The sequence below is a fragment of the Bradyrhizobium sp. 26S5 genome, assembly GCF_036923295.1.
Taxonomy (GTDB): domain Bacteria; phylum Pseudomonadota; class Alphaproteobacteria; order Rhizobiales; family Xanthobacteraceae; genus Bradyrhizobium; species Bradyrhizobium septentrionale.
In genome coordinates, this window is sequence record NZ_CP145948.1 from 6,897,963 (window position 1) to 7,012,198 (window position 114,236).

Consider the following 114,236-nt stretch of genomic DNA (forward strand, 5'->3'; position numbering starts at 1 on the left):
CCAGTCCGGCAGCGGGCGGCCGGTGGCCTCGACGACCTCGAGCGCGCGCGCGATGCGGGTGCGGTCGCGCGGCTTCAGCCGCTCGGCCGACACCGGGTCGCGCTCGGCAAGCTCGGCATGCAGCACCTCGACGCCGTGCTGCTCCAGCCTGGCGCGGACGCCGTCGCGCACCTCGGCCGGGATCGGCGGTACCGCGGACAGCCCGCGCGTCAGCGCCTTGAAATACAGGCCTGAGCCACCGATGAAGATCGGCAGGCGTTTGTCCGCACGGGCCTCGCCGAGCACCCTGGCCGCGTCAGTCACCCAGGCGCCGGCGGAGAAATTCACGCCGGCGTCGACATGGCCGTAGAGCTGATGCGGAACCAGCGCCTCCTCGCCCGCCGTCGGCCGCGCGGTGATGATTCTCAGATCGCGATAGACCTGCATGGAGTCGGTGTTGATCACGACCCCGCCGGTGCGCTGCGCGAGCGCGAGCGCCAGGGCCGACTTGCCGCTGGCGGTCGGCCCTGCGATAAGCACTGCCTTGTCCAACAATCCCGAATGCGCCTGCATGTCCCTCGTTGCCACGCTGATCTGCAATCCTGCAAGCCCCGCGCTCGACTCCACCATCGTCGACGGTGCGCGGGCCGTGCTGCCCTCACCCGGCCCGGCGCAGTGGCTGTTCAACGAAGTCGCCGTCGACATTCCCTTCGAGAGCCAGGACGCCGGCAGGGACGACATCAAGGCGATCGAGCAGCGCCTGCGCCGGGCCCGCAGCGACCTGCCGATCGACGTTGTCGTGCAGCCTCGGATCGGCCGGCGCAAGAAGCTTTTTCTGGCCGACATGGATTCCACCATGATCGGCCAGGAGTGCATCGACGAGCTCGCCGACTTCGCCGGGCTGAAAGCCCATGTCGCTGACATCACCGAGCGGGCGATGCGCGGCGAGATCGAGTTCGAGTCGGCGCTGCGGGAGCGCGTCGCACTGCTCAAGGGCCTGCCGGTCAGCGTGGTCGACGAGGTCCTGGACAAGCGCATCACGCTGACGCCGGGCGGCCGCGACCTCGTCATGACCATGCGCGCACACGGCGCCTATAGCTGCCTGATCTCGGGCGGCTTCGCCCAGTTCACCAGCGTGGTCGCGGCGAAGGTCGGTTTTCAGGAGAACCGCGCCAACCAGCTGCAGGTCGAGAACGGCAAGCTGACCGGCGAAGTGGTCGAGCCGATCCTTGGCCGCGCAACCAAGCTCGCCACCCTGATCGAGCTCACCGAAGCGTTCGACCTCGACGATATTGACACGCTGGCGGTGGGCGACGGCGCCAACGATCTCGGCATGATCCAGGCCGCAGGCCTCGGCGTCGCCTATCACGCCAAGCCGGCGGTCGCAGCCGCAGCCGCCGTGCGGATCGACCACGGCGATCTCACCGCGCTGTTGTACGCGCAGGGCTATCGGCGGGACGAGTTTGTGGCGGGGTGATCCTTGGCGTCGTCCCGGCCGAGTGCGCGCTTGCGCACGGAGCCGAGACCCATAGCCACCGATGCCGGCTAATCTAGAAAAGCCGTTGCCCACTTCCTCAACAAGAACGGCCGCGGCGTACTGGATCCCCCGCTTTCGCGGGGGATGACAGGGTCAGGCGTCAGCGCACGCCGTTACTGCACGCCGAGCGCAACGAAGCGCAGTTCGCCGTCGCCGTTGGAGACCAGCAGCAGCACGGACTTCTTGCCGTCCTTCTTCAGCTGGTCGACGCGCTTCTTGATGTCGGCGGCGCTCGCCACCGCCTCCTGCGCAACCTCGACGATGACGTCGCCGGCCGACAGCCGCTTCTCGGCGGCGTCGGAATTGCCGTCAACGCCGGTGACGACGACGCCCTTCACGCTGTCCTTGATCTTGTACTTGGTACGCAGGTCCTTGCTCAGCGCCGCGAGGTCGAGACCGAGCGCCTTCTGGGTCACCGGCTTCTCGGCGGTGTCGTCCTTCGACTTGGCGTTGACCTGCTGAACCTTGTCATTGTCCTCGAGCCGGCCGAGCGTGACCTTGCGGGTCTCCTCATTGCCCTTGCGGATGATGACGACGTCGACTTCCTTGCCGACCGCGGTGTCGGCGACGATGCGCGACAGATCCTTCGGGTCCTTGACGTCCTTGCCGTCGAATTTGACGACGACGTCGCCGGGCTCGATGCCGGCCGGCTTGGCCGGGCCCTTGTCGTCGACGCCGGCGACCAGCGCGCCGCGTGCCGGCTTGATGTTGAGGCTGTCGGCGATCTCGTCGGTGACCTGCTGGATGCGCACGCCGAGCCAGCCGCGGCGCAGCTCGCCGAACTTCTGCAACTGGTCGACGACGCCGGCCACCGTCTTCGACGGCACGGCGAAACCGAGACCGATCGAACCGCCGGTCGGGGAGATGATCAGCGTGTTGACGCCGATCACCTCGCCTTCGAGGTTGAACAGCGGACCGCCGGAATTGCCGCGATTGATGGCGGCGTCGGTCTGGATGTAGCTGTCATACGGCCCCTGGCTGATGTCGCGGTTCTTGGCCGAGACGATGCCCGCGGTCACGGTGCCGCCGAGGCTGAACGGGTTGCCGATCGCGACCACCCAGTCGCCGAGACGGATCTTGTCGCTGTCGCCGAACTTGACCGCGACGAGCGGCTTCGGCGGCTTGAACTTGAGCACCGCAAGGTCGGTCTTCTTGTCGACGCCGACCAACTCGGCCTTGATCTTGGTGCCGTCGTTGAGGATGACGTTGATCTCGTCGGCGTCGGCGATGACATGGTTGTTGGTGACGACGATACCCGCGGTATCGACGATGAAGCCCGAGCCGAGCGAGTTGGTCTTGCGCGGCTGGAACTCGCCGCTCTTGTCGCCGCCCTTGCCGGGCGGCCCGCGGCGGTTCTTGAAGAAGTCGTCGAAGAATTCCTCGAACGGCGAGCCCGGCGGCAGCTGCGGCATCGCGCCGCCGCCTTTGTTGGCCTCGATCGTCTGCGACGTCGAGATATTGACGACCGCGTCGATCACCTTCTCGGCGATGTCGGCGATGCCGTCTGGACCACGCGCGAACGCCGGCACAGAGCTCAGCATGCTCGCAGCACCGATCGAGATCGCGGCTCCCACCATGCGGAGGCGACGGCTCAGGGCTGGTCTGGCAGCGGTCATGTCGGAAGTTCTCCAGGCAAACGGGTTCGAAATCAGCTGGTTACAGAGTGCGCCCGAACGGGCGGGCGGCGCAAGCATCTCAGCCGGATATTTCGGCGAAAAACCGGCCGCAAGAGGCTCACGATTATGTTCATTCCGGCACGATCGGCGCGACGGAACATGCAACGCTCAGCGTCGCACCGCCCAGATCAGAACCAGGCCTGCGACCGCCGAACCGATGCCGACGATACGCAGCAAATTGTCGGGTGTCGCCAGCGCACTCTTCATCGCCCGGCGCATCCAGGCGGGACTTGCCGCGAACAGGATGCCTTCGAGCACGAACAGGATTCCCAGACCGATGAGGAAGTCGCCGAACGCTATGGACTTCATCGGATGGCAGCCTCCCGCTCGATGCTTGTTGTTGTTTGAGTGGCGGCGACGCGTTGTCCGCATCGCCACCAAATCATGATGTTCACGCCGTGAAGTTCAAGTCGTGAGGTTACTGTTTCGGCGCGGCGGCCGCCTCAGGCAGCCTGCCGTTGGCGCTGCCGAAGTATCTGAAGAATTCCGAGTCCGGCCGCAACAGGAAACGCGTGTCGCCGGACTTGAGGCTGTTCTCGTAGGCCGTCATCGAGCGATAGAATGCGAAGAAGTCCTTGTCCTTGCCGTAGGCCTCGGCGAACAACCGGTTGCGCTCGGCGTCGCCCGCACCGCGGGTTTGCTCCGCGGTGGAGTTCGCCTCCGCGACGATCACGGTTGCTTCGCGATCGGCCTTCGAGCGGATCTCCTGCGCCTTCTGGTCACCCTGGGCACGGAACTCGGCCGCCTCGCGCTGACGCTCGGTCTTCATCCGGTCGTAGACCGCCTGGCTGTTCTGCTCCGGCAGGTCGGCGCGGCGGATCCTGACGTCGACGACCTCGATGCCGTATCCGTCAGCCTCCTTGTCGAGCTGCTCGCGGATCCGCGACATCAGCCGCTCGCGTTCGTCACGCACCACCGTGATGAAGCTGACCTCGCCGAGCACGCGGCGCAGCGACGCGTTCAACAGTGTGGTCAGCTGCAGATTGGCAGCCTGGATCGAGCCGACGCTGGTGTAGTAGCGCAGCGCATTCTTGATGCGATAGCGCGCGAAGGCGTCGACCACCAGCCGCTTCTGGTCGGAGGCGATCACCTCCTGCGACGGGTTTTCGAGATCGAGGATGCGCTTGTCGACATTGATCACCGAATTCCACGGCGCCTTGAAGTGCAGCCCGGGATCGGTGACGACATCGACCGGCTCGCCGAACCGCAGGACGATGGTCTGCTCGGTCTGCTGCACGGTGAACACCGAGCTGTAGCCGACGGCAAGCACGATGAAGAGGATGATCAGGGACACAATGCCGGTGACAGGGGACCTCATCGGGTGGCTCCCTGCTGGCCGGTCGTGGCCGGTGCTGCCGCCGGACGCCGCGGCGTCAACTCGCCGAGCGGAAGATAGGGCACGATGTTCTGACCCTGGCCACCGTCATAGACCAGCTTCTCGGAGCTGCCGAGCACCTTTTCCATGGTCTCCAGATAGATGCGCTCGCGCGTCACGTCGGGTGCCTTCTTGTACTCTTCATAGACTTTCAGGAAGCGGGCGCTCTGGCCCTTGGCCTCGGCGACCGCCTGCTCCTTGTAACCTTCGGCCGCCTGCAGGATCTGCGCGGAACGACCACGCGCATCCGGCACGACCCGGTTGGCGTAGGTCTGCGCCTCGTTCTGTTTGCGCTCGAGGTCGGAGCGCGCCGCCTGCACGTCGCGGAATGCGTCGATCACTTGAGCCGGCGGGTCGACCTTCTGCATCTGCACCTGCGCAATCTGGATACCCGCGCTGTAGCCGTCGAGCGTCTTCTGCATCAGTTCCTGGACGTTCTGCTCGGTGACGTTGCGCGCCCCGGTCAGGATCGGCTGGATCTGCGAGCGGCCGATCACCTCACGCATCGCGCTTTCGGCAACCGCCTTCACCGTGCCTTCGGGATTCTGGATGTTGAACAGATAGGCGCCGGCCCCGCCCGGCTTGATACGCCACAGCACGGTGAAGTCGACGTCGACGATGTTTTCGTCGCCGGTCAGCATCAGGCTCTCCTCCGGCACGTCACGCATGGTGCGGCCGCGGCGAGCGGGATCGTCGATCAGGGTCATGCCGATCGAGATCGTGTTGACGCGCAGCGCCTTCGGCAGCAGCACCGTCTCGATTGGATATGGCAGGTGATAGCGCAGGCCCGGCTGCGCATCGCGGACATACTTGCCGAAGCGCAGGACGACGCCAAGCTCTTCGGACTGCACACGGAAGATGCCGGTCGCGAACCAGATCGCCAGCGCGGCGACCAGCACCAGCGCGACGCCCATGCCGCTGAAATGACCGCCGGGCAGCCACTGCTGCAGCCGGTCCTGGCCGCGCCGCAGCAGATCCTCAAGATCCGGCGGCCTCGGCCCGGCTGACTGCGGACCGGTGCCCCACGGCCCTTTCGGACCCGAGCCCCAGGGCCCCCCGCCTTGATTTTTCCACGGCATCAAACATCTCCTCGACAAGTCCGGACGGGACGCCCGGCCTCGAATGTCCGGCCCGGTTATAGGGGACCGCTAGGGCCCTTACAACGCAAGCTTCCTGGCCGGACGAGCTATGCGCCGGGCCATAATTGTCAATGCAAACATTAGTTAACGTTGGCTGCGCCGACGATATGTCACATAGGAGAAGTCGACGCTGTCGTCCGGACCTGCCGGATTTCGCACGCGCGCGACCTCGTCCCACTCCTTCGCATCGATTTTGTCGAACCGTGTGTCGCCGTCCGGCCTGGCGTGGACCTCGGTGATCTCCAGGCGATCGGCCACACCCATCCACTGCGCGTAAATCTCCGCGCCGCCGATGATCGCGATCTCAGTGGCGAAACGCCGCAGCGCGTCACCAAGCGCAATGGCGCGGGCGTTCTCGAACGACGTCGTGACGATGGCGCCGCGCGCGCGGTAGTTCGCATCGCGCGTCACCACGATGTTGGTGCGCCCCGGCAGCGGCCTGCGCAGGGATTCGAAGGTCTTGCGTCCCATCACGACGGGCTTGTTCAGCGTGATCGCCTTGAGGCGCTGCTGGTCGGATTTGAGCCGCCACGGAATGGCGTTGGCGCTTCCGATCACGCCGTTCTCGGCGACCGCAACGACCAGCACGATCTCCATCAGCGTGTCCCTTCCGCGAGCGTCGACAGCGCCGGGCCGGAGACGCGGCAGATCGTCCATTCGTCCATCATCTCGGCGCCGAGCGACTTGTAGAACGCGATCGACGGCGCGTTCCAGTCGAGCACCGCCCATTGCAGGCGCGCCCAGCCATTGGCGAGGCATTGCTTCGCCAGATGCACCAGCAGCGCCTTGCCGATGCCGTTGCCGCGCAGCGCCGGGCGCACGAACAGGTCTTCGAGATAGATGCCGTGGCGGCCGGCGAAAGTCGAGAAGTTGACGAACCAGACCGCGAAGCCGGCCGGCTCGCCGTTCCATTCCGCGATGTCGCAATAAAGCCGCGGGTTCGCGCCGAAAAGCGCCTCGGCGATATCGGCCTCGCTGGCGTGGACCTCGTGCAGGAGCTTTTCGTATTCGGCGAGTTCGCGGACCAGCGAGAACACCAGTCCGGCCTCATCGGGCCGCGCGCGGCGGATGGTCAGCGACATTCAGCCCCTCAGACCGCGACTTCAGCCTTGATGTGCGGATGCGGGTCGTAACCTTCGAGTTTGAAGTCCTCATAGCGGAACGCGAAGATATCCTTCACATCGGGATTGATCGTCATCGTCGGCAACGGCCGCGTCGGCCGCGTCAGCTGCAGGCGCGCCTGCTCGATATGGTTCGAGTAGAGATGCGCATCGCCGAGCGAGTGCACGAAATCACCGGGCTTCAGCCCGGTGACCTGCGCCACCATCATGGTCAGAAGCGCATAGGAGGCGATATTGAAGGGCACGCCGAGGAAGACGTCGCCGGAACGCTGATAGAGCAGGCAGGACAATTTGCCGTTGGCGACATAGAACTGGAACAGGCAGTGGCACGGCGGCAGCGCCATCTTGTCGACCTCGGCCGGATTCCAGGCGCTGACGATCAGCCGCCGCGAATCCGGATTGCGCTTGATCATCTCGATCACGTTGGCGATCTGGTCGATGCTGCGGCCATCGGGCGCCGGCCACGAGCGCCATTGCGAGCCGTAGACCGGGCCGAGATCGCCATTGGCGTCGGCCCACTCGTCCCAGATCGTGACGCCGTTGTCGTTGAGATATTTGATGTTGGTGTCGCCGGCGAGGAACCAGAGCAGCTCGTGCACGATCGCCTTCAGCGGCAGCCGCTTGGTGGTCAGCATCGGGAAGCCGGCCGACAGATTGAAGCGCATCTGGTGGCCGAAGATCGACAGCGTGCCGGTGCCGGTGCGGTCGTGCTTCTCCGCGCCATCAGCGAGGATGCGTTCGAGCAGGTCGTGATACTGGTTCATGGCGTTGGTTTCGGACCCTTCAAGGGGAAGCGGCGAACTTAGCGGCCGCGGCCGCCGGCCGACACGCCGATTCGGCTGATTGCACCGATTATACCCTGAAAAATGAACACTCTTCCGGCAAACGACAAGGGGCGGAACTTGCGTTCCGCCCTTGCCTATCCACTTGATCGCATTGAATTAAGAGGCCGGCTTGAGCACCGGCGTCCATTTCGCGATCTCGCTCTTGACCAGGGTCGCGAGCGCCTCCGGGGTGCGGCTGGCGGGCGCCGGGATCACGCTGCCGAGCTCGAGCAGGCGCTTGCGCACGGTCTCGTCGTCGAGCGCCTTGATGGCCGCCGCATTCAGGGTGGCGATGATGGTGGGCGAGGTTCCCTTCGGCGCGAAGATCGCGTTCCAGGCCTGGGCCTGGAAATCCGGCAGGCCGGCTTCCGCCGTGGTCGGGACATTAGGCAGCGACGGATTGCGCTCGGCGGTCGCGATCGCGTAGGCCTTGATGGTGCCGGCATTGATCTGCGGCACCGCGTTGACGATCTGGTCGCACATGTAATCGACTTGGCCGGCGACCAGCGCATTCATCGCAGGTCCTGTGCCGTTGAAGGGCACGCCGACCGGCTTGATGCCGAGGATCGAGTTCAAGAGCTCGCAGGACACGTGGGAGACCGAGCCGATGCCGGCATGCGCGGCGTTGACCTTCTCGGCATTGGCCTTCACATAGGCGACGAATTCCTTGAGATCCTTCGGCGGAAAATCCTTACGGGCAAGGATCAGGATCGGCGTGCCCGCAAGCAGCGCGACGGGCTCGAAATCCTTCTCCGGGTGATAGGCCAGCTTCGGATAGAGCGGCACCGAGGCGGCGTGCGTGCCCATATGCCCGGTAACCAGCGTATAGCCGTCATTGGCGGCGCGCGCGGCGCGCGTCGTCGCGGTGGTGCCGCCGGCGCCGACCACGTTCTCGATCACGATGCTCTGTCCGAGCGTCGGCGCCATGTTCGCGGTGACGATGCGCGAGATGACGTCGGTCGGACCGCCGGCTGCGAACGGCACGATCATGGTGATGGTGCGGGTCGGGTAGTTCTGCGCGGACGCCGGCACGGCTGCGGCGCTCAGTGCGGCAAATGCCGAAAGGCATGCGCCCGCAAGCGAGCGAATGGAGATCATTTCGAATCCTCCCGGGAACGTTTGACCAATAAAAATGCCGGCCAAATCGGCCAGCATTTTCATTTCACGAGACGACATCGAGTGTCGATTGGACTTCCGCCTGCGGCGCGCCGACGCAGGGCCGGCAGTACGCTCAGCCCTCGGACTCCACGAACACTTCGTCGCGCTTGGCACGCAAGCTCGGCAGCACGGCAAGCACCAGCAGGCCTGCCGCGATCGCCAGCAGCACAGCCGATAGCGGCCGCGACAGGAACACGCTCCAGTCGCCGCGCGAGATCAAGAGTGCACGACGCAGGTTCTCCTCCATCAGCGGGCCCAGCACCATGCCGAGCAGCAGCGGCGCCGGCTCGAAATCGTGCTTGATCAGCCAGTAGCCGACCAGGCCGAACGCGCCTGCGAGGACGACGTCGACCGGCGCGTTGTTCACCGAGTAGATGCCGATCGCACAGAAGATCACGATCGAGGGGAACATTAGCCGGTACGGCACGCGCAGCAGACGGACCCAGATGCCGACCAGCGGCAGGTTGATGATGATCAGCATCAGATTGCCGATCCACATCGAGGCGATCATGCCCCAGACCAGATCGGGCTGCTTCACCATCACCTGCGGACCCGGCACGATGCCATGAATGGTCATCGCGCCGACCATCAGCGCCATCACCGCATTCGGCGGGATACCGAGGGTGAGCAGCGGGATGAACGAGGTCTGCGCGGCGGCGTTGTTGGCGCTTTCCGGCGCCGCCACGCCCTCGATCGCTCCGCGGCCGAACCGCGATGGATCCTTCGCGATCTTCTTTTCCAGCGTATAGGCCGCGAACGACGCAATCACGGCGCCGCCGCCCGGCAAAATGCCGAGAATCGATCCGAGGATCGTGCCACGCACGATCGCAGGCGCGGAGTCCTTAAGGTCCTTCCTGGTCGGCATCAGGCCGGTGATCTTCTGCTGCACCAGATCACGGCTCATCTCGGCACCCGCGTCGAGATTGCGGATGATCTCCGCAAAGCCGAACACGCCCATCGCCACGGTGGCAAAGCCGAGGCCGTCTGCGAGTTCCGGGATGTTGAAGGCCATGCGCGAGGCGCCGGTCTCGATGTCGGAGCCGACCATCGACAGCAACAGGCCGAACACGATCATCGCGATCGCCTTCAGCACCGAGCCCTTTGCGAGCACCACCGCGAAGATCAGGCCGAGCACCATCAGCGAGAAATATTCGGCCGGGCCGAACGCCAGCGCGAGCTTGGTCAGTGGCGCGCCGAGCACGGCGATCAGCACGGTCGCGACGCAGCCTGCGAAGAACGAGCCGATCGCGGCGATCGCCAGCGCCGGGCCGGCGCGGCCCTGCCGGGCCATCTGGTGGCCATCGAGCGCAGTGACCACGGAGGTCGCCTCACCCGGAATATTGACCAGGATCGAGGTGGTCGAACCGCCATATTGCGCGCCGTAATAGATGCCGGCGAGCATGATCAGCGCACCGACCGGCGGCAGGCCGAAGGTGATCGGCAGCAGCATCGCAACGGTGGCGATGGTGCCGATGCCCGGCAACACGCCGACCAGCGTGCCGACCAGCGCACCGATCAGGCACATCAGAAGGTTGATCGGCGAGAACGCGACGACGAAACCGTGGGCGAGATTGGCAAACAGCTCCATTTCGCCCTCACTGAATCAGGAAACGCGGGAACATCGGCATCGGAAGTCCCAGCACATAAGGAAACAGCAGCGCGCAACCGAGCGTCAGACAGCCGCCGACAATGATGGCCTCGATCCATCTTGTCTCATGCGAGCCAAGCGCTGCGATCAGGAAGGCGGCAAAGGCCGAGACGACGAGCCCGAGCGGACGGATCGCCACGGCGAAGAACACGATGGCCGCGGATACGAACAGCGGGCCGCGCCAGGAATAGGCGGCGATATGCGGGCCGTCCTGCAGAAGTCCCATCAGCGCGACGGCGCCGCCGAGCAGCAGCAGCAGCACGGCAAACATGCGCGGCGCGGTTCCGGCGCCGAACGAAAATCCGTGCATGCCCTGCAAATCGCTCGAGGCCCACAAGGCAAACAGCGCCACCGCCATCATGGCGAGCCCGCCGACAAAGTCCTGCGGACCGCGTACCCATTTCGGCAAGATCGATTTGACCGGCGCCTCGCTCGGCGTATCGCTCATGACTTCGCTTCCCCCGTCAGGGCTGTCCCGCCCGTTTTGATTGCATGGCTTGGCTGTGGTGCGTTGACCGCAAGCCTTGCTAGCGATTTTCGTCAGATAACGCCAGCAAAACCCAAGAGGCCTCCGGCAAGCAACATCCACAAGGGGTTGATCCGCGTCGCAAACGCGAGCGCCGCCGTGACAATGGTGATCAGAACCGCGATCCAACTTTGGTCTGATGTCTGCGCCACGATCAGGCCCGAGGCGGCCATCAGGCCGATCGACAGCGGAACCAATGCCGCCTGAATGATCGCCGGCCAGCGCGCGCCGCGCGAGCGATCGAGGAAACGGCTTACATAATAGGCAAGCAGAGCGGTCGGCCCGCACATCGCCACCGTTGCGGCCAATGCTCCGGCGACACCTGCGACAGAATAGCCTATCAGCGTCACGATCAGCACGTTCGGCCCCGGCGAGAGCTGCGAGATCGCGAACACGTCGGCGAACTGCTTGTCGGTCAGCCAGTGATGCACGTCGACAGCGGCACGGTGCATTTCGGGAATCGCCGAATTGGCCCCGCCGACCGCAAACAGCGACATCAGGCCGAAGGTCCAGAGCAGCGCCGCGATCGGGTTGGGCTCCGGGCTCATGCCCTCACCATGCGGCGTGTCAGGATCGTGATCGCAATGCTGAGCGGGATCGCCATCAGCAGCACGATCTGCAGCGGCCAACGGATCAGTCCGATCGCGACGAAAACCGCCGCCAGAATGACCAGGCCTGTGACATCGCGCCGCTGCAACAGCGGCATCATCATTTTGGTGACGACGGCGAACAGCAGCCCGACCGCGGCGCAGGCCACGCCGGCGAGCGTCCGGCGCAGGACGTCGATATCACCGTAGCGGGCGTAGAGCGCGGCAAGGATGGTCGCGATCACCATCGGCGGGCCGACCAGCCCGGCGAAGGCCGCAAGCCCGCCGGCGATGCCGCGAAACCGCGCGCCGAACACGACCGACAGGTTGACGATGTTCGGACCTGGCAGGAAATGGCACAGCGCGAAGGTCTCGTTGAACTCTTCCGCCGTCATCCAGCGGTGCTGCTCGACGATCGAGCGCCGGGCCCAGACCAAAACCCCGCCAAAACCGGCCAGCGACATCTTGGCAAAGGCCAGGAACAGCTCGAGCAGGCCGGGCTGGTGGGGCGGCGACGGTGCGGAGGGAGCCGGCGCCGGGGCGGCGACCGGCGGGGATTCCGGGGGCATGGGCGAAATCTAAAGCGGCTGGCGGACCCCGGCCAACCCAAATCGGCGTGTTTTCACACCTGAACAAGCCTGAATCGGCTCTGTTTTTCTCCGTCCGCGCCGCCTATATTGGGGGTGCCGGTTCGCCGGCTATGGAAATAAATGGCCGTCGCAATAAACCATTCGGACCCGGGGGCGGTACCCGGCGCCTCCACCAAAACCCATCATGGGTGGCTTTTGGCGGGGGCGAAATAGGATCGACGAGGGCGTAAAGGGCGTGTTTTTTCTCGGTATGGTTCCGCCGTTATCGGGCTAATGCAATAGTTGCCAACGACAACTTTGCTCCGGTTGCTCAGGCTGCGTAACGCAGTTTGAAAGACCATCTTAAAGTCCTAACGGGTTAAGCTCCGTTAGGCGGGGTTCGGAGGCACCTGGCAACAGAAGCCTCCACTTTAATTTCCGAACGGGCGTCCGCCCGTATTTCAGCCACCCACCCTGCTGATTTCCGGCTCCCGGCGGGGTAGCATGGCCAAATGGGCGAGTCGGACGATCCGGCGATGCTTACCGGCCAATTTTCGAAGCGACAGGATTACGATGGCGACCGATCACATCCGATATGACGTGCTGGCGCGCGACGCGCTGCGCGGGGTGCTGCGCCGGGTGTTGTCCGACGCCGCCGAACATGGCCTGCCGGGCGAGCACCATTTCTACATCACCTTCCTGTCGCACGGCGACGGCGTGAAGCTGTCGACGCGGCTGCTCGCGCAATATCCGGAAGAGATGACGATCATCCTGCAGCACCAGTTCTGGGATCTGGTGGTCACCGAGGATCGCTTCGAGGTCGGCCTGTCGTTCGGCGGGATTCCGGAGCGGCTGACCGTGCCGTTTGCCGCGGTGACGCGCTTCCTCGATCCGTCAGCGCCGTTCGATCTGCGATTCGATGTCTCGGACGCGTTGTCCGAAGAGCCTCCCGCCACGGCGCCGGCTTCTCCCCTCCCCGCACCTGCCGCCCGCGCGGCGGTCGAGATCGAGACGGCCGAGACCGAGCAAGAGCCCGCGAAGCCCAGCGAAGGCGCCGAGGTCGTGCGTCTCGATCGCTTCCGCAAGAAATAATCTAAGCACAGATCGCTCCGCGACCTTGTAGGATGCCTGCCAGGACCGGGATGACAGATCGTCATCCCGGATTATCTTCGGCATGAACGTGCCTCCGCGCCGACGCATCGCGTTGCCGCACGGGAAAACCGGCGCCGCGCCGGTTCACGTTCTGATGACGCAACGGAGAGCATCCATGGCTCAATCGACGACACCATCCAGCGCCGCCAGCCGCAGCGAGACCGACAGCTTCGGCCCGATCGACGTCCCCGCCGATCGCTACTGGGGCGCACAGACCGAACGCTCGCGGCAGAATTTCAAGATCGGCCACGACCGGATGCCGATCGCGATCATCCACGCGCTCGGCATCGTCAAGCTCGCGGCGGCCGAGACCAATCGCGAACTCGGCCAGCTCGATGCACGCCGCGCCGACGCCGTCATCAGCGCCGCCAAGGAAGTGATCGACGGCAAGCTCGACGATCATTTTCCGCTGGTCGTGTTTCAGACCGGCTCCGGCACGCAGACCAACATGAACGTGAACGAGGTGATCGCCAACCGCGCCAACCAGATGCTCGGCGGCGAGCTCGGCGCCAAGCAGCCGATCCATCCGAACGATCACGTCAACATGAGCCAGTCGTCGAACGACTCGTTTCCGACCGCGATGCACATCGCAGCCGCAAGCCGCATCATCGCCGACCTGATCCCCTCCCTCACCGAGCTGCATCAGGCGTTGCACCAGAAGCAGGAGGCGTTCGCCAAGATCGTCAAGATCGGACGCACTCATACCCAGGATGCGACGCCGCTGACGCTCGGCCAGGAATTCTCCGGCTACGCCGCGCAGGTCGAGAGCGGCATCGCGCGGCTGCACGTCGCGGTGAAGGAGCTGTTTCCGCTGGCGCAGGGCGGCACCGCCGTCGGCACCGGCCTCAACTCGAAGCCGGAATTCGCCGGCGCTTTCGCCAGGCATGTCGCTGAGATCACCAAGCTGCCGTTCACCAGCGCGGCAAACAAGTTCGAGGCGCTGGCTTCCAACGACGCCTATGTGCTGGTGCACGGCGCGATCAATTCGGTGGCGACCGGCCTGTTCAAGATCGCCAACGACATCCGCTTCCTCGGATCCGGCCCGCGCTCCGGCCTCGGCGAATTGATCCTGCCCGAGAACGAGCCGGGCTCGTCGATCATGCCGGGCAAGGTCAACCCGACCCAGTGCGAAGCCATGACCATGGTCTGCTGCCAGGTGTTCGGCAATCAGACCACGATCACCATCGCCGGCAGCCAGGGCCATTTCGAGCTCAACGTGTACAAGCCCGTTTTGGCATATTGTATGATAAATTCCATTCAACTGCTGTCTGATGTTGTCCGCTCATTTACTGAGCATTGCGTTGTCGGAATACGCGCCGACGAAAAGCGCATCAACGAACTGATGCAGCGCTCGCTGATGCTGGTGACGGCGCTCGCGCCGAAGATCGGCTACGACAATGCAGCCAAGGTCGCCAAGACGGCGCACGCGCGCGGAACGACGTTGAAGGAAGAGGCTTTGCGGCTCGGATTTGTTTCCGCGGATGAATTTGATCGCCTTGTGCAGCCGGACAAAATGACACACCCGGGCTAAAGCGAGGCGCTCAATGTCCGGATAATTACGGTCAGCGCGCGTGATATAATTATGGATCATAACGCCTAAAGACTAAGGCTGCTTACCTATCAGCCCTGCGCTGGCGCGTGGTACAGACGTCTAGTTTTCGCAGAGCGAAACGGATTCTTTGATGCTATCAGAGGCATCAAATGGGGATTCGGGATGAATATCGAGCCGGGCGCGCAGCGCGATCGCTCTTGCTTTCGTCACGATGCATCACCAAGTCCGCTGTGGGGACGATGAGGACGACGAGCATGGGCGACGTGGTCAACCTGAAACGATTCAAGAAGCGCGGTGAGCGCGAACAAGCGGCAAAGCAGGCCGAAGCCAATCGTGCGCTATTCGGTCGCACCAAATCCGAACGCGCGCGTGACCAATTTCACGACGAGCGCAGCGCGCGACAACTCGATCAGCATCGCATCGAAAGCGGAGACGCATCATGAAGTCTCCCGTTGTTAAGCGCTCGATCGTCGTCGCCGGGCACAAGACCAGCGTCAGCCTCGAAGAAGCCTTCTGGAACGGCATGAAGGAAATTTCCGGTCTGCGGAACATGACGCTGTCGGAATTGGTCGGCGAGATCGACAACAACCGTCAGCAGGGCAATCTGTCCTCGGCGATCCGGCTCTTCGTGCTCGACTACTTCCGCTCACGCGCCACGCCGGCCGTGCCGACCGATGTCAGGCCGCAACAGGTCGATACGCGTCAGCAGGCCTGAGGCCTCTCCGACCGTCGCAATGAGCCGACGGTCGCTCGCTGAGCGAGCTTCAGCATGAAGGTCAATCGCATCGTCGCGAACGTTGCCGCGTCAGACATCGCGGCAGCGAAGTCGTTCTATCAGGATATCCTTGGCCTCAAGCCGCTGATGGATTTCGGTTGGGTTGCGACTTACGGTTCATCCGAAACGATGCAGGTTCAAATCAGCTTCGCATCCGAAGGTGGCTCGGGCACGCCGGTGCCCGATCTTTCGATCGTGGTCGATGATCTCGATGAAGCGCTGCGCCGCATGCAGTCGGCGCGGGTTGCGATCGAATACGGACCGGCCGACGAGCCGTGGGGCGTGCGGCGCTTCTTCGTCCGCGATCCCTTCGGCAGGCTGATCAATATTCTCCAGCACCAATCGTGAGCCAGCGCGTCGCTTGACGCGTTTTCGTCACGCGAACCGGCACCCACTTCGCTTTAAGAGGCCTTTAGTTCTGCAACGCCGGCCGCGGTGGTGGATTGGCAACCTGCGGCGTCAGCGATAGCGGCGGCCGCAGCGGCTTCGGCCTGAGTGCGCCGGGCAGTGGCTTGACCTCGATCGGTGGCGGCAACGGCGCGACCTGCGGCTGGCTCGCAACCGGCGCAGGCGGCACGACAGAGGGCGCGGTGGCAACCGGCGGCTCGATCGGCGGGATGATCGACGGGGTGATCGACGGTCTTGGCGCCACGATCTTCGGCTTCGCCGGCACACGGCGCGGATCGCGGCCAGGCGCCAGCGCATCCGCAGGAGACACCGCCGCGGCAGGGTTGGACGCATCCGGCGCCGGCCCGGCCGGTGGCGGAACAGCCGCCGGGATCGGTGGCGGCACCGGTTCACCGCGCTCGATCGCGTCGAGCCGTTTGGTCTCGCGATCGATCGCGCGCACCGCAAGCCATGACGACAGCGCCGCAATGTCGATGCTGCGCGACAATCCGTCGGGCGTGCCGATCGCAAGCAGCTGGATTTCCGGGCGGCTAGTGGCCGTGCCAACCTGCGTCGATGCCAGTGCGGCGCGGATGTCGGCCTGGTCGGCCGGAATGTCGTAGCCCCCGGACACGATGGCGTTGGCGCCGTTGGCCGCAAGCGTGGTGGCCGCGACACGAAGACGGCCGTCGCGGATGTTGAAGGGAATTTGCGCCGAGGCGATCGACAGCGCACCGGCTGCGAGCACGGGTTCGACAATCTGCCTCAACCGCGTGTCGTCGGTCGCCTGCCCGGAATCGCTCGCGCGGATCGCTGTGTCGAATGCGCGCGGATCGAGACCCGGAAGGTTCAACCCCTCCAGCGTCACGGTGCCGCTGCCGGACAGCGCGCCCGTCAAAGCCGCGGCGCTGCGGCCCTGCGTCAACAGCGTCATCTGCATCGAGGCGCGTCCCTTGGGCATCGCGAGACTGCGGTAGCGCAAGGCCGAAGCGTCGACGCCCGACAGCTGCACGTTTGCATTGAGCGCCAGTCCGTTGCCGCCCTGTCGCACATCGATGGTGGCGGTCGCTTCGCCGCCACCGATCTTGCCTTTGATGCCGTCGAAAGTCAGCGACTGTCCGTCCGACTTGACGGTGCCGCTGACCGGCTGCAGCTCGGCGCCGCCCGGCAGTAGGCCATGCAGCGCTTCGAACGTGACCTTGCCGCGCCAGGCGCCGGTGAGCCCCGCACCGAGCGGCTCCGTCGCATCGTGCCCGGCGGCACCGATCGCAGTCGCGAATATCGGCGCCAGCGTGATCTGATCGAGGCCGATTTCGCCTTCGACGCTCTTCTGATCGGCAAGCGTCAGCGCGAGGCGGCCACGCAGCCGCGAGCCGGCGACGATGCTGTCGAGATCATCGAAGATCAGCCGGTCGCCTGCGAGCGTCACGCGCGACGACAGGCGGATGCTTGCGACCGGGTCGGATGATTTCAGATTGAGCAGCGGACTGATGTCGGCGCTGCGGACGCGCAGGCTGACGCTCGATTTGGCGTCCTTGGTGGCCTCCCTGGCCCACGGCTCTGCGGTCCCGTCGGCGTCGGCGTCGAGCCCCGCCCCCCAGAGCCTGACCTTGAGCCGCAACGGCGCGCGCCACGCGCCACTCACGGTGCCCTCGATCTGCACCGGGCCCGCGCCGGCCGCGACCGCGCGGTCAAGTCCGAGCAGCGCGAGCAAGGCATTGCCCTCGCCGGCGGAGAATCTTGCCTCGGCGGCAACATCGCTGCGGGTCAGCGCGTCGAAATCCAGCGCATGGATCGCAGCGACCTGCGGCGTCGCCGAAATCACCGTATTGCCCTTGAGCTGCGGCGTGTCGAGATCGAGCGCCGCGCGCGCGCTGACCCGATCGGCCGCCTTGCCCTTGCCGAGGTCGAGCACAAGCCTGGCGCGGACCGGGCCGGCATCGGCGCGGAGCACGCCGAGCCGCGCGGCGAGCGCCGGCGCGAACGGCTGCACGACAGCGGCAAGCCGGCCAAGCGACGCAGCGGTCGCATCGACCGCAAGCTTGCCGGTTGCATTGGCGCGATCGAAATTGCCGCTGCCGTCGAGCGTGACATTGTCGGGCTGTCCGACCTTCACGCGCTCGAGCACGATGTCCTTCGGAGTATAGGCGACCTTCGCCAGCAGCGGCCGCAATTCCTGCCCGGAGGAGATCGCGCGCCCGATATCGAGCGACAGCTGCGCCTCGTCGGGCCATTCGGCTTGCGGTCCGGCCAGCGAGCGGATGAAGGAAGCGGTCGCATCGAGATCGAGCCGCTCCGCCTTCAACTGCGCCTCGACCTTCGATCCGCTGGTCGCCTCGCGATGCACGACCGCAACACGGCCCTCGACCGTGCCGCCGTCGATCTCCGCCTTCATCGCATCGATCGCAAAACCGGCCGGCGACACCGTGACGTCGCCGCGCAGCCGCAGCGGCTTCTGGTTGCGATAGGCAACATCGCTCCGCCCCTGCAGCCAGGTCATCAGCGCGTCGGGATCGGACGATTCGATGTTGAGCCCGGTCTTGAAGCTGTTGGCAACTCCGGCTTGCGCGCTGGCGCCGCTCATCGAGACCCGGGTCGAGCCCGGCGCGCGAAATTCCAGCCGGCGCACCGTCCAGGATTTCGCATCCGATTGCAGCTCTGCCGAGATATCCTGCAACGGACGGCCGCCGAGCATGATCTGCTCGGACGCCAGCTCGAGCTGTGCCGGAATCGGGATTTGCGGCAGGCCCGCCAGGACCGCGCGCATCGCCGGCAGCACCCGCACCGGCTCGACATTGCCGTTGTTGCTATCCTTGGCGGCAAACTTGTCGCCGTCGAGCTGCCGCGCGGTGAGCGAGGCGCGCAGCAGCGGCGCTGCGCCGAAACGCAGATCGCCGTTGCCTGCGAGCTTCAGCGCGCGGTCCTCGGCGCCATAGCTCACCTCGACCTGGTCGAGCCGCGCTGCCGAGTAATCCGACTTCACCTTGGCCGCGATCCGCCACGGCGGTGCATCGCTGCCGCCGCGCTGGCCCGGCGTACCCGCCAGCACCAGGGCCCCTTCGAAGCGCGGCGCACGCGCCTCGAAACTCAGGATGCCGTCGAGATCGGCCGAGACCGGCCGCTGCCCGGGATCAATGTTGAAGTGCATGCGAATGCCGTTGCCATCCGGAGTTTGGCCGGACGAGATCCGAAACGGGTAGCGGTTGCCGTCGAACATGAAGTTGCCGTCACCACGGATCGCGCCGGCCAGCGAGCGGACGTCGCCGCTGAAGGCGACGTCGTTGAGCTCCAGCGTGGTGTGGCTCGCGGCGTCATGCAGCGCGATGCGGCCGGTCAGATTGAGACGGTCGATCGCCAGCGAAGCCAGGTTGAAGGTGCCGCTCGACGGCGACCAGTCGACCCGCCCCTTCGGATCGAGCCCGAGATCAAGCGACACGCCATTGACGGTGAGCTCGGTCGCCCGCCACTCGGCGCGCATCAGCGAGCTCAGGCTGAACTCGACGTCGAGGCTGGCGGCGCGAACCTTGCCGAGATCATTGGCGCCGCCGACGGTGACGGTTTTCAACCGCAGCGAGGGGGCCGGCAGCAGGCGCGCGTCAAGATTGCCGGCAACCCGGACCGGCGCGCCGATGATCTTGCTCGCCTCCGCCTCGAACTGCGGCCTGAACTGGTTCCAGTCGACGAAATACGGACCGACCAGCGCGGCGACCAGTGCAAGGATGAAGGCAATTGCCAGTCCGAGCAGCGTCGTCTGCACGGTGTCTCCCTTTGAGCCAGCTCCGCGGCAGCCTGCTGATGCTGAACCGTTGGCCGGAGCAGCCCAAATATAGAGACAAGTATGGCGAAGTCACAGCGGCTTTACCGCGGCGACGTCAGGCGAAGGTGGATTATCGCTCAAGCCTGCGTGCACGCCGGCCGTCGCGGCAGGATCGCCGTCCTGCCGCAAATCCGGTTTGTCACCAGCTCGCCGGCAGCCGCTTCAACCCGCGCAGCACGAAGGTCGGCCGCCACTCCGGGTTTTCCGCGTCATCGAGCCGCAGATCCGGGATTCGCCGCAACAGCGTCGAGATCGCGATCTCGGCCTCGATCCGCGCCAGCTGGGCGCCGAGGCAGAAATGGATGCCGCCGCCGAACGACAGCGGCTTCACGTTCGGCCGCTGGATGTCGAGCTTTTCGGGATGATCGGGGTAGACAGCCGGATCGTGATTGGCCGAGCCCAACAGGCACAGCACGCTCTCGCCCTTCGGGATCCGCTTGCCGCCGAGATCCTCGATGTCTTCGAGGGCGACGCGGCCGGTCAGCTGCACCGAGGAATCGTAGCGCAGGAACTCCTCGATCGCATTGGTGATCAGGCCGGGATTGGCCTTCAGCAGCGCGAGCTGGTCCGGGTTGCGATAGAGCGCGAGCAGACCGTTGCCGATCAGGTTCACGGTCGTCTCATGGCCGGCACCGAACAGCAGGATGATGTTGCCGGTCAGCTCCTCATTGGTGAGCTTCTGGCCGTCCTCTTCCGCCTGCACCAGCTGCGTGGTGAGGTCGTCGCCGGGCTGCTTGCGGCGCAGCTCGAACAGCTGACGGAAATACATCGCCGCCATCGCATTGGCGGCGTTGCCCTGCTTGATCTCCTCGGGCGACAGCGGGACCGGCTCAAGGATGCGGCCACCGTCGCGCGAGCCGTTGTAGAAGGCCTCGCGGTGTTCCTCGGGGATGCCGAGCATGTCGCAGATGATCGTCACCGGGAGGCGGAAGGCGAAGTCCTCGATCAGGTCCATCCTGCCCTGCGGGATGATGCGGTCGAGCGTCTCGTCGACGACGTGCTGGATGCGCGGGCGCATGTCCTCGACCCGGCGCGCCGTGAACGCCTTGACGACGAGGCCACGCAGGCGGGTGTGATCCGGCGGATCCTGCTGCAGCATCCAGTGGCTCATGCTGCGGAAGACCGGCTCCTCCAGGATCTTCGGGCCGTAACGGCGGATGCTGCGCTCGGCAAAATCCTTGCCGAACCGCTTGTCGCGCAGCACGAGGCTCGCCTCGGCGTGACGGCTGGCGACGAAGGCGCCGTGCACATTGACATGCATCGGGTCGAGACGCCGCAACCGCTCATAATACGGATAGGGGTTGCGAATGAATTCGGGCGCCAGTGGATTGAAAAGCGGCTCGCCGCTGGCCGGCTGAACTTGCTCGTTCATGGTGACCTCGTTCGTTCGCTGCGCCGGTGCCTGTACCCTGGCGCGCCTTGGTGTCATCCTCAAGACCGCACCATCACGGGTGCGGCAATTCAGCTTCTGTCAAATGCAACTCGATACACTCTTGTATCGAGTTGCATTGTGCCCTAAAATGCGCGGATGTCAAGGGTTCGAACCAGACCGACACGGGACGACACCTGCGAGAAGCTGTTCGAGGCGGCGGCGCGGGTGTTCGAGGAACAGGGAATCGGCGGCGCCAGCATCGAGGCGATCGCGGCCGCGGCGGGATTCACCCGCGGCGCCTTCTATTCGAACTTCAAGAGCAAGGACGAGCTGATCATCGCGATGCTCGAGGATCACGTCGAGCAATCGATCCGGCGATGTCTCGACCTGCTGGCCCAACACCAGAACCTTGCCGACTTCCTCGAGGCGCTCCGCACCATGGATCGCAGCCGGCAGGACCCGCTCGGCCGCTCACCGCTGCTGCACATGGAGATGATCCTGTTTGTCGCACGCGCGGAAAAGCGGCGGCCCGAACTGGCAAAACGGCTGCGCGCGCGGCGCAAGCTGATCGCGGATATCGTCACCACCACGGTGAAGAATGCCGGCCGGAACGGCGCGCTCAACCCGGAATGGACCGGCGCGATCGTGCTGGCGCTGGAGGACGGTTTCCGGCTGCACCGCCTGATTGATCCGGAGACCACGCCGGCGGACAGCTTCCTGCGCGCGATCACCGACCTGCAGCGCGCTATCGGCGTTTCGTCCGCCCGCTAGAGCGTTTTCGAGCGAAGTGGCTACCGGTTCGCGTGAAGAAAACGCGTCAAAACAAGAATCTGGAGTCCCCGTTCTGATTCCATCGGAACGGAAAAGGCTCTGGGCTCAGGCCGCGCTCGCGATCTTGTGTATTTGTCCGGCGACGGCGCGCACCTTGCCGGGCGACGCCTGCCAGATCGCGAAGGCGGACAGCAGGCTGACGGCGATCCCGAGCAGGAACGCGCTGGTATAGCTGCCCGACAGATCATAGAGCTGGCCGGTGATCCAGGGACCGGCGGCCCCGCCGGCCAGCGCCGCCAGCATTACGGTACCGAAAATGCTGCCGTAATGCCTGCCCTGGAAGATCTCCAGCACCACCGGCCCCATCACCGATGTCAGGCCGTAGCCGAGCGCGCCCTGGGTGAAGACCATCAGATAGATCAGCGCCATGCTCGGCCAGTATTTCAGCGCAGCCAGCGCCGCAAAGCAGATCACGAAGCCGAAGCATGCGATCGCCCACACCCATTCCCGGCCGATGCGATCGGAGAGATGCCCGAGCCAGATCTGGCCGGGAATGCCGAGCAGGCTGACGACGCCGAGTGCCCAGACCCCGACATTGGAGCTGAAGCCGATGTCGAGCAGGAATTTGGTCTGGTGCACCTGCACCGCATACCAGATGTACAGCCCGCAGAAATAGCCGATCGCGATCCACCAGAACCGCGCGGTGCGCAGCGCCCGCGACAGCGTCCAGTCGGTGCCGGCCCACACCGGATCGACGATGTTCGATGCCGGCTTGGCCGATGTCGCCGTCGGCGCGGCATCGCCGTCCGGCTGCAGGCCGATATCCTCCGGCCGCTTGTGCAGCAAGAGATTGATCGGCGCCAGCACGACCAGCACCACGATCCCCATGGCGGTGCAGGCGGTGCGCCAGCCGGTCTGCTCGATCATGTGCTGCACCCATGGCAGCAGGGTCACCGAGCCGATGCCGACGCCGGCGAAGGCGAGCCCGATCGCCAGCCCGCGGCGGCGGATAAACCAGTTCGGCACGAACAGCGACTGGCCGGAATAGCCGAGGCAGACGCTGCCGGAGCCGACCAGCACGCCGATCGTGAGATAGAGGTGCCAGGGTTGCGTGGTCAGCGGCGCCAGCAGCAGCCCTGAGCCCATCAGCAGCACGCCAAGCTCCATCACTGCGCGCGGACCGCTGCGGTCCATCAGCCGGCCGATCAGCGGGCTTGCGATCGCCGAGGCGACGAAGCCGAACGAGAATGCCCCCGCCGTGACACCACGCTCCCAGCCGAACTCGGAGATGATCGGCGGATAGAACAGCGAGAATGCGGTGCGCGCGTTGACGCCGATCGCCATGGTAACGAAGGTCACCGCGACGATGATCCAGCCGTAGTAAAAGGGGAGTCGCATGGTAACACTGTGGAATGGGATGGATAAGAAGCCAACCGGACCGGGGGCTCACGAAAAGCATTGCCTTTGCATCATGCACGGTCAACTCTGTGAAGCAATTCATAGACAGCGGAGCAAACCGGTGGTTGTACCATCGGACAGCCATCCGCTCACAGCTAGCCGGAAGCCGGGAAGCGGGCTATCATGGCTTTTTCAGGAGGAACACAATGGGTGGATTGGTTGCCGACAGTTACGTCCCCGACGTTCTGCAACAGATGAATTCCCGGCTTATTGGCGAAGCCCTGACCGAAATGGTCCAGTTTCAGAAGGAGTTCAAGGTCTTCTCATCGCAGCATACGCTGGAGACGTCCTTCAAGTTGCTCAATATCGCGCCGGTTGGCGATGCGGATCGCAAGGGGTTTTTCAAGTTTCTGGGCCTGCTGAAGAAGACGGGCGCGTCAGTCGACGGCAAGGCAACGAAGCTGACTGGACACGATCAGATCATCGCATCGCTGCAGGGCAATCTCGAGAGCAGCAGGCCGTTGTCGGTGCACTTTACCTCGCACCCAGCGGAGTCTCCGAAGGGCGTCGTGAAGGTGACCTCAGGCGATCGCGTCTTCAATTTTTCCTCTCTGGTTTTTCTCACGATCTCGATGCCAATGATCAACGCCGACCGCCCGAAGGCCGGCGCGCGCAAGAAGTGACCTGACCTCGGCGATGCTCGATCCGCACGCCAAGGTTCGCGACTATTATTCAGGAACACTGGAGCGTCACGGCCCGACCCCGCTCGGGGTCGACTGGCCGAACGTGCTCTCGCAGTATCTGCGCTTCGTGCAGCTCGTGAAGCTGTGCGATTTCGGGCGGCCGTTCAGCCTGAACGATTTCGGCTGCGGCTATGGCGCGTTGCTGGAGTTCCTGGCAATGCGGCATGGCGATGCCGAGGTGACCTATCGCGGCATCGACATTTCGCCGGCGATGATCGCGGCCGCCCGCGCCCGCTGGGCCGGCAACACGCAGGCCGTGTTCGCCGAGGGTTCGCAGTGTGGCGCACTCGCCGACTATTCTCTGGCAAGCGGGATATTCAACGTCCGGCTCGGTCATCCGGTCGCGGCGTGGGAAACGTATGTCGAGGCGATTCTCGCCGATCTTGCGGCCCACAGCGGGATCGGCTTCGCCGTCAACTTCATGCTGCCGCGTGACGAAGGGCGCGCCGAAACCGGGCTCTATCGGATCGCGCCGGAGCGCTGGATCCGGTTTTGCGAGCAGTTCGGTCACGTCGAAACAGTCGCCGACTACGGCATGCCCGAATTCACGCTTCTTGTCCGCAGGACGACGACTGCACGACCGGAAACAGGCGTTCATAGGGTGAGGCGCCGGTCTCCTCGATGAGAAGCCGGGCCCGCGCAAGCAGCTCGCTCAACCGATACTGCGGGTAGCGCAAGCTATCCGCGTTGACCACATGCGCCAGCACCAGCGTCGAGCGGCATTCGGCGAGCCGCGCCCGCCGCTCCCTCGCGACCGCGATCCCCTGTTCAGCGGCGCCGAAGGCCGCGGCCAGGCTGTTGCTCCTCAGATGAATCTCGGCGAGGAATGCCAGCATGTCGCTTTCATATTCGAGGCCGGCGAAAGCCTCCCGCGCGAGCCGGATCGCCGATTCAATCTTCTGGATCGCCGCAACGTGTTCCCCCGCCAGCGACAGCGCCAGTCCGCGGCAGACGCTCGCATACACCGCGACATAGGGTGTGTCGTTTCTCCTGGCGATCTCCTCGATACGCAGGCTGTGAAGATCGGCAAGCTTTTCGTCCCGCGTCAGCCAGGCCATCTCGACTCCGGCATGATGCGGAATGAACAGGACCGCCGGATCGGGATGGCCGCTCTCGCTGGCGACCAGTTTGGCGATTCTCTCTCGCGCGACATCGAAACTGCCCGTCCGCGCCAGCAACCGCGCATGCAGACCCTCAACCCATCGTTTCACATTGAAGCCGAGCGGCGCTTCGTGGGCCTTCTCGATGCTCGCAATGTGCTTGAGCGCGGTCTCGCCGGCCGCAAGTGCTTCCCGAAGCTTGCCGGCATAGCCGTAGGCCTGACACAGGAACACCTGCATCATCGTCCTGATGCTCGGGTCCTCGGAGACCTCGATCGCCTCCAGCAGCTGCCTCACATATTCGTCCGCCGAGCCCGTACCGGCGGAGACCCGGCCAAAGGCGGCGAGCAGCAGGACCTCCCAGAGCGAGTCCTTGAGGTCCCGCGCGGCAGCCAACGCCTCGCGGAAGAACGGGGCAGCCTCTTCGGCGCTGATACCTTCGCGCCAGCCAAGGATCAACACTTGACCGGATGCGTGCATGCGCAGCCGATCGGTTTCCGGCGAGCGCGGCAACGATTGCAGCAACAGCCGAACCTTGAGCCACGACTTCATCCCCAGCCGCGAATTGGTCGTGCCGATCCAGCTCGCCGAACGGGCCAGATAGTTGGCTGCGGATCCGAAATCCTTGGCCGATTCGAAATGATACGCGATCAGATTGGCGTATTCGCCCAGCCGGTTATGGTAGAATCGCTCGAGCGCGCTCGCGACCGCCTGATGCAGTTCGACGCGGCGGGTGCGCAGCTGCATCGCATACGCGACCTCCTGGATCAGCGGATGGCGGAACGCGTATCGATCGTGCTCGATCTCGCTGGCGACCTCCTGGATCAACTCGAGATGCGACAATCGGCCGAGGATACCGACGAGATCGTGGTAGCTTGCACGTGCCACTTCGGCCAGCACTGAAAACGGGAATTCCCGCCCGATCGTGGCGCCGACCTGCAGCACTTCCTTGTCCATCGGCGCGAGACGGTCGATGCGTGCACCGATCACAGTCTGGACCGTAGCCGGCAGCGTCTCGGGCGATGCCTGCCCGGACATCTCGTATTCGCCGGGCCGGCCGGTCAGATCGCCACTGTCTATCAGCGAACGGACCAACTCCTCCGCAAAGAACGGATTCCCGCCGCTTCGTTCAACGATGCGGTCGGAGATTGCGGCCGTGGATGGATGATCGCCGATCATGTCGCTGATCAGCGCGGAGACATCCTCGTCGCGCAGTTCGTCGAGCCGGATTTCGTGGAATCCCGGCCCCTCCTGCCACGGCGCATGATAGGTCGGCCGATACGTGAGAATGATCAGGGCGCGGCTGACCTGCGCAACATTCACCAGCGCCGAGACGAACTCGATGCTCGCTTCGTCGAGCCAGTGGATGTCCTCGATGATGATCACCGACGGTGTGCGGGTGCCGTCACGTACGAGACTTGCGACGAGATTGACGAGCCGCGTATGCCGCGTCTTTGGATCCAGCGCGGGCGCCGGCGATTGGGTGTCGCGGATGCCGAGAAAATCGGCGAGCAACGCCACGTCTTCCATCAAGTGGGGGACCGAGGACTCGATCCGCGCCGCGACCTTGGCGCGCGCCGTCTCCGCATCGTCGATCGAGGCGATCCGGAAGAAATTGCGGAAGAATTCCAGCAGCGGCTGTAGCGGACCGGAATGGTCGTAGGGCGATGCGCTTGCCTCCTGCACCGGCACCAGGCGTTCCTTGACGCTGCGGGCAATTTCGAAGCACAGGCGGCTCTTGCCGAGACCTGGCGGCGCCGAAATTCCGATCACCTTGCCGGCGCCCTGCTCGGCTCCGGCAAATGCCTCCTGGAGGATGGCAAGCTCGGCATCGCGCCCCCGATAGGTGCCGACGACGGCATCACGGAACGGCGCGCGAGACGGCTTCATGCCGACCAGCCGGTAGACGCCGATCGGCCGCGGAAATCCCTTCACGTTCTGATGGCCCAGGGCACGCGCATCGCAAGATGCCTGCACCAGCTTGAACGTCGACTCCGTGACGCAAATGTCGCCCGGCTGGGCCATATGCTCAAGCCGGCTCGCCAGATGCACGGCGGCGCCGTAGACGCTTTGCTCCTTGGTGAATTTGTCGGGCACGCCCGCGACGATTTCGCCGGAATGGATGCCGACGCGCAGCACGATGCCGTTGTCCCGCGACGACTGCATCATGGCGAGCGCGGCCTGGCAGGCGCGCAGCGCATGGTCTTCCTGGGCGTGCGGAATACCGAAGATCACCATCAATCCGTCGCCCATGCTGCGCATGATGGTGCCGTGAAACTGCTGGACCGCATGGCCCATCCGCGCCAGCGCGGGCGGCAGGCGATCGAGCGCAAGCTCGGGATCGTTGTCGCCGATCAGTTCGGTGGAGCCGACGATGTCGGCAAACATCACGGTGACGACCTTGCGTTCGCCAACCGTCTGGGCCTGGTCGAGACGCTCACCACAGGCGCCGCAAAATCGCGCCGCCTCGAGATTGGGATGCCGGCAATTCGGGCAGACGGCAGAAAAATTCAGCCCGCACGACCGGCAGACGCCATCTTCGGTCAGGGTCTCGGCTTGACAGGCCGGGCACAGCATTCACACCACCTTCCCGATCCCGTCCGTTTACAGGCTCCGGCACATCCTAACACAATCGGGGGGCCGGCCGCATGAGGCCTCATGAAGCCAGAATCGGCGTCCGGCGCCAAGTCTTACCTTTGAGCACACGGGGTAAGGCGGGCTCAAGCACCTAGCGCGTGGCTTTCATGGCCGAAATAGGCGCGCTCGAGCCTGTGCGCGAGGTCACTCTCGCCGGTCGGCGCCTCCAGCGCGATCGCACCCTGCACCAGCGCGTAGACCCGATCGGCACAGGCCAGCGCCTTCTCGAGCAATTGTTCGACCAGCAGCACCGAGGTGCCCTGCTCCCGCAGCCGGCCGATCACATTGAGGACACGATCGACCAGCACCGGCGACAGTCCGGCCGAGGGCTCGTCCAGCATCAGGAGCCGGGGGCGGCGAACCAGGCCTTGCGCCACGGTCAGCATCTGCTGCTGTCCGCCCGACAACGCGCCGCCGCGCTCATGGCGCTTCTCGGCGATCTCGGGGAAGAACGCCAACGCCTCTTCGATGCGTACAGTCCGTTCGGCGCGCGGCAGGTCGTAGCCGGCGAGCAGCAGATTGTCGGTGACCGAGATCTGCGTGAACACGCGGTGTCCCTCGATCACGTGCACCAGCCCGGCACGCGCGGCATCGCGCGGCGAGGCGTTGGTCATGTCGCGTCCGCCGAACCGGACCTGCCCGGCAGTGACCGGCAACAGTCCCGACATCGCGCGCAGCAACGTGGTCTTGCCGGCGCCGTTCGGACCGAGCAGTGCGACGACCTCCCCGGCGGCGATCGTCAGGTCGATGCCGTGCAGCACGCGGATCTTGCCGTAGCCGGACTCCAGCGCGCTCACGTTAAGCAGGGGTTCAGCCGCCGAGATAGGCACTGACGACCTCCTTGTGCACACGGATCTCCGCCGGGGTTCCCGCCGCCAGCGTGCGGCCAAGATTGAGCACGGTGACCTGGTGGCAGATGTCGAAGATCAGATCGGCATGATGCTCGACCAGCAGCACACCGGTGCGGCGGGCGCAGACCGCCTTGATCAGGATCGCGAGCCGCTCGATCTCGTCATTGGAGAGGCCCGCCGCGGGCTCGTCGAGCAGCAGGAAGTCCGGATCGAGCATCAGCGCCCGCGCGATCTCGATGAAGCGCAGTTCGCTGTGCTGCAGACGGTCGGCGCGCACATCGGCGAGCGCCTCGAGGCCAACGACGCCGAGCAACGCGCGCGCCTTGGCGGCGAGCAGACGCTCGTCGGCGCCGTTGCGCGGCAGTGCCAGCATCGCCTCGACGAAATTGGCCCTGCCCTCGATCGAACCGCCGATCATGACGTTCTCCAGCACCGAGGCTTCGCCGATCACCCGCGGGGTCTGGAAGGTGCGCGCGATGCCGCAAGCGGCACGCATCACCGGCTGGCCCGCGGCCAGCACCGCATCGCCGAGCGTCATGCTGCCGGCCTTCGCGGCGTAATAGCCCGAGATCACGTTCAGCGTGGTGGTCTTGCCGCTGCCGTTCGGCCCGATCAGGCCGTGGATCTGGCCGGGCGCGACGTCGAGGTCGAGGCCGTCGATCGCCTTCACATTGCCGAAGCTCAGCGCGATGCCGCGCAGCTGCAGCGTCTTGCCGCAATCGCGCCGGCGCACGATGGCGGCGAGCGCGGCCGGGCGCGGCACGATGGTGCGGTTGCTGGCGAGCGGGCGACGGTTGCGGAAATCGAGCAGCGCGGCGATGCCGCCGGGCATCACCAGCACGATCACGAGCAGCAGCACCGCGTAGAGGAAGGTCGACCAGGCCGCGAGCGGCGCCGCGATCTCCGGCAGGATGGTCAGGATGATGGTGCCGAGCATCGGCCCGAGGATCGAGCCGCGGCCGCCGATCAGGATCGCGATGAAGAACAGCACCGAGAGATCGAAGGTGAACGCGTCTGGCGTGATGTAGGTCTGCAAGGTCGCGAACAATCCGCCGGCGATCGCCGCCAGCGCACCGGCGAACAGGAAGATCGCGATCAGCATTTTCGGCTTGGAGATGCCGCTGGCTTCGGCGGCCACCTCGGCGTCGCGCACCGCGATCAGCGCCCGGCCGAACCGGCTGCGCGCCACATTGGCGCTCATCCAGGTGGTGACGACCGCGAAAGCGATACAGAGGCCGTAGAACCCCCACGGCGTGTTGAACGGCGCCGGGAATTCGGGACCGGCAATGCCGATGCCGCCTCCGGTCACGCTCTGCCAGGCCAGTGCGATCTGGGTCACAATGGTCGCAAAGCCCAGCGTCGACATCGCAAAGTAGAAGGTGCGCAGGCGTAGGGCCGGCAGGCCGACGATCACGCCGAAGATCGCGCCGATGAGGCCTGCGATCGGCAAGGCGGCAAATACCGGAATTGCCGGCATCACATTGCCGGCGACCAGCACGCTGGTGGTGTAGGCGCCGAGCGTCAGCAGCGCGACATAGCCGATCGCAAGATGGCCGGCAAAGCCGACGACCAAATTGAGGCCCGACACCAGCACCCAGTAGATCGCCGCGCGGGTGCCGATCAGCACCCAGTAATCATTGCTGACGAAGGGCAGCAGCAGGGCCAGCACCAGAATGCCGAGGAACGGCACGAGGTGCGGCAGCGCCGCACGCCATGCGCCGCTATCGGTTCGGGGCGGAGCGGCGGCGACCGATGTCATCACACCCTCCGCGCGGTCGAGGCGCCGAACAGCCCCTGGGGAGCCGCGAGCAGCACCACGATGAACAGCGTGAACACCGCGACCGAGGAGAAGATGCCGCCGACCAGGAAGTTCGCCGCCTGCTGGAACAAGCCGAGCGCCAGCCCGCCGATGATCGCGCCTCTGTTGTTACCGAGCCCGCCGAGCGCCACCGGCACGAAGCCGTAGAAGTTCAGCAGCGCGCCATTGGCAAAGAAGGCTAGCAACAATTGCCCGCCGGAAAATCCGGCGATGCCGCCGACCACGCCGGCAAGCGCGTAGCTCGCAACACGCAGATTGCGCTCGGGCAGGCCGAGCGCCCGTGCCGCGAAATTGTCCTCGGCGATGGCGAGGAACGCGCGACCGACCAGCGTGCGGCGGTAGAGATATTCGAGGCCGATGATGGTGACGGCGCAGGCGGCAACCGGCAGCCAGAATTTTTCGTCCCAAACGCCCTCACCGAATCCTGCGATGCGCGGGAACGGCTGCGGCTCGGTGCCCCATTTGATCGCCGTGACCTGCTGGATCATCAGCGCGACCGCAAGCGTCGAGAGCACGTAGAGATGCTGGTCGAGGCTCTTGAGCACCGGCCGCACCGCGACGAATTCGGTGATGATCCCGATCACCGCGCAGCAGAGCAGCGTCAGCACGAAGCCGACCGCGATCGGCAGGCCGAGCTTCAGCGTGAACATCGAGCCGAACACGCCGCCCAACATCGCAAGCTGTCCCGCGGTGAAGCTCATCACCCGCGAGGTCGAGAACATCGTGTTGTAGGTGACGCCGACCAGCGCGTAGATCGCGCCCGCCGCGAGACCGGATGCAAGGATCGAGGCCAGCATCGGCTGCGTCCTCGCCCTGCTATGTGTACCCCGGCGCCAGCGCGAAGGTGCCGTCCTTGGCGGTAGAGGCCTCCGACATCACGATCTCTTCGGTCAAATAGCCGTTATGCTGGGTCGGCGAGAAGCGGTAGTTGCCGAAATAGCCGGGATAGGTCGACAGCGAATTCCAGTAGCTGATGATGCCGGCGCTGTCGGTCGAGCCGCTCTCCGCGACCGCCTTGGCGATCAGCTCGATGCAGTCGATACCACCCGCGACCCACCACAACAGCGTATCATTCAGCGCGACATTGGCCTTGGCCAGGCGCGCGACCAGGTCCGCGCTCTTCGGCGGCAGCTTGCCGGCGCCGTCATAGCTGCAGCTCTTGTAGCCGATCGCATAGACCTTCTTCCAGCTCTCCGGTTTTGCAACCAGGTTCGCCAGCTCGCCGGAGGCCATCGACGGATGCCCGACGAAGGGAACGTCCCAGTTCATCGCGGCGCGGGTGTTGAACATGCGCGCCTCCATGCCGGTCGAGACGCTCCACACCACGATCGCCTCGGCGCCGGCATTCTTGGCGCGCAGCATGTCCGGCGTCATGTCGGGCTGGGTGGCGTCGATATTGGCCTGATAGGACACCTCGGCGCCGTCCTTCTTGAACGCCGCGACCGACGCGCCGACCGCGGTGACGCCATAGCCGGTGGTGTCGCCGATCACCGCGACCTTCTTCACCTTGAGGATCTTCAGGCAGTAATTGCGCACGGCATCGTCCCATTGATTGTTCGACGGCGCGATGCGGAACGCATTGGGGAACTTGACCGGATCGATCAGGGTCTCGACGACGCAGGGGTGCAGGTCGGGCATCTTGGCGCGCGCCATGATCGGCGTGGTGGCCAGCGCCTCGCCCGAATTCAACGGGCCCCAGATCGCGTGAACCTTGGCCTGGCTGATCAACTCCTGGGTGGCGTTGACCGCCTTGGTCGGATCGCCCTGGGTGTCGCGCATCACGAGCTCGATCTTGCGGCCCTTGACCCCGCCGGCGCCGTTGATGGCATCGACCGCGAAATTGACGCCCCGGTTGAATCCGACGGTCGGCGCCGAACTCGGGCCGGTGATCGCCGCGAGACAACCGATCTTGATCGGTTCCGATTGTGCTGTTGCAGGAGCCGGGAAGGAGAATGATGCGGCGCCCAATGCGCCGGCGCTGCCCAATAAAACGTCACGGCGTGAAATGGCCATGTGATGCACTCCCTGTTTCCCTCTCGGCGCCCGTCGTTTGTTGCGGGACGTCCGTTGATTGATTGTCCGCGCGCTCGGGGCCGCGGTTTTGCAGGATCAAGTTTGAGCTGGATGTAAAGGTCTTGTCCAGCCCCGCGGACGGTATTGGGATCAGTCGAACTTTCATGGCCGCGGCCGCCGCGTCCAGCGCTCGGCATTGACAGCGCCGACAGGTATCTCGCCGGCGACGATCTTCGCGACCTGGCGCACGGTTTCCGACGACTGATGCTCGATCGCCTGCGGGGTCAGGCCGCCGACATGCGGGGTTGCGATCACATTGCGCAGCTTCGCGAGCTCCGGCGTCGGCATCTGATCGGGCGCACGGCCGACATCCATCGCCGCGCCGGCAATGTGGGCATCGCGCAGCGCGGCCGCCAGCGCCGCCTCATCGACCAGATTGCCGCGCGACAGGTTGATGAAGAATGCATGCTTCTGCATCCGCGCCAGTGCGGCTTGCCCGATCAAATTCTCGGTCTCGGCGTTGGCGATCGCGAGACAGACGACATAGTCGGCGCTTGCCAGGAGATCGTCGAGCGGCAGATGCCGGATCGCGGCATCGTCTGACGTCACGAAGGGATCCGCGACCAGCACATTCATGCCGAGCACTTTTGCGATCCCGGCAAGATAGCGCCCGATGCTGCCATAGCCGATGATGCCGACCGTGCTTCCCGCAAGCTGGTGGCCCATCACGACCTCAGGCGCCCTGCCCGCATGGTAGTCCGCGGTCGCGCGCGAGACGCCGCGCGACAGATCGACCATGAAGCCGAGCGCAAGCTCGGCGACCGACTGCACGAAGCCGGCGCTCGCCTGCGTCACCAGCACGCCGGCGGCAGACGCTGCCGCGACGTCGATGTTGCGGATATCGACCGCACAGCGGACGAAGGCGCAGAGCTTCGGCAGAAGCGGGAAGATTTCGCCGGGCCCCTGCGTCATGCGATCGGCGACGATGATGTCGACATCGGCCGCGGCCCTGACCAGCGCAGCCGCGTCCAGCGCCTCATCGCCGTCATGCAGCCTGACGTCGGCGACCGCGCGCAGGTCGTTCAGGCTGCGCTCGCCGTAATAGTCGCGGCGCATCTGCGGGGTATGGGCGAGCAGTACCTTCACGCTTCTCTTCCCCTCGATCGTGATGCGATTATGAGAAATCGCATCACGATCTCGTCTCTTTGTTTGAGCATGATCTTTTCGGAAAACCGGTTCCCACTTTTCCGGATCATGCTCTAATAACCCAACGCATGCGGCAAGGCCGTGCTGATCGCCGGTACGAAGGCGATCACCAGGAGGCACAGCAACAGCAGGCCGAGATAGCCTGAGATCGGCTTGACGGTCTGCTCGATCGGCACATTGCCGATCAGGCAGGCGCCATAGAGCCCAAGGCCAAGTGGCGGAGCAAAGAGCCCGAGCCCCATCGCGATCACCAGCACGACGCCGAAATGCAGGGGATCGATGCCGAGCTTGACGGCAACCGGCAGCAGCAGCGGCCCGAAGATGATCAGTGCCGCGGCGCCCTCCAGCACCGACCCCATCACCACCAGCACCGCGATCGACAGCAGCATGAACAGCCAGACGCCATGGCTGCCCGATATCGCCAGCATGAGGTCGCCGACCGCGTGGGGCACCTGCTGCAGCGTCAGGATGAAGGCCAGCGACTGCGCGGCGGCGACGATGAACAGCACCAGCCCCGAACGGGTGGCCGATTGCACGAAGCAGTGCGCGAGGCTCTTCGCGCTGAGTTCGCGGAACAGCAGGCTACCGACGGCGATGGCATAAACGGCGGCGAAGGCGGAGATCTCGGTTGCGGTGGCGAAACCGCTCTTGAAGCCGAAGAAGATCATGAAGATCAGCCCGAACGAGGCGATCGCGCCGGTCCACAGCCCCGACACCGCGGTGCGCGGCTCAGCGTCCTGGTTCGCGGCAGGACGCTTGCCGAAGATGATCGACACCGCGATCAGCGCCAGCGCCATCAGCGCGGCCGGCAGCATGCCGGCGACGAACAGCCCGCCGATCGAGAGATTGGCGACGAAGCCGAGGATGATCAAATTGATGCAGGGCGGAATGGTCTCCGCCATCACAGCGGAAGCCGCAAGCAGCGCCACCGCGCCGCCCGGATTCTGCCGCGAGCGGCGCGCCGCCGGGATCAGGACCGAACCGACCGCGGCGACATCGGCCATCTTCGAGCCCGAGATGCCGGAGAACAGCACCATCGACATCACCATCACGACGTTGAGCCCGCCGCGCATCCGTCCGACCGCGCGCTGCAACAGCTCGATCAGCCGGACCGACATGCCGTTGGCTTCCATCAGATAGCCGACCAGGATGAAGAACGGGATCGCCAGCAGCACGAAATTGTCGATGCCGCGCGCCATCTGCTGGGCGAAGATCACGCCGGGGAGCGTGCCCTCCACCCAGATGAAGATCAGCGCCGCCAGCGCCAGCGCAAAGCCGATCGGCAGTCCGCCGAACAGCGTGAGGAAGAAGCCGATCAGCATCAGCGCCTGCGACGACGGCACCGACGACGGCGCCAGCGCATCCCAGGCCAGATAGAGGCCCACGATGACGGCGGTCACGGCGATGCCGGCCACCATGTCGCGCAGCGGCCGGCCGCAGAAGGTCTCGAACGCGAAGATCGTCATGAACGAAGCGCCAGCGCCCATCGGGTAGAACGTCCATTCCAGCGGCAGGCCGGAGCCGGAGGTCTGGCCGGTGGTCAGCCAGCCCATCTTGATGGCGTTGAACGCAACGTAGAAGGCGATGATGGCGACGAGCAGCGCACCGACCGCATCGACGACCCGCCGCACGCCCGTCGGCAGCATGTCGACGAAGAAGGCGACGCCGAGATTCTCGCTGCGTGCCAGCGCGCTGGCGGCGCCGAAGAAGCTCGAGCCGACCATCAGGCCGCGGGCGACGTCGTCGGACCACTCGACCGGCGCATTGAACAGGAAGCGCGCCAGCACCGACACGCAGACCACCACGAGATCTGCGGCAAGCAGGATCGCGGCGATCGCGTCGCTGACGGCGAGCAGCGGCGCCGTGATCCGCTCAGCGCTGCTTCTCGTCGCGACTGCGGCGACCGACATGCGCCGACCTCAGGCCTGGGTGGCGCGGATCAGATCGACGACGGCCTTCGCCTCGGGCCGCGCCTTGATGAAATTGTCGGTCTGCGGCAGCACGCGCTTGCGGAACGCCTCCTTGTCGCATTCGACGACGGTGACGCCCTTTTCCACCAAGGTCGCCAGCGCCTCCTTCTCCACCGCGAGGCCGTGCGCGCGGGTGTCGATCGCGGCCTTGCTCGCCGCATCGAGGAAGCCTTCGCGCAGCTTGGGGGCCATGCGGTTGAAAGAAGTGTCGCTGAAATAGACCGCGAGCGGCGAGAAGATGTGCTGGGTCAGCGCGTAGTGCTTCGCCGTCTCGTAGAACTTGCTCGCCAGGATGGTCGGCGGATCATGCTCGAGCCCGTCGAGCACGCCGGCCTGCAGCGCCGTATAGATCTCGCCGAACGCCAGCGGCGTCGCCGCGGCGCCCATCAGCCGCAGGCATTCGGTGATGATCGGATTGGGCAGCGTGCGGATCTTCAACCCGGCGAGATCTTCCGGCGTCTTCACCGGCTTCTTCGCCAGCACGCTGCGCGCGCCGAAATTATAGGCCCAGCCGATGATATGAATGCTGGCGCCCTTGAGCAGCGCATCCTCGATCGGCTTGGCCGCACCGGCGTCGAACGCCTTGGTCTGCTGCTGATAGCTGGTGAAGAGGTAGCCGAGGTCGAAGGTGCCGACCAGCGGCACCAGATTGGCCGAGATCGACGAGCCCGACACCATCAGGTCGATCACCCCGAGCTTCACCGAGTTGATGACGTCGATCTCCTGGCCGAGCTGGTTGTCCGGGAAGAAGGTGACGTCGATCTGCTCGCCGAGCCCGTTCGCCTTCAGGCTCTTGACCAGATTGTCGTAGTAGACGCGGCCGTTGGCGTATTTGGGATCGTTCGGCAGCGACGACGAGCATCGCATCTTCAGGATCGCGGCCTCGGCGCGGCCGACGATGGCGGGTGCGGCGGCGAGCCACGCCGCGGCCGTGACCGACGATCGCAGCACAATGCGGCGGCTCACCCGGTTCGTCGTCATGATGGTGCTCCTCCCCAGGAACGGATCTTTGTTGTCTTGGCCGTTTGTGTTGGCCGCCCGCCTGAACGGCGTGAGCTTGGCAGCCCATTTGTCATAATGTATGACAAAACAGATACGGTTGTGCAAGAGCGCGGCGCGGCGGCGGCGCAGGCACCAACCGCAGCGAGGCTTCCGATGTTCCAGACATCCAACGCATTGCGCCGGAGCGTGCACAGCCAGGTCACCGACCGCGTCGGCAGCAGCATCGTGCGCGGCGATATCGGCGTCGGCGAAACGCTGCCGCCGGAGATGCAGATCTGCGAGATGATGGACGTCAGCCGCACCGTGGTGCGCGAGGCGATGCGCACCCTGACCGGCAAGGGCCTGATCGAGTCGCGCCCCAAGAGCGGCACGCGGGTGCGGCCCCCCGAGCAGTGGAACCAGCTCGATCCCGACGTGCTGCGCTGGCACCTCGAGACCGCGGAGATCGATCGCTATCTGGCCAAGCTGTTCCAGCTGCGCGCCGCGGTCGAGCCCGCCGCCGCGGCGCTGGCGGCGACCCATGCCGAGGCGGACGACATCGCCCGCATTCGCGCCGGCTGCGACGGCATGGACGCGGCCAGGACCAACGAGGACTTCGTCGCCGCCGACATCATGTTCCATCAGGCGATCTATTTCGCGACCCGCAACGAGTTCTTCTGGCCAATCGCGCAGATGTTCGAGATCACCCTGCGCCAGAGTTTTACCATCGCCGCCCCCGGCTCGCATCGCCCGCGCGCGCTGCGCGAACACCGCGCGGTGCTGAATGCGATCGCCGCCGGTGAGGTCGAGGCGGCGCGCGCGGCCACCGTCGTGCTGTTGACGAACTCCGCCGATGACCTCGTGAGAATTCGCGGCCGGGAGTTCGAGACGCCGGCGGGCAAACCTGCGCGCAGGCGGTAGTCGCTGTGTAAGCGACATCCTCACGTCGACACCTCCACGTCGTCCTGGCGAAGGCCAGGAACAATAACCACCGACGTGTATTGGGAGAGAGATCGAGGCCCCAGCATCGTCCAGCAATTTGCATTTGGGGTAATGGGTCCTGGCCTTCGCCAGGACGACGATGAAGGAGGTTCTCGATTCATGATGTCAAACAGCCGAGTTCTCGGTGTCATCGCCCGGCTCGACCGGGCGATCCAGTATTCCAGAGACGCCGGTGCTTGAGCCGAGAGGCCGCGGCGTACTGGATCGCCCGGTCGAGCCGGGCGATGACAGTGTGAGTGGGGATACAGCTTCGCGTTCTCGCGACATGATTTGTCCGAGCTTTGCATCTCGTTTCGCCCTCTCGTTGAGCAGAGGGCGCAGGGAAAGCCGGGTGCCGATCGCACCCATGGGCCCCGTGCAAAAGTAGAAAGCACGGGGGTAGGACCACAGGTGTAACCGGGAACAACCCGGCTTTCCCTGCGCGATGGGTTACGGCTTACTTCGTGCTCTCCCCGGCGAGACTTGGCTTGTTTGTCACCGCCTTCGCAAAGCGCTGCGCGCTTTACGAGAGGACACCGGCCGCTAGGGCGTCAGGACCACACGACTTCACCGTCCGCTTCGCGTGCTCTCGTCAGTTCCACGCTCGGCGTCCACCGCATCCCACACCGCGTTCGTGACGATCGCGAAGCGCCCCTCGTATCGGGTGAGACGGGTGAACCTATAGCACTGAGTTGCCCTACTGATAAACCGAATTATTTTTGCGCGCGGGGATTGACAGGTTTTTGCTGTGTCGCCCGACGTGTCGAATTGGCAACACTTGGTTGCCATCACGATGTGCATCGTAGAATGGATAGAGCGCAGCGAAACCCATCATCTCAACGCGCGGATAAAACGATGGGTTTCGCTGCGCTCTACCCATCCTACGATCTACCACGATCCACCAGCCGAACCTCGTCGCAACACACTATTTCGAGCGTGCCACCGTGGTGCCGTCCCAGTCCTCGTCGGTGGGATTGGCGAGCTGATGCCTGCATCGCTCGATCATCTGTGTCGAGGCAGCGTCCGCGCCGCGGAGCTGCCGGCACGTCTCGAACGCTGCGATCGCCGCGGTGAAATCGCCGGCGCGCCAGGCCGACAGTCCGGCCTCATAGGACGCGATCCAGTCGCGCGCGATCGCGCCCTCGTCGGCCATTGCGATCAACTCGTAGATGTCGAGCCCGCCGGCGCGGCCGTAGACGGCGAGCCGGTCGAGTTCGCGGACGACGATGCGGTCACCGGCCAAACGCCGCGTCTCCGGACCGATGATGATGGTCGAGCCATAGACCTTGTTGGTGCTCTCGAGGCGGCTTGCGATGTTCACGGCATCGCCGATCACGGTGTAGTTGAGCCGCACCTCCGAGCCGATATTGCCGACCAGCATGTCGCCGGAATTGATGCCGATGCGGATCCCGACTGCGTCTCCCTTGTCGTCGGCGAGGCCGGCCTGCGCGACCGCGCGCTGGCAGGCGAGCGCCGCCCGGCAGCAATCCGCGGCGTGATCCGGGTTGGCCGCGGGCGCGCCCCAGAACGCCATCACGGCATCGCCGATGAACTTGTCGATGGTGCCGCCCTCCTTCTGGATCGCCGCGGAGACGACGTCGAAATAGCGCGACAGCAGGGGGATGATGCGGTCGCCGAGCCGCTCCGACATGCCGGTGAAGCCGGCGAGATCGATGAACATCACGCTCATCGGCCGCACCGCGCCGCCGAGCCGCGCGCCGTTGCCGTCGCTGACGAGACGCCGCACCAGATCGGCGGGGATGTATTTGCGGAACGCGGCGAGCCCCTGCGCCATGTCGCCGATCGCGCCCGAGAGGTTTTCGATCTCGGCGAGGCGCGACGGATGCCGCTCGACCTTGTCGAGGTCGAAGCGCTCGACATGCCTGATCTCGCCGACCACCTTGATCAGGGGCGCCGCGATCAGGCGCTGCGCCAGCCAGGCCGACAACAGCCCGGCGGCGGCGATCAGCGCCGCGAGCCCGATCAGGAGATTGCGGATCGTCATCCGCACCGGACCGAGGAATTCGGATTCCGGCACCACCGTCACCAGCGACCAGCCCGGAAACGAGATCGGCGTCAGCACCGCCTGATAGGCCTGCCCGTCCCTTGTGACCTGGGAGCGGTACGCCTCGCCCTCGCCGGGATCGTAGGCCTTGCCGGCCTGCCTGACCGCAGCGACCGCAACCGGCAGCAGCGGGTGGTCGGTCTTCAGCGCATTCAGCTCGTCGGCGTCGGGATCGGGAGACGCGATCACGCTGCCGTCGCGATCGAGCAGGAAGGCGCCCGCAGACTTGCCGACCGTGAGCTGCGAGAGGAAGTTCGACACCCGGGTCAGCTCGATGATGATGGCGAGCACGCCGGTGCGCTTGCCGTCGACGTCGATCGGCACCGCCAGCATCGCGGCCAGCCGCTCGCCGCGGGGTAGCGTCGTCAGCGTCGACCATTGCTGGTCGCGGGCTGCGATCGCATCGCGAAACCAGGGCTGGTCGGTGACCAGATATTTGCCATCCTCGACGGTGCTGTCCCTGAGCTTGATGTCGATGCCGGCATAGTCGTATTGATCGGCCTTGAGCTTGCGGTCGGGTGAGATGGTCAGCATCTCGACGCCGGCATCGCCGAGCTTGTGCCCGGCGAAGAACGAGCCGTCCGGCCAGCCGAATGCCACCCATGAAATGGTCGGTTGCGACTGCAATTGCGACAGGAACATGAACTGCCGCTTGCGCGCGTCGCTTGCGTCCAGCACCTTCTCGGTCAACAACGTCCGCACCGCCGTCATCGACGAACGCGCTTCGGTCGTGATCGACTGCAATTCGTCGCCGACCGCGGAGACGATCTGGTCATTGATGGTGTCGGCCAGGGTCTGGCTCACCCGTTGTGCGGTGCGCCACCACAACAGATGCACGCCGACGGCGCTGACCATGATCGACGTCAGGACAAGGGCGGAGATGGCGCTGCGGATGCCGATGCGCATCGTTGGGGTCCGTATCAACGGTTTCATTACCGCACTACGGAACATATCAGGGTTTGTTTCACCCGCACGGCGGTGGCGCAGCGCCCGGACACGGCCCTGTGACCATAGTTGAATGTGCCGGCGACGAAACTTCTGGATTGTTGGCCGCGTACACGCCAAGACAAGACAGTTACCTCGAAGGTTCATTGATGCACGACGTCTCGATCCCGGCAGCCCTGATCGCCGGCCTAGTCAGCTTCCTGTCGCCCTGCGTGCTGCCGCTGGTGCCGCCCTATCTGATCTATCTGACCGGTGCGACCATCGAGCAGGTCAATCAGGACGGCGCCACCGCGGCCTCCAAGCGCGCGGTGATGACGGCGGCGCTGATGTTCGTGCTCGGCTTCTCCACCGTGTTCGTCGCGCTCGGCGCCAGCGCCTCGATCGTCGGTGGGCTGGTGCGCGCCTGGTCGGCCGAGCTCTCGATTGTGGCCGGCATCGTCATCATCATCATGGGCCTGCACTTCCTCGGCGTGACCCGGATCGGCCTGTTGATGCGCGAGGGGCGGATGACCGCGCCCAAGCCGGTCGGGCTGTGGGGCGCCTATGTCATGGGCCTGGCGTTCGCCTTCGGCTGGACGCCCTGCATCGGGCCGATCCTGGCGGCGATCCTCTCGATCGCGGCCGCGGAGGCCACGGTGACGAAGGGCGCGGGGCTGCTCGCGGTGTATTCGGCCGGGCTCGGCATCCCGTTCCTGCTGGCGGCCTTCATGATCAAGCATTTCTCCTCGCTGTTCGCGCGGATGAAGCGCCATCTCGACACCGTCGAGCGCGTGATGGGCGTGCTGATGGTGGTGACCGGCATCGGCTTTTTGACCGGCGCCGTCTCCGGCGTCAGCGTCTGGCTGCTGGAAACCTTCCCGGCACTGCAAAATATCGGCTAGGCGCGTAACAAGCCCGCCACGACCGGCGAAACTCCTGCCATGACGGGCCCGTAGCTTTCAGCTCGTGCCCTTTGGTGCGCGTGCGCCCAACCGCCGGCGCAGGCGGCCTGGCGAGATATTCGGGAGGGTTCGCATGAATTTCATCGTCAATTTGCTGATTTTGCTGCCGGCACGGATCGCTTCGCATTTTTCCTGGGCCGGGCCGCTGATCATGCGGATCATCGTCGGCTACACCTTCATGCTGGCCGGCTGGGGCAAGCTCACCAACCTCGCCCAGGTCACCGAGAATTTCGTCGGCTGGGGCATTCCGTTCCCGACCATCCTCACCCCCTTCGTGTCAGGCGTCGAATGCTTCGGCGGCGCGATGCTGATCCTCGGCCTGTTCACCCGCATCCCCGCCGCGATGCTCGCCGTGGTGATGATCGTCGCGATCAGGTCGGCGAAATGGGGCGACGTCGATTCGCTGGAGACGCTGCTCGGCTTCGAGGAGGCGACCTATTTCGCCGCCTTCATGTGGCTTGCGATTACAGGTCCCGGCGCCGCCTCGCTCGACCGCCTGCTGGTCAACGCGGTGGCGGGCCAAAAGGCGGCGACCTGAGAGGCTGGCTCACAATCCCGTGACATGGCGAGCCCCGATCCGGGCGAGCGCGTAGCTCACACGACCCCTCGCCGCCAGGAGCGCGCCATGAGACTTGTCCGCACCATCGCAATTCTCGTGGCGTTGAGCACGTCGCCGTCGCTCGCGGCGGACGGCCCGGCATGGAGCGACTGGAGCCACGATCTGTTCGCGCGCGCCACGGCCGAGAAGCGTTTCGTCATTCTCGATCTCGAGGCGGTGTGGTGCCACTGGTGCCACGTGATGGAGAAGACGACCTACGCCGACCCCAGGGTGCAGGAACTGCTGTCGGCAAGATATCTCCCGGTCCGCGTCGACCAGGACGCCAATCCGGACCTCTCGAGCCGCTACGGCGACTGGGGCTGGCCGGCCACCATCGTGTTCGCGCCCGACGGCACCGAGATCGCGAAGATCAGGGGCTATATCGAGCCGGAGCGGATGCAGTCGCTGCTCAAGGCCATCATCGACGATCCCTCGCCGGGCCCGTCAGTCGGCGAGGCCTTCGAGATCAAGCCCGCCGTCTCGGCGTTTCTCGGCAAGGCGCAGCGCACTGAGCTGACCAAGACCTTCGACTCTTCCTACGACGAGAAGCTCGGCGGTTGGGGCGAGAACCAGAAATATATCGATGCCGACAGCCTCGACCTAGCGATCAGCCGCGCCGAAGCCGGCGACGCCATGGCAACAAAACGCGCCCGGCAAACGCTCGATGCCGCGATCGCGCTGATCGATCCGGTGTGGGGCGGCGTGTTTCAGTATTCCGAGGCCGGCTCCTGGAACCGACCGCATTTCGAGAAAATCATCTCGTTCCAGTCGCAATATCTGCGGCAATACAGCCAGGCCTACGCGCAATGGAAGGACCCGAAATATCTCGCGGCCGCACGCGACGTCGAGCGCTATTTGACAAGCGCCGATCTCAATCACGATGTCGACGGCCACACATACTACGCGCTTGATGATGCCGAGCGCCGCAAGCTCGGCATGCCCCGCATCGACAAGAACCTTTATGCGCGGGAGAACGGCTGGGCGATCTCGGGGCTCGCAGCCTACTACGGCGCGAGGGACGATCCGAAGGCGCTTGAGATCGCCGAGCGGGCGGCAAAATGGGTGCTGGCCAATCGGGCGCTGCCGGATGGCGGCTTCCGCCATGGCGAGACGGATCGCGGCGGCCCCTTCCTCGGCGACACCGTCGCGATGGGACAGGCCTTGCTCGATCTCTACGCCGCGACCGGCAATCGCGACTGGTTGGCGTCGGCGACGAAGGCCGGCGATTTCGTCGCGAGCTTCCGCGACGAGGCCGGCGGCTTCTTCACCGCGAAGACGTCGGAGGGAGAAGCGGGCGTTTTTGCAAAACCGGCAAAACTGATCGACGACCAGATCCAGGTCGCGCGTTTCATGAACATGCTCAATCGCTATACCGGCAACGACGGGACCCGCGAGCAGGCCTCGCATGCCATGCGTTACCTGAGCGCGGCGTCGGCCGAGATGCCGCGTCCGCTGCCCGGCGTGCTGCTCGCCGACGACGAGCTCGCGGTCGAGCCGACGCATGTGACGATCGTCGGACACAAGGATGACGGCCGCGCACAGAGCCTGCATGCGATCGCCCGCGCCCTGCCCGCCCGCTACAAGCGGCTCGAATGGCTCGACCTCCGCGAAGGCAAGCTGCCCAACCCTGATGTCGACTATCCCGATCTCGGCGAGCCCGCGGCGTTTGCCTGCAGCAACCGCATCTGCTCATTCCCGGCGTTCAGTGCCGAGGAATTGCGGACGAACGTGGCACAGATGGCGAAGCTGAGGCCGGCGCGATCAGCGCAAAACTGATTAAAATGCAGAGAGTGCGATGCAGCAAACCGATCGGCACTGCGCAATGAAATACTCTTTGATCCGCGGTGTTTGACATGAACCGGGCATCAGACCCGCGTCGAACAAAATTTTCTTTTGAAGCGCTGTAACCAAATCGCCTGATACCCCGTAGCTGATCTTGGACGAGCACTCAAATCGCGGGAAGCACCGCGCCGCGGACGCCCCTGCGATCTGATTGTTCTCCGATTGTCCATCCGTTGTGCGGTCCGGGATCGAACAATCATCGGATACTCACGGGCCACGTTTACTGCATCAAACAATCACCGAGGAGATCGTCATGAAGTTGAATTCGAAGTCCGGCGCCACGCTCGCCGTCGCTGCGGCCACCCTGTTCCTCGCCGGCTCCGTGGTTTCGACCACCTCGACGGCCGCCAATGCCGCTGCCGGCAAGTGCATGGCCGGCAACGCCTGCAAGGGCCAGAGTGCATGCAAGGGCGGCGCCAATTCCTGCAAGGGCCTGAACGCCTGCAAGGGCACCGGCTTTTCGATGGCCTCGGAGAAGCAGTGCATGGCTCAGGGCGGCAAGTTCGTCAAAGGCTGATCGCAGCGGTTAACGGCCGGAGAAGGGCCGGCACGCAAACCGGGCTTTCTTCATTGCGAGCAGCAAAATGTCCGTCCTTGGTGTAACCAGGACGGACTGCTGTGCGTAGCTATCAATCGGGTGCAGCCCTGGTCCGGGACTGTCGCAGGCCGGCGGGGGCGCACCTTCAACCATCGTCCGTAAGGAGACGCTCATGAAGGTTACGACCAAGTCCGGCGCCACACTTGCCGCCGCTGCAGCCACGCTGTTCCTCGCCGGTGCTGTCGTGTCGACGCCGTCCTACGCCGCGGGCGAAGGCAAATGCATCGGCGCCAATGCCTGCAAGGGCCAGAGCTCCTGCAAGGGCGGCAACCACGCCTGCAAGGGCCAGAATGCCTGCAAGGGTCAGGGCTTCTCGTCCATGACCAAGGATCAGTGCACCACCGCCAAGGGCAAGTTCGAGCCCGCCTGAACCGATCGAGCGGGACGAGGCCCGGCATAGGCCGGGCCTCGTTTCCATGTTAGTTTTGCAGACGAGACGCTGCGATTGCAGCGCCTGCCACGCGGAGACGCCATGAACGTCGCAAGCCGATTGCCCACGACGGCGCACACGGGGCAAACGATGCAAGCGGCCAAACCGCCGTTCCTGGGCTTTGGCCTCGGCCTGCGCGCGCAGCACTACGACGAGATCCTGAACGGCAATCCGCCGATCGACTGGTTCGAGGTGATCAGCGAGAACTACATGCTGCCGGGCGGCCAGCCGCTGCGCATCCTCGACCGGATCTGCGAGCGCTATCCCGTGGTGATGCACGGCGTCTCGCTGTCGATCGCCTCCACCGCGCCGCCGAATTTCGACTATCTGCAAGGCCTGAAGGACCTCGCAAAACGTGTGCAGCCGAAATGGGTGTCGGACCATCTGTGCTGGACCGGCGTGCACGGCAAGAACCTGCACGATCTGCTGCCGATCCCCTACACAGAGGAGGCGCTCGATCATGTCGTGAGCCGCGTGCAGCTGGTGCAGGATGTCCTCGGCCGCGCGCTGGTGCTCGAGAATGTCTCGACCTATGTGCAGTTCAACAATTCCGAGATGACGGAGTGGGAATTCCTCTCCGAGCTGTCGCGCCGCTCCGGCTGCTGGCTGCTGTTCGACATCAACAATGTCTATGTCAGCGCCTTCAACCACGGCTATGATCCGATGGCCTTCCTCAACGGCATTCCGGCGGACCGCGTGGTGCAATTCCACATGGCGGGCCACAGCCATATGGGGACGCACATCATCGACACGCACGACCATCCGGTGTGCGAGGATGTCTGGGACCTCTATGTCGCGGCGTTGCAGCGGTTCGGCCGGGTCTCGACCATGATCGAGCGCGACGACAACATTCCGCCGCTCGACGAATTGCTGCTCGAGGTCGAGCGCACCCGCGAGATCGCGGCGCAGGTGCTGGGCGCGGGCGCGCCTGTGGCATGAGCGACTTCGCACGCCAGCAGGACGACTTCCAGCGCGCCATCCTCACCGGCGACGACGGCATCCTGACCGAAATCCTCGACAGCTCCAGGGAGACGCGCGCGACGCTGTTCGGCGTCTACCGCCATGCTTATGGCTCGCGGCTGGTCGAAGCGATGCGCAACGACCACGAGCTGCTGCATCGCTTTCTTGGCGACGAGATGTTCGACGAGATGGGCCACGCCTACGTCAAGGCACGGCCATCAGAACATCCCAACCTGCGCTGGTTCTCGCAAGGATTGCCGGATTTCCTGAAGTCCGCCGAACCCTACAGCCATCACCCCGTGCTCGCCGACCTTGCCGCGCTCGAGAAGGCCTTGAACGACGCCTTCGATGCGCGCGAAGGCGACGTGCTCGCCTTGGAGACGATGGCCGGTTTCGCGCCCGAGGTCTGGAACGACCTGGTGTTCCAGTCGCATCCGAGCGCTGCGCGGATCGACCTGTCGACCAATGCCGCCGCGATCTGGATCGCACTGAAGAACGACGAGACGCCGCCCGAGGCGGAGATGCTGGCCGAGCCCGCCCGCCTCCTGATCTGGCGCCAGGACACCACACCGATGTTCCGCGAGCTGCCGACCGAGGAAGCGATGATGTGGGACGAAGCCTCTGCCGGCATTCCGTTCGGCGTGCTCTGCGAGATGCTCGCGACCTATGACGATCCCGACGGTGCCGCAGCGCGCGGCGCCGGCTATCTGCATGGCTGGATCACGGCGGGACTGCTGACGGCGGCATCGATCCGCGAATAGGACGCGCGGCATGAGCGCCGAAATCATCAGCCATTTCGTCGAACGCCTCACCTGGGACGAGGTCGCGCGGCGCATTGCAGCTGGCCGCCCGGCGATCCTGCCGATCGGCGCCGCCGCCAAGCAACACGGTTTCCATCTGCCGCTCAACACCGACCGCTTGCAGGCCGAGTGGTTTGCGGCGCATCTGGCCGAACGCATCGACGCGCTGGTCTGGCCGACCGTCACCTACGGCCACTACCCCGCCTTCGTCGAATATGCCGGCAGCGCCAGCCTGTCGGCAGCAACGTTCAAAGCCATGGTGAATGAGATCGCCGCCGGCATCCTCGACAGCGGTATCAGCACATTGTTCGTGCTCAACACGGGAGTAAGCACCCTGGCTCCGGTCGAACGCGCGCTGGCCGGCTTCGAACCGGCCAAGGTGAGGCATCTGCGGCTCTATCAGGGCCCGCGCTTCCGCCGCACAGCCGAGCAGATCTCCGAGCAACGCCATGGCAGCCACGCCGACGAGCTGGAGACATCTTTGATGCTGGCGCTGGCGCCGGAGCTGGTCGATCCGGAACGCGCCGAAGCCAGCCCTGCTTTGCAGCACGAGGTGCCCGGCCGCCTGACGCCGTCGGACAGAAATTCGCCGAACTACAGCCGGTCCGGCAGCTACGGCGATCCGACGCTGGCGACATCAGCCAAGGGCGCGGCGTTGCTCGCGGCCATTCTCGACGATCTCAACGAGCAGGTGACCGCGGCCCTCGGCGAGAACGACAGGCCACAGCCGCGTGGCACGCCGCGATGAAGAGCATCCCGACCTATCGCGTGATATCAGCCGCGATGCTGGTCGCGGCGATCCTCATCGGCATCGCGCCGTGTCACGTCAAGGCACAGTCCGAGTTCATGCGCGGCGAAGGCATGCCCTACGACGCCTTCGACCGGCTGCCCAGGACCGATCTCGAAGTGTCTGGTGGCACCATTCATGTCGGGTTCGCGCCCGGCAACATGGCGCTGCCCAAGGAGAAGATATTCGACTGGATCAAGGCGTCCGCTCACGCGGTCTCGATTTACTACGGCCGGTTTCCCGTCAGCTCGCTGCGGCTTCTGCTGGTGCCGGTCGACGGCTCGCGCGTGCGCGGCGGCACCACATGGGGTTATCGCGGCGCTGCGATCCGGCTGCCGATCGGCCGCGATGCCGACGCGGACGACCTCAAGCGCGACTGGGTGATCGTGCACGAGATGGTGCACACCGCCCTGCCCGATCTCGACGACCGCTACGCCTGGCTGTCGGAAGGGCTCGCGGTCTATGTCGAACCAGTCGCGCGCGTGCAGGCCGGCGACCTGACGGCGCAGGACATCTGGCAGGCGATGGTGCGCGACATGCCTAAGGGCCTGCCGCAGGCCGGCGACCAAGGGCTGGACAATACCGACACCTGGGGCCGGAAATACTGGGGCGGCGCGATGTTCTGCCTGTTCGCGGATGTCGAAATCCGCAAGCGCACAGGCAACAAATTCGGCCTGCAGGATGCGATGCGCGGCGTGCTCGCCGCAGGCGGCAATCACGAAAAGGACTGGCCGATCGCGCGCGTGCTCTCCACCGCCGACAAGGCGGTCGGCGTCGACGTGCTGACGCGGCTGCACGACGAATGGGGATCAAAGCCGGTGACACCCGACCTTGCCGTGCTGTGGCGCGATCTCGGAGTCAAGATGCAGGGTGACAGTATTGCGTTCGACGACAACGCGCCGCTGGCGGCGATCCGCAAGGCGATCACCGAGGCACGCCCGCGCTAGCGCGGGATGAAGGTCGGCTTCGCAGCAGACTGGCTCCACCTCTCCCGCTTGCGGGGGAGGTCGCATCGCATCGAAGATGCGGTGCGGGTGGGGGCTCTCTCCACGACGTGACTCGTGTGTTCAACCGGCATGATTCCCGACATTTTGGACCGGCATGATCCCCGACAGTTTGGGTTAAGCGGTCTGTTCGCCCGGTTCGCGCAGCCCCTCACGAGGCGGAGCGAACCGGGTGAACAGGCCGCGGCGGTCGATGAGACCGACGTCGAGGTCGCAGAAGCGGACGACGTGGTCACCGGTATCGAGTTCGGCGATGCCGACAAGTTCGTTCACCAGCGCCTGACCGATAAAGACGAACTTGCCTTTCCATTTAATCTCCCCATTGCCGCGAACACGGCGGGCCTGGTGATCGGCGTCATACCAGGGGTCTTGCTCGCGATCCGGCATGGTGCGTTGAGATGCTCGATAGGCGTCCTCCGGCGGCCGTTGGCCCAGCGCTTCGTGAGGACGTTCCTTATTGTAATGCTCTCGGAAGGCGTCAAAGCGGGCCTGTTGCTCGGACGCATTATCTGCCGGTGGGCTCGATGTTTGCGCCTTCAAGGTGCGATGCATGCGCTCATGGCGACCGTTCTCCTGCGGCGAGGCCGGACGGATGAAGTGCGGCGTAATGCCGAGCTTCAGCCACCAGACCGACAATGTGGTGAGACCGCCGGCGCCGCGCGAGCCGAACGGCGAACCATTGTCGCAGCGGATTGCCCGCGGCAGGCCATGCTCGCGGAAAGCCCTCTCGAAGCGGGGGCGGACGCCCTCGGTCGTCGGTGCGACGATCTGCAGTTCGATCAGGAAGCGACTGTGGCTGTCAGCCACCGTCAACGGATCAATCCGGCACTGGTCGCGGGTGCGGAACCAACCCTTGAAGTCCACGCTCCACTCGTCGTTCGGCTCCTGCACCGGCGTGCAGGGACGCCGCTGGTCGAGCGGACGGCGGCGGCGCTTCACCGGCGAGATCAGCCCCGCGCGCTTGAGAATGCTCCCAATCGTCGACGCCGCCGGCCAATCGATCTCCGGCGCCTGGCGGTCAAGCAGGGCGAGCAGCTTGCGCGGTCCCAGATAGGGAAAGCGCTGCCGAGCCGCGATCACCTTCTCTGCAATCGCCGCATCGGTCGTTTGTCGGCATTGCTGCGGCGCGTGCGAACGGTCCCTGAACCACTCCGGATCGCCGCTCTGCTTCCGCTGGCGCCATGCGTAAAACGTGTCGCGGCAGATACCGTGACGGCGGCACAACTCCGACACGCTCCAGTTCCCGCTCTCGTACTCCATAAGCATCCGGATACGCCCTTCCATCCGACTGGTCTCTCTGAACGGCATCGTCGGGCCCTCCCGCCGATGCTTCTAGAAACCTGTCGGCAATCATGCCGGTCTAAACTGTCGGGTATCTATCCGGTCTGTACCGCGGAGAGAGCCCCCACCCCAACCCTCCCCCGCAAGCGGGAGAGGGAGCGCACCGCCGTCGCGACCGCTATTCAAGCTAATCTCATCATGTTCTAGTCGTCACCCTTCGCGGCTGCACACAGCCCGACGCCGCTGGCTTTTACGCGCGCGATGTCGGACTATTTCCGCAGGAATCGCTGTCATCCACGTGGGAGACCGATGGGCCAGGATCATCCGACACGCGCCAGCTGGCCGGTCTTCCGTTCGCTGGCCGCATTCCGGCCGAGCGACCTGCCCGGCGATCTGATCGCCGGGCTGACGCTTGCCGCGATCGCGATCCCGGAGCAGATGGCGACCGCGCGGCTTGGCGGCTTCTCGCCGCAGATCGGCTTCTTTGCCTTCATGGCGGGCTCGCTCGGCTTTGCGATGCTCGGGGCCAACCGCTTCCTGTCCTGCGGCGCCGATTCCACGATCACGCCGATCTTCGCGGCGGGGCTCGCGCTGATGGCGACCGCAGGCTCACCCGACTATCAATCGCTGGCGATGGCGCTGGCGCTGATGGTCGGTGCGATCATGATCGCCGGCGGCCTGTTCAAGCTCGGCTGGGTCGCCAATCTGCTGTCGACGCCGGTGACGGTCGGCTTCCTCGCCGGCATCTCCGTCCACATCCTGGTCTCGCAACTGCCCGGCGTGCTCGGCCTGACCACGCCGGACGGGCCGACGCTGTACAAGCTCGGGGTTCTCGCTGCAGAGATCGGCCGCACCAATTTCTACACGCTGGCGATCGGCCTCGGCGTGCTGGCGCTGGTCGCGGGATCGGAGAAGATCAGCGCGCGCATTCCGGGCGCGCTGATCGGCCTTGTCGTGGCCACCATCGCTGTCATCGCCGGCCATCTCGAAAGCAAGGGCGTCAAGGTGGTCGGCATCGTGCCGGGGTCGCTGCCGAAGCCGTCGTTTCCCGACATCGCACCGGAGCGATGGATCAAACTGCTGTCGCTGGCGATCCTGATCGCCATCGTGGTCATGGTGCAAACCGCGGCGACGACGCGTTCGTTTCTGTCGGATCCGGACAAGCCGGCCGACGTCGATCGCGACTTCCTCGGCGCCGGTGCCGGCAGCCTCTTGTCCGGCCTGTTCGGCGCCTTCCCCGTCAACTCCAGTCCGCCGCGCACCGGCATCGTCTCGGAGACCGGCGGACGCACCCAGCTCGCCGGGCTGTTCGCCGCGACAATCGTGCTCGCGCTGCTCGCGTTCGGCGCGACGCTGCTAAAGCACGTGCCTGACGCTGCGCTCGGCGGTGTGCTGCTGTTCGTGGCGCTGCGCATCATCCGCGTGAAACAGATCGTCGCGATCTTCCGCCAGTCGTTCTACGAATTCCTGCTGGTGATCGCGACGGCGGCCGCGATCATCGTGCTGCCGATCGAGCAAGGCGTCGCAGTCGGCATCGCGCTGTCGCTGCTGCACGGCATCTGGACCACGACGCGGGGCCAGCTGGTGGAATTCGTCCACGTGGCTAGCACCACGATCTGGTGGCCGACAGGTCCGCACGTCACCGGCGAGCGCAAGCCCGGCATTGCCGTCGTCGGCCTGCAGGCGCCGCTGTCGTTCCTCAACGCGGAAGGCTTTCACAGCGACGTGCTCAAGACCATCGGCACGGCGACGCCGAAGCCGCTTCTGCTGGTGATCGAGGCCAGCGGCATGATCGAGATCGATTTCACGGCGGCGCAGGCGCTGCGCGATCTGTTTCGCGAATGCCGCGATGACGGCGTGACGGTGGCGGTGGCGAGGCTCGAATCCACACGCGCGCAGGACGCGTTCGAGCGCTTCGATCTCTACGCGGTTCTGCCGCGGGATCACGTCTTCCGCAGCGTCGACGAAGCGGTGCGGGCGCTGGGCCCGAGCTAGCCTGGCGAAGGCTCGCCCTCGAGCGTCGGATGCTCCTTCAGGACGTCGGCCTTGATGGAATTGGTGTGGATGGCGCGGAACAGCGCCCGCCCCGTCTTGATGTTGTTGGCCTTCATGCAGAGGCTGACGATCTCGCGCACCGCGGAATCCCGCATCATCTCGTCGGTTATCTTCATCGCGATCTCCATCGCGGTCCTGGCGGCACGCTCGTAGCGCTCTCGCTCGACCCGATGCTTGTTCGGCGAACGCTTCTCGGGCGCCCCGACCGCCTCGGCGCAGCCGGCGGCATCGCGGCAGATCGCGCGGATCCGCTGCGCAGCCTCGATATCGCCGAGCGGCTGCTCGACGGGATCATCCCAGATGTCTTTGCGCTTCGCCTTGCTGAACATCCACATCGCCGTACCCCGAAAGCGCGGCGAGCATAGCTGGCCTAGGCACAACCTGTGAACCGCAGAGTCCTCTCGGCGCAAGAGCGAGATGCTGGCTATGGCATCATGGCCACACCGGAACAGCCGATCCGGCGAGTGACTTGATATCACACGCGCATCAAGCCGATCGTTGCGGCCCGATCGCCTCGAACTGCGCCTTTTGCTCGTCACTGAGGGTGGCGTAGAAACTCTCAAGCGCGGCACGGACATCCTTGACGGCCTGCAGCATGACGTCGAGCCGCTTCGCAACGGAGGCGAGACGCGCCGGCGGGGTCATCGCCTCGTTGGCCTGGCACGCCGCCTTCAGTTTGCGGGCCGCATCGGCGCTGGTGTCCTGCAGCGCCTGGAGCGCCGCGCGCTGGGTGTCGTTGAGCTGCATCCGGGCCTGGATCTCGCTCGTCGGCCAGTCCTGCGCGGCGCCCTGCGCAGCGCCGCAGTTCCGGGCAACCGCCGCGTTCTGATCACCTTTGGGATCGCGCGCCGCGGCTTCCTTGCGCTGGCTGTCGGCGAGCGCGTTGAACCGCGCCTTCTGCTCGTCGTCGAGCAGGCCGTAGAATTTCTCCAGCGGCGGCCTGACGGTTGCGACTGCCGTCACCATCGCTTCGATCCGCTGCTGCATGGCGGCGAGGCGGTTCGGCGCGGTCAACACCACCTGCGCAGGACATGCCGCCCGAATGCTGCGGGCGGCTGCGAGCGATGCTTCGCCGAGTTCGCCGAGCGCAGCCAGCTGCGCCTCGGTCGGCTGCACCGTATCCGCAATCTGATCCACCGGCAGGCCGGCGATCGAGCGGCTGTCATTGCCACACATCTCCTCGATCCGTCCGCCGCCGCGATATCGGCGGCCCGGCCTGCGATCGGGCAGATAGCCCCTGAGATCGTCATAACCATAGGGACCGAAGATGCCGGCATAGATGTCCGGATAGCCGTAGCCCCAGAATCCGAGATCGTCGCCCCAGACCGCGTAGTCATAGATGTCGTTGTAGGCGAACGGCCAGAACAGCGGGCCGACCCAGCCATAGCCGCCGCCGGAATGCTGCCACCAGCCATTGGCAACCGTCCCGCCGTGCCAGCCGGCGAGCGCCGCGGCCGCGGCGATCTGCGCACGCGCCGCCGGGTTGCTCAACAGCCGGCCGTTGCGCAATGCGCCGTTGCGCGACAGCGAGTTGAACGCATTGCGCATGTTGCCGGGATGGCCGAAATTTGCCGCCCCGCGCGACACGAAGGCGCCATGGCCGGCGAAGCCTGATCGCGGGATCGCGTGCGAACGGCCGAACCCGCCATGATGGCCGCCGCCGAAATGCATGTGGCCAAAGCCATGCCCGCCATGTCGATGACCACCGCCATGTCCGTGGCCACCGCCGTGCCCATGACCGCCGCCGTGCCCATGACCGCCACCATGGCCTCCTCCATGGCCGCCACCGTGTCCGCCACCGCGGGCGATCGCGTCGCCCGACAGCGCCATGGCAACGATCATGACTGCAATTCCGATTGCCCGTCCGATCACTTCTGTCTCGCTCCGCGCCAATACACTACGGCACAGGAAAGACGCCGGACGGACGGAAAAGTTCCCCGCGATCGCAGCGCGCAACCGCTCGCGGATACTGCGCTGCTGAGTAATGACGCCTCAGGCGGCCGGGACGATCTTTCCGGGATTGAAGATGTTCTGCGGATCGAGTGCCTGCTTCAGCGCCCGCATCGCGTCGAGCGCCTCCACCCCGAGCTCGGCCTTCAGGTATTTCTGCTTGCCCTGGCCGATGCCGTGCTCGCCGGTGCAGGTGCCGCCCATCGCTTGCGCGCGTTCGACCAGACGATGCATGAACTCCTCGCCACGCGCCATCTCGTCCTTGTTGTCGATGTCGCAGACCAGCGAGCAGTGGAAATTGCCGTCGCCGACATGGCCGACGATCGGCGAAAGCAGATTGAGCCGCTTCAGATCGTCCTCGGTCTCGGTGACGCAGTCGGCAAGCCGCGAGATCGGCACGCAGACGTCGGTCGCGACGACGCCGATGCGGTCGCCGGGACGCAGCGCCTTCACCGACCAGTAGGCGTCGTGCCGGGCCTGCCACAGCCTGGTGCGGTCTTCCGGCTTGGTGGTCCAGGAGAAGTCGCCGCCGCCGCATTCGGCGGCGATGTCGCGGAAATTCTTCGACTGCTCGGCAACCTCCACCTCGCTGCCGTGGAATTCCAAAAGCAGCAGCGGCGTCTCCGGCAGCGACAGTTTTGAATAGCTGTTGCAGGCCTTCACTTGCTCGGCGTTGAGCAGCTCGATGCGGGCGACCGGGATGCCGGTCTGGATGGCGAGGATGGTCGCCTGGCAGGCGCCGCGCACCGTCTCGAACGAACAGGCCGCGGCTGCGATCGTTTCGGGAATACCGCGCAGCTTGATGGTGAGCTCGGAGATGATGCCGAGCGTGCCTTCAGCGCCAATGAACAGATGCGTCAGGTCGTAGCCGGCCGACGACTTCTTGGCCCGCGTGCCTGTGGTGATGATCTCGCCGTCGCCGCGCACCACCTTCAGCGCCAGCACGTTCTCGCGCATGGTGCCGTAGCGCACCGCGTTGGTGCCGGAGGCGCGGGTCGAGGTCATGCCGCCGAGCGAAGCGTCGGCGCCGGGGTCGATCGGGAAGAACAGGCCCTGGTCGCGCAGATGCTCGTTCAGCGCCTTGCGCGTCACGCCGGGCTGGATCACGCAGTCGAGGTCCTCGGCATGCACCTCGAGCACCTTATTCATGTCGCGCAGATCGATGCAGACGCCGCCCGCCGGCGCATTGACCTGGCCCTCGAGCGAGGTTCCGGTACCGAACGCGATGACCGGCACGCGGCTTGCGGCGCAGATCCGCACCACGTCCTGAATGTCAGCCGTCTCCTGCGCCATCACCACCGCGTCCGGCGGCTGGTTCGGCAGCCATGTGGTGGTATGGGCGTGCTGTTCGCGCACCGCTAAAGACGTGACGAGCCGGTTGCCGAACCGTGCCGCCAGCGCGTCGATCGCGCGCTTCAGGGCCTGCGGCTCAGGTCGCGTCAAATTGCTCGAAATCGTTGTCGCCACGTCAAATTTCCTCCCGGCTTTAGCCGACCGTGGCAAAGCTTGTATAAGGGGTCAAGAGAGCCGGACTTGAAAAAGTGGCCGCTGGAGTCACAGAAAAGCTCATGCTCGAACGCCAGCAAACCGGGGATGGATGATGACGTCAGTGACTGCCGCAAGCGAGGTGCCGATTCCGCCGGCCCCGTTCAAATCCTCGCTGATGCAGATCGAGCCGCAATGGATCGATTATAACGGCCATCTCAACATGGCCTACTACAACGTGATGTTCGACCGCGCCATCGACGAGATGTGGCTGCAGCTCGGGATCGGGCCGGCCTACATGAAGGCGCGGCACTGCTCGACGTTCACCGCCGAGTGTCACGTCCGCTACTTGCGAGAGATTCATCTCGGTGATCCCGTGCAGGTCTCGGTGTTCCTGCTCGCCGCCGACGAGAAGCGGCTGCACACCTTCGAGGAGCTGCGCCACGCCACCGAGGGCTGGCTCTCGGCGACCTCGGAAAACCTCACGCTGCACATCGACATGGAGGCGCGCAAGGTAGCGCCGTTTCCGCCTGACATCCAGGCGCGCGCCCGGGCGATCGTGGAGAGCTATGCGGGCGTGCCGCGTCCGGAGGGCATCGGCCGCAACGTGGCGATGCCCTCCACCAAGAAGTAACCAAGCGCCGCGCTACACCCTTGTGCGGCCGCGCGCCAATCCGACCACCGCCGACACCAGGAACAGGATGATGGCGATGAAGAAGATCGCCTTGGCGATTTCGATCGAGGCGCCGGCGATGCCGCCGAAGCCCAGAATGCCCGCGATCAGGGCGATGACCAGGAATGTGACGACCCAGCTCAGCATGATCAAACCTCCGCTTCGTTTCCTCGTTCGTTTGCTGGCGCGAACCTCTGCCCGGCGCCGAGCCTGTTGAAACAATCCTGCGGGGAAACGCTGGTTCCCGACCGCGAAACCGCGAAATTTTCGCCGATTTCAGGAACCAGGCCGGTTGTACGCTGCTGCCAAAAGCGTTCCTGTCGGCCGCGATAAAACCTGTCAAAACGGCCGATCAGGCCCTATATGCCCCTCAATCCCTGTTAAGAAGGCTCCCCTTCACCGTCCCGCGGTGCCATCGTGGGGCCGAGACGATTCGCTGATGACCGAGCCGAGCAAATTGCCCCCCCACGGCGTTCCCGAGCACCAGCCGGTGGCTGGGGGCATCGCCGCGCGTGCGCGGGCGGCGGCGGGTCCGCAATATCTCCAGGGCCTCAATCCGGAGCAGCGCGAGGCGGTCGAGACGCTCGACGGCCCCGTGCTGGTGCTCGCCGGCGCCGGCACCGGCAAGACGCGGGTGCTGACCACGCGCATCGCGCATATCCTGAGCCAGGGCCGCGCGCGGCCGCACGAAATCCTGTCGGTGACCTTCACCAACAAGGCAGCGCGCGAGATGAAGCTGCGGCTCGGCCAGATGCTGGGCCAGGCGGTCGAGGGCATGCCGTGGCTCGGCACCTTCCACTCGATCGGCGGCCGCATCCTGCGCATCCATGCCGAGCTGGTGCAGCTCAAATCCAACTTCACGGTGCTCGACGTCGACGACCAGGTGCGGTTGCTCAAGCAGCTTCTGCAGGCCGAGAACATCGACGATAAGCGCTGGCCGGCGCGGATGCTGGCCGGCCTGATCGACAGCTGGAAGAACCGCGGGCTGTCGCCGTCGCAGGTGCCGTCGGGCGAGGCCGCCTCGTTCGGCAACGGCAAGGGCGGCAAGATCTACGCGACCTATCAGGAGCGGCTGAAGATCCTCAACGCCGCCGATTTCGGCGATCTGCTGCTCGAGAACATCCGCCTGTTCCGCGAGAACCCTGATGTGCTCCGGCAGTACCAGAACCGCTTCAAGTTCATCCTGGTCGACGAATATCAGGACACCAACGTCGCGCAGTATCTGTGGCTGCGGCTGCTGTCGCAGGCGCCGACGCAGCCCGGCCTGCCGCTGTCGGCGGTGATTCCGGGCGACCTTACCTCGCCCCGCTTGCGGGGAGAGGTCGGATTGCGCAGCAATCCGGGTGAAGGGGACTCTCCGCAGACCGTGCTCGCGGAAGCAGCCCCTCACCCCGACCCTCTCCCCGTGAAGGACGGGGAGAGGGAGCAGGCTCCCCTCAAGAACATCTGCTGCGTCGGCGACGACGACCAGTCGATCTACGGCTGGCGCGGCGCCGAGGTCGACAACATCCTGCGCTTCGACCACGATTTTCCGGGCGCCAAGGTGATCCGGCTCGAGCGCAACTACCGCTCGACCGGCCACATCCTGGCCGCAGCCTCGCATCTGATCGCGCATAATGAAGGCCGGCTCGGCAAGACGCTGCGCACCGAGGATGTCGACGGCGAGAAGGTCACCGTCACCGGCTCCTGGGATTCGGAGGAGGAGGCGCGCGCGATCGGCGAGGAGCTCGAGGAGCTGCAGCGCGCCGGCGAAAACCTCAACGACGTCGCCATTCTGGTGCGCGCCTCGTTCCAGATGCGCGAATTCGAAGACCGCTTCGTCACGCTCGGCCTGCCCTATCGCGTGATCGGCGGTCCCCGATTCTATGAGCGCGCCGAAATCCGCGATGCGCTGGCCTATCTGCGCACCATCAACTCACCGGCCGACGATCTCGCCTTCGAGCGCATCGTCAACGTGCCGAAACGGGGGCTCGGCGACGCCACCGTGCAGCTGCTGCACGACCATGCCCGCAAGCGCCGCATTCCGCTTTTCGAGGCGGCGCGCACCGTGGTCGAGACCGACGAGCTGAAGCCGAAAGCGCGCGGCTCGTTGCGCGATCTCGTCATGCAGTTCGACCGCTGGCGCGCCCAGCGCGAGGTTGTCTCACATACCGAGCTCGCCGAGATCGTGCTTGACGAGAGCGGCTATACCGAGATGTGGCAGAAGGACCGCTCGGCGGACGCCGCGGGCCGGCTAGACAACCTCAAGGAGCTGGTGCGTTCGATGGAGGAATTCGAGAACCTGCAAGGGTTTCTTGAACATATCTCACTGGTGATGGACCGCGACGGCGAAGCCGGCGACGAGGCGGTGTCGTTGATGACGCTGCATTCGGCCAAGGGGCTGGAATTCGACAATGTGTTCCTGCCGGGCTGGGAGGAAGGTCTGTTCCCGAGCCAGCGCACGCTGGATGAACAGGGCCGCGCCGGGCTCGAGGAGGAGCGCCGCCTCGCCCATGTCGGGCTGACCCGCGCCCGCCGCCGCGCAAAAATCTATTTCGCCACCAACCGCCGCATCCATGGCACCTGGTCGACCACGATCCCCTCGCGCTTCCTCGACGAGTTGCCGGCGCACAATGTCGAGATCACCGAATCCAAGGGCAGCTCGGGCTGGGGGGGCAGCGGCGGCTATGGCGCCTCGCGCTTCGACAACCTCGAATCATTCGGCTCGAGCTATTCGACCCCGGGCTGGCAGCGCGCCCAGGCCAACCGCAACCGCGGTGGCGGGGGGCGCAGCGGCGGCTTCGAGGAGCGGCAGTCGTCATTTTCAGGTTCGCGAAGCGATACCTCCACCTCGCGGAGCGATGGCTCCTCGGGCGGCTTCAATCGCAGTAAGCGCGGCCCCATGGTGATCGAGGGCGAGCTGGTGGCGAAATCCACCGGCACGGTGTCGGAATTCTCGCTGGAGGATCGGGTGTTTCACCAGAAATTCGGCTACGGCCATGTGGTGAAGATCGACGGCAACAAGCTGACCATCGCCTTCGAAAAGGCCGGCGAGAAGAAGGTGGTCGACAGCTTTGTGGAACGGGTGTGACAGAGTGGCCCTCCTTGGCGGCCTTCCCTGTTCGTAGCCCTTGACCCCAGTTGATTTCATGGGTTGAGATGTCCTCATGATCCGGGGTGGGTTTTTCCTTTTTGTCATCGCGCTCACTGCGCCGTCGCTGGCGGTCGCGGAGACGATGAGCTTTGGCGATTCGGCCGCGCAGCTCGCCAAGGCCTGCGGCGCTGACATCACCGCCAACTGCCGCGGCGTCAATCTCGACGCCACTCGCCTCAAGGAGTGCCTGTCGCGCAACCGCGACGTGATATCGCCGCAGTGCAAGGAGACGTACTTCTCCACCCTCGATGCGATCCAGAAGCGGATCGCGGCGCGCGTGACAGTGGCAAACGCCTGCACCCGCGAGATCGTCAAGGTCTGCAACGGCTCGACCAAGGAGACCAGCAAGGCGGTCCCCTGCCTCGTCGCAGCCAAGGGCGTCAGCCGCAATTGCGCCCAGGCGATCAATGACGCGGGGTATCAATGATGCGGCTGTCGACGGGCGGCTTGCGCGATCTTGGCCTTTTGGGTCTGCTCGGCGCGCTGACGTTGCTGGCGGCGCCGCTCGCGCAGGCGCAGACCGCGGTCACCCGCGACGACGTCATCGCCAAGCTCAATCATTTCGAGACCGACGCCGCGATCGACGTCCCGGCGCTGCGCCAGCAGACGCTCGAGCGATCGAAGTCGCGATCGAAGAACGAGCCGCCGCCGCAAAAGCGCCCGCCGATCGCTCCCGACCTGACCAAGCTGCCGGCGTTCAACGCCGACATCGCGTTCGACGTCGACACGCCGATCGTGATGCCGGAATCGTATCAGACCGTCGGACGGATCGCTGATGCGCTGACGCATTCCGCGCTGCTGCCCTACACCTTCCTGATCGTCGGCCACATGGAATCGACCGGACGGCGCGACAACAACGTGCTGCTGAGCCAGCGGCGCGCCGACGCGATCCGCGACATCCTGGTCAACACCTTCAAGATCGCGCCGAAGCGCCTGCAATCGGTCGGGCTCGGCGAAGAGCAGTTGCTCGACCCCGCCCGCCCCAACGCGCCGGTCAACAACCAGCTGCAGATCATGCTGGTCGCGAAGGTCGCCGACGAGCCGCCCGCGCACCCCGCGCCGGCGGCGGCCGCCAAGAAGCCGGCGAAGCCAGCCAAGAGACACTAGCGCGGCTTTTCCGCCACACTGCAGAATGAATTTTCTGCCTCGGCGAGCGATTGCGGAACAGATTGCGCGTTCCTATCTGCGCTTGACCCGCATCCCGCCCCGCCCAGGCTCCAGTCCGCGCGCGCCCCCCTCCCTCACGCTTTCGATCCTTCATGTCGCCGATCATTTCCGTATCCAATCTTTCAAAGACCTATGGCTCCGGCTTCAAGGCGCTGAAGGGCATCAACCTCGATATCGCCAAAGGCGAGATCTTTGCGCTGCTCGGGCCGAACGGCGCCGGCAAGACCACGCTGATCAGCATCATCTGCGGCATCGCCAATCCGAGCGAGGGCCGCATCACGATCGGCGGCCACGACATCATCGGCGACTATCGCGCGGCGCGGTCGATGATCGGCCTGGTTCCGCAGGAACTGCACACCGACGCGTTCGAATCGGTCTGGGCGACGGTCAGCTTCAGCCGCGGCCTGTTCGGCAAGCCGAAGAACCCCGCCCATATCGAGAAGGTGCTGCGCGACCTGTCGCTGTGGGACAAGAAGGACGACAAGATCATCACGCTGTCGGGCGGCATGAAGCGCCGCGTGATGATCGCCAAGGCGCTGTCGCACGAGCCGCAGATCCTGTTCCTCGACGAGCCCACTGCAGGCGTCGATGTCGAATTGCGCAAGGGCATGTGGGAAGTGGTTCGCACGCTGCAGGCTGCCGGCGTCACCATCATCCTGACCACGCACTACATCGAGGAAGCCGAGGAGATGGCCGACCGCATCGGCGTCATCAACAAGGGCGAGATCATTCTGATCGAGGACAAGGCGACGTTGATGCAGAAGCTCGGCAAGAAGCAGCTGACGCTGCACCTGCAGAGCAAGCTCGACGCGGTTCCGCCCGCGCTTGCCGCCTACCATCTCGAATTGTCCGACGACGGCCGCGCGGTGACCTACGACTACGATACCAAGGGCGACCGCACCGGCATCACCAGCCTGCTCAGCGACCTCCGCAATGCCGGTGTCCGCATCTCCGATCTGGATACGAAGCAGTCCTCGCTTGAAGATATTTTCGTCAGCATCGTGAGGGCGCCATGAACTACCGCGCAATCCGGGCCATCTATCTGTTCGAAATGGCGCGTACCTGGCGCACGCTGCTGCAGAGCATCGTCTCGCCCGTTGTCTCAACCTCGCTGTATTTCGTGGTGTTCGGCGCCGCGATCGGCTCGCGCATCACCGAGGTCGAGGGCGTCAGCTACGGCACCTTCATCGTGCCGGGGCTCGTGATGCTGTCGGTGCTGACGCAGAGCATCTCCAACGCCTCGTTCGGCATCTACTTTCCGAAATTCGTCGGCACGATCTACGAGATCCTGTCGGCGCCGATCTCCTATTTCGAGATCGTGATCGGCTATGTCGGCGCCGCCGCCACCAAGTCGATCATCCTCGGCCTGATCATCCTGGCGACCGCCGGACTTTTTGTGCCTTTGCATATCCAGCATCCGGTGTGGATGCTGACATTCCTGGTGCTGACCGCCGTCACCTTCAGCCTGTTCGGCTTCATCATCGGCATCTGGGCCGATGGCTTCGAGAAGCTGCAGATGATCCCGATGCTGGTGGTGACGCCGCTGACCTTCCTCGGCGGTAGCTTCTACTCGGTGAACATGCTGCCGTCGGGCTGGCGCACCATCACGCTGCTCAATCCCGTGGTCTATCTGATCTCCGGCTTCCGCTGGAGCTTCTACGAGATCGCCGATGTCAGCGTGCCGCTGAGCCTCGGCATGACCGTGGGCTTCCTGGTGGCGTGCATGGCCGTCGTGGCATGGATCTTCAGGACCGGCTACCGGCTGAAGAATTGACGTCCATAGTCCGGATGAAGCCAACGGGTCGCGCCAACGCGCGCCCGATGACAGGCGCCTGGCGATTTGGCAAGAGCGGCCCTGGATTTCGCTTGCGCTTCATCCGGGCTACGCACCTCTTCATCAATAACAATGGAAATGGCCGTGGCGGTAATAGCCGCGGCAACGATAGCCACGGCGGTAGCCACGATCCGGGATGCCGAACACGCCCTTGACCGCGCCCATGGCGCCGCCGACACCGGCGCCGACGGCGCCACCGACCACGCCGCCCACCGGACCGGCGACCCGGTTGCCTTCATAGGCACCCTCATGGGCGCCACGGACGATGCCCTGGGCATGGCCGGCATGGGGGACTGCCACCAGCGCCAAAGCGAGGACTGCGGCCGCAAGCAGGAGCCGCGCGGAGAGGCCGGCGGGTACGACGGCCGCGGTCTTAACCTTGGTATTGTTCATCTGGATTCCTTGAAGCTCGGCGCGATCGCGCCGCCGGGGCGGGATTGTGAAACGCCCATGCGGCCAGATGGTTGCGTGTTGGCGGCCAATTGCGGGCATCGTCGCGGCCTGCTCGCGAAAAAGTCAGGCCGCCGCGACCGGCGGGCCCGGCTTCGGCCTTGTTTGCGCCGTGCGCGGGATTAACGATGGCGCTCAAAGATGGCCTGGGTCCGCGACTGGAACCAAGTTCGGATTCCGTGCATATTGGTTGCCGGGGACGGAGAGCCGCGGCATCGCGATCAGGCCCGGAGGCCAAAGGTAAAATGCGTTCGTTCCTCATTGCGTTCACTTCCGTGATGCTTTTTGCGGCCGGCGCCGCGCAGGCCAAGGTCGATATCACCATCGACAAGGACAACCAGCAGATGACCGTCGCGGTCGACGGCGTCGCGCGCTATCACTGGCCGGTGTCGACCGGCATCCCCTCGCGCGAGACGCCGAACGGCAGCTTCCGCGCGTTCCGCATGGAAGAGGATCACTACTCCAAGGAATTCGACGACGCACCGATGCCGCACTCGATCTTCTTCACCAAGATCGGGCACGCGATTCACGGCACCGACTCGGTGAACCGGCTCGGCTCGCCGGCCTCGCATGGCTGCGTGCGACTGTCGCGCGACAACGCAACGACGCTCTACGCGCTGGTCCAGAAGCAAGGCGTGCTCAACACCACGGTGACGCTGACCGGCTCATCCCAGGTCGCACTGGCGCGCAATCCGCGTGGGCGCAACGGCACCGCCGTCGCCCGCCGCGCGCCGCAGCAAGACGAGCAGTACGGCACCGCCGCCGCCGGCGACCCCGTCGTGCTGACACCGCAGCCGCGCGAATATCCGGCGCAGGCCCGCGCCGACGACGGCTACATCTATCCGGCCGACGGCAGCTCGACTGCGCAGCGCTACCCGGCGCCGCCGTCAAGCCGCCGCGTCTACGACGCGCAGGGCTATGGCCAGCAACAATACTACGGCAACCAGGGCTACGCGCCGGCGCCGCAGGGCAATTACCAGCCGCGGCCGTACTACCAGCAGCAGCGCGGCTTCTACGGCAACAACTATCAGGACTGAGACGCTCTCCTGATCCGCTGACGGCGCCGCAGGCCGCGCGCCGTCAGTTCACGCTCCCCTCACCCGCTTGTGACCGTCGTAAAGAGCCCACCTCGTCGTGCGCCGTGGCCCGTCGTTGCATCGTCATCTGATTGTAAAATTAGCCCGATATTCGGCGGCAATAGCGCCCGCCTTGGCCTCTGGAGGCCGATTCACGCGGAGTACCTGATGACATCAGGGCGAGAAGCGCGGGTCACGTAGGCAGTATCAGAGGTCGAAATGAAACGGGGCTTCATTGTCCTTTGCCTGTGCGTCGTGGCGATGGCCGGCTATTTCACGACGGACCGATGGGCCATCCGTCACACGATGCTGACGTTCCATGACGTGCTGCGCGACGACCGCAACGTCACGGTCGAGGTCGCGGTCCGGCGTGACCGGCAGATGCAGGCGATGGCCGAGATGATCGAATTGCCGGTCGCGATCCTGAGCCACGGCAACACCGTCAAGAACACCGAGTATTCGTTCCTCACCAATCTGTTCGCGTCGCGCGGCTACCTCGTGGTCAGCATTCAGCATGATCTCGACAGCGATGCGCCGATGGTGACCCAGGTCGGCGAGGAATATGTCGGCCGCCGCATGCAATACAACCGCGGCGCCTTCAACATCATGTATGCGATCGATGAGCTCAAGAAGCTCTATCCGAACGCAAACTATCGCCAGCTGACGCTGATCGGCCACTCCAACGGCGGCGACATCTCGATGTTCTTCGCCAAGCAGCATCCCGAGCTGGTCAAGAAGGTGGTCACGCTGGACAATCTGCGCGTCCCCTTCATCACCGACGCGAGGATCAAGATCCTCTCGTTCCGCTCGAAGGACCCTCATTTCAAGGCGGACCCGGGCGTCGTCCCCGACGACGAGACCTGCGCCCGGCTCGGCATCAAGGTGGTCCGAACCGAGTTTCAGCACAACGACCTCAGCGACCGCGGCCCCGACAGCGCCAAGTCATCGATCCAGGCGGGGGTGGAGCAATTCCTCGACGAGGACGCCGGCGAGACCTCGCCGACGATGCCGCTGCTCGCCGCGTCAAGCCCGGACAAGGACAAGCCGGCGGCTGTGGCCGACGACAAGTAACGGGCGGTCGAACCGCCAGCTCGAGCTTCGGTTCTGATTCAATCAGAACCGAAGCTTCAGTGCCTGCGCGCTCTCCGATGCGAGGCCCCTCTTACGCATGCGCGTTGCGATAAGCTGTCGCAACGAGCCAGATTGCGGACACCAGGAAGTAGAACGCGCCGAACCCCGCATAGGGAGCGACATCCAGAATCGTTGGCGCGACGGTGCCAATGGATTGGCTGATCATGTAGCCACCGGCGAGGGCCGACTGCGCGCCGCTCAGGATCATTGCCCATTGCGCACCGTAATGACGCCAGCGCCTTGCTCCCGTGTACAGCTGCAGCAGACCGGAAAGGATCGCCCAGACTCCGAATATGGCCAGCACGGCATATGTGCTGTGGCTGACCGCTGCGATCACGGCGAGCGCTGTTACCGTGCTGACCGCGACGTTCAATGCCTGGGATGGGTTGGCCTTCAGACCGCCATTGACCCGGGCGTCTGCCAGATTGGCGATGGCGTCCCATGCCGGGTAGATCACGAGCAAAAACGCGGTGACGCCGGGTTGCCCCCTGAACAGAACGGCGGCGGCAACCCAGGCGATCGAGAATATGCCGCGGCCGAAATAATACGATCGCAACCAGGTGGATTGGGTCGAAAGGTGGCTTTGCATTGACAGGCTCCTTGCTTACCTTCCTACTAGTAGGTAGATGGCGCTTTTGAGTCAATGCGACGCTCGGACACCTTCTTGTGTGGGACGGGAGAGCTGGGATAGCTTGACAAGCTTACCTACTGGAAGGTAGGCGCCATTATGAACCCGACGATTTCGACTTCGGAAAAAATTCTCGATGTCGCCCAGTCTCTCATCGTCGCGGGAGGCTACAACGCGTTCAGCTATGCCGACATTTCGGATGCGATCGGCATCAGGAAGGCGAGCATTCACCATCACTTCCCGACCAAGGCCGAATTGGTCTCGGTGCTGGTGGATCGCTACCGGCGGCAGGCGGAACTGGGCCTGAGGTCTCTCCAGGAGCAGTTCTCGAGCCCGACCGAACAACTGCAGTCTTATCTGAACTTCTGGCAGACGTGCATTCGGGATGCCTCGCTGCCCTTCTGCGTCTGCGCGATGCTTGCCGGCGAGATGCCGATGTTGCCGGACGAGGTCGCTTCACGCGTCCGGGCTCATTTCCATGGTCTCGCAAGATGGCTGACGTCGGTGCTGCAGGCCGGCGCAGAGCAGCACTTATTCCACTTGAACAAGCGGCCGGAAGATGAGGCTCAAATGCTGATGGCATCGGTTCACGGCGCAATGCTCTCTGCGCGGGCGTTCAACGATCCCAAGCTGTTCGTCGCAATCGTCAACTCCCAGATCGCGAAGCTGCTGGGACCGGGCCGCTAGACCAAGTCCGACCAAGCCTATTGCTCGCCGTCGCGCAGGCGGCGGTACACCGCACCCAGCACGTTCGAATAATCGTCGGTCCAGACCCGCTGCTTCTCGTCGGCTTCGGTCTCGGTCCAGACATCCGACGATGCGAGCTTGCCGACATCGGCCTCCTCGCGGGCGGAGACCACGACCGAGGTCGAGAAGATGTACTCGTTGTCGCGGCCGGAATCCTCGCTATAGACCCAGCTCTTCATGTCATTGGCATCGGCGATGCCGACCACGACGCTGGACAGTTCGAGGTGACGGTTGGAGACGTGCATCACGACCGCGCCCTGCGGCGCCAGCTTCTCCTTGTAGATCGCCATCGCCTCCTCGGTGGCGAGATGGATCGGGATCGCGTCCGACGAATAGGCGTCGACGATGATGAGATCGTAGACGCCGTCCGGCTCCTTGGCGAAGGTCAGCCGCGCATCGCCGATCACGGGCTTGAGGTTCGGCTCGCAGTTCTGGATGTAGGTGAAGTATTTCGGGTCGCGCGCGGTGTCGACCATCGATTGGTCGATCTCGAAGAAACGCCAGTCTTCGCCGGGCACTGAGGCGCAGGTCAGCGTCCCCGAGCCGAGCCCGATCACTGCGACCTTCAGCGGCGCGCCCTTGCGCTCGCGGATCGCCGTGATCGCCTGCCCGATGCCGCCATCCTTGTGGTAGTAGCTGATCGGCTCCGGCCGCCCGGTGACCGGCGTGCCGTCGTCGTTCCTGAACTTCTCGACGCCGTGGATCGTGGTGCCGTGCATCAGCACGTGATACTGCCCGTTCGGCGTCACCACGATCTTGTGCACGCCGAAGAAGCTGCGCACGGTTTCGACGCGGCCGTCGTCGGACGGATAGGCGCGCAGCACCACCAGCGCGACGACGACGGTGGCAAATATCTTCCAGCGATTGGCGTTGAGCGCGAGCGCCAGCAGCGCCGAGAGCACGCCGACGGCGCCGATCATCCAGACCCTGCGGTCGTCGAGCCAGTTGAAGATGTCGCCCGCCGACCAGGATGGCGCGATCAGCGCCACCGCCAGCACCGCGAGGAACGGCCAGTACCAGGCGCTCCAGCGCGGCAGCCGCTCGGCGCCGCCGGGCGGCCGGCACAGCGCAGCGAGCGCCAGCAGGATCGGATATTCGGCGACCCAGGAGAAAGTAAAAGGCGCAATAAGCCCCGCGAACAGGCCGCCGACCATCCCGCCGAACGACAGCGCGACGTAGAAGCCGGTGAGATATTTCGCGGCCGGGCGGGTGCGCGCGAGTTCGCCGTGACAGGCCATCGCGATGATGAAGAAGCAGAGCTGATGGCCGCCGAGCGTGAGCAGCAGGTTCTGCTCGCCGCCGACCGCGAGCAGGATCACGACGCCGGCAATCGCCAGCGGCTGTGCCAGCAGCATCCATTTGTGCGGCAGCAGCGGCCGCGACTGGAACACCAGCACCCAGGTCAAGAGATACAGCGACAGCGGCAGCACCCAGAGCAAGGGGGCGGCGGCGACGTCGGTCGAGATATGCGCCGTCACCGCGATCAGCAGGCCGGACGGCACGGCGGCGAGGAAGACCCAGCGCGCCCGCTGCGGCCAGGACGGCGCCGTCGCGTTGGCGTCGTCGGCCGACATGTTGAGCGCGCCAGCATTGGCCGGCGATCGCAACAGCAGTACGCCACAGCCCGCGATCAGGACGATCAAAAGACCATAGCCGCCGGTCCAGATCAGGTTCTGGGTGCGCAACGTGAACATCGGCTCGAGCAGCACCGGATAGGACAACAGCGCCAGGAAACTGCCGATGTTCGAGGACGCGTAAAGAAAATACGGGTCGGGGCCATTGGGGTGGCCGGTGCGCACGAACCAGGCCTGCAGCAGCGGGTTGTTGGCGGCGAGCGCGAAGAACGGCAGGCCGATCGAGACCACGAACAGGCCGAGCAGCCAGATCGCATAGCCCGAAGTTGGCGGCTCGCCCCAGCCGCTCTTGATCGACAGCGGCAACGTCAGCAACGCAATGACGAGCAGCACGAGATGCACCACGATCGGCACGACACGGCTGTTCAGCTTCATCAGGAGATGCGCATAGGCATAGCCGCCGAGCAGCAGCGACTGGAAGAACACCATCGCCACCGACCACACCGCAGGCGAGCCGCCGAGCCGCGGCAGCACCATCTTGGTGAACAGCGGCTGCACCGAGAACAGCAACAGGGCGCTGACGAAGATCGCGGCGGTATAGACGACCAGCACCAGCCGGTTTCGCGAGGCGGACGGCTCAGATGTCATGAAAGCTCCGGCATGGACCCGGCGGGCGCCGGAAGCGGACGGTCCGGCGGCAGCGCACCGGAGGAGGCGAATTGAGCATAAGGCAGTATCACGGACAAGAAACCACGGTCACGCGGACTTGACGACGCGGCGCTGCGGCGCCACAGCACGTGCTCTAATCACTGCTTCTTGAAGCGGACATGAACGAGACAGACGTCGTCATCATCGGTGCGGGGCACAACGGCCTCACCTGCGCGGCCTATCTTGCGATGGCAGGGTTGCGGGTGAAGGTCGTGGAACGCCGCAAGGTGGTCGGCGGCGCCGCCGTCACCGAGGAGTTCTGTCCGGGATTCCGCAATTCGGTCGCCGCCTACACGGTCAGTTTGCTCAACCCGCAAATCATGTCTGACCTGAAACTTGCCGATCATGGCCTCAAGATCGTCGAGCGCCGCGCCCAGAACTTCCTCCCCGCGCCCGACGGCAGCTATTTGCTGACCGGCGAAGGCCGCACCCAGCAATCGGTCGCGAAGCTCAGCCTGCACGACGCGGGTGCAATCGGCGTCTTCTCCGGGGAACTCGAAGCCATCGCCGACGTGCTGCGCCAATTCGTGCTGCGTGCGCCGCCGAACCTCGTCGAGGGCTTTGGCGTCACTGCGATGAGTGAGGTCTTCAACGCGCTTGGCACCGCCAACATCCTGCGCAGGCTGTCGCTCGAGCAGCAGCGCGATCTGCTCGATTTGTTCACGCGCTCGGCCGGCGAGATGCTCGACGAGCGTTTCGAGAGCGATCTCGTCAAGGCGCTGTTCGGCTTCGACGCCATCGTCGGCAACTATGCCAGCCCCTACGCCGCCGGCTCGGCCTATGTGATGCTGCACCATGCGTTTGGCGAGGTGAACGGCAAGAAGGGGGTCTGGGGCCACGCGATCGGCGGCATGGGCGCGATCACCCAGGCGATGGCGCGCGCCGCACGCGGCCATGGCGTCGAGATCGAAACCGATGCGCCCGTGCGCGAGGTGATCGTCGAGAAGGATCGCGCCACTGGCATCATCCTCGACAATGGCGAGACCATCCGCGCCAAATACGTCGTCTCGAACGTCAATCCGAAGCTGCTGTACACGCGCCTGGTGCCGGCAGGCGCGCTGGCATCCGAATTCCTCGCGCGCATTTCACGATGGCAGAATGGTTCAGGCACGTTCAGGATGAACGTCGCGCTCAGCGCCCTGCCCTCGTTCACTGCGCTGCCCGGCCCCGGCGATCACCTCACCGCGGGAATCATCATCGCGCCAAGCCTCGGCTACATGGATCGCGCCTGGCGCGATGCCCGCGAATTCGGCTGGAGCCGCGCGCCCGTCGTCGAGGTGCTGATCCCCTCGACGCTCGACGACAGCCTGAGCCCGCCGGGCCAGCATGTCGCGAGCTTGTTCTGCCAGCACGTCGCGCCGCAATTGCCGGACGGAAAATCCTGGGACGACCATCGCGAGGAGGTCGCCGATCTGATAATCGCAACCGTCGACAGCTACGCCCCCGGCTTCGCAGGCAGCGTGGTCGGCCGCCAAATCCTGTCGCCGCTCGACCTGGAACGACAGTTCGGCCTCCTCGGCGGCGACATCTTTCACGGCGCGCTGACGCTGAACCAGTTGTTCTCGGCGCGGCCGATGCTCGGCCATGCCGACTACCGCGGCCCGCTCCGCGGCCTCTACCATTGCGGTTCCGGCGCCCATCCCGGCGGCGGCGTCACCGGCGCCCCCGGCCACAACGCCGCGCGAGCGATTCTATCGGACCACCGCGCGCTGTTCGCATAGGGCGGACGACGGACCGCGCGGTCATGGCGTGGCAAGCTGTGGACAGGTCTGTTGAGAAGCTGTGGATGGGCCGCGAGTGAACCGCGGTGCGTTGCGCTGGAAAGCCGGTGGAAGTCCCGGTGGACTGGCTGTGCAGTAGTCGCTGACAACCGAGGGGACAACGCCCCGCATATCCTGTTGGCAAGTCGCGTGTGGCTCTGTGGACGACCGGTAGTGTCTCCATACTGAGACACTACCGCCCGCCATGGCTGCTGGGCTCGTTTCGTCTCCACTGGAAATGAGCGACACCGTGACACTGATCGACAAGGCGGAAGGTGCGCCGAAGAAGCGAGGCCCTTACAGGAAGCGCCTAGAGGTCGCCAACTGAGGCGGTCTCAATTCAATTTCTTTCGAAGTTCGCCGATAATCTCTCGCTGACTGTCGGCGTACTCTTGGGCGGCGCCCTTGGCCTGATCGGTAGGACCCTCATCAGCAAGCGTGTCGAGCTGGCGTCTGATCTCGCTCTCCAATTTTTGCAGATTGTCGGCGGTCGGGCCGTCCGGATACGCCCCGGCGAGAGTGCGGCAGAATTTCAACTGCGCTTCTAGGGCACGTCGATCCCGTTCTCGGTTCATGCCACCGAGATTGGCACAAACTGCATATCCATTGAAGCTGATAAGGCCATAAAATGCCCCGATGACGCCCATTGGCTAGCGCCCGAATTTCAAACTGAGGCATTACCGGACGACCGGTTCAAAAGAAAACACCGGGCGTCGTTGCCCGGTGTTTGCTCGAGAACGCCGTCTGCGCAATTACTTCAGGGAACCGCTGATCGAGTTGAAGGTCCCGCTCAGCGCCGTGCCGACGCCATTCACCGCAGCGATGATGGCGATGGCAATGCCGGTCGCGATCAGTCCGTATTCGATGGCGGTCGCGCCGGATTCGTTCTTCAAGAACTTAACGATAAAAGCCTTCATTGCAGCCCTGCCCTTTGGTTGTGATGCCTTGGAGCAACGGGAGAGTTCCGCTGCCGGAACCAGTACTAGTACGGTAACATCTAAGGTTGTCTGAACCGGGAACCTATCAATTCTCGCGATATTCGAATGAATCCCGCTTGAAATTTTAACAAAAACCGCGCTACCGGCCTTCGATGACCCCATCCACACACCGCGCCAGCATCACCCTGTCAGACGAATCGACCGCAAAACGCGTGGTCGACGCGCTTTCCGAGTTGTTTTTCGAGGATCAGGCGGCCTTTGCAGCCTTCGAGCGGCCGGACGGCCGCTGGGACGTCACCGTCCATTTTGCCGACCCGCCGGACCAATCCTTGCTGCGCGAGCTGATCGGACAGGTAGTGCGGCAGGATGTCGCAGAGACTTTAGTCTTTGATATTGTTGAGGCAAAGGACTGGGTCAAGGCCAGCCTGGAGGACCTCGTCCCGGTCGCGGCCGGCCGCTTCATCGTCCACGGCCAGCATGACCGGCACAGGATTCCGCCCAACAAGCTCGGGATCGAGATCGAGGCGGCGCTCGCCTTCGGCACCGGCCATCACGGCACCACGCGCGGCTGCCTGCTGCTGCTCGACCACGTGCTGAAGGCCTATCAGCCCCGGCGCGTGCTCGATCTCGGCACCGGAACCGGCGTGCTGGGGATTGCCGCCGCCAAGGCACTGCACGGCCGGGTGCTGGCCAGCGATATCGATCCGCCGTCCGTCCAGGTCGCCGCGGAGAACGCCCGGCTCAACGGGGCAGGTCATCTGGTCGACGTGATCCGCGCCACCGGCTTTGCGTCGCCGCGCTTTGCCGGGGACGGGCCGTTCGATCTGGTGCTCGCCAACATCCTGGCCAATCCGCTGCGCCAGCTGGCGGGGCCGATGGCTCGCCACCTCGCTTCGTCGGCGCAGGTCATCCTCTCCGGCCTGCTGACCCACCAGGCGCCGGCTGTCATCGCCGCCTACCGCGCCCGCGGGCTGGTGCCGCTACGGCATCTCAGAATCGAGGGCTGGAGCAGCCTGCTGCTGCGCTCGGTGAGGTGACATGACCGCGACCGGCAGACAGTGCGGCGACTGCACGCTCTGCTGCAAGGTGATGGCGATCGAGGAACTGGCGAAGCCCGCCGACGCCTGGTGCGCGCATTGCAAGCCGGGGCGCGGCTGCCGGATCTACCCGAGCCGGCCGGAGGAATGCCGCTCGTTCAGCTGCGTCTGGCTCGTCAACGAACTCCTGGAGGAGCACTGGAAGCCCTCCCGGTCGAAGCTTGTCCTGACCACATCGGACGACGGCCTCGAGGTCAGATGCGATCCGGGCTTCCCGGACGCCTGGCGCAGGGAGCCGTTCCGCAATGAACTGAGGGAATGGGCGCTGTCCGGCGAGACGCTCGACATGACCGTCGTCGTCATCGTCGGTCAGCGCATCACGCTGCTGACGGCGGAGCGTGAATTCGATCTGGGGATCGTCGGGCCCGATGCGCGGATTGTGCGCGAGCTCGAAGGCACAAAGGTCGTCAACGTGACCGTGGCGAAGGCGTCCGACCTGGAATAGTCAGACCCCTGCAACGGCGGGCATCATCAAGCGTTGGTCCGCGATCCCGTTCGTGATCTCGGCGAAGGAGACCGTCCGCATGAAACGTCCCACTCGCGCTTTCACCATCGCGGCGATCTTCGCTGTCGCGTCTCCGGCGGTCGCCAACGCCCAAGGCGCCGGCATCCGCCTCGTCACCGACCGCAGCCATGCCGGCGAACCCTATCGCGGTCATCCAACCGGGCGTCATGACAGCCGGCCGCGGGTACGCAATGACGGTCGCGAGCGTGGCTGGCCCAGCGGATCATATCCTCTGGAGTACGAAGACCGGGACCGAGGCGTGTACCTCGGCCAGCGTCACGACGATTGAAGGAGAGCTATTTGGACGGCGCTGGATCGCGGCCGGGAGTCTCGACCTTGTCCTGACTGGCTGCGCGCCTGGCACGCGCCTCAACGAAACGGTCTAGCATCTGGACGATGACGCCACGTTGCTTCTGTTCGATCGGCGCGACCGGTCCGCGGGGGACCGGCGCGACCGGTCCGCGGGGGACCGGCGGCGAGATCTTCTCAAACGTGAATGCAGGCATCGTGCATCTCCTCACCGTTGAGTTGAGACACTCCTGGACACCCCCCGTACGCTTGACCAAGGACGCGCAGTGGACATCGTCCGGTCATTTCTACTATGCCACGATTCAAGCATAAGTTATGCCAAAATAATGGTCAGGCCTGACCGCGTGGCGCAAGGTGGACAACCGGCTTTCCGGCGCGACCAAGGCGCCGCGTTTGCGCGAAGATCATGCGCCATCCGAAGAGAGTGCGACAGCGATGTTCGAAGCCCATTTCCAGACGTTCGAAGAGCCTGAAGGCGGCGTGGCGCTGACCGCGCGCTTGAGCGCGCTGCGCGAGGAGCTGGCGCGGCGCAAGCTGACCGGGTTTGTGGTTCCGCGCGCCGACCAGCAGCAGAATGAGTATGTTGCGGCGTCCGAGGAGCGGCTCGCCTGGCTGACCGGCTTCACCGGATCGGCCGGGCTCGCGATCGTGCTGAGCAAGCAGGCCGCCCTGTTCGTCGACGGCCGCTACACCCTGCAGGCCGCCAAGCAGGTCGACGCCAAGGCCTGGCAGGTCGAGCCGCTGGTCGAGCCGCCGCCGGAGCACTGGCTGACGCGGCACCTCTCAGCCGGCGACCGCCTAGGATTTGACCCGTGGCTGCACACTTCTGCGGCAGCGGAACGGCTGGCGGCGGCCTGCACCAAGGCCGGCGCCGAACTGGTCGCGGTCGACCGCAACCCGGTCGATGCGATCTGGAGCGAGCGGCCGGCCCCGCCGCTCGGGCCGGTCAGCATCCACGGCGCGCAGTTTTCGGGTGAGATCGAGGCCGAGAAGCTCAAGCGGATCCGGCTCGAGATCAACAAGCTCGGGGTCGACGCGCTGGTGCTGTCCGACAGCCACGCGGTGGCCTGGGCCTTCAACATCCGCGGCGCCGACGTCTCGCATACGCCGCTGCCTCTGTCCTACGCGCTGGTGCCGAAGGACGGCCGGCCGCTGGTGTTCATCGATCACCGCAAGCTGTCGAACGCGACGCGCGACCATCTCGAGCAATCCGCCGATGTCGAGGAGCCGGCGGCGCTGGCGCCAAAACTCACCGAGCTCGCCAAGCGCGGCGCCTCGATCGCGCTGGACAGCGCGACCGCCGCGGACGCGCTGAGCCGCCTGATCGCTGGCGCCGGCGGCAAGCCGGTGCGCGGCAACGACCCGGTCAGCCTGCTGAAGGCGGTGAAAAACATCACTGAGATCGAGGGCACCCGGTCAGCGCATCAGCGTGACGCGGTGGCGCTGGCGCGCTTCCTCGCCTGGATCGACCGCGAGGCGCCCACAGGCCACCTCACCGAGATCGACACCGTCGAGGCGCTGGAGACGTTCCGCCGCCAGACCGGCGCGCTGAAGGACGTCTCGTTCCCTACCATCGCCGGCACCGGGCCGAACGGCGCCATCGTGCATTACCGCGTGACGCGCAAGAGCAACCGCCGCATCGCGCCCGGCGACCTGCTGCTGATCGATTCCGGCGCGCAATATCAGGACGGCACCACCGACGTCACCCGCACCATCGCGATCGGCACGCCGAGCGACGAGATGCGCGACCGCTTCACCCGCGTGCTGCGCGGCCATATTGCGATCGCGCGCGCGATCTTCCCCGACGGCACCACCGGTGCGCAGCTCGACAGCTTCGCGCGGCAATATCTCTGGCAGGCCGGGATCGATTTCGAGCACGGCACCGGCCACGGCGTCGGCAGCTATCTCAGCGTCCATGAAGGGCCGGCGCGGATTTCGAAGCTCGGCACCACGCCGCTGAAGCGCGGCATTATCCTGTCCAACGAGCCCGGCTACTACAAGACCGACGCCTACGGCATAAGGATCGAGAACCTCGAGCTCGTGATCGGCACCGACATTGCCGGCGCCGAGAAGCCGGTCAACGCCTTCGAGACGCTGACCCTGGCGCCGATCGATCGCCGCCTGATCGAGGTCAGCCTGCTGAGCCAAGACGAGTTGGCCTGGCTCAACGACTACCACGCCCGCGTCGCGCGCGTGGTGCGTCCGCATCTCGACGACAACGCGACGAAGCTGTGGCTGGATGAGGCGACGGCTGTGCTGAAGTGACGTTCCGTCATTCCGGGGCGATGCGCAGCATCGAACCCGGAATCTCGAGATTCCGGGTCTGGTGCTAACGCACCATCCCGGAATGACGTGTTCATACACGAGTCTCTGGAATACTGGGTCCCCCGCTTTCGCGGAGGACGACAGCGGAATTCGCGGCGACGACCATCGCGCTTATTGCGCGAGACGAAACATCACCGCCGCGTCTCCCGAAATCGCATGGGCGTATGCCGAAACACCCGTATTCCGCGCGAACGGGCACGCTACAGTCTTTCCACAATGCTGGATCGGACCTGAATGCACGGCGTGATGGGCAAGCCGCCCGGCGCGGCCAGAGACAACGTCAAGGACAACATCGCGACATCGAAGGTCATGCTGCTTATGCTCGTCGTGATGACGGGCGTCGCGCCGATCTCGCTCTACATGCTGGTCCCGGCGCTGCCGGTGCTCGCGACCGATTTCGGCCGCGACATCTCTATCGCGCAGATGACGGTGTCGCTCTACATGGTCGGCATTGCGCTCTCGCAGCTGATCATGGGGCCGCTGTCCGACAGATTCGGCCGCCGCCCGGTGCTGCTCGCAGGCCTCGGCCTGATGGTGGTGGCCGGCATCGGCTCGGTGTTTGCCGAAACGCTGCCGCAGCTGATCGCGGCGCGCTTCTTCCAGGCGCTCGGCGGCGCCAGCGGCATGGTGATCAGCCGTGCCATCATCCGCGATCTCTATCCGCGCGAGCGGGTCGGCGCCATGATCAGCCTCGTGGTCGCCGCGCTGATGATCGCGCAGATGGTGAGCCCGTTGACCGGCGGTCTCTTGGAGACCGCATTCGGCTGGCGCGCGATCCTCTATCTCATCACCGCGGCGTCGCTGACGACAACGATCTTCATCGCGCTAGCACTGCCCGAGACCCGCCGCGACCGCGCCGACAGCGCGAGCTTTCGCGGCGACCTCGGCAAGCTGATAACGAACCGCGCCTTCGTCGGCTACCTGCTGTGCCAGGTGCTGTCGTCGCAGATCATCTTCGCCTTCGCCGGCGGCGGCCCCTACATCGTGGTGACCCAGATGGGCCGCAGCAGCGCCGAATATGGCGCCTGGTTCGCGATGACCGGGTTCGGCTACTTTGTCGGCAATCTGCTCTGCGTGCGCTTCGCGCCGCGGCATTCGCTGGAGAAATTGATCTGGTTCGGCCTCGCGCTGCAGCTCGGCGGCAGCCTCTTGAACCTGATCTGGAGTTTTGCCGGAGTAAACCAGGCGCCGCTCTGGCTGTTCGGCACCCAGATGATCGTGATGGTCGCCAACGCCTTCGTGATGGCCAATTCCGCCGCCGGTGCCATCAGCATCCGCCCAGAAGCCGCCGGCACCGCGTCGGGCGCCATGGGCTTCCTGCAGCAGGGCATCGGTGCGCTGATCTCGCAGTTCGGCGCCTATCTCGGCGGCCACTCCGCCACCACGCTGCCGCTGACCTCGGCAATCTTCGCAATCTCGATCGCCTGCGCCTGCACCATGATCTTCGTGGTGCCGCGGCGGAACGTGGTGGTCAGCGAAGAGCTGATCGCGCAGGCGGAGGAGGATGAGAGCGGGATGATGTAAGGCGCGTGCGCGCGCCACGCCCTCACCTCGTCATCCCCCGCGCATGCGGGGGATCCAGTACGCCGCGGCCCATCCGCTCAACAATGACTGTCTCTGGGATACTGGATCACCCGCCTTCGCGGGTGATGACAGCGGAGAGTTGCGGCGACGTTGCGCCCTACTCCTCGATCAGCGTCAGCCAATCGTCCTCGGTCAGCACCGCAACGCCAAGCTCGCGCGCCTTGGTCAGCTTCGAGCCGGCGTCCTCGCCGGCCACCACGTAATCCGTCTTCTTGGACACCGAGCCGGCGACCTTGGCGCCGAGCCGCTCTGCCATCGCCTTGGCTTCGTCACGGGTGAATTTCGTCAGCGACCCGGTGAACACCACGGTCTTGTCCGAGACAGGCGAGCTCTTGCGCGGCTGCTCGGCGGGCTTCACCTCGATCTGGTGCAACAATTCGCCGAGCGCCTTGACGTTGCGCGGCTCGGCAAAGAACTCGACCACCGCATCTGCGACGATCTCGCCGATGCCATCGATATCGTTGAGGTCCTGGTAGGCCTCGGTGGTATTCTCTTCGTCCTTGCTGCCCTTGGCGGCGGCCAGCATCGCCTCACGGAAGTTTTCGATCGTGTGGTAGTGCCGCGCCAGCAGCTTGGCGTTGCCTTCCCCGACATGGCGAATGCCGAGCGCAAAGATCAGCCGGTGCAGCTCGATGTTGCGGCGAGCATCGATCGCGTCGAACAGATTGCGCACCGAGGTTTCGCCGTAGCCCTCGCGCTCCATCAATTTCCTGGTCGATCGTGCGTCCCGCTCGCGAAGGGTAAAGATGTCGACAGGCGACATCACCAGCCCGTCCTCGTAGAATTCCTGGATCTGCTTCTCGCCCAGACCGTCGATATCGAAGGCGAGTCGCGACACGAAATGCTTCAACCGCTCGACCGCCTGCGCCGGACAGATCAGCGCACCGGTGCAGCGGCGCACCGCCTCACCTTCCTCGCGGATCGCATGGCTGCCGCATACCGGGCATGTGTCTGGAAACTTGTAGGGCTTCTTCCCGCGCGGCTTGTCCAGAACAACGCCGACGATCTGAGGGATCACATCGCCGGCGCGTTGCACGACAACCGTGTCATCGACGCGAAGGTCCACGCCGTCCCGGATGGGATTTCCATCGTTGCCGATGCCCTTGATGTAATCTTCGTTATGCAACGTCGCATTCGAAACGACGACGCCGCCAACCGTGACCGGCTCGAGCCGCGCGACCGGCGTCATCGCGCCGGTGCGCCCCACCTGGATATCGATCCCCTTGAGAATCGTCGTTGCCTGCTCGGCCGCAAATTTGTGAGCGATCGCCCAGCGCGGGCTGCGCGACACGAATCCGAGGCGCTCCTGCCAGTCGAGGCGGTCGACCTTGTAGACCACGCCGTCAATGTCGTAGCCGAGCGAGGCCCGCTCCTCGCCGATCTTGTTGTAGAATTCCAGGACATCATCGACGCTCTTGCAGAGCGTGATCAGCGGATTGACCACAAAGCCTGCCTTGTCCATCCACTCCAGCATGCCGTGCTGGGTGTCGGCGGGCGGCTCGCTCATCTCGCCCCATGTGTAGGCGAAGAATTTCAGCGGCCGCGACGCGGTGATCGACACGTCCTTCTGACGCAGCGACCCCGCGGCCGAATTGCGCGGATTGGCAAAGATCGTGTCGTCAGCCGCGGCCTGCTTCTTGTTCAGCTCAAGAAAATCCTTCTTGAGCATATAGACTTCACCGCGCATTTCGCAGGCTGCCGGAACGTTGCGGCCCTTCAGGGTGTGCGGAATGTCCTTGATGGTACGGACGTTAGCGGTCACGTCCTCGCCGGTGAAGCCGTCGCCGCGCGTCGCGGCGCGGACAAGCTCGCCATTTTCGTAGCGCAGCGAGAGAGACAGGCCGTCAATCTTCGGCTCGGCGACCAGCACCGGAATCTGGTCGGCATCCAGCTTGAGAAAGCGCCTGATACGTTCGACGAACTCGGTGACGTCCTCGTCACTGAATGCGTTGCCGAGCGACAGCATTGGAACGGCATGCTGCACCTTGGCAAAGCCGCGCGCCGGCGCCGCGCCAACCGTCTGCGTCGGCGAATCCTTGGTGACGAGATCGGGGAATTTGGCCTCGATCGCTTCCAGGCGCCGCCGCAAGGCGTCATAGGCCGCATCGGATACGGTCGGCGCGTCCTTCTGGTAGTAGCGCTCGTTGTGAGCCTCGATCTCGAGTGAAAGCCGCATCAGCTCGACCTTGGCCTGCGGCTTGGTGAGCTTGTCGACGTCGACCAGCGCTTTCTTCGCCTTGACAGCCATGGGCGCGACTAGCTCGCCGCCCTGAGCAGGCGTTCGGCGGCGGCGCGGGCCTCGGCGGTGATCTCGGCGCCGGCCAGCATGCGCGCGATCTCCTCGCGGCGGTGGTCGGCGGCGAGCGCGTTGACGCGGGTGGCGACGCGTTTGCCCTTGTCGAGCGCATCCTTGGAGATCAGGAGATGCTGGCTGGCGCGCGCCGCGACCTGCGGCGCATGCGTCACCGCCATGACCTGAACCTTGCCGGCGAGGCGCGCCAGCCGCGAGCCGATGGCGTCCGCCACCGCGCCGCCGACGCCGGTGTCGATTTCGTCGAACACCAGGGTCGGCGCCGAGCCGCGATCGGCCAGCACGACCTTGAGCGCCAGCAGGAAGCGCGACAGCTCGCCGCCGGAGGCGACCTTCATCATCGGTCCCGGCTTGGTGCCCGGATTGGTCTGGACCCAGAACTCGACGCGGTCGATGCCCTGCGGGCCCGGCGCGGCGGCGTTGCTCTCGACCTGGGTCATGAACTTCGCGCGCTCGAGCTTGAGCGGGGCGAGCTCGGCATTGACGGCCTTGTTGAGCTTCTCGGCCGCCTTGGTGCGCGCCGCCGACAGTTTTACGGCAGAAGCAGCGTAGCGCTGGTCGGCCTCACGGGCGGCCGCTTCCAGCTTCTTCAGCTGGTCGGCGCCGGCATCGATCAGCGCGACGTCGCCCGCGTATTGCGCAGCCAGCGCGGCCAGCAAATCGACCGGCGTCGAATATTTGCGCGAGGCGGCGCGCAGTGCGAACAGCCGCTCCTCGATGCGCTCGAGCTCGGCCGGATCGAAATCGGTCGCCGCCAGCGCAGCGTTGAGGTGCTGGTCGGCCTCTTCCAGCGCATTGATCGCGATGTCGATCGCCTTCACCGCGGGCTCGATCAGGGCGGGCGCATTGGCGGCGCGCCGCTCCAGCCGCCGCACCGCGGCCGACAGCGCCGACACCGGCGAATGCGAGCCACCGATCGCCTCCTGCGCCTCGCGCAGATCGGTGGCGACCTTCTCGCCCTGCATCATGGTGGTGCGGCGGTTGGCGAGCTCGGTCTCCTCGCCCTCCTTCGGCGCCAGCGCCTTCAGCTCCTGCGAGGCATGGCGCAGATAATCGGCCTCGCGCGCGGCGCGTTCCATGCCGGCGCGATGTTCGTCGAGGTCGGCATTGGCGGTCCGCCTGATATCCCACAGCGCTTCCAGCGCCGCGACGTCCTTCTCATGGCCGGCGAAGGCATCGAGCAGCTGGCGATGGGTGGAGGCGTCGACCAGAGCGCGCTCGTCATGCTGGCCGTGGATCTCGACCAGAACGGCACCGACCGCCTTCAGGGTCTGCACGCTGATCGCCTGGTCGTTGATGAAGGCGCGGGTGCGGCCGTCGGCGAGCTGCACGCGGCGCAGGATCATCTCACCGGTGTCGTCGAGGCCATTCTCGGCCAGGATTTTGGCCGCCGGATGCGCCTTCGGAACATCGAACGTGGCGGTGACCTGGCCCTGCTCGGCGCCGTGGCGCACAAGTCCGGCATCGCCGCGGCCGCCAAGCGCCAGCGCAAAGGCATCGAGCAGGATGGATTTGCCTGCGCCGGTTTCGCCGGTCAGCACCGCGAGCCCACGGGAAAATTCGATATCGAGCCGTTCGATCAGGACGATGTCACGGATCGACAGACGCGCCAGCATGCGAGGACAATTCCTAGCCGAGACCTATCTTCTTGAAGGTCCTGCTGATCCAGGAACCCTGATTCTCGCTCGGCTCGAGACCGCCGGACTTTACTAGATTATACGCGTCCTTGTACCAACGGCTGTCTGGAAAATTGTGGCCAAGCACCGCGGCGGCGGTCTGCGCCTCGCCGGCAATGCCGATCGCCATATAGGCCTCGGTGAGCCGGTACAGCGCCTCTTCGACGTGGCGCGTGGTCTGGTACTGCGTGACCACGGTCTTGAAGCGGTTGATCGCGGCGGTGAAGTCGCGCTTCTCGATGTAGTAGCGCCCGACCGCCATTTCCTTGCCGGCGAGCTGGTCGCGTGCCGCCTGGATCTTGGACTTGGCTTGGGTGGCGTATTCCGAGGTCGGATATTTGCGCACCACCTCTTCGAGCGCCGCGATCGCCTTCTCGGTGCGGCCCTGGTCGCGCGAGATGTCCGGGATCTGGTCGAAATGCGATGCAGCGATCAGGTACTGGGCGTAGGACGCGTCCGGGCTGCCGGGATGCAGCGTGACGTAGCGCGTGGCAGAACCGATGCAGCTGTCATAGTCGCCGGCCTGATAGAACGAATAGGCCGACATCAACAGCGACTTGCGCGCCCAGTCCGAATAGGGATGCTGACGGTCGACTTCCTCGAACTTCTTCGAGGCGGCCTTCAGGTCCTTCTTCTCGTTCATCATGTACAAGCCCTCATTGTAGAGCTTGTCCGCGGGCTCATCGACGAACGTGTCGTCCTTGGCCATGAACTTGTCCCACAGCGCGCCGGTGCCGCAGCCTGAGAGCGGCAGTGCCAGCACAATCAGGCCCGCCGCAAAACGCAGCGTGCGCGCGGCCTTCGTCAGGCCGGTGACGTCAGAAGAGGAGCGTGGTTCGAGCGCCATACGCATTGCCGACATGGATTGTAAAACCTGACGCCTTTGATGCGGTTAACGGCAACCCCACTCCACCCATGAACCGCGGTCATGGATGCAATATTCCCGCAGCTTTGGTGCCGTCACTCGCAACCGCGGGCCTGTTTAGCCGAAAAATGACCTCGGACCAACCGAATACGAAGCCATTCCGCCCGGAATAAGGCGACCTGACGAAGCTCACAGCCTGCTGTGGTTGTTACGGAAATTGGGGCCCAACCGCCTGCGGCGATCAGGACACGTCCGGACCATAGGCCGGGGAAACCAGGCCGCCCACGGTGCTTGCACCGGCCTCGACATGGCCACGGACCGGCCGCCGGGCGGTTTCCGATTCGACCACGCGCCAGGCGCTGCGGTCGGAGAGCAGCGCCTTCAGCACCGCGTTGTTGAGCTTGTGACCGCCCCGGACCGAGCGGTAGCTGCCGAGCAGCGGCAGACCGGCCAGTGCGAGATCGCCGATCACGTCGAGCACCTTGTGGCGGGCGCACTCGTTGGCGTAGCGCAGGCCCTCGGTGTTGAGCAGGCGGGCCTCGTCGAACACCACCGTGTTGTCGAAGGAGGCGCCGAGCGCGAAGCCCGCGCCCCACAGCCGCGCCACGTCGTTCATGCAGCCGAAGGTGCGGGCACGGGCGACATCGCGGCGGAAGCCTTCCGGCGAAAGGTCGAACGAGAAGGTCTGGTGGCCGATCACCTTGTTGGTGAATTCGATCTCGACTTCAGCGCGGAACCCGCCGGCGAACGGACGCAGCTCGCCCATCGCGTCGCCGATCTTGACCTGCACCGGCTTCAGCACCTGGATGAAGCGGCGGACGGCAGGCTGGGTCACAATGCCGGCCTGATCGATGGCTGCGACGAACGCCGCAGCGCTGCCGTCCATGATCGGAACTTCCTGCCCGTCGATTTCGATGGTGGCGTTGTCGACGCCCATGCCGCGCAGCGCAGCGAGCACGTGTTCCGCGGTCGAAACCAGCGGCCCTTCGCGGTCACCCAGCACCGTCGCGAACTCGGTTGCGATCACAGCGTCAACGGTGGCGGCGACTTCGCGGTCGGCACCGTCGAGACCGGTGCGGACAAAAATAAAGCCCGAATCAACGGGCGCCGGTCCCAAGGTAAGACTGACAGGAAGACCGGAATGAACGCCTACGCCAGTCACGGTGGCTTGCGACCGAAGCGTGGTTTGACGGCTAAACTTCATTCGATAATGCCCACTACCCGACTTCACTCAATTCAAGTGGCCAAATTTCCCCAGGCCGACTCGCTTGAGCTCCCCAAGTCACGGCAGACCATAGTGATTTCCTAAACCGCGCCAACTCACGCTTCTTTACCGATTGTTACCCCATCTCGGCCGCATTCACGCCCAAGGTTAACCTAATTGCGGCAGCGAAACCGGCCCTCGAAGCGCGGCCATCAGATCACCGAAAGAATAATTAATGATTTAAAATCAGTTGCTTGTTTGGCAACCACAACCGCCTGCCCGCAAAAAGGAGAAGGCCCCGGCGGTTCCCCGCCGAGGCCTTCTTTGTCGCCAAGGTTGTAACAAACTTCAGTTTGCCTGCCGGCGCAGGAAGGCCGGGATATCAAGATGGTCGTCACCCTGTGGCGTTGGCGCAACAGGTGCCGGGCGGCCGTGAGCGTCCAATCCCTGCGGCGCCGGACGCTTCGCATATTCCGATACCGGCGATTCGTTCGCCGAGATCTGCTGCGCGACGCTGCGGGCCTGCTTGCGGTCGGGCAGCGGCGGCATCGCGGGCATCGCCGGATTGGAGGCGCGGGCCGCGATCGGCGGCTCGGTCTCTTCGTCGCGGCGGCCGAGGCCGACATTGGCCAGCCGCTGCAGCAGCGACAGCCGGGTCTTCTGCGGGTGCTCCGCCTCACCGTCATGGGCCTGGCGGATCTCCGCCTGCGCCGGCATCGGCAGATCCTCGAACTTCGGCATCCGCGGGGCGCGGACCGGCGAACGCTCGGCCGCCTGCGGGATGAAGGTCTCGGGCGGCATCGGCTCGTGCTGCTCGGCCTTGGCTGCCTCGTGGTCGGGGAACAAGGTCGGCTTCTGGGCGATCGGCCGCACGGTGACGTCACCATAGGACCCCGGCTGCATCGGCGCCTGAGCCGGCGCGCTGTCCGGAGCAACCGCGGCCGCGATCGCCGCGAGCGCCGCGCGCTCGACGGCCGGACGCTGCTGGGCGGCGGCAGGAGCCGCAATCGGCGCGACCGTCACGCCGGTCGGCGGCTCCAGCTTCTGGGAACGCTCGGCCATGCGCTGATTGTCGGCCCGTAGGCGAGCAGTCAGATCGGCCAGCCGGCTCTCCGGCGAGCCGCCCGACTGCTGCGCGGGAGCCGCGGCACGGGAGGCGATCGCCGCCTGCTCGATGCCGGTTGCGACCACCGAGACGCGAATGACGCCGTCGAGCGATTCGTCGAAGGTGGCGCCGACGATGATGTTGGCGTCGGCATCGACTTCCTCGCGGATGCGGGTCGCGGCTTCGTCGACCTCGAACAGGGTCAGGTCCTTGCCGCCGGTGATCGAGATCAGGAGGCCGCGGGCGCCTTTCATCGAGCTATCGTCGATCAGCGGGTTGGCGATCGCAGCTTCGGCTGCGGTCAGCGCGCGCTTCTCGCCGGTGGCTTCGCCGGTGCCCATCATCGCCTTGCCCATTTCCCGCATCACGGCGCGGACGTCGGCGAAGTCGAGGTTGATCAGGCCTTCCTTGACCATCAGGTCGGTGATGCAGGCGACGCCCGAGTACAGCACCTGGTCGGCCATCGCGAACGCGTCGGCGAAGGTGGTCTTCTCGTTGGCGACCCGGAACAGGTTCTGGTTCGGGATGATCAGCAGCGTGTCGACCACCTTGTGCAGCTCGGAAATACCGTGCTCGGCGGTGCGCATGCGGCGCTGGCCCTCGAAGTGGAACGGCTTCGTGACCACGCCGACCGTGAGGATCCCCATTTCGCGGGCCGCCTTGGCGATCACGGGCGCAGCACCGGTGCCGGTGCCGCCGCCCATGCCGGCGGTGACGAACACCATGTTGGCGCCGGTGAGATGATCGCGCAGCTCGTCCATGACCTCCTGCGCGGCCGCAGCACCGACATCGGGCTGCGAACCGGCGCCGAGGCCCTGAGTGACCTGGGTGCCCATTTGGACGATGCGCTGCGCCTTCGACATGGTCAGCGCCTGTGCGTCGGTGTTGGCGACGACGAAGTCGACGCCCTGCAACCCGGCAGTGATCATGTTGTTGACGGCATTGCCACCCGCGCCACCGACGCCGAAGACAGTGATCCGCGGTTTCAGCTCGCTGATGTCAGGGGGTGTCAGATTGAGTGCCATGGTTGCCTCTCTAGATTACGCGCGCGTGGGTTCGCCCCGGCCACGGGGCGCGGGAGTTGGTGAAAATGGGGTGAGCCGGGATGCGGTCATCAGAAGCCCTCGCGAAGCCATCGTCCGACCTTTCCGAAGTAGCCGTCTGTCCCTGTCCTGAGCTGCCGCGTGCGCCGCGGTTCGACATGTTCAAGATGAGCGTATTGCGGATAGACCAGGAGGCCCGTCGGCACCGAGAACGAGGCGCCTTTCGCCTCGTTCGGCAGCCGGCCGAAGCCGAGCGGGCGGCCGATGCGGACCTGGCGGTTCAGGATGCGGGTGGCAAGCTCGATGGTGCCGGTGAGTTGGGATGCGCCGCCGCTCAGCACGACGCGCGCCCTCGGCTCGGCCGCAAAGGGGGAATCCGCGAGCCGGTCACGGACCATTTCGAAGATCTCCTCGGCGCGATGCCGGACGATGTTCGCGATCGTGGCGCGGGACACGATTTGCGGAGTCTCCCGATCATCGCCTGCAGTGGGAACGGACATCAGCTCACGCGAGTCCGAACCGCCGGTCAGCACCGTGCCGTATAAAGTCTTGATTCGCTCGGCATCCGCAATGCACGCGCCGATGCCGCGCGCAAGATCCATCGTGATATGTTGTCCGCCGAGCGCAAAACCCGATGCGTGCACGAGGCGTCCGCCCGAGTAGGTCGCGATCGTCGTCGATCCGGCGCCCATCTCGACGACGGCGGCGCCGAGGTCGGCCTCGTCATCGGTCAACACCGAGAGGCCCGCGACATAGGGGCTCGACGCCATGGCTTCGACGTTGAGATGGCAGCGCTCGACCACCAGCATCAGGTTCTTGGCGACCGTCGCATCCGACGTCACCACGTTCATGTCGACGCCGAACTGGCGCGCCACCATGCCTCTGGGATCGCGGATGCCCTTGACGCCGTCGAGCGCGTAGCCGACCGGCAGCGCATGCAGCACGGTGCGGCCGGCGCCGGCGGCGTGGCGCATGCCGGCGGAGGTGACGCGGCTGATATCGTCCGCGGTGACCGAGCCGCCGCGGATATCGGCCGCGGCTTCAACCAGCTGGCCGTGCAGCCTGCCGCCGGAGACCGACAGCAGCACGGATTCGACGCGGACCTTGGCCATGCGCTCGGCCAACGCCACGGCATGGCGCACCGCCTTCTCGCATTCGGCGAGATCGACCACGGAGCCGGCCTTGACGCCGCGCGACTGGATCTGGCTGTAGCCGATCAGCTCGACCGCATGGGTGCGGCCGCGCAGCGCCTCGTTCGGCGGCGACGGCTTCAGCCGCGCGATCATGCAGGCGATCTTGCTGGAGCCGACGTCGAGAGACGCCACCATCGCGGTGCGCTTCTGCATCGGGCGGGTCTTCGGGGTCAGGTTGCGATCGAGGCCGGTCATGCGGAGTCACCGGCCTTCTTCTTGGACTTCTTGTCCTTGAACAGCTCGTCGCGCGCCTTGCCGGCGTCCTCGGACAATTGCACGATCAGGCGATCCGGCAGGCGCATGTCAACGGCGACGATGTCGCGCGAGAACAGCTTCTCGTCCTTGTCGAGCCTGGAGAGCGCGGCCAGCGCATTGCCGACGTCGTTCTCCGGCAGGCGGATGTCGAGGCCGTCCTTCAGCCGCAGGTTCCAGCGCCGCTCGCCGACGAAGATCGCGGCCTTGGTCACCGAGCGCACCTGCGGGTAGCGGTCGAGCAGCGCCAGGAAGTCCTGGGCGCGCGTGTCGGCGCCCTTGCCGACCACCAGCGGCAGGTTGAGGAAGCGACGTGACACGTAGGGCTCGAGCACCGCGCCGTCGGAGGCGATCACCGACAGGCGGCCGTTCTGCTGCCACAGCGCGAAGGCGGTGCGCTCGACGATGTCAATCTGCAGCCGGCCCGGATAGAGTTTCAGGATCGTGGCGTCCGCGATCCAGGGATTGGCCTTCAGCTTGGCGCGCACGGTGTCGGCGTCGAGGAACAGCAGCGATGAGCGGCCGTTGACGCCGCCGATCGCAAGCACCTCGTCCTGGCTCAGCTGCTTGCGGCCGTTGATGCCGACGGTCGTGATGCGGAAGCCCGCGGCGTTGGCGAGCGCGTTGCGGGTATCGCTGAGCGCCGTGGTGAATTCCTCGACATGGCCGCCGCGGACGATGCCGAAGCCTGCGCTGCCGAACAGGATCGCGAGCGTCGCGACCAGGCCGATGCGGCGCGGCAGATAGCGTTCGACCGTCAGGATGAAGCGGTTCGGCGGCTCGCGATCGATCACCTGCGGCCGTCTGGCGGCGGGACGCCGGCGGCGGCGTGCGAGATGGGCGCCGACATACTCGCGCAGCAGCACCGCCGCTCCAATAGCGGCTGCTTTCAGGTCAGCTTGAGGCCCCAGCGATCGCAGCGATCGAGTGAGGCGTCCTGCACCATCCATTGCACGAGCTCGTCATGTTGTGCCCGCCAAACCCTGCGGGTCCCGGCACAGGTCACGTCTCGGCTAGACCGGTGGGATTAGAGTGGCCCCCTGTTCCCTGGTTGCGATCCTCGAAGCGGTAATCCGCGACAGCTCACGCCCCGGCAGCCAAGCGCTACATGCGCCGCCAGCGTTAACCTTCGGGCTTCCTGGTAAACAAACGGTAAACGACTTCAGCCTGGAGTGTGTTTTGATCAACGCTTTGAGGACTTTGCCGCGAACCCGTTAGCATTTTAGCAACAGCGTCCGGGTTCCATCCGGCCAAGTCTCGCGGGTTCCCGCCCGGTCGGCCTTAACTCCGGACGCGGCGGCGCGCGATCTCGATCTGGTCGATCAGGAAGTCTGCAAAGGCGATGCCCTGCGCTTTCAAGGCCTTAGGGTACAATGACGCCGCCGTGAGCCCCGGCAGCGTGTTGGTCTCGAGGTAGACCGGCCCGTTCACTGAGACGATGAAATCGCTGCGTGAGTAGCCGGTGCAGGACAATGCGCGATGCGCCTTCAGCGCATGATCCATGATCGCGGCGCTGACCTCCGGCTCGAAGCGGCCGGGGCAGATCTCCTGGGTCGACTTCAGAAGGTATTTGGCCGTGTAGTCGAAGCTGCCCTCCGCCGGTACGATCTCGATCGGCGGCAGCGCGAACACCGTGCCGTCGGATTGCTCGAGCACGCCGCAGGTCGCCTCGACGCCCGACACGAACGGCTCGATCAGATAGTCTTCATGCCTGGCGGCATTGCGAACGGCGACAAGGTCCTGCTCTGCGTTGACGAAGATCAGGCCGTAGCTCGATCCGTCCTTGGCGGGCTTTGCGATCAGCCTGCCGTGTTGAGCGAAGGCCGCATCGAGCTGTTCAACGGCGATGCCCTGCGGCGCGTTGAGGCCTGCGATCGCCGCGAAGCGCTTGGCCGACGGCTTGTCGAACGCCAGATGCGACGACGCCGAACCGGAGCCGGTGAACGCTACGCCGCGCATCTCGCACATCGCCTGCAATTCGCCATTCTCGGCGCGGCCGCCGTGCAGGCCGAGCACCAGCACACGCTGCTCAGCGCTAGCCTTGTCGAGCGCCTGGTCGAGCGCGATGCCGCGACCGTCGGGCTTGAAATCAACCTCGAAGGGCCTGGTGTGACCGAGCAGCTTTTCCGACGTCACAGCATGCACGGTGTCGTCGACGTCCCAGAACCAGAGCCCCGCGTCGGGCAGCGCGCGATGCAGCGCCTGCGCGCTCGCCACCGAGACCAGCCGCTCCTTGTTGGTGCCGCCGAACAGAATGGTGACCTGCATCAGCTGTTCCCGATCCGCTTGATTTCCCAGTGCAGCTCAATCCCGCTGGTTTGCTTGACCCGTTCACGCACCGTCTCGCCGAGCGTCTCGATGTCGTGCCCGGTGGCGTTGCCGGTGTTGATCAGGAAATTGCAGTGCATCTCCGACACCTGCGCGCCGCCGACCTTGAGGCCGCGGCAGCCGGCGGCGTCGATCAGCTTCCAGGCGCTGTTGCCGGGCGGATTCTTGAAGGTCGAGCCGCCGGTCTTCTCGCGGATCGGCTGCGCGGTCTCGCGATGGGTCTGCACCTCGTTCATGCGGGCGCGGATCGCATCTGATGCGGTGATCCTGCCGCGGAAGCGCGCCGAGGTGAAGATGACGGACGGATCGACGCCGCTGTTGCGATAGACGAACCTCATGTCGGCATTGCCGAACGTATGCTTCGTGCCGTCGCGGCCGATGCCGGTCGCTTCCACCAGCACGTCCTTGGTCTCGCCGCCATTGGCGCCGGCATTCATGCGCAGCGCGCCGCCGACCGTGCCGGGAATGCCGAAGAAGAATTCCATGCCGCCGATGTTGGCGGCCGCCGCCGTTTCAGCCACGCGCTTGTCGAGCGCCGCGGCACCCGCAGTGACGACATCATCGGCCGCGCTGGTCTCGCCGAACGCACGCGGCGCCAGCCGGATCACGACGCCTGGCATGCCGCCGTCGCGCACGATCAGATTGGAGCCGACGCCGACGACATAGACCGGCAGCTGCTGCGGCAGGCGCGTCAGGAAATAGGCGAGATCATCCTCGTCCGCCGGCGTGAACAGCACCTGCGCCGGACCGCCGACGCGAAACCACGTCAGCTCCGCAAGCGATTGGTTCGCCAGCAGCCGCCCGCGCAGCTCCGGCATCGCGGCTTTGAGATCGGGCGTGATGTCGGGGAAGGTCATGCGGGGTCAATCGGCTCATGGAACGGGTTGATACCGCATCGTGTTACGCCTGCCGTCAGCGCCCGGGGCTTACGCCTCTCCCCAACCCTCCCCCGCAAGGGGGGAGGGAGCCTGACTAGCGTACTCACTTCACGTAGCGTCACAGCTGCACTCTGACTCTTTGCACGAGTCAGGGACGCACTGGCGGATGGGTTCCCTCCCCCCTTGCGGGGGAGGGTTAGGGAGAGGGGTGGCGGCATACGCCGGCCTTCGTGACTGCGCAGCTGTTCGGCAGCGGCAAGAGCGAACATCATCACCCCAGCGCCTTCAATTCGCCGGGCAATGCGTAGGCCCATTGCGTGATGTTGCCGGCGCCGAGGCAGACGACGAGGTCGCCGGACTTGGCGAGACCGTGAACGATCTTCGCGAGCTCGCCCGCGTTCGGGAGCGGCACCACGCTGCGATGGCCGTGCGCGCGCAAGCCGGCGGCGAAGTGATCGCGGTCGATGCCTGCGATCGGCGTCTCGCCGGCCGGATAGACCTCGGCGACGACGACCGCATCGGCATCGCTGAAGCAGGTGCAGAATTCCTCGAACAGCGACTGCAGGCGGGTGTAGCGATGCGGCTGCACCACGGCGACGATCTTGCCGTTGGTGGATTCCCGCGCCGCCTTCAGCACCGCTGCGATCTCGACCGGATGATGACCGTAATCGTCGATCACCGTGATGCCGTTCGACTCGCCGGTCTTGGTGAAGCGCCGCTTGACGCCGCCGAAGCGGGCCATGGCCTGGCGGATCACGTCGTCGGTCACGCCGAGCTGGTGCGCGACCGCGATCGCCGCCGTCGCGTTCGATGCATTGTGGCGTCCCGGCATCGGCAGCATGATATCCGCGATCTCGTGCGTCGCGCCGGTCTTGCGATCGCGGATCGCGACCGTGAACTTGGAGCCGCCGCCCATCGGCGTCAGATCCAGGAGCTGCGCATCGGCCTGCGGATTTTGTCCGTAGGTGATGATGCGGCGGTCCTCGATCTTGCCGACCAGGTTTTGCACCACGGGGTGATCGGTGCACATCACGGCAAAGCCGTAGAACGGAACGTTCTCGACGAAATTGCGGAACGCGTCCTGGATCGCCTCGAAGGTCTTGAAGTGATCGAGATGCTCGGGATCGATATTGGTGACGATGACAACATCCGACGGCAGCTTCAGAAAGGTGCCGTCGCTCTCGTCGGCCTCGACCACCATCCAGTCGCCGGCCCCCAGCCGCGCGTTGGAGCCATAGGCATTGATGATGCCGCCATTGATCACGGTCGGATCGAGCCCGCCGGCATCGAGCAAGGTCGCGACCATCGTGGTCGTGGTGGTCTTGCCATGGGTGCCGGCGATCGCGACGCAGCTCTTCAGCCGCATCAACTCCGCCAACATCTCGGCGCGCCGCACCACGGGAATGCGCTGCGCGCGCGCCGCCATCAGCTCGGGATTGTCGCGCTTGATCGCGGTCGAGACCACGACGACATCGGCACCGTCGACATTCTCGGCGGTGTGGCCAACCGAGACTTTTGCGCCCTTCTTGCGCAGCCGGTCGAGATTGTAATTGTCCGACGCGTCCGAGCCCTGCACGGTGTAGCCGAGATTGATCAGCACCTCGGCGATGCCGCTCATACCGATGCCGCCGATCCCGACGAAGTGAATGGGTCCGATCTCGCGCGGCAGTCTCATGATCCGGTTCCTGACATCATCATCCGCCCAATGCGGGCACCGCTGCGGAGCGGACGATTGAGCTTCTCTGTGCGCCTCACATCGGCGGCGCTGACCACTGGATGCCCCGCTTTTCCCATGCGTGACAAGGGCTTTTTGCGGCCTTCGGCCGCGGAAATGTCGCGATCGCCGACTACCGGCCAGTGCCTCAGATCGAGCATCACGGACATCTCCATCCCGGCCCGGCGGTTACGCCGCTCCCAATCGCACGGCACGCGCCGCCAGTTCATCCTGCATCTCGATGACGCGAAGATAGTTGCGCAGACGGTTGGTCTCGAGCGCACGCAGCAGCTTGTTCTGGTGATAGGGCAGCACGAGTTCGGCCAACGATGCGCTCCAGGCCGCATTCATGTCGAACAGCACGCCGAGGCCGAACACGGCGGGGATCTCGGCGAAGCCGAACTCCTTGCCCTGCGCCAGCTCCTCCGCCAGGAAATCATCGATCGCGGTCATCACGCCGTTGCGCGCGCCGCCGGCGACGTTTGCGAATGCAGCGAGGCCCGCGCCGCGAAAGCCACGCCCCTCGACCAGCACCGGGCGATCCAGCGTGGCGCCCGCGTCGTAACTGTGCGGATGGCGATACGCCGCGGGAATTTGCTCGGGTGCGTAATACATGTCGCGCCGCCCGCAGGGCCAGCCGACATCGTGCAGGAAGACCAGAACAGGCTTGCCGGCGCGGCGGCTGATCACCTCGATCTGCCGGAGCTCGTGATAGACCGTGTACCAATTGTGGTCGCCATCGACGATCCAGGCGTCGGCGGCATCGAGTTCCGCGAAGGCATCGAGGCTGGTCTTCGCAACGTGATGCACATCCGGATTGGCGTTCACCCAATCGAGGAATTCGGGCTTCGGCGCCGGATCGACGCTGGTGAGCTGACCGCCGCGTGCCCGGCAGTGCTCGGCGAGCAGCGCCGACATGCCGCCATACTCCGCACCGATCTCGACGATGTTTTGCGCGTCGGCCAGGCGTAGCGCCTCGAGGATCAGATCCGAGAATTCCGAGACGGAGTGAATCAACAGGCCCGTCATGATCAAGTCTCCCCCGGCGTCCTGCCGGTTTGGCGCATCAAATCCCGGCCACCTTGGCAACGAGGTCCGCCAGCCGCTCGGCGGCGTCGAGCCGGCCGACGCCGCGCGCGGCTTCTGCCATCGCGGTCAATTTCTCGGGCTCGGCAGCGAAGGCCGAGATTTCGGCCGCCAGCCGCTCGGGCGTGAAGTCGCCCTGCGCGATGCGCAGCGCGCCGTTCGCCTGCGACAGCACGCCGGCATTGGCGAACTGGTCCTGATCGATCGCGCCCGGCAGCGGCACCAGGATCGAGGGCCGGCCGATCGCGGCGAGCTCGGCCACGGTGCCGGCGCCCGAGCGCGAGATGACGAGCTGGCTCGAGGCCAGCCGCGCCGGCAGGTCGGCGAAGAACGGCGCGAGCTCGGCATCGATCCTGAGCCGGTCGTAAACCGCGCGCACCCTGGCCATGTCCTCTTCGCGCACCTGCTGGGTGACGATCAGGCGGCTCCACAGCGCGGGCGCGATCTGCTCGATTGCCGGCGGCACGATGTCGCTCATCACCCGCGCGCCCTGGCTGCCGCCGACCACGAGCAGGCGCAGCGGACCGTCGACTTCGGGCGGGGTGTATTTCACCGCGGCGGCCGCGAGGATCGCCGGCCGCATCGGCGTGCCGACGGTGGTCGCCTTGCCGGCGAGCGCGGGATCACGATCGAGCACGCCGGGCAGCGAGGTCGCGATCGCGTTGACGCGGCCGGAGAGGAAACGATTGGCGCGGCCAAGCACCGCGTTGGCATCGTGGATGATGCCGGGGACGCCGAGCATCCGCGCGGCGATCAGCGGCGGCAAGGTCGGATAGCCGCCGAAGCCGACGACGGCCGACGGCTTCAGCCGGCGCACCAGATTGGCGGCAACCAGCGTGCCGTAGCCGAGCATCAGCACGGTCTGCGCCAGCGAGAGCGGGTTGCGGCTGCGCACGGTCGCGCTCGGCACCAGGTCGATGCTCTCCCGGCCGAACAGGCCGGAATAGCGCAGCGCGCGGCCGTCGGTGGCGAGCCGGACCCGCAGGCCACGTCTGATCAATTCCACGGCGAGCGCTTCGGCCGGGAACAAATGGCCGCCGGTGCCGCCGGCCGCCAGCAGAATCAGGGGCGCGTTGTCCATGGCCTTCAGATAACCGACGCCGCAGTCACAGTCACCTACGCGTAGGCGCGCCGAGCGCTGGCGCCTTCCATCGATTCGATCTCGGTGCGCGGCCGCTGCCGCGTCAGCGCCAGCATCATGCCGACGCCATAGGCGAGCGAGACGAACGAGGAGCCGCCATAGGAGATGAACGGCAGCGTCATGCCCTTGGCCGGGATCAATTGCAGATTGACCGCCATGTTGATCGTCGCCTGCACGCCGAACAGGATCGCAAGTCCCGACGCCGCGAAGCGCGAGAACATGTCCTCGGTGGCATAGGCGCGGGTCAGCGTGCGGATCACGATGAAGCCGAACAGCGCGACCAGCATCAGGCAGAGAATGATGCCGAACTCTTCGGCCGCGACCGCGAACACGAAGTCGGTGTGGCTGTCGGGCAGGCTGCGCTTGGCGATGCCCTCGCCCGGCCCGAGCCCGAACCAGCCGCCGTTCCAGAACGCCTCCATCGCGGTGTCGACCTGGAAGGTGTCGCCGGAGGCAGGATTCATGAAGCGCTTGATGCGGCCGGCGACGTGCGGCACCAGCAGATAGGCGCCGAACAGGCCCGCGCCAGCGGCGCCGGCGAGCCCGAACACCCAGATCATCCGCATGCCCGCGATGAAGAACAGCGCGCCCCACACGGTGAGGATCAGCATGGTCTGGCCGAAGTCGGGCTCCATCACCAGCAGCGTGACCAGCGTCATCAGCAGCACCAGCGCCATCGAGGTCGCCGGCATCTCCGGCCGCTTGGTCGATTCCGCAAACAGCCAGGCCGCGACGATCACGAAAGAAGGCTTGGCGGCTTCGGAGGCCTGGATGTTGACGCCGAGCAGCGTGATCCAGCGCCGCGAACCCTTGACCTCGGGCCCGATCAGCAGCGTGAGCACGATCAGCGCGATCGAGACCGCGAACACGATCAGCGCGGTGCGCCGGATCTGCCGCGGCGTCATGAACGACACCCCGATCAGCACGATCAGCGACGGCGCCAGGAACATGACGTGGCGGTTGAAGAAGTGGAACGGATCGAGCCCGATCCGGGTCGCCACCGGCGGGCTCGCCGCCAGCGACAGGATGACGCCGGCCAGCATCAACGCGGCGATCGCGACAAGCAGCAGCTTGTCGACAGTCCACCACCAGTCCGAGAACGGGGTGCGTTGGTCACGGGCGAGCATGGGCGTCCCCAGATGGCAGAGATAACGTCCATTGGTGGCGCAGGATGGTTTCCAAGGGGTTAACGGGTTGGGTAACTTTTGAGGGAGGGAGTTAGGCAACACACCAACCGCCCTCCTTGCGCAGAGACGACATGCCGATCGCCGTCAAAAATCGCGGTGTCATCACCCGCGCATGCGGGTGATCCAGTATTCCAGAGACGTATGCGCTTGAGCCGAGAGGCCGCGGCGTACTGGATCGCCCGGTCGAGCCGGGCGATGACAGTGTGGGTGGGGACGCGGCTTCGCATTCTCGCGACATGCATGTCCGAGCTGTGCATCTCGTTTCGCCCTCTCTTGAACAGAGGGCGCAGGGAAAGCCGGGTGCCGATCGCACCCATGGGTCCGGTGCAACAAAAAGCACCGGAGGTAGGACCACAGGTGTAACCGGAAACATCCCGGCTTTCCCTGCGCGATGGGTTACGGCTTATTTCGCGCTCTCCCCGGCGAGACTGGGCTTGTTTGTCACCGCCTTCGCAAAAACGCCCGCGCGTTTTGCGAGGGGACACCGGCCGCTAGGGCGTCAGGACCACACGACTTCACCGTCCGCGTCACATGCGTTCGTCGCCTGCATGATCAGCGTCCACCGCATCTCACCGCAACACCCGTGACGATGCGCAGCGCCCCTCGATCGGGTGAGACGGGCGAACCATACACCGAGTTGGGTGTTCTGATAAATAGAAATATTTTTGTTGCGGGGGCTTGCGCCGTCGGGCAACTCAGTGATTGGCGCGTAAGGGAGGCACCGGCGGAAGGGTTCCCTCCCCCCTTGCGGGGGAGGGTTAGGCAGAGGGGTCCACACGACGTACTCTCTCCGCATTTGTTGCCGAGGCAAGCGAACAAGTTGCAAGAGCGATGCGTTCAACAATCAGCTCAGCCCGGGGCCACCCCTCTCCCCACCCTCCCCCGCAAGGGGGGAGGGAGCCTGAGAGACGTGCTCACCTCACATACGATGAAGAAAAAACCAATTCCCATCGATACTGTCCGGCCAAGCAGCGATGGGTTTCGCTGCGCTCTATCCATCCTACGATGTCCAGACTACGACGTCGGAATCGTCACACCACCGGCTTGACGCCGGGCAGTGCCTGGACAATGTCACGGAAGGCGGCGCCGCGGATTTCGAAATTGCGGTACTGGTCGAACGAGGCACAGGCCGGCGACAGCAGCACGACGGCCTCGGAGAGCCCCGACGCCTCGGCGTCGCGCGCGGCGCTGGCGATTGCGACGTCGAGCGTGCCGGACATCTCGTGCGGCACGTGCTCGCCGAGGGTACCGGAAAACTCGGCCGCCGCCTCGCCGATCAGATAGGCCTTGCGGATGCGCGGGAAATAGCTCGTGAGACCCGCGATGCCGCCGGCCTTCGGCTTGCCGCCCGCGATCCAGTAGATGTCGGCGAAGGACGACAGCGCATGCGCGGCCGCATCGGCATTGGTGCCCTTGGAGTCGTTGACGAACAGCACGTTGCCGCGGCGGCCGACCTGCTCCATGCGATGCGCGAGACCCGGAAAACTGCGCAGGCCGTTCTGCAGCACGTCGGTCGCGATCCCCATCGCCAGCGAACAGGCCGAGGCGCAGGCCGCGTTCTGCGCATTGTGCAGGCCGCGCAGCGAGCCGATGCCGCCGAGACGTGCGACCTCGCTGCGCGCCGCGCCGGACGCGCGCACGATCGTCTCATGCTCGACATAGAGGCCGTCGGGCAGCGGGTTCTTCACGGAGATGCGCACCACGCGCTTGCCGGCGCGATCGAGCCGGTCGGCGATGTCGCGGCACCAGCCGTCGTCGACGCCGACGATCGCGGTGCCGCCCTGCTGCACGCCGGCGACAAGGCGTTCCTTCACCGCGGCGTAATGCGCCAGCGTACCGTGGCGATCGATATGGTCCTCGCTGATATTGATCAGGATGCCGACCGAAGGATCGAGCGACGGCGCGAGGTCGATCTGGTAGGACGACATCTCGATGACATGGACGCGGCCCATCCGCGGCGGCTCCAGCGACAGGATCGCGGTGCCGATATTGCCGCCCATCTGGGTGTCGTAGCCGGCCACCTTCATCAGATGCGCGATCAGCGCCGTGGTGGTCGACTTGCCGTTGGTGCCGGTGATGGCGACGAACGGCGCGTTCGGTGCGTGACGGCGCCGCTCGCGGCAGAACAATTCGACGTCGCCGATCACCTCGACGCCGGCATCGCGCGCCTTCAGTACACTCCAGTGCGGCGCCGGATGGGTCAGCGGCGCGCCGGGGGTCAGGATCAGCGCGGCGAAATTCGCCCACGACAGGTTACGCAGATCCGCGGTGGTGAACCCGGCCTGCGCGGCCTTGGCGACATTGTCGGCACTGTCGTCAGCCGCGATCACTTCCGCGCCACCGGCCTTCAGCGCATGGCAGCTCGCAAGCCCGGAGCCACCGAGCCCGAACACTGCGACCGTCTTGCCTGCGAAGGAGGTGACCGGGATCATGATGTGACCTCCGTCATTCCGGGGCGCGCGTCTTCGCGCGAACCCGGAATCTCGAGATTCCGGGTTCGTGCTTCGCACGCCCCGGAATGACAGTAGGAGGGCTTCTTCATCATCAGCGCAACTTTAGCGTCGACAGCCCGGCGAGTGCCAGCATCACCGAGATGATCCAGAACCGGATCACGATCTGCGGCTCGGTCCAGCCCTTCTGCTCGAAATGATGGTGCAGCGGCGCCATCCGGAACACGCGTTTGCCGGTGAGCTTGAACGAGGCGACCTGGACGATGACCGAGACTGCCTCCAGCACGAACAGGCCGCCGATCACGGCGAGCACGATCTCGTGCTTCACCGCAACCGCGGTGGCCCCGAGCATGCCGCCGAGCGCCAGCGAGCCGGTGTCGCCCATGAAGATCGAGGCCGGCGGCGCGTTGAACCAGAGGAAGCCCAGGCCCGCGCCGAGCACCGCGCCGCACAGCACCGCGAGCTCGCCGGTGCCGGCGACGTAATTGATCTGCAGATAGTCGGAGAATACCGCGTTGCCGGTGAGGTACGAGATCATGCCGAAGCTTGCTGCGGCGATCATCACGGGCACGATGGCAAGACCGTCGAGGCCGTCGGTGAGATTGACAGCATTGCCGGCACCGACCATCACGAAGGCGCCGAAGATCACGAAGAACCAGCCGAAATTGATCACCATGTCCTTGAAGAACGGGATCGCCAGCGAGGTCGAGGACACGTCGCGGCCGAGCCGGACCAGCGCGTAGCAGGCGGCAATCCCGATCACGGCCTCGATCAGCAGCCGGAGCTTGCCGGCGAAGCCAGAGTGAGACTGCTTTGTGACCTTCAAATAATCGTCATAGAAGCCGACGAAGCCGAAGCCGAGCGTCACCGCCAGCACGATCCAGACATAGGGATTGAGCGGATTGGCCCAGAGCAGCGTCGACACCACGAGCCCGGACAGGATCATGAGCCCGCCCATGGTCGGCGTGCCCTTCTTGGAGATCAGATGCGACTGCGGACCATCGGTGCGGATCGGCTGGCCCTTGCCCTGCCGCAGCCTTAAGTGATCGATGATCCATGGCCCGAACAGGAACACGAACAGCGCGCCGGTCACCATCGCACCGCCGGTGCGGAAGGTGATGTAGCGGAACACGTTCAGGCCGCTGCGGAATGCCCCAAACCCCGGAACGGTGTTGGACAGCTCGATCAACCAGTAGAACATTGAAAAGGTCCTATACCGCTTCTTCGTGCGCGGCCTTGCCGGGGAAGCGTTTTTCCAGCGCGCTGACAATGAGCTTCATCTTCGATCCCAGCGAGCCCTTCACCATGATCACGTCACCGGCACGGACCGCGGCGACCGCCTGCGCTTCGAGCGCCGCCGAGCTCTCGGCATAGCCTCCCCGCTTGCCGGTGGAAAGGGCATCCCACAAATTCCGCATCAACGGACCACAACAATATACGAGGTCGATGCGGTTGGCGGTCACGGCTTCGTTGAGGCCGCGGTGCAAATCCGGCCCGGTCGGCCCGAGCTCGAGCATGTCGCCGAGCACCGCGATGCGGCGGCCATGCGGCCCGGTTTTGGCCTGGCCGAGCACGTTGAGGGCTGCGCCCATCGAGGCCGGGTTGGCGTTGTAGCTTTCGTCGATCAGCGTCGCCTCGCCATGGCCGACCTCGAGCGTGCGGCGGAGGCCGCGCCCGGTCGGCGCCTCGAGCTGCGACAGCGACAGCGCCGCGCGCGCGATATCGGCGCCGAGCAGCGAGGCGCCCGCGAGCACCGCGAGCGAGTTCATCGCCATGTGGCGGCCGGGCATGCCGATCTTGTAGGTGATGTCGTGGTCCAGGATATCGGCATGCACCGCCGAGCAGGTCGCGTGCAGCGAGAGGTCGATCAGCCGCGCCTCGGCGCGCTTGTCGGTGCCGAACGAGACGATGCGCGAGATGCCGGCCTGCTTGGCCTGCTTTTGCAGCCGCGCGAACTGCCCATTGTCGCGGTTGAGTACGACCGCGCCATCGGGCTCGAGCCCTGCGAAGATCTCCGCCTTGGCGTCGGCGATCGCCTCGATCCCGGAGAAGAATTCCAGGTGCACCGGCTCGATCGTGGTGATGATGGCGACATGCGGCCGCACCAGCTTCACCAGCGGCGTGATCTCGCCCGCATGGTTCATGCCGATCTCGAACACCGCAAAGCGCGTGCTCGCCGGGCAGCGCGCCAGCGACAGCGGCACGCCCCAGTGATTGTTGAACGACGCCACCGAGGCATGGGTCTCGCCCTGCGCCAACAGCACACGCCGCAGCGCCTCCTTGGTCGAGGTCTTGCCGACCGAGCCTGTCACCGCGATGATCTTTGCGTTGAGCCGCGCGCGCGAGGCGTGGGCGAGTTCGACAAGGCCGGCGAGCACGTCGTCGACCACCAGCAGCGGCGCGTCGGCAGGAAACTTTGCCCGTTGCGTGGTCTCGACCACGGCGAGTGCCGCGCCGGCCTTCAGTGCCGCCTCGACGAAGGCGTGGCCGTCATGGACGTCGCCCTTGATCGCGAAATAGGCTTCGCCCTTTGCAATGGTGCGGCTGTCGATCGAGAGGCCGGTGACACCCTCCGGCAGCGTGCCTTGGGTCGCGGCGCGCATCGCCTTCGCCATCGCATCCGAGGTCCACAACATCGCGCTCATGCGCCCTCCTCGGCCAATGCATTGGCGACTGCTTCATGATCGCTGAACGGCAAGGTCGTGCTGCCGACGATCTGCCCGACCTCGTGGCCCTTGCCGGCGATGACCAGCGCATCGCCTGGTTCGAGGCCGGCAATCCCGGCGCGGATCGCAGCAGTGCGGTCGCCGATCTCGCGCGCGCCCTTCGCCGTCGCCATGATCGCGGCGCGGATCGCCTCGGGCTTCTCGCTGCGCGGATTGTCGTCGGTGACGATGATGTGATCGGCATTCTCGGCCGCGATCGCGCCCATGATCGGACGCTTGCCGGCGTCACGGTCGCCGCCGGCGCCGAAGATCACGACGAGCTTGCGCTTGGCATAGGGCCGCAGCGCCTGCAGTGCCTTGGCGAGCGCATCGGGCTTGTGTGCATAATCGACGAAGATCGGCGCGCCATTGTGCTCGCCGACGAATTCGAGCCGGCCTTTTGCGCCTTCGAGATGTTCGAGAGTGCCGAATACGTCATCCGCGGCACTGCCGGCGCCGATCGCAAGGCCCGCCGCGACCAGCGCATTCTCGATCTGGAATTCGCCGACCAATGGCAGCCGGATCGCGTATTTGCGTCCGCGGTGTTCGATCGCGAGCTTCTGGGCAAAGCCTTCGATGGCGGCGTCGGCGAGACGGATGCCCTCACCCGCATCGGCGTTGCGCCCGACCGTGATGATGCGCAAGCCGCGCGCCCGTGCCGCGTCGATCACCTCGGCCGAGCAGTCATGATCGGCCGAGATCACGGCGGCGCCGCCGTCGGCGACGAGATCGCGGAACAGCCGGAGCTTGGCATTCAGGTAATGCGCGACGTCGGGATGATAATCCATGTGGTCGCGCGACAAATTGGTGAAGCCGCCGGCTTCGATGCGCACGCCGTCGAGGCGATACTGGTCGAGACCGTGCGAGGAGGCCTCGAACGCCAGATGGGTGACGCCGTCGCCCGTAATCTCGTCGAGCTGGCGATGCAGCGCGATCGGATCCGGCGTGGTCAGCGACCCGTAGACGGTGCGCTTGTCCGACACCAGGCCGATGGTGCCGATGCTCGCGGAGGAGTGGCCGAGCCGCTGCCAGATCTGGCGCGTGAATGCCGCGACCGAAGTCTTGCCGCTGGTGCCGGTCACCGCCGCGATCGTCGCCGGCTGGCGGGAAAAGAATTTGGCGGCGGCGAGCGCCAGCGCGCGGCGCGGATTGGGCGTGATCACGAACGGAGCGCGAGCATGACCCTGGCCTTTGCCTTGACCTTGCGGCAGATGGTCGCTGGCGACTGCGACCGCGCCTGCGGCAATCGCCGCATCGACAAACCGCGCGCCGTCGGTCCGGCTGCCTGATAGCGCGAAGAACAGGTCGCCCGGCTTCACCGCACGGCTATCGACCGCAAGCCCTCCGACCGTGACAGAGGAGGCACTCGGATCGATCGTGGCGTCATCGCTGAAGAGGTCGCGAAGTCTCATGATCTTCCAGTCTGGCCGGCGCTGTTCTGGCGCCGCGTTCATGTACGCCTTACTGGGTTGTTCTGGATGCCGCAAGAATAAGGCGGTCGGACGGCGGCAGGTCGAATCGCGGTTCGACGCCCAAAAGCGGCGCAATTCGGGCGATCACATTGCCGCCGGTCGGCACCGCATTCCAGCCCGAAGTGATGAAACCGTAGGTCTCCTTCAGGGGCTGCGGTTCGTCGAGCATGATCAAGAGCTGGTATTTCGGATTGTCGGCGGGCAGGATCGCGGTGAACGCGTTCAACACCTTCTTCTTGGCGTAGCGGCCGTTGATCACCTTCTCCGCGGTGCCGGTCTTGCCGCCGATATAGTAGCCCTTGACGTCGGCCTTCTTGGCGGTGCCGATCTCGGCGTTGAGCCGCATCAGATAGCGCATCTTGTCCGAGGTCTCGGGCTTGATGACGCGTTTGGCGAGCGCCATCGCTTCCTGCTCGGTGCGCTTGAGGAAGGTCGGCGGGATCAGGTAGCCGCCATTGACCAGCGCGTCGATGCCCATCACCGCCTGCAGCGGCGCCACCGCGACGCCGTGACCGAACGAGATGGTGACGGTGTTCAGTTCGCCCCATTTCTTCGGCACGATCGGCGAGGCGCTCTCCGGCAATTCGGTGCGCAGCCGCTCGAGCTGTCCCATCTTGCGCAGGAAGGCCTTGTGCGCGTCGACGCCCATCGCCAGCGCAATGCGCCCGGCGCCGATGTTGGAGGAATAGTAGAACACCTCCTTCATGTTGATCATGCGGCCCATGTTGTGATCATCATGGATCGCGAACTTGCCGTAATGCAACGGGCCGCGCGCATCCCACATCGAGTTGAGGTCGAACCGGCCGCTATCCAGCGCCATCGCCAGCGTGAACGCCTTGAAGGTCGAGCCCATCTCGTAGACGCCGGTGGTCAGGCGGTTGATGCGATCGGGATCGTGCGCCTCCTTCGGATTGTTCGGATCGAAATCCGGCAGCGACACCATCGCCACGATCTCGCCGGTGCGCACGTTGGAGACGAGGCCCGAGGCGGCCTTGGCCTTGAACTTCTCCTTGGCCTTGATCAGTTCGTCGCGCAGCGCGTGCTCGACGCGCAGGTCGACCGACAATTCAACCGGCTTCTGCAGCCGATCGGTGGCGAAGCCCGCGCGATGCAGATCGGCCAGACCGTTGCTGTCCAGCCACTTCTCCATCCCGGCGATGCCCTGGTTGTCGATGTTGACCAGGCCGATCAGATGGGCGACCTCGTTGCCGGTCGGATAGACGCGCTTGTTCTCGCGCAGGAAGCCGACGCCGGGAAGGCCAAGCCGGTGGATGTCGGACTGCTGCTTCGGCGTGATCTCGCGCTTCAGCCAGACGAAACCCTTGCGCGACGACAGGCGGTCGCGCACCTCGCCCGTGTCGAGATCGGGCAAGGTCGCGGTCAGAAGCTCGATCGCCTCGTCCTTGTCGATGAGGCGGCGCGGCTCGGCGAACAGGCTCGGCGCCTTGACGTCGGTGGCGAGAATTTCGCCGTTGCGGTCGGTGATGTCGGGCCTGGCGGTTGCGATCGCATCCTGCGAGGCGGCGCGCCGCGCGCCATGGCTGTCGGCGCCGACCGCGAACAACACCAGCCGTCCGGCCAGCACGCAATAGACCACAGCAAAGGCGACAATGGCCAAACCGACGCGCGCGCGTGCCTTCGCGGCACGGTCGACATTGCTGCCGTACAGCAGCGTGCGGATCAGCCGCTGGCTCCAGGGTTCGGGCTTGGGCTCGGGCTTGCCGGCCGGTTTGTTGGCGGGTGCCGGATCGGTCATGGCTGGTCCCGTCATTGCTGATCTCCCCCGCCCTGATCGGTGTCCGCGGTGGGCGCAGGCTGGTCGGCGGTCGGTTGGTCTGACGCCGGCTTCGCAATCGACCCGGTGGTGCTGTCGGGCGCCGCGGCGGCCTCGATGGTGTCGATCATCGCGCCGATCGGATCGCGCGAACCGGGCCGCGTGAAGTTCGGCGGCCGCTCCGGCAGGTTCTTCAGGGAATCATACTGGTTGGCGTTGACCGGCTTCAGCGGCAGATGCCGCTCGGCAAGCCCCTGCAGCCTGAGCGGCGCGTCGAGCTTGGCCCATTCGGCGCGCAAGGTGGCGATCGCGTTGCGCTGCTCGCGGATTTCCGCGTTGAGCTGCAGCACGCGTTCGACGCGGGCGGTCGATTCCATCTTGATGCGGTAAACATAGGACGCCGCGAAGATCAGCATGCCGATGACGAGGAGATGGAGAAGGCGCATCGTCACCCTCCCCGCTTCAGGTCTGACAGCCGCGGCCATGACGGCAGGTCGTCGTCGGCATGCACTGGCGCTGTGGTGCGTTCGGCCGCACGCAGTTTTGCGGAACGCGCGCGCGGATTGGCGGCGAGTTCGGCTTCGCCCGGCGTGACCGGACGCTTGGTCAGGATCTGAAAGCTCGGCGCTGCCTGCGCGACCTCGGGCAGATGCCGCGAGCCGCCGGCGACCTTGCCGCGTTCAGTGAGGAAATTCTTGACGATGCGGTCTTCCAGGGAGTGGAACGAGACCACGACGAGCCGTCCGCCCGGCTTCAGCACACGCTCGGCCGCGGCGAGCGCCCGATGCAGCTCGTCGAGCTCTTCATTGACGAAGATGCGCAGCGCCTGGAAGGTGCGCGTCGCCGGATGGATCTCGTTCGGCTTGGCGCGCACGACTTTGGCGACGATGTCGGCCAGCGCCTGCGTCGTCGTGATCGGCGCGTCCTTGCGCGCGGCGACGATGGCGCGCGCAACGCCGCGCGAATGGCGCTCCTCGCCGAAGATATAGATGATGTCGGCGAGCTCTTTCTCCGAAGCGGTCGCCACCACATCGGCTGCGGTCGGGCCGCTCTGTCCCATCCGCATGTCGAGCGGACCGCCGAGGCGGAACGAGAAGCCGCGCTCGGCCTGGTCGAGTTGCATCGAGGACACCCCGACGTCCATCACGACGCCGTCGACCGCATCACACCCCCGCGCGGCGCAGACCTCGGCAAGATCCGAGAAGCGGTCCTCGACCAGCGTCAGGCGGCCGCCGGCGCCGTCGACCAGATCGAAGCCGCCTGTTATCGCGGTGCGGTCGCGGTCGATGCCGATCACGCGCGTGTCGGCGACATCGAGGATCGCACGGCTGTAGCCGCCGGCGCCGAACGTCGCGTCGACATAAATGCCGCCGGCGCGCGGATCGAGATACGCGACCGCCTCGCGGCCCAGCACCGAAATGTGACGGGGCGCACGCTCGCTCATGCGCCGCCCCTGGGCAGGGCCGCGTAACTGGCATGCAAGCTGGCTGCGCGCCGACTCATTGCGCCTCGAATCCTCGCGCTTTACCTGACCGTTCCTGCGAAAAAGCCGCTGTGTGATACCAGCGCCAACTCCCGTCCTCGGCCGCAAATCCTGATATCCGACCGGAATTGGGAGGGTTTCCATGGGATTTCGCGCAAAAGCGGACCTTGGCCGTCCCCCGAAAACGGTTCGGCACTTCAGCTCTCAGTAACGGCACTTAACGTTAAGAAAACGTTGATGATCGGTTAGCGGAATCGCGCGCCTTTGATCCACTTTCGAGTGATACCTTTGGCCCTCACTCCGGGCATAATTGTGCGCTCTGGAACCGGCGGGCCGATTGCGCGGCCCTGCACGGTAAAGGAATAGTAAACGCCTATTTGTTTATCCATATGTCAAAATGCTTTCTCCTGTTCGGGTTTGAGTGATTCGTATGGCTTCAGGTTCGTCTTCGTCCGGCAACGCTGATCAGAAGCGTCAGCGCGCCCTCCCTGTTCCGAAGGGAGTGGCCGACGCGAAGACGTTCACGCCGGATTCCTCGATCGCCTCCGACGTGATCCCGTCGGTCAATTTCGGCGACCGCGCCAATGACCGGCAGCCCGACATGATCCTGCTGCACTACACCGGCATGCCCGACGTCGAGGGCGCGATCACCCAGCTCTGCACCGCCGGCACCGAGGTCTCGGCGCATTACATCGTGCTCGAGGACGGACGGATCGTGCAGTGCGTGCCGGAGAGCAAGCGCGCCTGGCACGCCGGCGTGGCGGCGTGGGCCGGCGAGGACGACATCAATTCCTGCTCGATCGGCGTCGAGATCGTCAACCGCGGTCACGATTGGGGTTATCCCGATTTTCCGCTGCGCCAGATCGCCGCTGTCATCGCGTTGTGCCGCGGCATCATGCTTCGCCGCAAGGTGGTCTCGCATCGGGTGCTCGGCCATTCCGACGTGGCGCCGGCGCGCAAGAAGGATCCCGGCGAGAAATTCCCGTGGCACTCGCTGGCCAATTCCGGCGTCGGGCACTGGGTGCAGCCGGCGCCGATCGTGCGCGGCGACGCGCTGCAGTTAGGGGCGATCAGCGACAACGTCTCCAACATGCAGGCCGCGTTCCGCCGCTACGGCTACAACATCCCGACCAACGGCAAGTTCGACGGCGCGACCATGGAGGTCGTCACCGCTTTCCAGCGTCACTTCCGTCCGGAGCGGATCGACGGCATCGCCGACCGCTCCACCATGGCGACGCTGCACGCGCTGCTCGAGAGCCTGCCGCCGGATGCGGCGGCGCCAACGATGGTGGCGAAGGCGAAGTAGGCAATAGGCGCTCACCGAATCTGCTCCTCGCCCCGCTCTTGCGGGGAGATTGCATCTGCGATGCAATCCGACCTCTCCCCGCAAGCGGGGCGAGGTGACTTCACCCCAGTTCCGCGATCCGCCGCGCATAGAGCCGCCGCAGCGGCTCGAGTTGCGTCGCGGCGGTCGCGGCCAGATACGCCGCGCGCGCTTCGTCTTTGCGGCCGAGGCGGCGCAGCAAATCGGCGCGCACCGCAGGCAGCTGGTCGTATACCTTCAGGCTGCCGCGCGCGTCCAGCGCATCGATCAGGTCGAGCGCGCGCGCCGGGCCGTCGACCATCGACACCGCGGCGGCGTGGTTGAGCTCGATCACCGGCGACGGGCTGATGCGGAGCAGCACCTCGTAGAGACCGGCGATCTGCGGCCAGTCGGTATCCTTATAGCTCGGCGCCCGCGCATGCAGCGCGGCGATCGCGGCCTGCACCGCATAGGATTGCGGCCGGCCCGGCATTCGCAGCGCCGCCTCGACCAGCTCGAGGCCTTCGGCGATCTGTTGGAAATCCCACAGCGAACGGTCCTGCTCCTCGAGCAGCACGATGTCGCCATCAGCGGTCTGGCGGCCGGCGCGGCGCGCATCGTGCAGCAGCATCAGCGCCAACAGGCCCTTGATCTCGCCGCGCGCCGGGATCAGCGCATCGAGCAGCCGCGCCAGGCGGATCGCCTCGCGCGCAAGATCAGGCCGCATCAGATCCTCGCCGGAGGTCGCGGCATAGCCTTCGGTGAACACGAGGTAGATCACCGCGAGCACGCCCGCAAGGCGCGGCTCCAGCGCCTCGCGCTCCGGCACCTCATAGGGAATGCCGGCGAGTTTGATCTTCAGCTTGGCGCGCACGAGGCGCTGCGCCATCGCGTCCTCGCTGACCAGGAACGCGCGCGCGACCTGCGCCGTGGTCAGCCCGCACACCGTACGCAGGGTCAGCGCAACCTGCACCTCCGCGGCAAAGGACGGATGGCAACAGGTGAAGATCAGCCTGAGCATGTCGTCGTCGAGCGTCGCATCGGCCGGCTCGGGCGGCGCCTCCGCATCCAACAACAATTGATGCGTCAGCTCCTGCTGCTTGCCGCGAAAGCTGACGGCGCGGCGGACGCGGTCGATCGCCTTGTTGCGGCCGACATTGACCAGCCAGGCGCGCGGATTGGCGGGGAATTCACCGATCGGCCAGCGCTGCAGCGCGACCGCGAAGGCGTCCTGCAGGGAATCCTCCGCCAGATCGAAATCGCCGACGAGACGGATCAGCGTCGCGAGCGCCCGGCCCGCCTCGTCGCGGAAGATTTTCTCGATCTGGCTCGGAGTCATGTCCATCCATCGTTACTCAGCGGCCGCGCCAGGCGACGCGGCCGCTGCATTCATGACGCGACAATGGCGTCATCGCGGGTTGTCGTAGATCATCACCGGCCTGACTTCGATCGATCCGTCCCTGGCGCCGGGGATCCGCGCCGCAAGGCCGAGCGCAGTGTCGAGATCCTTGGCCTCGACCAGATAATAGCCGCCGAGCTGTTCGCGGGTTTCCGCGAACGGACCATCCGTCGTCAGCGTCTTGCCATCACGGACCCGCACCGTGGTTGCCGTCGACACCGGCTGCAGCCCGTCGCCTGCCTTGAAGTGGCCGCTCTGGATGATGGACTGGGTGTAGACTCCGTACTCCGCCGACAAGGCCTTGCGGTCGTCAGGGGTCATGTGCGCGTATTGCGCGTCGCTCCGGTAGATCAGCAACAAATACTGCATCTCATCTCTCCTCTTGATCGGCTGGATCGCCGACATCCAGTCGAACGGGCGACACGAAAGACGACATCGTCAGGATAAATTATTTGGCCGGCCGGCGTGAATGCATCTCCCGCCTGACGATGGTCGGACAAGGCCCAAGCTTATATCGGATAATTCGATAGTAACAGCCAGTATTATTCGTTTGTCTAATTCATCGCGGCGCGTAGCCTTGCGGCCGATGCTCGGAGGACCCGCCATGAGATCACTGCCGCAATCAGCAACGTACCTTTCGCGCCGCCTGCTGCGGACGCTGTACCGAATCCTGCGCAGCCGGATCGTGACAAGACCGGGCCACCGCGCCAGCCAGGTCGCTTCCGCCATCGCAGCGAGCGGCAATCCCCTGGGCGTGTAAGGCCGGCAATGCGACGGGTAACCGCGCGTTTGAAGGCGCTGCGTCAGCTGATCGCCGACGAAGGGCTGACCATCGCGATCCTGACGGCAGTCGCGTCCGTCACGGTGATCGCGTTTGGCTTCCGTGCGGAAGCCGACATCGTGGTCTCGATGCTGATCATCGGCGTCGTCACGGCGCTGGCCGAAACTCGTCTTCGATCGGGAAAATAGCTGGCGTTCGCACGGCCGGCTTCATGATGACGATCCGGCTTGCTGCGCCGCGCGGCGCCGCAGTTCCTTGAGCTCCTCGAAACGCTTGGTCACGTCGCGCATCACGGCCACGGTGCCGGCGACGTGTCCCGCGTCGTACAGCATCACGATGGTGAATTCGACGGAGATGCGCGCGCCGAGCTTCGTCAGCGCAGGCACCGACAGCAGATCGCCCTGACCGTAACGGCTGGTCTCGGTCGCCATCGCGTGCCGGTAGCCGGCCCAGTGACGCGCACGCAAGGCTTCCGGAATGATCAGGTCGAGCGATTGCCCGATCGCTTCGTCGGCCGTGAAGCCGAACATCCTGACCGCACCGGGATTCCACAAGGTGATGCGGCCTCTCGCATCGGTCGCAACGATCGCGTCGGACGCGCCATTGAGCAACGCGTCTCCCACCGCTGCCGCAATATCCATCGCTTGACCTCCAGCTGATCCCGATCTTGCTCTGAACTCGGACCTTCACGCTGACAAGCGAAGAATCGCGATGCGATCGATCGGCGATACCGATATCAATCGCGCCGCCTCCGCACGCCCGACTTCGCCCGTGCGACGTCCGCGCCGGAGCGGGCCTGGGATGCCGCGAGGCGACGCATGATCTCGATCGCACGCGCCAGATGGTCGTCCTGGCTATCAGCCGGATAGGCGACATAGGCCGGCATCGCAAAGCTGGGCGCGCCGGCGACGGCGTGCAGCCGCCGCGCCTTCAGGAGCGGCTCGACGATGCGGCGCGCGAAGAAGCCGGAGCCGCCATTCTCCAGAAGGTGCTGCAATCCAAGCCAGCCGATGTTCACCGTCAGCGCGGGGCCGGCGAAGTTCGGAAACAGCGTAGAGTGACGCGCGTAGAATTCAGCGCCCCAATCGACATAGACATAGCCCTGCCCCGGCTCCGGTGCGCTCTTGGGATCAGTCGAGACCAGGATGAGCTGCTCCTCGAACAGCTGTTCGACCTTGAGGCCGGGGCGGCTCTGCGGCGTGTACATCACGCCGATATCGATGCGGCCCTCGACCAGCCCCTGCATCAATTCGGGCTCGAGCGCGCTCTCGGCGCGGATCGAGACGTCGGGATGTGCCTGCGTCATCAGCGGCAGCCAGCGCAGCAAATACTCTTCCCAAAGTCCGATGCGACCGCCGACCACCAGCGTCGCGGAAAACCCCTTGGGGATTCCGACATCGTGGCGTGCCTGCTCGACGGTGCGAACCAGCACCGAGGCGTGCCGCTGAAACTGCCGGCCCGCCGGCGTCAGCGTGGCGCCCGCCTTGTTGCGCACGAACAGCACGCAGCCGAGCTGCTGCTCCAGCGTGTGAATGCGGGTGCTGACCGTCGACTGGCTGACGTGAAGACGTTCTGCCGCGGTAATGAAGTTGCCGGCGCTCACCACCGTCAGGAACGTTCGGGCCAGTTCGGTGTCCATGGCGCGAAACCCTTTGGCACGAAACCCTTGGATCGATGAATTCGATATCAAAGGGTTATCCTTCGCGAATGTCAAAACCGGGCAAATCGGCCCGAGTTAACCATCGCTATCGCTTGACGCGGACCGCCAAAGCCCGCATGCGTAGCCCGTCAGTCGGCCGGACGGCCGCTCCCGCTGGTGCCGAAAGGCCGCGGGGGAGGAAAGTCCGGGCTCCATCGACATGCGGTGCCGGATAACATCCGGCGGGGGCGACCCCAGGGAAAGTGCCACAGAGAACGAACCGCCTCGCTTCGCCTTCGGGCTTGGCCGGGTAAGGGTGAAAAGGTGCGGTAAGAGCGCACCGCGTTTCCGGCAACGGAGACGGCATGGCAAACCACACCGGGAGCAAAACCGAATAGGGACGGCAACGCGGTTAGTTCGCGCACGCGCGATAACACCGCAGGGCGATGTCAGGCCCGCTGTCCGGGTAGGTTGCTCGAGGCAAGGTGCAAACCTTGTCCCAGAGGAATGGCCGTCACGTACCATTCGCAAGAATGGTGCCCTACAGAACCCGGCTTACAGGCCGGCTGATATCCTAAAGCGTTTTCGAGCGAAGTGGGGTTCCGGTTCGCGTCAAGAAAACGCGTCTTGCTAAGGTGGACCATGAGGGGCTCGGCGCAACACGCCGGGCCCCTCGCCATTTCCGATGTGCCACCTGTTGCGCGCTGTGATGTTGATCGCCTCTTTGCTAAACTGCGGGCACGGCACTGCACCTTCGAGGGCATCAAACCACGCTGCTGATTTCGCCAGGACAATCCGCAACGCAGGGCACACGCAGGAGGCAAAAGGCATGACCTATTTTGATCTCGGGCCGTACAGCCGCAAAGTCACGACATCCTCGCCGGACGCCCAGCTCTGGTTCGACCGCGGGCTCAACTGGCTGTTCGGGTTCAACCACGGCGAAGCGATCAAGTGCTTCCGCAAGGCTCTCGATTACGACGCCGAATGCGCGATGGCGCATTGGGGCATCAGCTACGCCGCGGGGCCGAACTACAATCTGCCCTGGGTTCGCTATGACGCACAGGGACGCCAGATGGCGCTACAGGCCTCCTACGACACGATGCAGGACGCGCTCGCGCATGCGGGAAAAGCAAGCGCGCTGGAACGGGCGATGGTCGAGGCGCTGCCCGCACGCTATCCGCAGCGCGAGGCGATCGAGGACATGGCGCCGTGGGACAAGGCCTACACCAGGGAGATGCGCAAGGTGTTCGCGGCCTTTCCCGACGATCTCGAGGTCCGCGCGGTGCTCGCCGAATCGATCATGAACGAGACCCCGTGGCAGATGTGGGACCTGCCCTCCGGCAAGCCGGCCGAGGCTGCCGGCACCGAAGAATGCAAATCGATCCTCGAACAGGCACTCGACAAAATTCCGGCGGCGTGGGATCACCCGGGCCTGCTGCACCTCTACGTCCACCTGATGGAGATGTCGCCGTTCCCGCAGCTCGCGCTGCGGGCCGGCGACCGGCTGCGCGAGATCGTGCCCGACAGCGGTCACCTGATTCACATGCCGACGCATCTCGATGTGCTGTGCGGGCATTACAACGACGTGCTGCGCCACAATCAGAAGGCACTGGCGACCGACCGCAGTTTCCTTCGCTATTCGGACGATCCCGGCGTCTACCTCGTCTACGTCATCCATAACTTCCACTTCGCGATCTACGGCGCGATGTTCCTCGGCCAGTACGCGCCCGCGATCGCTGCTGCCGAGGAGTTGATCGCCACCGTGCCGGAGCCGGTGCTGCGCATTCCGTCGCCTCCGATGGCGGATTTCCTCGAAGGCTATCTGACGATGAAGCAGCACGTGCTCGTGCGCTTCGGAAAGTGGCGCGAGATCATCGAGCAGAAATTGCCCGACGATCGCGACCTCTACTGCTCGGTAACGGCGATGATCCACTACGCCAAGGCGGTCGCGCATTCGGCGCTCGGCAATGTCGCGGAGGCCGAGGCCGAGAAGGCATCGTTCGTGGCGGCGAAGGCCCGGGTGCCGGAGAGCCGCCTCGTGCATAACAACAAGATGGTGAACCTGCTCAACGTCGCCGAAGCGATGCTGAACGGCGAGCTGGAGTACCGCAAGGGCAACTATGACGTCGCATTCGGGGAGCTGCGCAAATCGGTCGAGCTCTCCGACGCGCTGCCCTATGACGAGCCCTGGGGATGGATGCAGCCGCCCCGTCACGCGCTCGGCGCGCTGCTGCTCGAGCAGGGACATATCGCGGAAGCCGAGGCGGTCTACCGTTCCGATCTCGGTCTCGACGGTAAGCTCAGCCGGGCCTGCCAGCATCCCGACAATCTGTGGTCGCTCCATGGCCTGCACGAATGCCTGCTTCGCCGCGGCGAGAAGGCGGAGAGCGCGCTGATCAAGCAGCGGCTCGATCTCGCGCAGGCGCGGGCGGAGATCCCGATCAAGGCATCCTGCTTCTGCCGACGGACGGCGATGGCCGCGTAGGCGGCCGCTGCCAACCCAGGGCGGCGATCGCGATGCGGACCGCGCCATTGCTGGCGTTGTGGCGGCAGCATCCCCATCTAGCGGGAGCCCGTTCGAGCGGCATGACAAACCACAACGGGAGCAAAACCGAATAGGAACGGCAACGCGGTTTTCGAGCGAAGTGGAGTTTCGGTTCGCGTCAAGAAAACGCGTTTTGCCAAGGTGGTCCATGAGGGGCTCGCCGCAACACGCCGGGCCCCTCGCCATTTACAGTGACCGTCATTCCAGGGCGCGCCTTGCGACCAGCAGTGCCGACCCGTCGCCTCGCGTCAGAACGACCCGAATGCGGTGCCGATCGCAATCACCGCTGCGAGCGCGATAACGGAACTCACAATGCCCACCATGACAATGTCGAGATAGCTTTCGCGATGCTTCAGCCCACAGATCGCGAGCAGGCTGACGACCGCGCCGTTGTGAGGCAGAATGTCCAGTGTTCCCGAGCCGATCACCGCGACGCGATGCAAAAGGCCGGGGTCAATACCCGCCTCCGCGGCAAGATCCATGTAGGTCCGGCCCAACGCATCGAGCGCAATCGTCAAGCCGCCGGAAGCTGACCCCGTCAGTGCGGCAAGGATGTTCGTCGCGACCGCGAGCGACACCAGTGGGCCGCCTTCAATTCGCAGCACCCAGTCCCGCACCACGCCGAAAGCGGGAAGCGAAGCGATAACGGCGCCGAATCCGACAAGGCTTGCGACGCTCAGCGCCGGCAGGACCGACGCGTTGGCACCGGCATCCATGGTTCGTCGTAGTTCAGGCAGTCGCGTCCAGTTGCAGAGGATGACCGTCACGATCGCTCCCGCCAACGCCACGACAACCGACCAAACACCGGCCACGGCAGCCAGTGATGTATTTCCCCACCGCTGTTCGGCCAGGAATGAGAAATCAAGCCGGGGCAGGACAACGAGCGACGTCACCAGATTGACGGCGACGACGACGATCAGGGGAAGGATGGCGTTGAAAATCGGGACAGCGGCGTTGCTGTGATATCCGTGACGGATCTCCGCCGGATCGAATTCTCGCGCCGTCGTGGCCCGCTCGCGCAACAGCTCATCGTCGGCTGCATCCGCCGAAACCGGCGGCTCGTCGCCATAGCCCTCATTTGCGCGACGCGCTGCTTTCTCTGCGCGAAGCAGCCACCACAGCCCGACGCCCAGCATGATGATCGCTGCGACAACGCCGAGGCCCGGTGCGGCAAAGGGGGTCGTGCCGAAGAAAGGCATCGGTATCGCATTCTGTATCGACGGCGTGCCCGGCAGCGCCGACATGGTAAAGGTCGAAGTCCCGAGAATCACCGCCGCCGGTACCAGACGACGCGGAATCCCCGCCGTGCGAAACAGCGACTGCGCCATCGGAACGATGACAAAGAACGCGACGAAGAGGCTGACGCCGCCGTAGGTGACCAGTGCACCTGCGAGCACGACCGCGAGGATGACCCGGCGTTCGCCCAGACATCGGGAGATGAAGCCCGCGACCGCAGTGACCGCGCCGCTGTCATCCATGAGCTTCCCGAATACGGCGCCAAGCAGAAAAATGGGAAAGAACTGCGCGAGAAACTCCGACGCACTGCCCATGAAGGTCTGCGTCCAGTTGGCAAGCAACGGCTCGCCACCGAAGGCTGCGGCCACCAGCGCACAGAGCGGCGCGAGCAGCAGGACGCTCCAACCGCGGAAAGCAAGACA

The 114,236-nt window shown here is 65.3% G+C and carries 100 protein-coding genes, 2 other RNA genes and 1 pseudogene (2 of these 103 cut by a window edge); 40 read left to right on the plus strand and 63 right to left on the minus strand.

What is annotated here, in order from left to right; all coding sequences use genetic code 11:
• On the minus strand, positions 1–552 hold the 5' portion of the coding sequence (gene miaA / locus V5279_RS32585) for a tRNA (adenosine(37)-N6)-dimethylallyltransferase MiaA (RefSeq protein ID WP_338691236.1). The gene continues 378 nt to the left of window position 1, outside the view; 552 of the gene's 930 nt are visible here — the first part of the coding sequence; it begins with the start codon at positions 550–552; the stop codon falls past the left edge of the window.
• Between miaA and serB the strand changes: the two genes are divergently transcribed.
• Positions 551–1,456, plus strand: coding sequence for a phosphoserine phosphatase SerB (serB, locus tag V5279_RS32590; protein ID WP_338691238.1), 906 nt, complete (start codon positions 551–553; stop codon positions 1,454–1,456). The two genes, miaA and serB, sit on opposite strands and share 2 nt — an antisense overlap.
• A gap of 173 nt (positions 1,457–1,629) precedes the next feature.
• Here the strand turns inward: serB and V5279_RS32595 are convergent, their stop codons facing one another.
• The 12 genes from V5279_RS32595 to V5279_RS32650 form a co-directional block, all read right to left on the minus strand.
• Entirely contained in the window at positions 1,630–3,132 is a 1,503-nt protein-coding gene (locus tag V5279_RS32595) for a Do family serine endopeptidase (RefSeq protein WP_166304997.1), read from the minus strand.
• A gap of 168 nt (positions 3,133–3,300) precedes the next feature.
• The gene (locus V5279_RS32600; protein WP_029078835.1) at positions 3,301–3,501 is read right to left on the minus strand and encodes a DUF2065 domain-containing protein; all 201 of its coding nucleotides are present in this window, start codon (positions 3,499–3,501) and stop codon (positions 3,301–3,303) included.
• Between the two features lie 109 nt (positions 3,502–3,610).
• The gene (hflC, locus tag V5279_RS32605) at positions 3,611–4,510 is read right to left on the minus strand and encodes a protease modulator HflC (protein WP_166304994.1); all 900 of its coding nucleotides are present in this window, start codon (positions 4,508–4,510) and stop codon (positions 3,611–3,613) included.
• Positions 4,507–5,646 (minus strand): FtsH protease activity modulator HflK, encoded by a 1,140-nt coding sequence (hflK, locus tag V5279_RS32610; protein WP_166304991.1) that lies wholly within the window; start codon positions 5,644–5,646, stop codon positions 4,507–4,509. The genes hflC and hflK overlap by 4 nt, the downstream gene beginning before the upstream one ends.
• Positions 5,647–5,790: 144 nt before the next feature.
• Entirely contained in the window at positions 5,791–6,303 is a 513-nt protein-coding gene (locus tag V5279_RS32615) for a dihydrofolate reductase (RefSeq protein ID WP_029078838.1), read from the minus strand.
• The gene (locus V5279_RS32620; RefSeq protein WP_166304989.1) at positions 6,303–6,788 is read right to left on the minus strand and encodes a GNAT family N-acetyltransferase; all 486 of its coding nucleotides are present in this window, start codon (positions 6,786–6,788) and stop codon (positions 6,303–6,305) included. Before V5279_RS32620 ends, V5279_RS32615 begins: the two co-directional genes overlap by 1 nt.
• Before the next feature lie 8 nt (positions 6,789–6,796).
• Positions 6,797–7,591: a thymidylate synthase gene (locus V5279_RS32625; protein ID WP_166304986.1), complete on the minus strand. Its 795-nt coding sequence runs from the start codon at positions 7,589–7,591 to the stop codon at positions 6,797–6,799.
• Positions 7,592–7,768: 177 nt separating this feature from the next.
• Positions 7,769–8,749, minus strand: a complete 981-nt coding sequence (locus V5279_RS32630) for a tripartite tricarboxylate transporter substrate binding protein BugD (protein ID WP_166304983.1) — start codon at positions 8,747–8,749, stop codon at positions 7,769–7,771.
• Positions 8,750–8,882: 133 nt separating this feature from the next.
• Entirely contained in the window at positions 8,883–10,397 is a 1,515-nt protein-coding gene (locus V5279_RS32635) for a tripartite tricarboxylate transporter permease (protein ID WP_029078842.1), read from the minus strand.
• A gap of 7 nt (positions 10,398–10,404) precedes the next feature.
• Positions 10,405–10,905: a tripartite tricarboxylate transporter TctB family protein gene (locus V5279_RS32640; RefSeq protein ID WP_166215051.1), complete on the minus strand. Its 501-nt coding sequence runs from the start codon at positions 10,903–10,905 to the stop codon at positions 10,405–10,407.
• Positions 10,906–10,997: 92 nt separating this feature from the next.
• Complete coding sequence (locus V5279_RS32645) at positions 10,998–11,531, minus strand: chromate transporter (RefSeq protein WP_338691243.1); 534 nt, start codon at positions 11,529–11,531, stop codon at positions 10,998–11,000.
• Positions 11,528–12,139: a chromate transporter gene (locus V5279_RS32650; protein WP_414645860.1), complete on the minus strand. Its 612-nt coding sequence runs from the start codon at positions 12,137–12,139 to the stop codon at positions 11,528–11,530. Before V5279_RS32650 ends, V5279_RS32645 begins: the two co-directional genes overlap by 4 nt.
• 77 nt (positions 12,140–12,216) lie before the next feature.
• On the opposite strand from V5279_RS32650, the gene ssrA reads away from it, so the two are divergent.
• The 6 genes from ssrA to V5279_RS32680 all read left to right on the plus strand — a co-directional run bounded on the left by ssrA (position 12,217) and on the right by V5279_RS32680 (position 15,966).
• Positions 12,217–12,570: a transfer-messenger RNA gene (gene ssrA / locus V5279_RS32655) on the plus strand.
• A gap of 142 nt (positions 12,571–12,712) precedes the next feature.
• A complete protein-coding gene (locus V5279_RS32660) occupies positions 12,713–13,231 on the plus strand; it encodes an SspB family protein (RefSeq protein ID WP_166304976.1) in 519 nt (172 codons plus the stop codon).
• Between the two features lie 175 nt (positions 13,232–13,406).
• Positions 13,407–14,822 carry a class II fumarate hydratase gene (gene fumC / locus V5279_RS32665; RefSeq protein WP_338691244.1) on the plus strand — a complete coding sequence of 472 codons (1,416 nt, stop codon included), beginning with the start codon at positions 13,407–13,409 and terminating at the stop codon, positions 14,820–14,822.
• A gap of 275 nt (positions 14,823–15,097) precedes the next feature.
• A complete protein-coding gene (locus V5279_RS32670) occupies positions 15,098–15,286 on the plus strand; it encodes a DUF4169 family protein (protein WP_338691245.1) in 189 nt (62 codons plus the stop codon).
• Positions 15,283–15,558 (plus strand): ribbon-helix-helix domain-containing protein, encoded by a 276-nt coding sequence (locus V5279_RS32675; protein ID WP_024580116.1) that lies wholly within the window; start codon positions 15,283–15,285, stop codon positions 15,556–15,558. Before V5279_RS32670 ends, V5279_RS32675 begins: the two co-directional genes overlap by 4 nt.
• A gap of 54 nt (positions 15,559–15,612) precedes the next feature.
• Positions 15,613–15,966, plus strand: a complete 354-nt coding sequence (locus tag V5279_RS32680) for a VOC family protein (protein WP_338691246.1) — start codon at positions 15,613–15,615, stop codon at positions 15,964–15,966.
• A 64-nt stretch (positions 15,967–16,030) separates the two neighbouring features.
• Here V5279_RS32680 and V5279_RS32685 read toward each other — a convergent pair whose 3' ends face one another.
• Positions 16,031–19,762, minus strand: a complete 3,732-nt coding sequence (locus V5279_RS32685) for an AsmA-like C-terminal region-containing protein (protein ID WP_338691247.1) — start codon at positions 19,760–19,762, stop codon at positions 16,031–16,033.
• Between the two features lie 199 nt (positions 19,763–19,961).
• Entirely contained in the window at positions 19,962–21,194 is a 1,233-nt protein-coding gene (locus tag V5279_RS32690) for a cytochrome P450 (RefSeq protein WP_338691248.1), read from the minus strand.
• A 156-nt stretch (positions 21,195–21,350) separates the two neighbouring features.
• Between V5279_RS32690 and V5279_RS32695 the strand changes: the two genes are divergently transcribed.
• Positions 21,351–21,965, plus strand: a complete 615-nt coding sequence (locus V5279_RS32695) for a TetR/AcrR family transcriptional regulator (protein ID WP_338691249.1) — start codon at positions 21,351–21,353, stop codon at positions 21,963–21,965.
• A gap of 105 nt (positions 21,966–22,070) precedes the next feature.
• On the opposite strand, the gene V5279_RS32700 is transcribed toward V5279_RS32695, so the two are convergent.
• Entirely contained in the window at positions 22,071–23,363 is a 1,293-nt protein-coding gene (locus V5279_RS32700) for an MFS transporter (protein WP_029078853.1), read from the minus strand.
• Positions 23,364–23,578: 215 nt separating this feature from the next.
• Here V5279_RS32700 and V5279_RS32705 point away from each other — a divergent pair, with 215 nt between their 5' ends.
• On the plus strand, positions 23,579–24,046 hold the full coding sequence (locus V5279_RS32705; RefSeq protein WP_338691250.1) for a hypothetical protein: 468 nt from the start codon (positions 23,579–23,581) through the stop codon (positions 24,044–24,046).
• A 13-nt stretch (positions 24,047–24,059) separates the two neighbouring features.
• A complete protein-coding gene (locus V5279_RS32710; protein WP_338691251.1) occupies positions 24,060–24,731 on the plus strand; it encodes a class I SAM-dependent methyltransferase in 672 nt (223 codons plus the stop codon).
• Here V5279_RS32710 and V5279_RS32715 read toward each other — a convergent pair.
• The 8 genes from V5279_RS32715 to V5279_RS32750 all read right to left on the minus strand — a co-directional run bounded on the left by V5279_RS32715 (position 24,652) and on the right by V5279_RS32750 (position 36,683).
• Positions 24,652–27,783, minus strand: coding sequence for an adenylate/guanylate cyclase domain-containing protein (locus V5279_RS32715; protein WP_338691252.1), 3,132 nt, complete (start codon positions 27,781–27,783; stop codon positions 24,652–24,654). The genes V5279_RS32710 and V5279_RS32715 overlap by 80 nt on opposite strands.
• A 143-nt stretch (positions 27,784–27,926) precedes the next feature.
• Positions 27,927–28,673 (minus strand): ABC transporter ATP-binding protein, encoded by a 747-nt coding sequence (locus V5279_RS32720; protein ID WP_338691253.1) that lies wholly within the window; start codon positions 28,671–28,673, stop codon positions 27,927–27,929.
• Complete coding sequence (locus V5279_RS32725) at positions 28,654–30,453, minus strand: ABC transporter permease subunit (protein WP_338691254.1); 1,800 nt, start codon at positions 30,451–30,453, stop codon at positions 28,654–28,656. The genes V5279_RS32720 and V5279_RS32725 overlap by 20 nt, the downstream gene beginning before the upstream one ends.
• Positions 30,453–31,310, minus strand: a complete 858-nt coding sequence (locus V5279_RS32730; protein ID WP_166304948.1) for a branched-chain amino acid ABC transporter permease — start codon at positions 31,308–31,310, stop codon at positions 30,453–30,455. The genes V5279_RS32725 and V5279_RS32730 overlap by 1 nt, the downstream gene beginning before the upstream one ends.
• A gap of 19 nt (positions 31,311–31,329) precedes the next feature.
• Entirely contained in the window at positions 31,330–32,526 is a 1,197-nt protein-coding gene (locus V5279_RS32735; protein WP_224741786.1) for an ABC transporter substrate-binding protein, read from the minus strand.
• Between the two features lie 162 nt (positions 32,527–32,688).
• The gene (locus tag V5279_RS32740) at positions 32,689–33,672 is read right to left on the minus strand and encodes an NAD(P)-dependent oxidoreductase (RefSeq protein WP_338691255.1); all 984 of its coding nucleotides are present in this window, start codon (positions 33,670–33,672) and stop codon (positions 32,689–32,691) included.
• Positions 33,673–33,785: 113 nt separating this feature from the next.
• Positions 33,786–35,642 carry a TRAP transporter large permease subunit gene (locus tag V5279_RS32745; protein ID WP_338691256.1) on the minus strand — a complete coding sequence of 619 codons (1,857 nt, stop codon included), beginning with the start codon at positions 35,640–35,642 and terminating at the stop codon, positions 33,786–33,788.
• A gap of 9 nt (positions 35,643–35,651) precedes the next feature.
• Complete coding sequence (locus V5279_RS32750) at positions 35,652–36,683, minus strand: TRAP transporter substrate-binding protein (protein WP_166304939.1); 1,032 nt, start codon at positions 36,681–36,683, stop codon at positions 35,652–35,654.
• Positions 36,684–36,857: 174 nt separating this feature from the next.
• Between V5279_RS32750 and V5279_RS32755 the strand changes: the two genes are divergently transcribed.
• Positions 36,858–37,604 (plus strand): FadR/GntR family transcriptional regulator, encoded by a 747-nt coding sequence (locus tag V5279_RS32755; protein ID WP_224741787.1) that lies wholly within the window; start codon positions 36,858–36,860, stop codon positions 37,602–37,604.
• Between the two features lie 985 nt (positions 37,605–38,589).
• Here V5279_RS32755 and V5279_RS32760 read toward each other — a convergent pair.
• The gene (locus V5279_RS32760; RefSeq protein WP_338691257.1) at positions 38,590–40,635 is read right to left on the minus strand and encodes an adenylate/guanylate cyclase domain-containing protein; all 2,046 of its coding nucleotides are present in this window, start codon (positions 40,633–40,635) and stop codon (positions 38,590–38,592) included.
• Positions 40,636–40,823: 188 nt separating this feature from the next.
• Between V5279_RS32760 and V5279_RS32765 the strand changes: the two genes are divergently transcribed.
• The 9 genes from V5279_RS32765 to V5279_RS32805 all read left to right on the plus strand — a co-directional run bounded on the left by V5279_RS32765 (position 40,824) and on the right by V5279_RS32805 (position 48,577).
• A complete protein-coding gene (locus tag V5279_RS32765) occupies positions 40,824–41,555 on the plus strand; it encodes a cytochrome c biogenesis CcdA family protein (RefSeq protein WP_338691258.1) in 732 nt (243 codons plus the stop codon).
• Positions 41,556–41,688: 133 nt separating this feature from the next.
• Entirely contained in the window at positions 41,689–42,153 is a 465-nt protein-coding gene (locus V5279_RS32770) for a DoxX family protein (protein WP_338691259.1), read from the plus strand.
• Between the two features lie 87 nt (positions 42,154–42,240).
• Positions 42,241–43,989, plus strand: a complete 1,749-nt coding sequence (locus V5279_RS32775; protein ID WP_338691260.1) for a DUF255 domain-containing protein — start codon at positions 42,241–42,243, stop codon at positions 43,987–43,989.
• Between the two features lie 319 nt (positions 43,990–44,308).
• Entirely contained in the window at positions 44,309–44,572 is a 264-nt protein-coding gene (locus tag V5279_RS32780) for a hypothetical protein (protein WP_338691261.1), read from the plus strand.
• 193 nt (positions 44,573–44,765) lie between these two features.
• Positions 44,766–45,023 carry a hypothetical protein gene (locus V5279_RS32785; protein ID WP_029078868.1) on the plus strand — a complete coding sequence of 86 codons (258 nt, stop codon included), beginning with the start codon at positions 44,766–44,768 and terminating at the stop codon, positions 45,021–45,023.
• A gap of 150 nt (positions 45,024–45,173) precedes the next feature.
• A complete protein-coding gene (locus V5279_RS32790; protein ID WP_338691262.1) occupies positions 45,174–46,022 on the plus strand; it encodes a DUF692 domain-containing protein in 849 nt (282 codons plus the stop codon).
• Positions 46,019–46,804 carry a DNA-binding domain-containing protein gene (locus V5279_RS32795; RefSeq protein ID WP_338691263.1) on the plus strand — a complete coding sequence of 262 codons (786 nt, stop codon included), beginning with the start codon at positions 46,019–46,021 and terminating at the stop codon, positions 46,802–46,804. The genes V5279_RS32790 and V5279_RS32795 overlap by 4 nt, the downstream gene beginning before the upstream one ends.
• 10 nt (positions 46,805–46,814) lie before the next feature.
• The gene (locus V5279_RS32800; protein WP_338691264.1) at positions 46,815–47,591 is read left to right on the plus strand and encodes a creatininase family protein; all 777 of its coding nucleotides are present in this window, start codon (positions 46,815–46,817) and stop codon (positions 47,589–47,591) included.
• Complete coding sequence (locus tag V5279_RS32805; protein WP_338691265.1) at positions 47,588–48,577, plus strand: hypothetical protein; 990 nt, start codon at positions 47,588–47,590, stop codon at positions 48,575–48,577. The genes V5279_RS32800 and V5279_RS32805 overlap by 4 nt, the downstream gene beginning before the upstream one ends.
• Before the next feature lie 174 nt (positions 48,578–48,751).
• Here the strand turns inward: V5279_RS32805 and V5279_RS32810 are convergent, their stop codons facing one another.
• A complete protein-coding gene (locus V5279_RS32810) occupies positions 48,752–49,942 on the minus strand; it encodes an integrase core domain-containing protein (RefSeq protein WP_338691266.1) in 1,191 nt (396 codons plus the stop codon).
• A gap of 282 nt (positions 49,943–50,224) precedes the next feature.
• On the opposite strand from V5279_RS32810, the gene V5279_RS32815 reads away from it, so the two are divergent.
• Positions 50,225–51,910: a SulP family inorganic anion transporter gene (locus V5279_RS32815; RefSeq protein ID WP_338691267.1), complete on the plus strand. Its 1,686-nt coding sequence runs from the start codon at positions 50,225–50,227 to the stop codon at positions 51,908–51,910.
• Here the strand turns inward: V5279_RS32815 and V5279_RS32820 are convergent.
• From V5279_RS32820 to V5279_RS32830, 3 genes are all read right to left on the minus strand, one after another.
• Positions 51,907–52,305 carry a hypothetical protein gene (locus V5279_RS32820; RefSeq protein WP_338691268.1) on the minus strand — a complete coding sequence of 133 codons (399 nt, stop codon included), beginning with the start codon at positions 52,303–52,305 and terminating at the stop codon, positions 51,907–51,909. The genes V5279_RS32815 and V5279_RS32820 overlap by 4 nt on opposite strands.
• Before the next feature lie 151 nt (positions 52,306–52,456).
• Positions 52,457–53,812, minus strand: coding sequence for a Spy/CpxP family protein refolding chaperone (locus V5279_RS32825; RefSeq protein ID WP_338691269.1), 1,356 nt, complete (start codon positions 53,810–53,812; stop codon positions 52,457–52,459).
• Positions 53,813–53,962: 150 nt separating this feature from the next.
• A complete protein-coding gene (locus V5279_RS32830) occupies positions 53,963–55,387 on the minus strand; it encodes an FAD-binding oxidoreductase (protein WP_338691270.1) in 1,425 nt (474 codons plus the stop codon).
• A gap of 130 nt (positions 55,388–55,517) precedes the next feature.
• On the opposite strand from V5279_RS32830, the gene V5279_RS32835 reads away from it, so the two are divergent.
• Positions 55,518–56,039: a thioesterase family protein gene (locus V5279_RS32835; RefSeq protein ID WP_338691271.1), complete on the plus strand. Its 522-nt coding sequence runs from the start codon at positions 55,518–55,520 to the stop codon at positions 56,037–56,039.
• 12 nt (positions 56,040–56,051) lie between these two features.
• Here the strand turns inward: V5279_RS32835 and V5279_RS32840 are convergent, their stop codons facing one another.
• Positions 56,052–56,225, minus strand: coding sequence for a DUF1328 domain-containing protein (locus tag V5279_RS32840; protein ID WP_021077209.1), 174 nt, complete (start codon positions 56,223–56,225; stop codon positions 56,052–56,054).
• Positions 56,226–56,517: 292 nt separating this feature from the next.
• Between V5279_RS32840 and V5279_RS32845 the strand changes: the two genes are divergently transcribed.
• From V5279_RS32845 to V5279_RS32865, 5 genes are all read left to right on the plus strand, one after another.
• A complete protein-coding gene (locus V5279_RS32845; RefSeq protein ID WP_338691273.1) occupies positions 56,518–59,148 on the plus strand; it encodes an ATP-dependent helicase in 2,631 nt (876 codons plus the stop codon).
• A 76-nt stretch (positions 59,149–59,224) separates the two neighbouring features.
• Positions 59,225–59,638: a hypothetical protein gene (locus V5279_RS32850; protein ID WP_338691274.1), complete on the plus strand. Its 414-nt coding sequence runs from the start codon at positions 59,225–59,227 to the stop codon at positions 59,636–59,638.
• Positions 59,635–60,318 (plus strand): OmpA family protein, encoded by a 684-nt coding sequence (locus V5279_RS32855; protein ID WP_338691275.1) that lies wholly within the window; start codon positions 59,635–59,637, stop codon positions 60,316–60,318. Before V5279_RS32850 ends, V5279_RS32855 begins: the two co-directional genes overlap by 4 nt.
• A gap of 152 nt (positions 60,319–60,470) precedes the next feature.
• Positions 60,471–61,394 carry an ABC transporter ATP-binding protein gene (locus V5279_RS32860; RefSeq protein WP_166304896.1) on the plus strand — a complete coding sequence of 308 codons (924 nt, stop codon included), beginning with the start codon at positions 60,471–60,473 and terminating at the stop codon, positions 61,392–61,394.
• Positions 61,391–62,152, plus strand: a complete 762-nt coding sequence (locus tag V5279_RS32865) for an ABC transporter permease (protein WP_166304893.1) — start codon at positions 61,391–61,393, stop codon at positions 62,150–62,152. Before V5279_RS32860 ends, V5279_RS32865 begins: the two co-directional genes overlap by 4 nt.
• Before the next feature lie 123 nt (positions 62,153–62,275).
• Here V5279_RS32865 and V5279_RS32870 read toward each other — a convergent pair whose 3' ends face one another.
• Positions 62,276–62,605 carry a hypothetical protein gene (locus tag V5279_RS32870; RefSeq protein WP_338691276.1) on the minus strand — a complete coding sequence of 110 codons (330 nt, stop codon included), beginning with the start codon at positions 62,603–62,605 and terminating at the stop codon, positions 62,276–62,278.
• Positions 62,606–62,907: 302 nt separating this feature from the next.
• Between V5279_RS32870 and V5279_RS32875 the strand changes: the two genes are divergently transcribed.
• Together V5279_RS32875 and V5279_RS32880 are read left to right on the plus strand one after the other, a co-directional pair.
• Positions 62,908–63,699: a L,D-transpeptidase gene (locus V5279_RS32875; RefSeq protein ID WP_338691277.1), complete on the plus strand. Its 792-nt coding sequence runs from the start codon at positions 62,908–62,910 to the stop codon at positions 63,697–63,699.
• 258 nt (positions 63,700–63,957) lie between these two features.
• Positions 63,958–64,809 (plus strand): alpha/beta fold hydrolase, encoded by an 852-nt coding sequence (locus tag V5279_RS32880; protein ID WP_338691278.1) that lies wholly within the window; start codon positions 63,958–63,960, stop codon positions 64,807–64,809.
• Between the two features lie 91 nt (positions 64,810–64,900).
• Here V5279_RS32880 and V5279_RS32885 read toward each other — a convergent pair whose 3' ends face one another.
• A complete protein-coding gene (locus tag V5279_RS32885) occupies positions 64,901–65,458 on the minus strand; it encodes a DUF308 domain-containing protein (RefSeq protein ID WP_166304884.1) in 558 nt (185 codons plus the stop codon).
• Between the two features lie 138 nt (positions 65,459–65,596).
• Here V5279_RS32885 and V5279_RS32890 point away from each other — a divergent pair, with 138 nt between their 5' ends.
• Positions 65,597–66,184 carry a TetR/AcrR family transcriptional regulator gene (locus tag V5279_RS32890; protein WP_338691279.1) on the plus strand — a complete coding sequence of 196 codons (588 nt, stop codon included), beginning with the start codon at positions 65,597–65,599 and terminating at the stop codon, positions 66,182–66,184.
• 17 nt (positions 66,185–66,201) lie between these two features.
• On the opposite strand, the gene V5279_RS32895 is transcribed toward V5279_RS32890, so the two are convergent.
• Entirely contained in the window at positions 66,202–68,466 is a 2,265-nt protein-coding gene (locus tag V5279_RS32895) for a fused MFS/spermidine synthase (RefSeq protein WP_338691280.1), read from the minus strand.
• A 179-nt stretch (positions 68,467–68,645) separates the two neighbouring features.
• Here V5279_RS32895 and V5279_RS32900 point away from each other — a divergent pair, with 179 nt between their 5' ends.
• Complete coding sequence (locus V5279_RS32900) at positions 68,646–70,247, plus strand: NAD(P)/FAD-dependent oxidoreductase (RefSeq protein WP_338691281.1); 1,602 nt, start codon at positions 68,646–68,648, stop codon at positions 70,245–70,247.
• A 374-nt stretch (positions 70,248–70,621) separates the two neighbouring features.
• Here V5279_RS32900 and V5279_RS32910 read toward each other — a convergent pair whose 3' ends face one another.
• On the minus strand, positions 70,622–70,933 hold the full coding sequence (locus V5279_RS32910) for a hypothetical protein (protein ID WP_338691282.1): 312 nt from the start codon (positions 70,931–70,933) through the stop codon (positions 70,622–70,624).
• A 105-nt stretch (positions 70,934–71,038) separates the two neighbouring features.
• Entirely contained in the window at positions 71,039–71,203 is a 165-nt protein-coding gene (locus V5279_RS32915) for a Flp family type IVb pilin (protein ID WP_166214980.1), read from the minus strand.
• Between the two features lie 173 nt (positions 71,204–71,376).
• Here V5279_RS32915 and V5279_RS32920 point away from each other — a divergent pair, with 173 nt between their 5' ends.
• The 3 genes from V5279_RS32920 to V5279_RS32930 all read left to right on the plus strand — a co-directional run bounded on the left by V5279_RS32920 (position 71,377) and on the right by V5279_RS32930 (position 73,115).
• Entirely contained in the window at positions 71,377–72,261 is an 885-nt protein-coding gene (locus V5279_RS32920; protein WP_338691283.1) for a 50S ribosomal protein L11 methyltransferase, read from the plus strand.
• A 1-nt stretch (position 72,262) separates the two neighbouring features.
• Complete coding sequence (locus V5279_RS32925) at positions 72,263–72,766, plus strand: hypothetical protein (RefSeq protein WP_338691284.1); 504 nt, start codon at positions 72,263–72,265, stop codon at positions 72,764–72,766.
• Positions 72,767–72,845: 79 nt separating this feature from the next.
• A complete protein-coding gene (locus V5279_RS32930) occupies positions 72,846–73,115 on the plus strand; it encodes a hypothetical protein (RefSeq protein WP_338691285.1) in 270 nt (89 codons plus the stop codon).
• Between the two features lie 7 nt (positions 73,116–73,122).
• Here the strand turns inward: V5279_RS32930 and V5279_RS32935 are convergent, their stop codons facing one another.
• Positions 73,123–73,332 (minus strand): hypothetical protein, encoded by a 210-nt coding sequence (locus tag V5279_RS32935; protein WP_338691286.1) that lies wholly within the window; start codon positions 73,330–73,332, stop codon positions 73,123–73,125.
• Positions 73,333–73,570: 238 nt separating this feature from the next.
• Between V5279_RS32935 and V5279_RS32940 the strand changes: the two genes are divergently transcribed.
• Both V5279_RS32940 and V5279_RS32945 read left to right on the plus strand, forming a co-directional pair.
• Entirely contained in the window at positions 73,571–75,400 is a 1,830-nt protein-coding gene (locus V5279_RS32940; RefSeq protein WP_338691287.1) for an aminopeptidase P family protein, read from the plus strand.
• A 294-nt stretch (positions 75,401–75,694) separates the two neighbouring features.
• Positions 75,695–76,984 carry a multidrug effflux MFS transporter gene (locus tag V5279_RS32945; RefSeq protein ID WP_338691288.1) on the plus strand — a complete coding sequence of 430 codons (1,290 nt, stop codon included), beginning with the start codon at positions 75,695–75,697 and terminating at the stop codon, positions 76,982–76,984.
• Positions 76,985–77,141: 157 nt separating this feature from the next.
• On the opposite strand, the gene ligA is transcribed toward V5279_RS32945, so the two are convergent.
• From ligA to rsmH, 22 genes and pseudogenes are all read right to left on the minus strand, one after another.
• Entirely contained in the window at positions 77,142–79,292 is a 2,151-nt protein-coding gene (gene ligA, locus V5279_RS32950) for an NAD-dependent DNA ligase LigA (protein ID WP_166304854.1), read from the minus strand.
• Positions 79,293–79,300: 8 nt separating this feature from the next.
• The gene (recN, locus tag V5279_RS32955) at positions 79,301–80,971 is read right to left on the minus strand and encodes a DNA repair protein RecN (RefSeq protein ID WP_166304852.1); all 1,671 of its coding nucleotides are present in this window, start codon (positions 80,969–80,971) and stop codon (positions 79,301–79,303) included.
• A 13-nt stretch (positions 80,972–80,984) separates the two neighbouring features.
• Positions 80,985–81,893, minus strand: a complete 909-nt coding sequence (locus V5279_RS32960; RefSeq protein ID WP_414645861.1) for an outer membrane protein assembly factor BamD — start codon at positions 81,891–81,893, stop codon at positions 80,985–80,987.
• 244 nt (positions 81,894–82,137) lie between these two features.
• A complete protein-coding gene (gene lpxC / locus V5279_RS32965; RefSeq protein WP_029078898.1) occupies positions 82,138–83,100 on the minus strand; it encodes a UDP-3-O-acyl-N-acetylglucosamine deacetylase in 963 nt (320 codons plus the stop codon).
• Between the two features lie 348 nt (positions 83,101–83,448).
• Positions 83,449–85,230, minus strand: a complete 1,782-nt coding sequence (gene ftsZ, locus V5279_RS32970) for a cell division protein FtsZ (protein WP_338691289.1) — start codon at positions 85,228–85,230, stop codon at positions 83,449–83,451.
• Positions 85,231–85,319: 89 nt separating this feature from the next.
• On the minus strand, positions 85,320–86,636 hold the full coding sequence (ftsA, locus tag V5279_RS32975) for a cell division protein FtsA (protein ID WP_029078900.1): 1,317 nt from the start codon (positions 86,634–86,636) through the stop codon (positions 85,320–85,322).
• Positions 86,633–87,643 carry a cell division protein FtsQ/DivIB gene (locus tag V5279_RS32980; protein WP_166304841.1) on the minus strand — a complete coding sequence of 337 codons (1,011 nt, stop codon included), beginning with the start codon at positions 87,641–87,643 and terminating at the stop codon, positions 86,633–86,635. The genes ftsA and V5279_RS32980 overlap by 4 nt, the downstream gene beginning before the upstream one ends.
• A pseudogene (locus V5279_RS32985) lies at positions 87,583–87,849 on the minus strand (hypothetical protein); the annotation flags it as partial. The gene V5279_RS32980 and the pseudogene V5279_RS32985, both read right to left, overlap by 61 nt.
• Before the next feature lie 125 nt (positions 87,850–87,974).
• Entirely contained in the window at positions 87,975–88,961 is a 987-nt protein-coding gene (locus V5279_RS32990; RefSeq protein ID WP_338691290.1) for a D-alanine--D-alanine ligase, read from the minus strand.
• Positions 88,961–89,878: a UDP-N-acetylmuramate dehydrogenase gene (gene murB / locus V5279_RS32995; protein ID WP_166304835.1), complete on the minus strand. Its 918-nt coding sequence runs from the start codon at positions 89,876–89,878 to the stop codon at positions 88,961–88,963. The genes V5279_RS32990 and murB overlap by 1 nt, the downstream gene beginning before the upstream one ends.
• Before the next feature lie 292 nt (positions 89,879–90,170).
• Entirely contained in the window at positions 90,171–91,574 is a 1,404-nt protein-coding gene (gene murC, locus V5279_RS33000) for a UDP-N-acetylmuramate--L-alanine ligase (RefSeq protein ID WP_338691291.1), read from the minus strand.
• The gene (locus V5279_RS33005; protein WP_166304829.1) at positions 91,571–91,777 is read right to left on the minus strand and encodes a hypothetical protein; all 207 of its coding nucleotides are present in this window, start codon (positions 91,775–91,777) and stop codon (positions 91,571–91,573) included. The genes murC and V5279_RS33005 overlap by 4 nt, the downstream gene beginning before the upstream one ends.
• 25 nt (positions 91,778–91,802) lie before the next feature.
• Complete coding sequence (locus V5279_RS33010) at positions 91,803–92,642, minus strand: class I SAM-dependent methyltransferase (RefSeq protein WP_338691292.1); 840 nt, start codon at positions 92,640–92,642, stop codon at positions 91,803–91,805.
• Positions 92,643–92,679: 37 nt separating this feature from the next.
• Entirely contained in the window at positions 92,680–93,780 is a 1,101-nt protein-coding gene (gene murG, locus V5279_RS33015) for an undecaprenyldiphospho-muramoylpentapeptide beta-N-acetylglucosaminyltransferase (protein WP_338691293.1), read from the minus strand.
• Between the two features lie 35 nt (positions 93,781–93,815).
• Positions 93,816–94,967, minus strand: a complete 1,152-nt coding sequence (gene ftsW / locus V5279_RS33020; RefSeq protein ID WP_029078907.1) for a putative lipid II flippase FtsW — start codon at positions 94,965–94,967, stop codon at positions 93,816–93,818.
• 1,091 nt (positions 94,968–96,058) lie between these two features.
• Positions 96,059–97,459: a UDP-N-acetylmuramoyl-L-alanine--D-glutamate ligase gene (gene murD / locus V5279_RS33025; RefSeq protein WP_338691294.1), complete on the minus strand. Its 1,401-nt coding sequence runs from the start codon at positions 97,457–97,459 to the stop codon at positions 96,059–96,061.
• A gap of 112 nt (positions 97,460–97,571) precedes the next feature.
• Positions 97,572–98,678 carry a phospho-N-acetylmuramoyl-pentapeptide-transferase gene (mraY, locus tag V5279_RS33030; RefSeq protein WP_166304640.1) on the minus strand — a complete coding sequence of 369 codons (1,107 nt, stop codon included), beginning with the start codon at positions 98,676–98,678 and terminating at the stop codon, positions 97,572–97,574.
• A 10-nt stretch (positions 98,679–98,688) separates the two neighbouring features.
• On the minus strand, positions 98,689–100,122 hold the full coding sequence (locus V5279_RS33035; RefSeq protein WP_338691295.1) for a UDP-N-acetylmuramoylalanyl-D-glutamyl-2,6-diaminopimelate--D-alanyl-D-alanine ligase: 1,434 nt from the start codon (positions 100,120–100,122) through the stop codon (positions 98,689–98,691).
• Positions 100,119–101,594: a UDP-N-acetylmuramoyl-L-alanyl-D-glutamate--2,6-diaminopimelate ligase gene (locus V5279_RS33040; protein WP_338691296.1), complete on the minus strand. Its 1,476-nt coding sequence runs from the start codon at positions 101,592–101,594 to the stop codon at positions 100,119–100,121. The genes V5279_RS33035 and V5279_RS33040 overlap by 4 nt, the downstream gene beginning before the upstream one ends.
• A gap of 49 nt (positions 101,595–101,643) precedes the next feature.
• On the minus strand, positions 101,644–103,410 hold the full coding sequence (locus V5279_RS33045; RefSeq protein ID WP_338701509.1) for a penicillin-binding protein 2: 1,767 nt from the start codon (positions 103,408–103,410) through the stop codon (positions 101,644–101,646).
• An 11-nt stretch (positions 103,411–103,421) separates the two neighbouring features.
• Positions 103,422–103,874, minus strand: coding sequence for a cell division protein FtsL (gene ftsL, locus V5279_RS33050; RefSeq protein WP_035976317.1), 453 nt, complete (start codon positions 103,872–103,874; stop codon positions 103,422–103,424).
• Positions 103,875–103,876: 2 nt separating this feature from the next.
• The gene (gene rsmH, locus V5279_RS33055; RefSeq protein ID WP_338691297.1) at positions 103,877–104,872 is read right to left on the minus strand and encodes a 16S rRNA (cytosine(1402)-N(4))-methyltransferase RsmH; all 996 of its coding nucleotides are present in this window, start codon (positions 104,870–104,872) and stop codon (positions 103,877–103,879) included.
• Between the two features lie 469 nt (positions 104,873–105,341).
• Between rsmH and V5279_RS33060 the strand changes: the two genes are divergently transcribed.
• Positions 105,342–106,217, plus strand: coding sequence for an N-acetylmuramoyl-L-alanine amidase (locus V5279_RS33060; RefSeq protein ID WP_338691298.1), 876 nt, complete (start codon positions 105,342–105,344; stop codon positions 106,215–106,217).
• Positions 106,218–106,317: 100 nt separating this feature from the next.
• Here the strand turns inward: V5279_RS33060 and V5279_RS33065 are convergent, their stop codons facing one another.
• Positions 106,318–107,553 carry an RNA polymerase sigma factor gene (locus V5279_RS33065; RefSeq protein ID WP_338691299.1) on the minus strand — a complete coding sequence of 412 codons (1,236 nt, stop codon included), beginning with the start codon at positions 107,551–107,553 and terminating at the stop codon, positions 106,318–106,320.
• 69 nt (positions 107,554–107,622) lie between these two features.
• Positions 107,623–107,982, minus strand: a complete 360-nt coding sequence (locus V5279_RS33070; RefSeq protein WP_029078916.1) for a YciI family protein — start codon at positions 107,980–107,982, stop codon at positions 107,623–107,625.
• Between the two features lie 399 nt (positions 107,983–108,381).
• On the opposite strand from V5279_RS33070, the gene V5279_RS33075 reads away from it, so the two are divergent.
• Positions 108,382–108,582, plus strand: coding sequence for a hypothetical protein (locus V5279_RS33075; RefSeq protein ID WP_338691300.1), 201 nt, complete (start codon positions 108,382–108,384; stop codon positions 108,580–108,582).
• A 21-nt stretch (positions 108,583–108,603) separates the two neighbouring features.
• Here V5279_RS33075 and V5279_RS33080 read toward each other — a convergent pair whose 3' ends face one another.
• Positions 108,604–109,035 carry a PAS domain S-box protein gene (locus V5279_RS33080; protein ID WP_338691301.1) on the minus strand — a complete coding sequence of 144 codons (432 nt, stop codon included), beginning with the start codon at positions 109,033–109,035 and terminating at the stop codon, positions 108,604–108,606.
• 95 nt (positions 109,036–109,130) lie between these two features.
• Complete coding sequence (locus V5279_RS33085) at positions 109,131–110,033, minus strand: LysR family transcriptional regulator (protein ID WP_338691302.1); 903 nt, start codon at positions 110,031–110,033, stop codon at positions 109,131–109,133.
• 149 nt (positions 110,034–110,182) lie between these two features.
• On the opposite strand from V5279_RS33085, the gene rnpB reads away from it, so the two are divergent.
• Both rnpB and V5279_RS33095 read left to right on the plus strand, forming a co-directional pair.
• Positions 110,183–110,607, plus strand: an RNA gene (gene rnpB / locus V5279_RS33090) — RNase P RNA component class A.
• Between the two features lie 255 nt (positions 110,608–110,862).
• Positions 110,863–112,518 carry a hypothetical protein gene (locus V5279_RS33095; RefSeq protein ID WP_338691303.1) on the plus strand — a complete coding sequence of 552 codons (1,656 nt, stop codon included), beginning with the start codon at positions 110,863–110,865 and terminating at the stop codon, positions 112,516–112,518.
• 308 nt (positions 112,519–112,826) lie between these two features.
• Here V5279_RS33095 and V5279_RS33100 read toward each other — a convergent pair whose 3' ends face one another.
• A protein-coding gene (locus tag V5279_RS33100; protein ID WP_338691304.1) for a GntP family permease crosses the window boundary here: on the minus strand, positions 112,827–114,236 show its 3' portion. The gene runs 42 nt beyond the window's last position; 1,410 of the gene's 1,452 nt are visible here — the last part of the coding sequence; its start codon lies beyond the right edge, outside the window; it ends in the stop codon at positions 112,827–112,829.

Excerpts from the sequence above, each read along its gene's own strand:
- serB (WP_338691238.1), top strand. The coding sequence starts at position 551 with ATGTCCCTCGTTGCCACGCTGATCTGCAATCCTGCAAGCCCCGCGCTC.
- V5279_RS32595 (WP_166304997.1), bottom strand. The coding sequence starts at position 3,132 with ATGACCGCTGCCAGACCAGCCCTGAGCCGTCGCCTCCGCATGGTGGGA.
- V5279_RS32600 (WP_029078835.1), bottom strand. The coding sequence starts at position 3,501 with ATGAAGTCCATAGCGTTCGGCGACTTCCTCATCGGTCTGGGAATCCTG.
- hflC (WP_166304994.1), bottom strand. The coding sequence starts at position 4,510 with ATGAGGTCCCCTGTCACCGGCATTGTGTCCCTGATCATCCTCTTCATC.
- hflK (WP_166304991.1), bottom strand. The coding sequence starts at position 5,646 with ATGCCGTGGAAAAATCAAGGCGGGGGGCCCTGGGGCTCGGGTCCGAAA.
- V5279_RS32615 (WP_029078838.1), bottom strand. The coding sequence starts at position 6,303 with ATGGAGATCGTGCTGGTCGTTGCGGTCGCCGAGAACGGCGTGATCGGA.
- V5279_RS32620 (WP_166304989.1), bottom strand. The coding sequence starts at position 6,788 with ATGTCGCTGACCATCCGCCGCGCGCGGCCCGATGAGGCCGGACTGGTG.
- V5279_RS32625 (WP_166304986.1), bottom strand. The coding sequence starts at position 7,591 with ATGAACCAGTATCACGACCTGCTCGAACGCATCCTCGCTGATGGCGCG.
- V5279_RS32630 (WP_166304983.1), bottom strand. The coding sequence starts at position 8,749 with ATGATCTCCATTCGCTCGCTTGCGGGCGCATGCCTTTCGGCATTTGCC.
- V5279_RS32635 (WP_029078842.1), bottom strand. The coding sequence starts at position 10,397 with ATGGAGCTGTTTGCCAATCTCGCCCACGGTTTCGTCGTCGCGTTCTCG.
- V5279_RS32640 (WP_166215051.1), bottom strand. The coding sequence starts at position 10,905 with ATGAGCGATACGCCGAGCGAGGCGCCGGTCAAATCGATCTTGCCGAAA.
- V5279_RS32645 (WP_338691243.1), bottom strand. The coding sequence starts at position 11,531 with ATGAGCCCGGAGCCCAACCCGATCGCGGCGCTGCTCTGGACCTTCGGC.
- V5279_RS32650 (WP_414645860.1), bottom strand. The coding sequence starts at position 12,139 with ATGCCCCCGGAATCCCCGCCGGTCGCCGCCCCGGCGCCGGCTCCCTCC.
- V5279_RS32660 (WP_166304976.1), top strand. The coding sequence starts at position 12,713 with ATGGCGACCGATCACATCCGATATGACGTGCTGGCGCGCGACGCGCTG.
- fumC (WP_338691244.1), top strand. The coding sequence starts at position 13,407 with ATGGCTCAATCGACGACACCATCCAGCGCCGCCAGCCGCAGCGAGACC.
- V5279_RS32670 (WP_338691245.1), top strand. The coding sequence starts at position 15,098 with ATGGGCGACGTGGTCAACCTGAAACGATTCAAGAAGCGCGGTGAGCGC.
- V5279_RS32675 (WP_024580116.1), top strand. The coding sequence starts at position 15,283 with ATGAAGTCTCCCGTTGTTAAGCGCTCGATCGTCGTCGCCGGGCACAAG.
- V5279_RS32680 (WP_338691246.1), top strand. The coding sequence starts at position 15,613 with ATGAAGGTCAATCGCATCGTCGCGAACGTTGCCGCGTCAGACATCGCG.
- V5279_RS32690 (WP_338691248.1), bottom strand. The coding sequence starts at position 21,194 with ATGAACGAGCAAGTTCAGCCGGCCAGCGGCGAGCCGCTTTTCAATCCA.
- V5279_RS32695 (WP_338691249.1), top strand. The coding sequence starts at position 21,351 with ATGTCAAGGGTTCGAACCAGACCGACACGGGACGACACCTGCGAGAAG.
- V5279_RS32700 (WP_029078853.1), bottom strand. The coding sequence starts at position 23,363 with ATGCGACTCCCCTTTTACTACGGCTGGATCATCGTCGCGGTGACCTTC.
- V5279_RS32710 (WP_338691251.1), top strand. The coding sequence starts at position 24,060 with ATGCTCGATCCGCACGCCAAGGTTCGCGACTATTATTCAGGAACACTG.
- V5279_RS32715 (WP_338691252.1), bottom strand. The coding sequence starts at position 27,783 with ATGCTGTGCCCGGCCTGTCAAGCCGAGACCCTGACCGAAGATGGCGTC.
- V5279_RS32725 (WP_338691254.1), bottom strand. The coding sequence starts at position 30,453 with ATGACATCGGTCGCCGCCGCTCCGCCCCGAACCGATAGCGGCGCATGG.
- V5279_RS32730 (WP_166304948.1), bottom strand. The coding sequence starts at position 31,310 with ATGCTGGCCTCGATCCTTGCATCCGGTCTCGCGGCGGGCGCGATCTAC.
- V5279_RS32735 (WP_224741786.1), bottom strand. The coding sequence starts at position 32,526 with ATGGCCATTTCACGCCGTGACGTTTTATTGGGCAGCGCCGGCGCATTG.
- V5279_RS32745 (WP_338691256.1), bottom strand. The coding sequence starts at position 35,642 with ATGTCGGTCGCCGCAGTCGCGACGAGAAGCAGCGCTGAGCGGATCACG.
- V5279_RS32750 (WP_166304939.1), bottom strand. The coding sequence starts at position 36,683 with ATGACGACGAACCGGGTGAGCCGCCGCATTGTGCTGCGATCGTCGGTC.
- V5279_RS32755 (WP_224741787.1), top strand. The coding sequence starts at position 36,858 with ATGTTCCAGACATCCAACGCATTGCGCCGGAGCGTGCACAGCCAGGTC.
- V5279_RS32760 (WP_338691257.1), bottom strand. The coding sequence starts at position 40,635 with ATGCGCATCGGCATCCGCAGCGCCATCTCCGCCCTTGTCCTGACGTCG.
- V5279_RS32765 (WP_338691258.1), top strand. The coding sequence starts at position 40,824 with ATGCACGACGTCTCGATCCCGGCAGCCCTGATCGCCGGCCTAGTCAGC.
- V5279_RS32770 (WP_338691259.1), top strand. The coding sequence starts at position 41,689 with ATGAATTTCATCGTCAATTTGCTGATTTTGCTGCCGGCACGGATCGCT.
- V5279_RS32775 (WP_338691260.1), top strand. The coding sequence starts at position 42,241 with ATGAGACTTGTCCGCACCATCGCAATTCTCGTGGCGTTGAGCACGTCG.
- V5279_RS32780 (WP_338691261.1), top strand. The coding sequence starts at position 44,309 with ATGAAGTTGAATTCGAAGTCCGGCGCCACGCTCGCCGTCGCTGCGGCC.
- V5279_RS32785 (WP_029078868.1), top strand. The coding sequence starts at position 44,766 with ATGAAGGTTACGACCAAGTCCGGCGCCACACTTGCCGCCGCTGCAGCC.
- V5279_RS32790 (WP_338691262.1), top strand. The coding sequence starts at position 45,174 with ATGCAAGCGGCCAAACCGCCGTTCCTGGGCTTTGGCCTCGGCCTGCGC.
- V5279_RS32795 (WP_338691263.1), top strand. The coding sequence starts at position 46,019 with ATGAGCGACTTCGCACGCCAGCAGGACGACTTCCAGCGCGCCATCCTC.
- V5279_RS32800 (WP_338691264.1), top strand. The coding sequence starts at position 46,815 with ATGAGCGCCGAAATCATCAGCCATTTCGTCGAACGCCTCACCTGGGAC.
- V5279_RS32805 (WP_338691265.1), top strand. The coding sequence starts at position 47,588 with ATGAAGAGCATCCCGACCTATCGCGTGATATCAGCCGCGATGCTGGTC.
- V5279_RS32810 (WP_338691266.1), bottom strand. The coding sequence starts at position 49,942 with ATGCCGTTCAGAGAGACCAGTCGGATGGAAGGGCGTATCCGGATGCTT.
- V5279_RS32815 (WP_338691267.1), top strand. The coding sequence starts at position 50,225 with ATGGGCCAGGATCATCCGACACGCGCCAGCTGGCCGGTCTTCCGTTCG.
- V5279_RS32820 (WP_338691268.1), bottom strand. The coding sequence starts at position 52,305 with ATGTGGATGTTCAGCAAGGCGAAGCGCAAAGACATCTGGGATGATCCC.
- V5279_RS32825 (WP_338691269.1), bottom strand. The coding sequence starts at position 53,812 with ATGATCGTTGCCATGGCGCTGTCGGGCGACGCGATCGCCCGCGGTGGC.
- V5279_RS32835 (WP_338691271.1), top strand. The coding sequence starts at position 55,518 with ATGATGACGTCAGTGACTGCCGCAAGCGAGGTGCCGATTCCGCCGGCC.
- V5279_RS32840 (WP_021077209.1), bottom strand. The coding sequence starts at position 56,225 with ATGCTGAGCTGGGTCGTCACATTCCTGGTCATCGCCCTGATCGCGGGC.
- V5279_RS32845 (WP_338691273.1), top strand. The coding sequence starts at position 56,518 with ATGACCGAGCCGAGCAAATTGCCCCCCCACGGCGTTCCCGAGCACCAG.
- V5279_RS32850 (WP_338691274.1), top strand. The coding sequence starts at position 59,225 with ATGATCCGGGGTGGGTTTTTCCTTTTTGTCATCGCGCTCACTGCGCCG.
- V5279_RS32855 (WP_338691275.1), top strand. The coding sequence starts at position 59,635 with ATGATGCGGCTGTCGACGGGCGGCTTGCGCGATCTTGGCCTTTTGGGT.
- V5279_RS32860 (WP_166304896.1), top strand. The coding sequence starts at position 60,471 with ATGTCGCCGATCATTTCCGTATCCAATCTTTCAAAGACCTATGGCTCC.
- V5279_RS32865 (WP_166304893.1), top strand. The coding sequence starts at position 61,391 with ATGAACTACCGCGCAATCCGGGCCATCTATCTGTTCGAAATGGCGCGT.
- V5279_RS32870 (WP_338691276.1), bottom strand. The coding sequence starts at position 62,605 with ATGAACAATACCAAGGTTAAGACCGCGGCCGTCGTACCCGCCGGCCTC.
- V5279_RS32875 (WP_338691277.1), top strand. The coding sequence starts at position 62,908 with ATGCGTTCGTTCCTCATTGCGTTCACTTCCGTGATGCTTTTTGCGGCC.
- V5279_RS32880 (WP_338691278.1), top strand. The coding sequence starts at position 63,958 with ATGAAACGGGGCTTCATTGTCCTTTGCCTGTGCGTCGTGGCGATGGCC.
- V5279_RS32885 (WP_166304884.1), bottom strand. The coding sequence starts at position 65,458 with ATGCAAAGCCACCTTTCGACCCAATCCACCTGGTTGCGATCGTATTAT.
- V5279_RS32890 (WP_338691279.1), top strand. The coding sequence starts at position 65,597 with ATGAACCCGACGATTTCGACTTCGGAAAAAATTCTCGATGTCGCCCAG.
- V5279_RS32895 (WP_338691280.1), bottom strand. The coding sequence starts at position 68,466 with ATGACATCTGAGCCGTCCGCCTCGCGAAACCGGCTGGTGCTGGTCGTC.
- V5279_RS32900 (WP_338691281.1), top strand. The coding sequence starts at position 68,646 with ATGAACGAGACAGACGTCGTCATCATCGGTGCGGGGCACAACGGCCTC.
- V5279_RS32910 (WP_338691282.1), bottom strand. The coding sequence starts at position 70,933 with ATGGGCGTCATCGGGGCATTTTATGGCCTTATCAGCTTCAATGGATAT.
- V5279_RS32915 (WP_166214980.1), bottom strand. The coding sequence starts at position 71,203 with ATGAAGGCTTTTATCGTTAAGTTCTTGAAGAACGAATCCGGCGCGACC.
- V5279_RS32920 (WP_338691283.1), top strand. The coding sequence starts at position 71,377 with ATGACCCCATCCACACACCGCGCCAGCATCACCCTGTCAGACGAATCG.
- V5279_RS32925 (WP_338691284.1), top strand. The coding sequence starts at position 72,263 with ATGACCGCGACCGGCAGACAGTGCGGCGACTGCACGCTCTGCTGCAAG.
- V5279_RS32930 (WP_338691285.1), top strand. The coding sequence starts at position 72,846 with ATGAAACGTCCCACTCGCGCTTTCACCATCGCGGCGATCTTCGCTGTC.
- V5279_RS32935 (WP_338691286.1), bottom strand. The coding sequence starts at position 73,332 with ATGCCTGCATTCACGTTTGAGAAGATCTCGCCGCCGGTCCCCCGCGGA.
- V5279_RS32940 (WP_338691287.1), top strand. The coding sequence starts at position 73,571 with ATGTTCGAAGCCCATTTCCAGACGTTCGAAGAGCCTGAAGGCGGCGTG.
- V5279_RS32945 (WP_338691288.1), top strand. The coding sequence starts at position 75,695 with ATGCACGGCGTGATGGGCAAGCCGCCCGGCGCGGCCAGAGACAACGTC.
- ligA (WP_166304854.1), bottom strand. The coding sequence starts at position 79,292 with ATGGCTGTCAAGGCGAAGAAAGCGCTGGTCGACGTCGACAAGCTCACC.
- recN (WP_166304852.1), bottom strand. The coding sequence starts at position 80,971 with ATGCTGGCGCGTCTGTCGATCCGTGACATCGTCCTGATCGAACGGCTC.
- V5279_RS32960 (WP_414645861.1), bottom strand. The coding sequence starts at position 81,893 with ATGTCGGCAATGCGTATGGCGCTCGAACCACGCTCCTCTTCTGACGTC.
- lpxC (WP_029078898.1), bottom strand. The coding sequence starts at position 83,100 with ATGAAGTTTAGCCGTCAAACCACGCTTCGGTCGCAAGCCACCGTGACT.
- ftsZ (WP_338691289.1), bottom strand. The coding sequence starts at position 85,230 with ATGGCACTCAATCTGACACCCCCTGACATCAGCGAGCTGAAACCGCGG.
- ftsA (WP_029078900.1), bottom strand. The coding sequence starts at position 86,636 with ATGACCGGCCTCGATCGCAACCTGACCCCGAAGACCCGCCCGATGCAG.
- V5279_RS32980 (WP_166304841.1), bottom strand. The coding sequence starts at position 87,643 with ATGGATGGTGCAGGACGCCTCACTCGATCGCTGCGATCGCTGGGGCCT.
- V5279_RS32990 (WP_338691290.1), bottom strand. The coding sequence starts at position 88,961 with ATGCAGGTCACCATTCTGTTCGGCGGCACCAACAAGGAGCGGCTGGTC.
- murB (WP_166304835.1), bottom strand. The coding sequence starts at position 89,878 with ATGACCTTCCCCGACATCACGCCCGATCTCAAAGCCGCGATGCCGGAG.
- murC (WP_338691291.1), bottom strand. The coding sequence starts at position 91,574 with ATGAGACTGCCGCGCGAGATCGGACCCATTCACTTCGTCGGGATCGGC.
- V5279_RS33010 (WP_338691292.1), bottom strand. The coding sequence starts at position 92,642 with ATGACGGGCCTGTTGATTCACTCCGTCTCGGAATTCTCGGATCTGATC.
- murG (WP_338691293.1), bottom strand. The coding sequence starts at position 93,780 with ATGGACAACGCGCCCCTGATTCTGCTGGCGGCCGGCGGCACCGGCGGC.
- ftsW (WP_029078907.1), bottom strand. The coding sequence starts at position 94,967 with ATGCTCGCCCGTGACCAACGCACCCCGTTCTCGGACTGGTGGTGGACT.
- murD (WP_338691294.1), bottom strand. The coding sequence starts at position 97,459 with ATGATCCCGGTCACCTCCTTCGCAGGCAAGACGGTCGCAGTGTTCGGG.
- mraY (WP_166304640.1), bottom strand. The coding sequence starts at position 98,678 with ATGTTCTACTGGTTGATCGAGCTGTCCAACACCGTTCCGGGGTTTGGG.
- V5279_RS33035 (WP_338691295.1), bottom strand. The coding sequence starts at position 100,122 with ATGAGCGCGATGTTGTGGACCTCGGATGCGATGGCGAAGGCGATGCGC.
- V5279_RS33040 (WP_338691296.1), bottom strand. The coding sequence starts at position 101,594 with ATGAGACTTCGCGACCTCTTCAGCGATGACGCCACGATCGATCCGAGT.
- V5279_RS33045 (WP_338701509.1), bottom strand. The coding sequence starts at position 103,410 with ATGACCGATCCGGCACCCGCCAACAAACCGGCCGGCAAGCCCGAGCCC.
- ftsL (WP_035976317.1), bottom strand. The coding sequence starts at position 103,874 with ATGCGCCTTCTCCATCTCCTCGTCATCGGCATGCTGATCTTCGCGGCG.
- rsmH (WP_338691297.1), bottom strand. The coding sequence starts at position 104,872 with ATGAGCGAGCGTGCGCCCCGTCACATTTCGGTGCTGGGCCGCGAGGCG.
- V5279_RS33060 (WP_338691298.1), top strand. The coding sequence starts at position 105,342 with ATGGCTTCAGGTTCGTCTTCGTCCGGCAACGCTGATCAGAAGCGTCAG.
- V5279_RS33065 (WP_338691299.1), bottom strand. The coding sequence starts at position 107,553 with ATGACTCCGAGCCAGATCGAGAAAATCTTCCGCGACGAGGCGGGCCGG.
- V5279_RS33070 (WP_029078916.1), bottom strand. The coding sequence starts at position 107,982 with ATGCAGTATTTGTTGCTGATCTACCGGAGCGACGCGCAATACGCGCAC.
- V5279_RS33075 (WP_338691300.1), top strand. The coding sequence starts at position 108,382 with ATGCGACGGGTAACCGCGCGTTTGAAGGCGCTGCGTCAGCTGATCGCC.
- V5279_RS33080 (WP_338691301.1), bottom strand. The coding sequence starts at position 109,035 with ATGGATATTGCGGCAGCGGTGGGAGACGCGTTGCTCAATGGCGCGTCC.
- V5279_RS33085 (WP_338691302.1), bottom strand. The coding sequence starts at position 110,033 with ATGGACACCGAACTGGCCCGAACGTTCCTGACGGTGGTGAGCGCCGGC.
- V5279_RS33095 (WP_338691303.1), top strand. The coding sequence starts at position 110,863 with ATGACCTATTTTGATCTCGGGCCGTACAGCCGCAAAGTCACGACATCC.